Consider the following 115,343-nt stretch of genomic DNA (forward strand, 5'->3'; position numbering starts at 1 on the left):
CGCCGCAGTGATGGTCACGGTTCACCCGACGGTCGGACGGCGGGGTCTTCCCGGCGGCCTCGGTCGGCGGCCCCGGATGTGGACGCGCCGGGGCCGCCGCACCCCTGGACCCCCCTAGCCCCCCTAGCCCCCCTAGCCCCCCTAGCCCCCCCTAGACCAGCCCTCCAGCCCCGCCCTCGTCGAGCCGGTACTCCTGTGGCTCCGCCGCGTAGGAGTACAGCTCGGCGTACCGGCCCCAGTCCGTCGCCGTCTCCAACTGGGCGGCGACCTGTTCGCTGGTGAAGTGGTGGGCGAGCAGATCGCGGAAGAAGCCCGCCCGCAGCGGACGGCCCGGGGTCTGGCGCAGGCTACGGGTGATCAGCTGGACCAGCGGGGCGTGCGCCAGCACGGCCGCCGCGAAGATCCGCTTCGACTCCTGCACATCGGCGCCCGCGAACGCCGTCCCGGTGTCGGTGAGGCTCAGTTCGTCGCCCTCAAGGCCGCTGAAGCCGAGCAGGTCCAGGGCGTCGACCTGGGGCAGCAGATCGTCCACGGCGAGCCCCAGATCGTCCGCCAGGTCGGCCAGGTCGCAGCGCCCGCCCTGGTGCAGGATCATCTCCGCGAGCCCGGAGAGACTGTCGACGCCCGCCCGGGGGAGCGGGGTGGTGGCCGGGGTCCGCCGCTCCAGAGCGACCGGTTCGGCGCGGCCGGGCGTACGGGTCTCCTTCTGGCGGCCCGTCATCGTGCGGTACACCCGGTCGATGAGGTCCTCGAAGGCGGGCGCGTCCCGGTCGCGCGGACGGTCGAGCCCGACCTCGAAGACCTCCCGGACCGTGCCGTAGGGGCGGGAGCCGAGGATCACGATCCGGTCGGCCATCAGCACCGCCTCCTCGATGTTGTGGGTGACCAGCACGATCGCCCGGGTCGGGAACTGGCCCGACTCCCACAGCTCCATCAGCTCGCCGCGCAGGTTCTCCGCCGTCAGCACATCCAGCGCGGAGAACGGCTCGTCCATCATCAGGACGTCCGGTTCGACCACCAGGGCGCGCGCGAAGCCGACCCGCTGGCGCATCCCGCCGGACAGCTCCTTCGGATACGCCGACTCGAAGCCGTCCAGGCCGATCAGGTCGATGGCCGCCAGCGCCGCCTCGGCCCGTGCGGCGGCGCCGACGCCCTTGGCCTCGAGACCGACCTCCACGTTCTGCTGCACGGTGAGCCAGGGCAGCAGCGCGAAGGTCTGGAACACCATCGCGGTACCGGGGTTGGCGCCGGTAAGAGGGGCGCCCTTGTAGTGGACGGTGCCGGAGCTGGCGGGCAGCAGACCGGCCAGACAGCGCAGCAGGGTGGACTTGCCCGACCCCGACTTGCCGAGCAGGGCGACCACCTCACCGGCCCTGACCTGGAGATCGATACCGGACAGCACGGGCAGCTCACCGTCGGCCCCGGCGTAGGACTTGGTCAGTCCCCGAGTCTCCAGGAGCAGTTCGCCCTCCGTGATACGGGTCGTCATCTCGGGACCTCCAGGCGGTCAGAGGGAGTAGCGGGTCTCGGCGAGCCGGTGCAGGCGCCGCCACAGGAGCCGGTTGAGGGCGACGACGTAAAGGCTCATCACGGCGACCCCGGCGAGCAGCCGAGGATGGTCGGCGTCGGCGGTGGCCTGGGCGATATAGGCGCCGAGGCCGGTGGCGGTGAGGGTGGTGGTGCCGAAGGTGACCACCTCGGCGACGATCGAGGCGTTCCAGGCGCCGCCGGACGCGGTGATCCCGCCGGTCACGTACGACGGGAAGACGCCGGGGATGATCAGCCGCCGCCAGCGTCTCCAGCCGGTGACGCCGAGGTCGTCCATGGCCTCCCGCAGATCGGTGGGGATGGCCATGGCCCCGGCGATGGCGTTGAACAGGATGTACCACTGGGCGCCCAGCGCCATCAGGAACATGCCGCCGATGTCGAGCGTCAGCCCGGTCCTCAGGAAGCACCACACGGCGAGCGGGAACAGGAAGTTCGCCGGGAACGAGGCCAGCACCTGTACGACGGGCTGGGCGATCCGGGTCAGCCGGGGCGAGGAGCCGATCCACACCCCGACCGGCACCCACACCAGGGTGGCCAGCACCACCAGCACCACCACCCGGGCCAGCGTGGCGAGACCCAGCAGCAGCGGCTCGCCGAACACACCGAGGCCGGTGCGGTCGTGGAGATAGCGGCCGAGGTCGGTCAGGCCCCACAGGAGCGCGCCGCCCGCGACGACGGCGAACACGAGGTCGCCGGTGCGCTGCCGCGCCGGGTGGACGGTGAGCGGCCGGTCGTCGCGCCCGAGGACCCGGGCGGCCCGGCTGAGCGCGTGTCCGGCCGGACGCAGCACCCGGCCGAGCAGTCCCGGCCAGTGCGAGCGGCGCAGGAAGTCCAGCACCAGGGAGCGCTGCACCTCGCCCGCCTCGGACTGCTCGTTCTTGAACCGCTCGGCCCAGGCGGTCAGTGGGCGCCAGAACACGAAGTTCACGCCGGTCACCAGGACCACCATGGTGAGGATGGCCCAGCCGACCTTGCCGAGGTCGCCGTCGGCGATGGCGGCGCCCGCGTAGGAGCCGACGCCGGGCAGGGCGTAGTCGGTGTGGCCGAGGGTGACCGCCTCGGAGGCGACCAGGAAGAACCAGCCGCCGCCGAAGCTCATCATGCCGTTCCAGACCAGGCCGATCGCCCCGGAGGGGAGTTCCACCTTCCAGAACCGCATCCAGCGGGTGAAGCCGAACGAGCGGGACAGTTCGTCGAGTTCCCGGGGGAGTGAGGTGAGTGAGTGGTAGAAGCCGAACGTCATGTTCCATGCCTGGGAGGTGAAGATCGCGAAGATCGCGGCGCACTCCAGACCCAGCATCGAGCCGGGGAACAGGGCGACGAACCCGGTCACGGCCACCGTCAGGAAAGCGAGGACGGGCACGGACTGGAGGATGTCCAGCGCCGGGATCAGCACCCGCTCCAGCCGGCGGCTCCTGGCGGCGGCGTAGGCGTAGACGAAGGTGAAGACGGTGGACAGGGCGAGGGCCGCGAACATCCGCAGCAGTGAGCGGGCCGCGTCGTAGGGCAGTCGGCTCACGCTGGTGTCCACCTGGGCGGACCGGCTGGTGGAGAAGGACACGGTGGTGTCCTGGCCCACCCGCAGCGCCAGGTACAGCAGCACCAGCACCGCGGCGGCGACGACCCCGTCCACCCAGGTCAGCCGGGCCAGGCGGCCGGTGGACCGGGCGGACGGGGACGAGCCCGGGGCGGATCCGCGCGACCGGAACGACATGACAGGGCCCCCTCCCGCCACACTCGGGCCGGTCCATGGGGCGGGGCGGGGCGGGTGGCGAGGGTAGTCTGACCCATAGTTGCGCCGATACGCAAACATGGGGTGGCGTGCGGTCGCGAGGGCTCCGGCGGCGGGGATGTCCGCCTCTCACTCCCGACGGTCGGCTGTGACCCGCCCCAGGGCCGGACGGGACGGCGGGGGGACGCCCACCTCGCCTGCGGCCGTTCCCCTGCGGGGAGGCGCTCCCGGTCCGGCGCCTCCCTCGCTGGCGTTTCCCGTCCGGCCGCCCCCTCGGTGGCGTTCCCGACCCGGCGCCCCTCTCGGCGCCCCCCCGGCGGCGCTCCCGCCCCCCGCGATCCCTCAGCCGCCCGCCTTCGTGACCGTCCACCGCTGATGGGCGCCGGAGTTCGGCGGCCAGACCGTGACCGCCGCGCCCTCGTGCGTGGCCTCCCCGCCGACCTCGAGCAGCCGCCCCGTCGCCGCGCTGATCAGCGTGAAGGTCCCGTCCCCCGTGGTGGAGGCGAGCCATTCGGCGCCCGCGTCCCGAGGCCCGGTGTCCGGCTCCACCACCGGCACTCCGTCCCGCACCGCCAGCCGTGTCCCGGCCGCCGGGTCGGTGAACACATACCTGCGGCGCACCCCGTCGTCCCCGCGGACCGCGCTCAGCCGCCACTCCCGCGCCGCGCCGCCCAGCACCAGCCCCCGTCCGTCCCCGCCGACCGTCAGCGGACGCCCGCTCGCCACCCCGGTCAGCGTGTAGCTGTGCCCCTGGCGCAGCGCCGGGGCGTCGGCCGCCACCCCGGACACCCCCGACACGGCGAACGACGTCACCGACCGCGCCGGGACCGTGAAGGTCGCCGACCGCCCCCGCACCGGCACCGGGGCGTGCCGCCGCAGCGCACCGTCCGCGCTGGTCACCACCGGGGTGAGCGTCGCGCCCCGGGCCACCGTGCGGAACTTCGACAGATCGACGGTCACCGCGCTGGGCGTGTCGCCGTCATTGACGTGCACGACCGACGCGCCCCGGCCGTCGGCGCCCACCGCGGCGGCGCTGGACCGGTCGTCCACCGCCACCAGCCGGTCGCCCGGCCTGATGAAGTGGGTGAAGTTGCGGGCGGTGTCGAACTTGGTGTTGGTGCGCACCGGGCAGGTCTCCAGGGTGTCCTGGGCCGTGCAGTCGAACGGGACCTGGATACTGCCCCAGTTGCCGCCCCGGGGGGACTCGCCGCCCGGCTTCATGTTGTCGTAGTCCTCCACCGGCTGCCAGAACACCCAGCCGCGCGGCTCCAGTTCCCGCAGGTCGTCCACGATGTGCCGGGCCAGCCCCAGCCCCGGTCGCATGTCGGTGAAGCTCTGCCCGTCGCCCCAGTCGCCCTCGACCTCGCTCATCCACAGCGGCCGGTCCGCCGCCTTCGCCTGGTCCCGTACGGTGGTGCGCCGCCCGGTGCCGTAGGTGTGCACGTTCAGCCGGTCGACCAGGGCGCGTGCCTGCGGCGTGTAGGCGTTCCAGTTCGCGGCGAACAGGTCCGGGTTGGTCTCGTCCATCGCCGAGATCCCGGCCCCGGTGCCCGCCTCGCGCAGCGCGGGCTCCAGGGCGCGCAGCACCCGCTCCTGGAGCGCCGGACCCATGTGCGCGCCCTCCTGACGGCCCCCCACGGGCTCCCCGTCCGGACCGAGCCAGGTGCTCCAGTACGTGGTGTCCGGCTCGTTGAACGGGTCCACGGTGTCCACCCGGATGCCGTGCGCCCGCTCCAGCCGCCGGGTCGCGCCCGCCACGTACGCGGCGAAGTCGTCCACCGCGTCGGCCCGGAGTTGGTCGGCGCCCGCGTCGAACCCGCCCGACACATAGCCGCTCTCCGTCATGAACCAGGGCGGTGAGTTGCTGAACGTCTCCCAGTGGTCGATGTCGGCCTTGATCCGGTCCACCCACCACCGCTGGGTGGCGTCCGCGTCCGGGTTCCAGTCGGCCGGGTCGTCCGCGCTCCACCAGTCGGTGTCCTCGCGGGTGGTGCCCGCGGGCGCCTTCCACCAGCCCTCCACGGCCCCACCCGGGCGCAGATAGTCCCGCACGTCCGGGGCGTTGCCGCCGCCGATGTCGTACCGGGCGATGTTCAGCGCCAGCCCCTCGTCGCCGAACAGCAGCCGCGCGAGCCGCTCCCGGATCTGCGGCGGATAGTCCCCGGTGGCGTTGGCGAACCACACCAGACTGGTGCCCCAGCCCTGGAACGGCTCCTGCCGGTACGACGGATCGGGCCGTACGGTGACCGAGGCCACCGCCTCGGCCCGCGCCGGGACCCCGAGCGTCCCGGCGGCGGTGACCAGCGCGGTCACCACGGCGGCTCCCAGGAGCCGTCCCCGGCGTGCGGAGCGGATCGTCATGCTGCTGCTCCCATCGATGAGACCTTCACGGTGCCGACGACTTCACGAGCTGAGGAACGGACGGGCGGCGGAGGGACCCGTCAGGCGGCGTCCTGCCGCAGGACCGCCACTCCCCGCGCGGCGAGGATCAGCGGCCCGTCGCCGCCGTCGCCCCCGACGAGCACCTCACCGGTCAGGCCCGGCACGGCGACCGGCGCGTCGGTGCGGTTGACCAGGAACACGAACCGGCCCCCGGGCCCCCGCCGGACCACCTGCTCGACCCGGCCCCGCACCGCCTCGGGCAGCTCGCTGCCGACCCCGGTGGGCTCCAGCAGCCGGGGCAGCAGCGCGGTCAGCCCGTCCGCGCCGAGCCGGGTGGAGACGTACGCCGCCGAACCGCCGCCCGTCGCCCGCCGCGTCACCGCCGCACGGCCCGACTGCGCGCCCGTGCGATACCTGACGAGGACCTCGGTGGCCGGGTCGGAGACGGTGATCCGGTCGGTCCACACACTGCCCTCGCCCACCGTGTCCAGCGCCACCCGCTCGCCGTCCGCGAGCGGTCCGAACTCCTCGATCCGGATGCCCAGCAGCTCCCGCAGCGCCCCCGGGTAGCCGCCCAGCCAGATGTGGTCGTGCTCGTCCACGACCCCGGAGAAGTAGGTGGCGATCAGATGCCCGCCCTGCTCGGCGTACCGGGTCAGCCGCTTGCCCAGATCGGCGGGGACGACATGCAGCACCGGGGTGATCAGCACCCCGTAGGCGTCCAGGTCGGTGCGGGTGGTGACCAGGTCGGCGCGGATCCCGAGGGCGAGCAGCGCCGAGTACCAGTCCAGGGCCTCCTGGCGGTAGTCGAGCAGATGGGTGGGGTGGGAGTCCTGTTCGGCGGCCCACCAGGAGTCCCAGTCGTAGAGGATGCCGACCGGCGCGGGCTCGCGCTCGCTGTCCGCGACCGGGGCCAGCGCCGCCAGGGTGGCGCCCAGCGCGGTCACCGCCCGGAAGAGATCGCTGTCCGGCCCGGCGTGCGGGACCATCGCCGAGTGGTACTTCTCGGCGCCCGCCGCCGACTGCCGCCACTGGAAGTAGCAGACCGCGTCGGCGCCGTGCGCCACATGCAGCAGCGAGTCCCGGGCCAGCTCACCGGGGAGCTTCGCCCGGTTGACCGGCTGCCAGTTCACCGCGCTGGTCGAGTGCTCCATCAGATACCAGGGACGGCCCCCGGCGATGGCGCTGGTCAGATTGGCGGAGAACGACAGCTCGTCCAGCGCCTGCGGGCCCGGGTGCACATAGTGGTCGTTGGAGACGAAGTCGATCTCCTCCGCCCACTGCGGGTAGTTCATGCCCTTGGTGCCGCCCATCACCATGAAGTTGGTGGTGACGGGGATGCCTGGGGTGATCCGGCGCAGCACCTGGACCTCGGCCCGCAGATGGTCGCGCAGCGCGTCCGAGGAGAACCGCTTGAAGTCCAGCTGCTGCGTCGGATTGGGGTACGAGGCCGCCAGCCGCGGCGGCAGGATCTCCGCCCAGTCGCCGTAGCGCTGCGACCAGAACGCCGTGCCCCAGGCGTGGTTCAGCGCCTCCAGCGTGCCGTAGCGGGCGCGTAGCCAGCCGCGGAAGGCACCGGCCGCGTCGTCGGAGTAGTCGTAGACGTTGTGGCAGCCCAGCTCGTTGGAGATGTGCCAGGCGACCAGCGCGGGATGGCCGCCGTACCGGGTGGCCAGCCGTTCGGCCAGCCGCAGGGCGTGGTGCCGGAAGACCGGTGAGGTGGGGCGCCAGTGCTGCCGGCCGCCCGGCCACAGTGTCTCGCCGCGCTCGTTGACCGGCAGGATCTCCGGGTGCGCGGTGGTGAGCCAGGGCGGCGGGGAGGCGGTGGCCGTGGCCAGGTCCACGCCGATCCCGGCGCCGTGCAGCAGGTCCATGACCTCGTCCAGCCAGCCGAAGTCCCAGGTGTCCGGGCCCGGCTGGAGCCGCGCCCAGGAGAAGATGCCGACCGAGACGACGTTCACCCCGGCCTCGCGCATCAGCCGGACGTCCTCCTCCCAGATGTGCCGGGGCCACTGCTCGGGGTTGTAGTCGGCGCCGAAGACGAGCCGGGGCGCGGGGACACCGTCCGTCCCCTGCGATCGCCGGGACAGAAGGGTGGAGATCATGGCGGTCCTTCCGGAAAGGGGTACCGGGCGGCGCGCGGGGGCGCCGCCCGGTGTCGGGGCGCGGTACGGCTACTGCTCGACGGTGAAGCCCTGCTCCTGGCCGTACTTCACGGAGGCGTCCTGCCAGGTCTTCAGCCCCTCGGTGAGCGGCGTCGAGGACACATACGCCTTGCCGACCGTGTCGTTGAAGATCGAGTTGGCGTACGGCTGGAAGGGCAGGTACGACCACTTCTCGCCGACGTACATGGCGGACTCGGCGAAGATCCGGTTGGCCTGCTGCCCGCCGAAGTAGCCGAACTTCTTGTCGAGGAACTCCTCCGACTTGAGCTGGGCCACGGTCGCCGGGAACGCCCCCTCGTCCACCCGGGTCGCCACCCCGTCACCGGCGTTGGCGTACTCCACGAAGGCGTAGGCGAGTTCCTTGTGCTCGCCCAGCGCGGGCAGCGCCAGCGAGCTGCCGCCGTTCTCGGCGGTGGTCTTGTCGCCCGCCGACCAGGCCGGCATCGGCGCGACCCGCCAGTCCCCGGAGGCGCCCGCCACCCCGCTCTCGAAGTTCGCGGGCATCCAGGCGCCGGTCACCAGCGTCGCGATGGTGCCGTCGGCCAGGCCCTTGTACCAGTCGTCGGTCCAGCCGGTGATGGGCGCGATCAGCTTCTCGTCCAGCAGCTTCTGGTACATCGCGGTGTACTGCTCGGCCCCCGGGTCGGTGAAGTCGATCCCCACCGTGCTGCCGTTCACCTTGTACGGCCGTGAACCGGCCTGCCACAGCAGACTGGTGGTGTACCCGGCGTCCCCGGTGTCACTGGCGATGAACGCCTTCGGGTCGGCCTCGTGCAGCTCGCGCCCGGCCGCCACATACGCGTCCCAGGTGGTCGGCACGGCGATCTTGTGCCGGTCGAAGACCTTCTTGTTGTAGAACATCGCCATCGGCCCGGAGTCCATCGGCAGCCCGTACACCGCGTCGCCCTCGGTCACCCCGTTCCACGGCCCCGGGGTGTACTTCTCCTTCAGCTCCCCGGCGCCGAACGGCACCAGGTCGGTCAGCCCCTTGGTCAGCGCGTACTGGCCGACGGCGAAGTACTCGACCTGCGCCACGTCCGGGACGCCCTTCTCGGCCTCGATGGCGTTGGACAGCGCGGTGTAGTGCTTGTCACCGGACCGCTCGCCTATCAGCTCCACCTTGACCTTCGGGTACTTCTTCTGGAAGTCGGCGGCCACCGACTCCAGGGTGGGCTCCCAGGCCCACACGGTGAGCGTGCCGCCCTTCTCCAGGGCCGCCTGCACATCCGAGGCGGAGACGGGTTCCTGCGTGTCCTGGCCGTCGGAGCCGCCGCAGGCGGTGGCACCGAGGGCGAGCACGGAGAGCAGGGCGAGGCCGCGGGTGAGGCGGCTGGTGGTTCTGCGCATGGCGGAGCTTCCACTTCTTCGTGGGCGGGGTGTGCCGGATGAGAGGAGGGTCTACGGGACGACAGGGGGCCGGGCGCTACTCCTTGACGCTTCCGGCGGCAAGACCCGACTGCCAGTACCGCTGGAGCAGCAGGAACGCGGCGATCAGCGGCAGGATGGTGAGCAGCGACCCGGTGATCACCAGGTTGAAGATGACATCGCCGCCGATGGTCTCGGCCTGCGAGTTCCAGGCGCCGAGCCCGAGGGTGAGCGGATACCAGTCGGGGTCCTTGAGCATGATCAGCGGCAGGAAGTAGTTGTTCCAGGTGGCGACCGTGGTGAACAGCAGCACGGTGACGATGCCGGGGGCCAGCAGCGGCAGCGCGACCGTGAAGAAGGTGCGGGCCTCGCCCGCCCCGTCCATGCGGGCCGCCTCCAGGAGTTCGGCGGGCACCGCCTCGGCGGCGAACACCCACATCAGATACAGCCCGAACGGCGACACCAGCGACGGCACGATCACCGCCCACGGCGTGTCCGTGAGCCCCAGCTCGCTGAACATCAGGAAGGTCGGTACGGCGAGGGCGGTGGCGGGCACGGCGACCGCGCCGATCACCACGGCGAACACCGCCCGCTTGCCCGGGAAGGAGAACTTGGCGAGGGCGTAGCCGCCCAGCACGGCCAGGAAGGTCGCCCCGCCCGCGCCCAGCCCCACGTACAGCAGCGTGTTGAGCAGCCAGCGGACGAACACCCCGTCGTGGTACGTGAAGGTGTCCCGGACGTTGTCCCAGAGCGCGAAGTCGTCGGCGAACCACAGCCCGGCGGAGTCGGCCAGCCCCTCCTGGGTCTTGGTGGCGCTGATCACCAGCCAGATCAGCGGGACGAGGGTGTACAGCAGCATCAGCGAGGTGAGCAGGGTCAGCAGCACACTGCGCCGGGGCCGGGCGGGACCGCGCCGGGCGGGGGCGCGCAGCCGGGCGGTGCGGCGGCGCCCGGTGTCCGCGCCGGGGGCGGGGTCGGCGGCGGTGGCCGTCGCGGGGGTGGTGAGGGGGGTGGTCATCGCTCAGGCTCCCTTGCGCATACCGCGCAGCTGGACGAGATAGGCGATCACCATCGTGATCACGCCCATCACGAGGGCGACCGTGGCGGAGTAGTTCTGCTGCTGGCCGTTGAAGGAGAGGGAGTAGGTGTAGAAGTTCGGGGTGTAGTCGGTGGTGATGGCGTTGCGGGCGAGCTGGCGCAGGATGTTGGGCTCGTTGAAGAGCTGGAAGCTGCCGATGACGGAGAAGATCGTGGCGATCACCAGCGCGCCGCGGATCGCGGGCAGCTTGATCGCGGTGATGACCCGGAACTGCCCGGCCCCGTCGATCTCCGCCGCCTCGTAGAGCGAGTTCGGGACGACCCGGAGCGCGGAGTAGAAGATCAGCATGTTGTAGCCGGTGAACTCCCAGGTCACGATGTTGCCGATGGACGCCAGCACCAGATCGGGGGAGAGCGGGTCCGGCAGGGTCACCCCGAGCGCCCCGTTGATGTCCCCGACCAGTCCGTAGCGCGTGCCGTACATGAAGCCCCACATCAGGGTGGCGACCACGGCGGGCACCGCGTACGGCAGGAAGATCGTGATGCGGAAGAAGTCCCGCCCGTACAGCCGTCCGCTGTCCAGCGCGAGCGCCACCAGCAGGGCGATGCCGAGCATGACGGGCACCTGTACGGCGAGGAAGAGCGCGACCCGGCCGAGCGAGTCCCAGAACCGCTGGTCCTGGAGCGCCTGGGTGTAGTTGTCCAGACCGACGAAGGTGGTGCCGCCGATCAGCTGTTCCCGGAACAGGCTCAGATACAGCGAGTACGCGATCGGGGCCAGGAAGACCAGCGCGAACACGGCCACGAAGGGTCCGAGGAAGCCCCATCCCGTCCAGCGGCGGCGGTCGGGCCGCGCCGGGGGTGGTGCGGACCGCGGCTCCATGGCCGCGGTCGGTTGCAGCGTCGTCATCGTCGTTCCTCGCTCGTCCGTCCAGGAGCCCCGCGCCGACGCACCGGCGTCCCCCGGTACGTGCGATGTTCACGCAAACATCAGCGGCACGCGCGGGGCCCCGGCACTTGATCGGAAGCGGGGGGCCCAGTGACGTGCGGGCAGCGGCGCGGAGTGGTTCAGACCTGCTATGTTTACGTAAACATCCGGTGGCGGAATATCTACACCGCCGCGTCGACGGCGGTCAAGGGCCCGTCGGGGAGCCGTTGGTGAGCGGTCGGTGAACCGGTTCGCGGGACAATGACGAGAACACTGGCACAGAGGTGGGGGCGACACGTGGACACGGCTGAACGATCTTCCGCCGACGGGGCCGGACGGCGCCGCCGCGGCGGCCGGACCTCCGCGTCCATGGCCGATGTCGCCCGGCTCGCGGGCGTCTCCTCCCAGACCGTCTCCCGGGTCTCCAACGGCTACGCCGGAGTCAACGAGGAGACCCGGCGGCAGGTCCTCGCCGCGATGAAGGAACTGGGCTACCGGCCCAACAGCGCGGCCCGCGCCCTCAAGAGCGGCGAGTTCCGCACCATCGGGGTCATCACCTTCTCCCTCGCCACCACCGGCAACGTCCGCACCCTGGAGGCCATCGCCACCTCCGCCGCCGCCGAGGGCTACGCGGTCACCCTGCTGCCGGTCGCCGTCCCCACCGAGGACGAGGTGCGCGGCGCCTTCACCCGGCTCGAAGAACTCGCCGTGGACGCGGTCATCGTCATCATGGAGGTCCACCTCCTCGACGCGGCGACCGTCACCCTGCCGCCCTACGTCCAGGTCGTGGTCGTCGACTCGGACGCCGGGGACCTCTACACGGTCGTCGACACCGACCAGGCGGGCGGCAGCCGGATCGCCGTCGGCCATCTCCTCGACCTCGGGCACGAGACGGTGTGGCACCTCGGCGGCCCCGAGGACTCCTTCGCCGCCCAGCGCCGCGCGGACGCCTGGCGCGCCGCCCTGCTCGAAGCGGGCCGCACCCCGCCGCCGCTGCTGCGCGGCGACTGGTCCGCCGAGTCCGGCTACCGGGTCGGTCTGGAACTCGCCGCCCAGCCCGACTGCACGGCCGTCTTCGCCGCCAACGACCAGATGGCGCTGGGTCTGCTGCGCGCGCTGCACGAGAGCGGGCGGCGGGTCCCGCAGGACGTCAGCGTCATCGGCTTCGACGACATCCCCGAGTCGATGTCCTTCCTGCCGCCCCTGACCACCGTCCACCAGGACTTCGCCGAGATAGGCCGCCTGTGCGTGGCGGCGGTCCTGCGCAAGATGCGCCAGGGCGAACCGGAACTGGGCACGACCCTGGTCCCGACGAGCCTGGTCGTCCGCGCCAGCACGGCGCCGCCGGGCGGGGGATAGCCATCGGCTCGGGGCGGGGCGCGGCGGGTCCTTCGGCCGGTGTCGCCGGGGAGCCGGGCACCGGGTGTGCGGGGCGGGCGACTTGGTGGTGCCTGGGCCACGGGGTCGGTGGGGCGTCGCTTCGGGGCGGGGGGATGGCCGGAGGGGGACCGGCTCCGTGGGGAAGGGCTTTTTCGAGGTGAGCCGTGTCATTGGCTGGAAACGGGTGGCTGGGTGGGCATAGGTCGGGGGTTCGGGGGCGGAGCCCCCGAGGGGTGGGGCGCCGGGGACCTGTCAGTGGGCCGTTGCCGAGACCGCCTGTTCCCACGCCAGCCGTACCGCCCGGTGCGCGACGCGTGTCGCCCGCTCCGTCTCCGTCGGCAGCCTCAGCGGCGCACCGACATGGACATGGAACGCGGGCCGCCGCAGCGGCGAAGTGACCGCCCCGGCCAGCTGCTTGGCCGTCGTACCCGACGAGATCCGCCGTGCCCCCGCATGTCCCACCGGCACCACCAACGCCCCCGCCCGCGCCGCGAGCCGCGCCACCCCGGTCCGGAACGCCTCCGGAGGACCCGGCGCCGCGTCCAGCCGCTCCGGCAGCCCGCCCTCGCCGTAGATCAGCACATGCCGGCCCTCCGACAGCGCCGCCACCGCGAGGTCCAGCGCGTCCGCGGCCCGCGCCGACCGCCGGTGCACCGGGATGTGCCCCTCCCGGGTCAGCGCCCGCCCCAGCACCGGCACCCGCCACAGCCCCGCCGTCGCCATCACCGCCGGTTCCACCCCGAGCAGCCGCAGCGCGGCCAGCACCACCACCGGGTCCGCCATCGAGTCGTGGTTGGCCACGAACACCGACCCGGCGGGCAGGGCCGTGACCCCGTCACGGGTCACCGTCAGACGCCCCAGAACGGGCGCCACCACAGCGGCGGCACGGCTCAGCACGACGACCTACCTCCTCGAACCCGACCAGCGGCGGCGGCACCAGCACGGCCGCCCTCCGGGCCAGTCTCACCGCCCCGCGCCCCGCCGCCCTGAGCACGGATACTCAGGACGCCGGGACCGCGTACTCAGCGCCGCTCAGCGGCTGCGGACCAGCAGATACAGGAAGTACGGCGTACCGATGACCGCTGTCATCAGCCCCGCCCCCAACTGCGCCGGGGCGATCACCGTGCGGCCCAGCAGATCCGCCGTGCACACCAGCACCGCGCCGAGCAGCACCGCGACCGGCACCACCCGGGTGTGCGCCCGCCCCACCAGGGCACGGGCCGCGTGCGGGGCCACCAGACCGACGAACGCGATGGTCCCGGCCGCCGCCACCGCCGCCGCGCTCAGCAGCACGCTCAGCACCAGGAACGCGAGCCGTCCCCGGGACAGGTTCAGCCCCAGCAGCCGGGGCGTGTCCTCGTCCAGCGCCACCAGGTCCAGCTCCCTGCGCCGGACCACCGCGAGGGTCACCCCGGCCAGCAGCACCCCGGCGATCGGCAGCACGTCCGGCAGCGTCCGGCCGTACGTCGAACCCGACATCCAGGTCAGCGCCTTGGCCGCGTTGAACGGATCGGTGACCACGATCAGCAGGCTGATCAGGGCGGTCGTACCGGCCGCCAGACCGATGCCGACCAGCACCAGCCGGTTCTGCTGGAACCCGTCGCGCGCCGCCAGCCCGAACACCACCAGCGCCGCCGCGGCCGACCCCGCGAACGCGGCCCCCGCGATCCCCCAGGTACCGGCCGCCGGGACGGTCGTCACCAGCAGCACCGCGCCCAGCGCGGCACCCCCGGACACCCCGAGCACCGCCGGTTCGGCCAGCGGATTGCGGGTCACCGCCTGCACCAGCGTGCCCGCCAGGGCGAGCGCCGCACCCGCGCCGAGCGCCGCCAGCACCCGCGGCACCCGGGTGTCCAGCACGAACGTCACGGTCTGCCCCGCCCGGCCCTGCGCCCAGTGGACGACATCGCCCAGCAGCAGCTTGCTGTCGCCGAGCAGCACCGCCGCGACCGTCACCCCGGCCAGCGCCACCACGAGCACCGCCGTCACGGTCACGAAGACCCGGCGGCTGCGGATGCGCAGCCGGTCCTGGGTCGCGGCGCCCGCCGTGTCCCGGGTCCGGGCCGCCATGACCACCAGGAACACGGCACCGATCAGACTGGTCACCACTCCGGTCGGCACCGCGACCGAGGTGTCACCGGACAGCAGCGCCCGCAGCAGCACGTCCGCGCCCAGCACCAGCGCCGCGCCGACCAGCCCGGCCACCGGCACGGCCGCCCGGGTCCGGCCGAACCCGCGCACCCGGCGGGCGAGTCCGCGCACCAGCGCCGGGGCGCACAGCCCGACGAACCCGATGGGCCCGGCCAGGGTGACCGCGGCGGCGGACAGCAGCACACCCAGCACCACCACCGTGATCCGGGTGGCCCGCACCGGTACGCCGAGGCCGCTGGCCGCGTCGTCGCCGAGCGCCAGCGCGTCCATCCGGCGGGCCGTCAGCAGCAGCCCGGCGAGCCCGGCCAGGACGAGCGGCGCCATCTGCGCCACCCCGTCGAAGCCGTTCTGCGCGATGCTGCCCTGGTTCCACTGGAAGAGACCCTCGGTCTCCTGCGGGAACAGCAGCAGCAGCCCCTCGGTGATCGAGGTGAGCCCGAGGGCCAGTGCCGTACCGGCCAGCACCAGCCGGACCGTTCCGGCGCCGAGCCCGGACAGCGCCAGCACCACACCGGCCGCGGCCAGCCCGCCCGCGAAGGCGATCCCGGAGGACGCCAGCAGCGGCAGCGACAGCCCGGTGACGGCGGCGACGCCGAGCGCCGCGTAGGCGCCCGCGTTGACGGCGAGGGTGTCCGGCGCGGCGAGCACATTGCGGGTCACGGCCTGGAGCGCGGCACCGGCGGCGCCGAGCGCGAGCCCGACCAGGACGCCCGCGGCCATCCGGGGCAGCCGGGACTCGACGACCACCGACGCGTCGCCGGGGTCGGCCCGGCCGGTGAGCGCCTTGAGCACCTCGCCCGCCCCGGCGGAGGCGGTGCCCTGGGTGATGTCGACCACGGCCAGCACCGCCACCAGCAGCACCAGCCCGGCCGTCACCGCGGTGGCGCCCACCCGGGACGCCACGGTCGCCGCCGGGGCGACGGGAGCGGGTGCGGTCACCGCCATCGCGTCAGCTCGTCAGCGCGTCGACGACACCGTCGACGTACGCCGTCATCGACTCGTGGCCGCCGAACATCCAGATGCCGTCGGGCAGCCGGTGGGCGTCGCCCGCCTTCACGAACGGCAGCGACTTCCACACCGCGTTGTCCTTGAGTTCGTTGCCGAAGGGGTCGCTGGCCGCGTCGCCCTTGTTGCCGATGTAGGCGAACTGGACGTCGTCGTTCAGCGTGGTGAGGCCCTCGACGTCGGTGGTGCCGAGGCCGTAGTCCTTGTCGCCCTCGACGGTCCAGGCGTTCTTCAGCCCGAGCCGCTCGTTGACGGTGCCGATCAGCGAGGTGCTGGTGTAGGGGCGCAGCGAGACCTGGTTGGAGGCGACATAGCCGTCAGCGAAGGCGATCTCGGCGCCGCCGAGCCCGGCGTCGGCGAGGGCCTGCTTGCCCTCGGCGAGCGTGGCCGTGAAGTCCTTCTTGATCTGCTCGGCCCGGTCGGTGGTGCCGGTGGCCTGGGCGATCAGGTCGAGGTTCTTGTCCAGCTGGCCGAGTTGGTCGGCGCCGTCGGCGGAGCGCACCTTGAGCACCGGGGCGACCTCGCGCAGTTGCTTGACGGCGGCGTCCGGCAGATCGGTGGTGGTGACGATCAGATCGGGCTTGAGGGTGGCGATGGTGTCCATGCTGGGCTCGCCCCGGGTGCCGATCTCGGTCGGCTCGTTCTTCAGCGGAACGGCGCCGTCCCACAGGTTGTAGCCCTTGGCGTCGGCCACGCCGACCGGGTCGACGCCCAGGCTGACCAGGTGCTCGACCACGTTCCACTCGGTGCCGACGACCTTCTTCGCCGGACCGTCGAGCTTCACCTCGGTACCGGAGGCGTCGGTGAGGGTGAGCGCCGTGCCGCTCTTCTGGGAGGTGTCGGCGTCGGCGGCGGGCTCGGTGGAGCCGCAGGCGGACAGGGCCAGCGCCCCGGCGGCGACGGCGCAGACGGTGAGAAGGGTGTGGCGACTCATGAGGGAGTGCGGAGCCTTTCGCTTCGGGTGTGGTGGCGGCCGATCGCGCGGGTGCGCAGCCGGCCGGTGAGGGGATCGGGGTCGACCTCGATCCGGATGCCGTAGACCTCGCTGAGGCGCTCGGGGGTCAGCACGTCCTCGGGGCTGCCGTGGGCGACGATCCGCCCGGCGGCCAGCAGGACGATCCGGTCGGCGACGGCCGCCGCCTGGTCCAGGTCGTGCAGCACGACACCGACGGCGATGCCGTGGTCGTCGGCCAGTTCGCGTACCAGGTCCAGCAGTTCGACCTGGTAGCGCAGGTCGAGATAGGTGGTGGGCTCGTCCAGCAGCAGGACGCCGGTCTCCTGGGCGAGGCAGCCCGCCAGCCAGACCCGCTGGAGCTGGCCGCCGGAGAGGTGTTCCGCCCCGCGCCCGGCCAGTTCCGCGACCCCGGTCAGGGCGAGCGCGCGGTCCACCGCCGCCCGCCCGTCCGGGTCGGCGCCGCCCCAGCGGCCCCGGTACGGATAGCGGCCGAACTCGACCACGTCCCGCACGGTCAGCCCGCCGGGCGTGGGCCGGGACTGGGTGAGCAGGGCGACATGCCGGGAGAAGGCGCGCGGCGACAGCGCGAGCCCGTCGATGTGCCCGTCGAGCACGACCTCGGCCCGGCGCGGCCGTTGCAGCCGGGCGAGGGTCCGCAGCAGGGTCGACTTGCCGCTGCCGTTCGGCCCCACCAGCGCGGTCACCTGTCCGGGCCGCAGGGTGAGGTCCGCGTCGTGCACGACATCGACACCGTCGTACGCCACCGTCACGGCGGTGGCCGACAGCTCGTGCCCGCGCAGCCCGGGTCGCTCTTCACCAGTACTCACGGGGTGAAGGTTAGCCTACCCTAATCAGCCATCGCCGCCCCGGTGCGACCACGCTGACCAGCGCATCTGCCCAAGGCGACCCACCGGGACGTCAACTACGCTCCCGGCCCGGCGACTTGACGTCCGACACCATGCCCGGAACTCGAACGAAAACCCTGCCGTGATCTTGGCGCTCGGGCTGGCACGGGTGACAACCAGGTCCTTAGGATGAACAGCCAGTAAGGCCAGTGCAGTGGCACGGTACGGAGCTGGGGGATCGATGAGCACGGGTAAGCAGCTGTCCACGGAGATCGACGCCAACGTCCCGACGGCCGCCCGGATGTACGACTACTACATCGGCGGCAAGGACAACTACGCCGCCGACCGCGCGGCCTGCGAGGAACTGGACAAGGTCGTCCCCAGCACCCGCCGCCTCGCCGTCAACAACCGCCGCTTCCTCCAGCGGGTCGTCAAGGTGCTCGCCGAGGACCACGGCATCCGGCAGTTCCTCGACCACGGCTCCGGTCTGCCCACCCAGAACAATGTCCACCAGGTCGCCCAGCGCATCGACCCCACCGCCCATGTGGTGTACGTGGACAACGACCCGATGGTCCTGGTGCACGGGCGCGCCCTGCTGGAACAGGACGAGCGCACGGCCGTGATCCACGCCGACCTGCGCAACACCACCGACATACTCGCGCACGCGGACACCCGGCGCCTGATCGACTTCGAGCAGCCGGTCGCCGTGCTCTTCAACTCCGTCTTCCACTGCATCCCGGACAGCGACACCGAGGGCCCGCGGGCCGTGGCCGAGCGCTTCAAGGAGAAGCTCGCCCCCGGCAGCTACCTGGTGATGTGCCAGCTGGTCAGCGAGGACGCCGAGGTCCGCAGGTTCGTCACCGACTTCATGAACCAGGCCACCCAGGGACACTGGGGCCGGGTCCGCGAGCCGGTCGACGTCGCCGCCCTCTTCGACGGGCTGGAGATCCTGGAGCCCGGCCTCGTCGAGGTCTCCACCTGGCGCCCCGACTCCGAGGTCGCCCCCCGCCAGCTCACCCATGAGTGGATCGAGTACGGCGGGGTCGGCCGGGTCGCCTGACCCCCGCCGCCCCGCGCTCCACCGCCGGTCCCGCCGCCGGTCCCGCCGTCCAGGAGGGACCGGCGCGGTCATGCCCGGACCCGGTGGGGGAGCGGGCGGTCAGCGCTGCGGGTAGCGGTGCTCCACCGTGGACCGCAGCAGCTCCAGGGACTCGCGCGGAGTGAGCGCGTCGTCGGCCAGCCGGTCCAGGGTGAGCCGGTACTCCTCGGTCTCGTCCCGGTCCTCCAGGAAGTTCGCGCTCTTGATGTGCTCCAGATACACCACGTCGGGCAGATCGAGCCCGCCGAAGCGCAGGAAGGTGATCGGGATGACCGGCGCCGAGGCGTCGGTGACATCGAGCGGGACCACCTGCACGGTGATGTTGGGGCGCCGGGCCATCTCGATCAGATGCAGCAACTGCGCCCGCATCACCGACCGGTCGCCGAGCACCCGCAGCAGCACCGACTCGTCCAGCACCGCCCACAGCTGCGGCGGGTCGGCGCGGTCCAGCAGCCGGGCACGCCGGGCGCGCAGCTCGACCCGGCGGCGCACCTCGGTCTCGGGTGCCACGGGCAGCCCGCGCCGGACGACCGCCTCGGCGTAGCCGGGGGTCTGGAGCAGTCCCGGCACGTACTGGATCTCGAAGGTACGGATCGACGCGGCGGCCTCCTGGAGTCCGACCAGCCGGTCGAACCACTCCGGCATCAGCCGCTTGTCGTACCGCTGCCACCAGCCCGGCTGTCCGGCGCGGTGGAGCAGCTCGACCATCACCGAGGTCTCGTACTCGTCCACCTCGTACAGGGCGAGCAGGGCTCGCAGATCGGCCTCCGTCGGTGGCCTGCGGCCCTTGCCCGCCTCGATCCGCGACAGCTTGGCCGGGCTGAAGCCCAGGGTGCGCGCGGCCTGGTCCTGGGGGATCTGCCGGTCCTCGCGCAACCCGGTGAGCTGCACACCGACCAGCATCTTCAGCAGCGTCGGAGCGGGCTCGGCGCGGTCGAGGTACGGCTGGAGGCGGGACACGCGCGGTGCGTCGGCGGACATCCTGGCTCCCGGCGGATGACAGAAGGGAACACGACACTATCGCAGTTCGTAGATCCCGGTCCCGCATATGCCGTCAGAATCCGGTGAGTTGGCGTGATCGTCGGGGGTGCGGCCGAATCCGGGCGGGCCCGTACCGCTCGGGCCCGCCCGGACCGCGACCCGGTCCGGTGCCGCCGGAGCCGTGGGGTCTCCGGCGGCGATTTCAGGTCGTTTTCACGGTCGTGTTCCCGGTCAGATGGTCGAACTCCCCGTCCTTGGCGCCGGCCACGAACGCGGCGATCTCGGCGGGGGTGTAGACGAGCGCGGGCCCGTCGGGGTGGCGTGAGTTGCGCATCGCGATGTTTCCGTCGATCAGCGGGGCGACCTCGACACAGTTGCCCTCGGCGGCGCTGTGACGGCTCTTGGTCCAGTGAACGTCCAGGGAGCTGGCCCGGACTCCGTTCGTTACTGACGGCACGGCGATCTCCTTGCTGTCCATGTTCCCTGTCGTACCCAAAAAGTCGCGCAATTTCTCGTGCAATTGCACGCCGGTGCTGACAGTGTGGATAATAGCTGCGGCGTCAACCCCCGTGGAGGCGCCGGATCATGACAACGTGTCAGGGAGATCGCGTACCGCCACCGTGACCCGGAAGCGGGTTCCGGCAGGTCGGGCGCCGGTCCTCCCTCCTTTGACGGAGACGACCGCTGCGGAAGGGCCCCACGCCATGCGCACCGCTTCGACGCACCAGCCGAACACCGAGCGCACGGAGCACGAACCCCTGACCCCCTCAGCCACCCGCCCGGACCCGCTCCGCTCGCTGGGCGAGGTCCCCTGGCAGGTGATCAAGGACTCCAGCGGCAGCGCCACCGCCGTGCCGAGGCTCCTCAACAAGATCGCCTGGGGGAACCGGGACACCGCCGAGGCGGCCGTCGGTGAACTGCGCGACCTGATCTGCCAGTTCGGCTTCGTGGTGCACCAGGCGACCGCCGCCGTCGTCCCCTACCTCTGGGACCTCGCGCTGCTTCCGCATGTCAAGGTCCGGCCGCAGCTCATCCGGCTGCTCGCCGCCGTCGCCGTCGCCCGCCAGTGGGAGACCACGGCCGTCGCCTACCCCAAGCTCCTCAACCACCGGGAGAACCACGTGGTGTGGGAGCGCGCCGCCCGTCAGGCGGTCCGCGCCCGGCGCGATCAGGTGCGCGCCCTGCTGACCGACAAGGACCCCGAAGTCATGGCCGCCGCGAGCGAACTCGCCCAGCGGATCGGCCAGTAGGACCCCCCGGGGCCAGGGGAGCCGCCCGGTCGGGGGATACGGACGGCTTCCCGGCTTCCCCGTGTTCACTTCCATGCGGCTTGCTCGTGTTCAGCGCGGTCTGCCCGCGCGCTCACTGGGGCTTGCCCGTGTTCACCGTGGTCTCCCCGTGGTCACTGCGGTTTCCCCGCGTTCAGCGCCGGTTTTCCATGTTCAGCGCGGATTTACCCGCGCTCAGCGCCGCTTCCCCGTGGTCACTGTGGGGCGACGGGTCGTTCCAGCAGTTCGGCCGGGTCCGTGTAGCCGCTCCGCCGGTACAGCGGCGTGCTGCGTCGCGACGGCCAGACGACCAGCGTGTCGAGCCCCGCGTCGTGGGCGTGGCGCTCGACCTCCGCGAGCAGCGCGCCGCCGATGCCCCGGCCGCGCAGCTCCGGCACCACATAGAACGCGGTGACATAGCCCAGCGCCGCCGGGGCGCCGGGGTCCGGGTCGGGGACCTTCTCCACCAGCCCCAGGAACACCTGGCCGCAGACCCGTCCCTCCGCCGTCTCCGCCAGCCACGCCCGCCAGGTCCCGGCCGTCAGCCGGGCGCGCAGCCACTCCTCGCAGCGGGCCGCGAAGTCCTCCCCGACCGGGTCCGCCCCGGCCTCCTCCCGCTTCGCGTGCCACCGCAGCTCCGCCAGCGCACGCGCGTCCCCGACCCCGGCGGGCCGGACGCCGATCCCCTTCACCCCGTCATCCCCCTCGGTTTCAGTGCCGGATCAGGCCGCCGACCGGGACCGGCGCCACATGGCCGGTCGCCGGACGGGTGCGGGCCAGGGCCAGACCGATGTCCACCAGGGAGGACCGGGCCAGCCCGGCGACCTCCGGAAGCGGGGTCCACACCGACTCGGCGATACCCCCGCCCGGCTCGGCGCGCAGCCGCCCGCCGGTGACGCGGACCTGGTAGAACACCCCCACGTTCTGATGGTCGGGGCCGCCCGGGTCGGTCCGCTCGGCCGCGGGCACGATCCGTGAGTCCACCCCCAGCAGCCGTTCCACCACCGCCGTACAGCCGGTCTCCTCGGCGACCTCCCGGACCACCGTGTCGAACGGGTCCTCGCCCTGCTCGACCCTGCCGCCCGGCAGCGTCCAGGTGCCCTCGCCCCCGCCCGACACATGACGGCCGAGCAGCACCCGCCCCTCGGTCACACACACCGCGTACGCCGCCAGCCGCAGACTCAACCGGACCCCCCTGTCCACCCGGACCCGAGCCTAAGCGTGCGGCGGCGGGCCCCCGCCCGCGTTCCGCGCATCGACCGGACGGACGACCCGGCCGTCGTCCGACCCGCCCCCGTCCCGCAGCCGGTACGGCGATCCGCCGGGCGGGCCCGCACGGCGACCATGAACGAGGAGCCGGACGCCATCCCGTCCGGCCGCCCCACCACCCGTGTACGAGGATGAGGAACCGACCAGCCGTGCTGCCGCGCCCGCTGAACCAGCTGATGAGGAGCGCCCTCCCCATGTCCCCCGCCGACCGTGCCCTGCTGGCCGCCGCCGCCTCGGGCGACACCGACGCCGTCCGCGCGGCCCTCGCCTCCGGTGCCGATGCCGAGACCCGCGACGACCACCGCCGTACCCCGCTGCTGCTGGCCGCGCTCGCCGACCACGTCCCGGTGGCACGGCTGCTCGTCGCCGCCGGGGCCGACCCCGACGCCCAGGACGACCGGGACGACAGCGCCTGGCTGGTCACCGGAGTCACCGGCAGCGTCCCGATGATGCGCGCCCTGCTCCCGGCCCGCCCCGACCTCACCCTGCGCAACCGGTTCGGCGGCATCGCCCTCATCCCCGCCGCCGAACGCGGCCATGTCGCCTACGTCCGCGCCCTGCTCGCCGAGACCGACATCGCCGTCGACCATGTCAACCGGCTCGGCTGGACCGCGCTGCTGGAAGCGGTCGTCCTCGGCGACGGCGGCCCCGCCCATCAGGAGATCGTCGCGCTGCTGCTCGCCGCCGGAGCCACACCCGGTCTGCCGGACGGCGACGGCGTCACCGCGCTGCAACACGCCGAACGCCGGGGCTTCACCGGTATCGCCGCGCTGCTGCGGGACGCGCGATGACCGTCCGCCGGGCCGCCGTCGCCGTCGCCGTTCTGGCCCTGGCGACGGGCTGCTCGGCGGGGGACCCGGAGCCCGCCCCACCGCCGTCCGCGCGCCCCTCCGCGCCGACCGTCACCCCGCACGGCACCCTCCTCGTCACCGACTTCGGCGGTGACACCGTGACCTTCGTGGACCCGGACGCGGGCGCCACCGGCTCGGTGCGGGTCGGGACGGCGCCGTACGGGCTGGCCGTCGGGGCGGACGGGCGGGCCTGGGTGGCGACCGCCGAGGGCGTCGCCGTGGTCGACACCGCCACCCGCGAGCGGATCGCCGTCGTCCCGTACCGGACCGGTGGGCTCGGGCCCGCCGCGCACGGCGAGTACCGGGGCGGCGGCATGGGGATCGCGCTCGCGCCGGACGGCCGCCGGGTCCACGTCGGGGTCAACGTCCCCGGCGGGCCCGGCACCCTGGAGACCATCGACACCTGGACGCTGGAGGTGACCGCCACCGCGGACACCGGCCGCCGCCCCTTCGACGTGGACGTCTCCCGCGACGGCTCCGAGGTGTACGTCACCAGCCACGACTCCTTCGACGTCACCGTCGTCACCGACGGCGGCCGGACCACCCGGCGGATCGAGGTCGCGCCCTACGGCACCGAGGGCGGCCTCGGCTCCTGGCTCAAGCCGCACTACACCGCCGTACGGCCCTCGGACGGGCGGCTGTTGCTGCCGTTCGAGGGGGAGCGGCTGGTCGTGGTGGATCCGGTGTCCGGGCGGTCGTCGGTCGAGCCGATGACCGCGAACACCCATCAGCACGGCGTGGCGGTCACCGCCGACGGCACCCTGCTGGTCGTCGGCACCGGACCGATCGACCCCGCGTCCGACGCCGGACCCTCGCTCACCGTGCGGGCGCCGGACGGCGCGGAGCGGGTGATCCCGCTGGACGGGCCGCACGAGAGCGTCGCCGTCGGCGCGGACGGGCGGACCGCCTATGTCAGCGGCGGCTTCACCCGGGACGGGTACTGGGACGGGCTGACGGTGGTCGACCTGGAGTCGGGGCGGACCCGGAAGCTCCCAGTGGGGGAACGGCCGCTGGGGATCGCCGTGCTGTGAGCGGCGCGGTCAGCGGGCGGGCAGCGCGTCCGCCAGGGCGACCGCCTCGGGGGCGAGGGCGTGCTCGCCGTCGGCGATGTCCCACAGCGCGTTCTGGAGCAGCCGGGCCCGGGTCCAGCCCGCGGCGCGGGCGCGGTCCAGGCCCAGGGTCTCGGTGAGCAGGTCGAAGCGGCGGCCCACCACCCGGCGTGGATCGGGTGCGACGACCTCGGCCCAGCGGCTGTCGAGGGCCGGCCACAGATCGAACCCCGGGTCGCCCGCGAGGGGTTCGGGGTCGATGGCGAGCCAGGGCTCACGCTCGGCGGCGAGCACGTTCTCGTAGTGCAGGTCCCAGTGGAGCAGCCGGTCGCCGGGCTCGGCGGCGAGTTCGGCGACGGCCGCCGCCCAGTCGGTGAGGCGGCGCCGGTCCGCCGGGTCGGCCAGCGCACCGGCCGCGCGCGGGGCCTCTTCCAGCATCCCGGCGGCGACCGTGCCGAGACCGGGCAGCCCGGCGGGCGCGGGGCGGGCGGTCAGCCGGGCCAGGAGTCCGGCCAGCACGCGCAGCGCCGTGTCGTCGTCGGCCACGTCCGCGAGGGAGCGGGACGCGTCCAGCCGCTCCAGCAGCATCGTGCCGGACGCGGGGTCGTGGTCGAGGAGCCGGACGATCCCGGCGCCGTCCCAGGCGCGCAGACCGACGACGGCCGCGCGCGCCTCGGGCCGGGGCAGTTGCAGCTTGAGCACGGCGGGCGTGCCGTCGGCGCGGCGCACCGGCAGCACCAGCGACGCCTCCCCGGAGCCCGGCTCGCCGTCCCGGCGCAGCTCCCAGCGCTCCAGCATGGCGGCGGCCAGCTCCGGCAGCCCGGCCAGCCACGCCCGGCCCTCCTCACCGAACGCGGCGGCGTACGAACGGGCCAGGGCGGGCGGGACGGTGAGCGGGCGGGCGGGGCTCATACGCGCTGTCCTCGTGGGTCGGCTGCGGGGGCGGTCCCCGCCATGTGAGCATGGGTGATCGTCCGTGTCGAACGTTTTCGGAGGAGACCCGTGTCCCGACCGCCCCTGCCCCAAGCCGCCCAGGACCTGCTGGCCCGCCCCAACCCCTGTGTGATGGCCACTCTCCGCAAGGACGGCACCCCGGTGTCCACGGCCACCTGGTACCTCTGGGAGGACGGCCGGGTCCTGCTCAACCTGGACGGGACCCGGGTCCGCCTCCAGCATCTGCGCAACGACCCGCGGGTGACCCTGACCGTCCTCGACGACGACAACTGGTACACCCATGTCAGCCTGATCGGCCGGGTCACCGAGATCTACGCCGACGAAGGGCTCACCGACATCGACCGGCTGGCGACGCACTACCTGGGCAAGCCCTACCCCGACCGGCTCAGCCCCCGCTTCAGCGCCTGGGTCGAGATCGACCGCTGGCACGGCTGGGGCGAGCAGAAGGACGCCTGACCGGGTCGAGCCGGACCATGAACGCCTCGGCGCCGGAGACCCGGATCCGCTGGACGTGCGCCGGGACCAGGCCCGCGGCCAGCGCCCCGGTCAGCTCCCCGGCGCCGGGGAGCAACAGCACGGCCGTGCCGTCCGGGGCGAGGACCCGGCGCAGCTCCCGCCACCAGCGCTCCGGCGCCCCGGCGAGCCCGCCCAGGGCCGGGACCTGGCCGCCCCACGGCGGATTGCACAGCACCCGGTCCACCGTGCCGTCCGCCAGCGGCAGCCGGGCCGCGTCCGCCCGTTCCACCGTCACCGGCAGTCCCTCGGTGTTGGCGCGGGCCGCCGTCAGCGCCCGCCCGGACAGGTCGAAGCCCAGGTGGCGGGCGGCCGGTTCGCGCAGCGCGCTCTCCGCGAGCAGGGTCCCGGCACCGCAGCACGGGTCCAGGACCAGCGCGCCCGGCGCCGGGTCCGCCAGCGCGGCCATCGCCGCGGCCACCGGGGGATGCAGCGCGCCGGGCACGGTGATCCGCCGGTAGTCCCGGCGGTGCAGGGGACGCCCGCCGCCCCGCAGCATCAGCGCCGCGTGCGTCCCGTCCAGGGTGACCCGCCAGCCCCAGTGGTCCGGCGGCGCGGGGACGCCCGTACGGCGGGAGTGGTACGGCAGTCCGAGGTGCCGGGACAGTGCCTCGCCCACGGTGTCCTCGATGTCGTAGCGGTTGAAGGCGCGGTGGCCGAGGAAGGACGCCGAGACGTCGATGCCGGTGGGGGCGGGTGATCCGGTGGCCGTGCGGCGCAGGGCGAGCGGGGCGCCGGGGTCGGTGGCGGTCACCAGGCCGGTGAGGGCGGGGAGTCCGGCGCGGGCCCGGCCGATGTCGGGGCACCGGGCGGCGTGCAGGAACACATCGTCGGCGGTGCGCGGCGCCGGGACGGAACCGGTGGTGAGGAGGCGGACCTCGCGGTGGCCCAGGCCGGTGACGGCCGTACCGGGGGACCGCAGGACCTCGGCGGCGAGCGCGGACTCCAGTCCGCGGACACACCGCGCCACAAGGGGCGTGTGCATGATGAAGGGCTTCTTCCCGTCAGCACCCGGGACAGCGCTGCGCTGCCCCGCGTCGCCGGCGACGGGGGTCCTCGATTCGCCGGCGGGGGGCTAGCGCAGGGGGAAGAAGTACGTCATGCGGGGGAGTGTAGGGGGCCCGGCGGCGGGGCGCGCGGGAATTGCGGGGCGGGCGGGGTCCGTGGGGCGCCAGGGGTGGGCGGGGGCTGTGTTGTACCGGGAGGTCCATCGGACCCGGGCGCTCGGGACGGGTCAGGGGTGGGCGGGGGCCTCGTCGTACCGGGAGGTCCATCGGATCCGGGCGCTCGGGACGGGTCAGGGGCGGGCGAAGGACGTGTTGTAGCGGCGGATCCGCCGGACCCGGTGCCTCCGGCGGGCGGGGGCCGTGTCGTAGCGGCGGATCCACCGGGCCCGGTGCCTCGGGTGGGTCATGGGTGGGCGAGGGCGTCGTAGTACGCCTTCTGCGCGGGGTAGTAGTCGGCGAAGTCGGGGAGTGGGCCGTCCGTGCGGGCGGCGGTGTGCAGGTCGAGGTAGTACTCCCAGCCGGGGCCGACGGAGCCCAACGCGCCTGTGTCGGTGAAGTGCTGGACCAGTTGCAGCTCCGTCACGCCCGCGGTCTCGGTGAGCCTCAGTTCCAGCCGCCAGGTGCCCGCCGCGTCGGTCGCGGACACCGCGAGCCGGTGCGGGGGCTCGCACGCGTCGATCCGGAGCGGGGACCAGTCCGCCGACTCCTCGAACGCCATCCGGACCTCGACGGTGCGGCCGGGGCCCGGCTCGCCGCGCCAGGGGCCGAACCAGCGGGCGGTGCGCTCCGGTTCGGTGACACCCGCCCAGACGTCCGCGAGCGGGGCGCGGTAGGTGCGGGAGAGGATCAGGTCGTGTCCGGCCGGGGTGCGCTCCAGGCGTCCTGTGGGCTCGGGAGGGGTCATGCGGTGTCCTTCCGTGGTCCGGCCGTGGGGCCGGTGGCGGGGTCGGTGGTGGTCCGGCGGTCCCGGCGGACGCGGTGCACCTCGGTGTCCAGCGCGTCCAGGTGGCGGGACCAGTCGGGGCGCGAGCCGTCGAACTGGGTGAGCCAGCCGGCCAGCGCGACCAGCCCGCCGGGCACCAGGGAGTAGCGGCGGTGCCGTCCCAGCCGTTCGTCGCGGACCAGGCCGCTCTCGCGCAGCACCCGCAGATGACGGCTCACCGCGGGGCGCGTGATGGTGAACCGGGCGGCGATCTCACCGGCCGTCAGGGGCGTGTGCCGCAGCATCACCAGGATCTCCCGGCGTACGGGATCGGCGACGGCTTCGGCGGCGCCGGACAGGTCGTCCATAAGGGGAAGCGTAACCTATGGGTTACGTGTCGGTCGACCGTCCGGCGGGGGGCCGTCGGCCGTGCGGCGGCGTCGAACCGTGATCAAAGGGCAATCCCCGGTGGGTCGGAAAGGGTGGCCGACGGTCGTAGATGTAGTTAGCCTTACCTAAGTCAACGCGTGGTGGGGTGTTCCGCCGCGCACCACGGTCCGGGGGGATACGTGCGAAGAGCGGACCCTCGGGGCCGGAAACTGCTGCGGCGCGCGGTCGGCGGACAGCGCCGCGATGTCGTCCTCGGCGCGGTGCTGGGCATGGGCCATCAGGCCGGTGAGGCACTCGTGCCGGTGCTCATCGGACTCGCCGTCGAACGCGGGGTCGTGGACGGCGACGTCCCCGGACTGCTGCGCTGGCTCGCGGTGTTGGCCGTCGTCTATGTCGGACTGTCCTTCAGCTTCCGGTTCAGCGCCCGCGCCGGGGAACGGGCCTCCGTCACCGCCGCCCACCGGCTGCGCACCGAGCTGATCGGCCGGGTCCTGGCACCCGAAGGCGGCGCCGACGAGGGCCGGTTGCCCGGCGAACTCTCCAACACCGCCACCGAGGACGCCCGCCGGGTCGGCGCCGTCGCCATGGCGCTGATCGTCGCCGTCGCCGCCACCGCCGGACTCGTCGTCGCCGCCGTCGCCCTGCTGCGGGTCTCCCTCACCCTCGGACTGCTCGTGCTGCTCGGCACCCCGCTGCTGCTCTGGCTCGGACACCTGCTCAGCACCCCCCTGGAGCGGCGCAGCGAGACCGAACAGGACCGCGCCGCCCGCGCCTCCGGCGTCGCCGCCGACCTGGTGGCCGGGATACGGGTGCTCAAGGGCATCGGCGCCGCGCCCGCCGCCGTCGCCCGCTACCGCCGGGTCAGCGGCGACTCGCTGGCCGCCACCCTGCGCGCCGCCCGCGCCGAAGCCTGGCAGCACGGTGTCGTCACCCTCCTCACCGGCGCCTTCATCGCCCTGGTCGCCCTGGTCGGCGGACGGCTCGCCGCCAGCGGTGACATCGGCCTCGGTGAACTCGTCGCCTCCGTCGCCCTCGCCCTCTTCCTCATCGGCCCGCTCTCCGAGTTCTCCTGGGTCAACGCCGAACTCGCCCAGGGCCGCGCCTCCGCCACCCGGATCGCCGCCGTGCTGGACAGCGAGGGCGCGGTCACGGACCCCGGCGGCGGTGCGACACCGGCACCAGCACCGGCACCGGCACCGGCACCGGCACCGGACAGCACCGCCGGGCGGCTGCGGCTGCGGAACCTCTCCCACGACGGCGTCCACGCCCTCGACCTCGACATCGCCCCCGGCCAGCTCCTCGGCGTCGTCACCACCGACCCCGCCGACGCCACCGCCCTGCTGCGCTGTCTCGGCCGCCGCGCCGACCCCGACACCGGCACCGTCGAACTCGACGGCACCGCGCTGACCGCCCTCGACCTCACCGCCGTACGGGCCGCGATCCTGGTCGCCGAACACGACGCCGACCTGTTCGAGGGCACCGTCCTGGAGAACGTCACCGCCGCGCTGCCCGAGGGGACCACCGTGCCCCGGGCCGCGCTCGCCGCCTCCGGGACCGACGAGGTCGTCCGCGCCCTGCCCGACGGACTGCACACCCAGGTCACCTCGCGCGGCCGGTCCCTGTCCGGCGGCCAGCGCCAGCGCGTCGCCCTCGCCCGCGCCCTCGCCGCCGACCCGCCCGTCCTCGTCGTCCACGAACCCGCCACCGCCGTCGACGCCGTGACGGAGGCCCGGATCGCCGACGGCATCAAGGACGTACGGCGGGGCCGCACCACGCTGCTCGTCACCAACAGTCCCGCGCTGCTCGCCGTCACCGACCGGGTCGTCCTCCTCGACGGCGGCACGGTGACCGCCGACGGCACCCACCAAGGACTCGTCCGGGACTCCGGCACCTACCGGACGGCGGTACTGACATGACCGGCCCAGAACTCCTCCCCGTCGCCGACGGCGCCCGCACCCGTGCCGCCGTCGCCGCCCTGCTGCGCCCCCAGCGCGGCGCCGCACTCCTCGCGTTCGCCGTGATGACCGGCTCCACCGCCGTCGGACTGCTGGTGCAGCCGCTGCTCGGCCGGATCGTGGACCTGGCCGCCGACGGGGGCTCCGCCGACGCGGTCACCGCCACCGCCGCGCTGCTCGCCGCCGTCGCCGTCGCCCAGGGCCTCAGCGCCGGACACGGGCTGTCGCTGCTGTCCCGGCTCGGCGAGAGCGCCCTCGCCCGGCTGCGCGAACGGTTCGTGGAACGCGCCCTCGCGCTGCCCCTGGACCGCGTCGAGAAAGCCGGTGCCGGGGACCTCACCGCCCGGGTCACCGCCGATGTCTCCCTGATCGCCGAGGCCGTCCGCAACGCCCTGCCCGAACTGGTCCGTTCGCTGCTCACCATCGTGCTCACCCTCGGCGCCATGGCCCTGCTCGACTGGCGGTTCCTGCTGGCCGCGCTGCTCGCCGTGCCCGTCCAGGCCCTCACCGCCCGCTGGTACGTCCGCCGGGCCGTCCCCCTGTACGCCGCACAGCGGGTCGCCGCCGGGGCCCAGCAGCAGCAACTCCTCGACACCGTCGCGGGCAGCTCCACCGTCCGGGCGTTCCGGCTGGAGCACGCGCACACCGAACGGGTCGCCGCACGCTCCCGGTCCGTGGTCGACCTCACCATGCGCGGCGTCAACCTGGTCCTCGGCTTCTACAGCAGACTGCACATCGCCGAGTACCTCGGTCTCGCCGCCGTCCTGTTCACCGGGTACTGGCTGGTCCGCGACGGCAGCGCCTCCCTCGGCACCGCCACCGCCGCCGCCCTGTACTTCCACAGCCTGTTCGGCCCGGTCAACGCCGCCCTCGCGCTGCTGGACGACGCCCAGTCGGCCACCGCCGGACTGGCCCGCCTGGTCGGCGTCACCGACCTGCCCGCCGAGCCCGACGACGAGCGCACCGTACGGCCCGGCGGCACCGACGTCACCGTGCGCGGCCTCGGCCACGCCTACCGGCCCGGCCACCCGGTGCTGCACGACATCGACCTGACGATCCGGCACGGAGAACGTGTCGCCCTGGTCGGCGCCAGCGGCGCGGGCAAGACCACCCTGGCCCGGCTGGTCGCCGGTATCCAGCCGCCCACCTCCGGCACGGTCCTGGTCGGCGGCGTCCCGCCCACCGCACTCGACGGCACCGGCTCCCTCGCCCTGATCACCCAGGAGACCCATGTCTTCGCGGGCAGCCTCGCCGACGATCTGCGGCTGGCCAAGCCCGACGCCACCGACGCCGAACTGCGCGCCGCCCTCGACCGGGTGTCCGCCCTCGCCTGGGCCGACGCCCTGCCCGACGGGCTCGGCACCGTCGTCGGCGAGGGCGGCCACCAGCTCAGCGGCGCCCAGACCCAGGCCCTCGCGCTCGCCCGGCTGGTCCTCGCCGACCCGCCCCTGGTGATCCTGGACGAGGCCACCGCCGAGGCGGGCAGCGCCGGGGCCCGCGCCCTGGAGAAGGGCGTCGCCCGTGCCGTCGACGGCCGTACCGCGCTGATCGTCGCCCACCGGCTCAGCCAGGCCGCCGCCGCCGACCGGGTGGTCGTCATGGACGCCGGACGGATCGTCGAGACCGGCACCCATGACGCCCTGCGCGCGGCGGGCGGACGCTACGCCGCGCTCTGGGCCGCCTGGTCCGACACCCGCACCGCCCCGCACCCCTAGAGCCTCCCCCCACAGACCCGCAGGACCCCGCACGGCCTCTTCACCCCGCTCCACAGGAATCCGAAAGCGAAGGACCCGCCCATGTTCCGCTCCCGCAGGGCGCCCAGGCTCGCCGCCGCGCTCGCCTCCGCCACCCTCCTGCTCGCCACCGCCGCGTGCGGCGGCTCAGGCGACGACTCCGACTCCGCGGCGGCCGACCCGGGGAGCGGCGGCTCCTCCGGCGCGTTCCCGGTCACCCTCGACCACAAGTACGGCAGCACCACCATCGAGTCCGAGCCCAAGCGGATCGTCACCGTCGGCCTCACCGACCAGGACTCCGTGCTCGCCCTCGGCAAGGTCCCGGTCGGCACCACCGAGTGGCTCGGCGGCTACGACGGCGCCGTCGGCCCCTGGGCCGCCGCGAAGATCGGCAAGGCCGAGGTCCCGACCGTGCTCACCGACACCGGCACCGGCCCGCAGGCGGAGAAGATCGCCGCCCTCAAGCCCGATCTGATCCTCGCGGTGTACGGCGGGCTCACCGAGGAGCAGTACACCTCGCTGTCGAAGTTCGCCCCGGTCGTCGCCCAGCCGAAGAAGTACAACGACTACGGCGTGCCCTGGCAGGAGCAGACGCAGATCATCGGCGAGGCGATCGGCGCGGCCGACGAGGCGGCCAAGGTCGTCAAGTCCACCGAGGACGCCATCCGGACCGCCGCCGAGGAGAACCCCGACTTCAAGGGGGCGACCGCCGTCGTGGCCACCCCGTACGAGGGCATGTTCGTGTTCGGCAGCCAGGACCCGCGCTCGCATCTCCTCGGGGACCTCGGGTTCAGCCTGCCCGAGGACCTGGACTCGCTGATCGGCGACCAGTTCGGCGCCAACATCAGCAAGGAGCGCACCGATCTGCTCGACCAGGACGCCGTGGTCTGGCAGGTCACCGACGTCACCAAGGACCCCGACACCCTGCACAAGGACGCCTCCTACAAGGACCTGAACGTGGTCAAGCAGGGCCGTGAGGTGTTCGTCCCCGAGTCCAGCGACTACGGCAACGCGCTGTCCATGGGCACCGTGCTGAGCCTGCCCTATGTGATCGAGCGGCTGGTGCCGCAGCTCGCCGCCGCCGTCGACGGCAGCACGGACACCCCGGTGGAGCAGCCCGCGTCCTGACGCCGGACACACGCGAAGGGGGGCGGTCCCGACGGGCCGCCCCCCTCTCGTGTGCCGTCAGCCGTCCATGGACTCCGCGAGGCTGCGCGGGCGCATGTCCGTCCAGTGGGTCTCCACATAGGTCACGCAGGACTCCCGGGAGTCCGGTCCGTGGACCGTGCGCCAGCCGGCCGGGACCTCCGCGAAGTCGGGCCACAGGCTGTGCTGGTGCTCGTCGTTGACCAGCACCAGGAAGGTGCCCTCGGGGTCGTCGAACGGGTTGCTCATGACGTCCTCTCGTTCCTTGGTAAGTGGTGTTTCAGGAGTGCTTCAGGGGGTGGTCCGGGGGTGCTGGGCGGCTTGTGCGACGAGGCCCTCCAGTGCGCGGAACCAGGTCCCGGCCAGGTCCCGGACCGTGTCCTCGGCCAGCAGGCCGGAGGCGTAGGACCAGTGGGCGGCCAGCACCGGGCCGTCCGCCCGGTCCTCGGTCACCACATTGATCTCCAGGGCGTGGCCCGTGCGCATCGCGCCCTCGGGGCCGATGTCGGCCGTCTCCTCCTCGGGCGCGTACGACCAGTCGGCCTCCTCGGGGATGCCGAACCGGCCCAGGTAGTTGAACTCGATCCGGGGCGGCTCATGGGCGGCCAGCTCCGCGCTGGTCACCGGGTTGAGATGGCGCAGCAGTCCGTAGCCGACGCCGTCCCCGTCCCCGGGCAGTTCCGCCAGGTGCTCCCGCACCCGGCGTACCGCCTCACCGGCCGCCGGGCCCCCTGCGAACGCCTCCGCCGGGTCGAGCGATCCGGCGTCGAGCCGCACCGGGTGCACGCTGGTGAACCAGCCCACCGTGCGGGACAGGTCGACGCCGTCGCCGCCCAGTTCCTCGGCGCGGCCGTGGCCCTCCCGGTCGACCAGCACCGGGCCGTCCGGGTGGCCGTGGCGGCGCCGCCAGTCGGCGAAGGCCAGCCCGAGACCGGCGAGCAGCACCTCGTCGACGGAGGCGCCGAACGCCGCCGGGACGGACGACAGCAGCGGTCCGGTCACCGCGGCGGGCAGCCGCAGGGCGACCTCCCGGACGGTGGCGGCGGTGTCCCGGTCCGGGTCCGGCGCCCGCAGCAGCGGGAACGGCTCCGTACCGGAGTCCAGGACCGAGCGCCACACCGGGAGTTCCGCCTCCCGCGCCGGGTCCCGGGCCAGCTCGCCGAGCAGCCGCGCCCAGCGGGCGAACGAGGTCTCCACCGGCGCCGGAAGCACCGGACGCCCCGCGGACACGTCCCGCCAGGCCGCCGCGAGGTCCGGCAGCAGGATCCGCCACGACACACCGTCCACCACCAGGTGATGGGCCATCAGCAGCAGCCGCCCCGGGGCGTCGCCTGCGTCGAACCACACCGCCCGGACCATCACCCCGGCGTCCGGGTCCAGCAGCGCCCGCGCCGCGCGCGCCCGTTCCCCGACCGTCTCGGCGAGCGCCTCCGCCGTCAGCCCGGTGACATCGACCCGCTCGATCCAGCCGCCCGCGTCCACCGTCCCGGCGGGCGGCACGCTCAGCGTCCAGTCCGGACCGTCGGCGGGCCGCACCAGCGTGGCCCGCAGCAGGTCGTGCCGGTCGGCCAGCGCCTGGAGGATCGCCGTCAGCGCGGGCAGTCCCAGCGCGGCCGGGGTCCGCACCAGCGCCGACTGGTGGTACGAGGCGATCGGTCCGCCCAGCTCGCGCAGCCAGTGCATGACCGGCGTGAATGGGACCGTGCCGGTGCCGTCGTCGGCGGTGCGGGCCGCCGACGCGTCCACCGGGACCGCGACCGACGCGAGCGCGGCGGCCGTACGGTGCCGGAACACCTGGCGCGGGGTGATCCGCAGCCCCGCCGCGCGCGCCCGGCCCACCAGTTGCATCGCCACGATGCTGTCGCCGCCCAGCACGAAGAAGTCGTCGTCCGCGCCGGTCCGGTCCAGCCCCAGCACCTCGGCGAACACCGCGCACAGCGTCCGCTCCAGCTCCGTGGCGGGCTCCCGGCCCGAGGACAGTGCCGCGAAGTCGGGCGCGGGCAGCGCCGCCCGGTCCAGCTTGCCGTTGGCGAGCTGCGGGAAGCGGTCCAGCGGCACCACGGCCGCCGGGACCATGTGGTCCGGCAGCAGTCCGGCGGCGTGCGCCCGCACCCGCGCCGGGTCCGGGACCGCGCCGGGCGCCGGGACGACGTACGCCACCAGCCGCTTGCGCGGGCCGTCCTCATGGACCGTCACCAGGGCCTGCGCCAGGTCCGGGCTTGTGGTGAGGGCCGATTCGATCTCGGCGGGCTCGATCCGGAAGCCGCGGATCTTCACCTGGTCGTCGGCCCGGCCCAGGTAGTCGATCCGGCCGTCCGCCGTCCAGCGGGCCAGGTCGCCGGTGCGGTACAGCCGGGCCCCCGGCGCCCCGAACGGGTCGGCGACGAACCGTTCCGCCGTCTGCCCCGGCGCGCCCAGGTACCCCCGGGCCAGTCCGCCCCCGGCGAGGTAAAGCTCCCCGGTGACCCCGGGCGGCACCGGCTGGAGCAGCCCGTCCAGGACATGGGCCCGCGTCCCGGCCACCGGGCGGCCCACCAGCGGGCGTGCGCTGTCCCGGACCCGGGCGACCAGCGCGTCCACGGTCGACTCGGTCGGCCCGTAGAGGTTGAACGCCTCGGTGCCGCGCAGCTCCGCGAGACGCCGCCACAGGGCCACCGGTACCGCCTCGCCGCCCACGCCGACCACCGTCAGCGGGCAGTCCGCGCCGTCCAGCAGCCCGGCGTCCGCCATCTGCGCGAACAGCGACGGCGTGACCTCCAGGAAGTCGAAGCGGTGGGTGCGCACGGCCGCCGCGAGGAGTTCGGCGTCCCGGCGGACCTCCTCGGACACGATGTGCACACAGTGCCCGTCCAGCAGCCACAGCTGCGGCTGCCAGGACGCGTCGAAGAAGAACGACCAGGCGTGTCCGGCCCGCAGATGCCGCCGCCCGGCCGCCTCCACCGCCGGGGCGTAGAGGGTCTCGCGGTGGCTGTGGAAGAGCGTGGTCAGGGTCTCGTGGGTGATGACCACACCCTTCGGGCGTCCCGTGGAGCCCGACGTGTAGATGACATACGCCGGGTGACGGGGGGTCAGCGGTGTGGTCCGGTCCGCGTCTGTGAGCGGCCCCGGGTCCTGGGCGGCGATCTCCCCGGCCGTGGCGGGGGAGTCCAGGACCAGCAGGGGCGCCCCCGACGGCAGGGCAGTGGCCGTCGCGGCGGTGGTGAGGGTGAGGACCGGGCCCGCGTCGGCGAGGACCTGGGCCGTGCGCTCGCCGGGCGCGTCCGGGTCCAGCGGCAGATAGCCCGCGCCCGCCTTGTGCACCGCGAGCACCGCCACCAGGAACCGGGCGGTGCGCGGCAGCGCCAGCGCCACGAACCGCTCCGGGCCCGCCCCGTGCCCCACCAGCACCCGCGCCAGCCGGTTGGCCTCCGCCTCCAGCTCCGCGAAGGTCAGCTCCAGACCGTCCGAGGCGACGGCGGGCAGCTCCGGGTGCAGCCGGACCCGCTCCTCGAACAGCGCGGGCACGGTCGTCGGCGACCCGAGCACCGGACGGGCGCCCCAGCCTGCGGCCAGCTCCCGCCGCTCCGCACCGGACAGCACGTCGATCCGGCCGATCCGGACGTCCGGGTCGGCGGTCACCGTCCGCAGAATCCGCCGCAGCCGGTCCGCGAACGCGGCGGCGGTCGCCGGGTCGAACAGATCGGCGCTGTACTCCAGCACCCCGTCCACGCCCGAGCCGTCGGCCCGCGCCACGAAGTCGAACGACAGGTCGAACTTGGCGGTCGTCTGCGCCACCTCGTCCCGGCGCGCCGCGAGCCCCGGCAGCCCCGGCTCCTCCTCACCGGCCGCCAGATGGACCACCATCACCTGGAACAGCGGATGCCGGGCCAGCGACCGCGCCGGGTTCAGCACCTCCACCAGCCGTTCGAACGGCATGTCCTGATGGTCGAACGCGGCCAGGTCCGCCGCCCGCACCCGGGCCAGCAGCTCCCGGAACGTGGGCTCGCCCGAGGTGTCGGTGCGCAGTACCAGCGTGTTCAGGAAGAAGCCGACCAGATCGTCAAGCGCCGCGTCCGTGCGGCCCGAGATCGGGCTGCCGAGCGGGATGTCCGTGCCCGCGCCGAGCCGGGTCAGCAGGGTCGCCACCGCGCTCTGGAGCACCATGAACACCGTGACCCCGCTGTCCCGGGCCAGCCGCTCCAGGGCGGCGCCCAGTTCCGCGTCCAGCGACAGGTCCGCCGCGCCGCCACGGTAGGTCGACTCCAGCGGGCGCGGCCGGTCCACCGGCAGGGTCAGTTCCTCGGGCAGTCCGGCCAGCGCGGTCCGCCAGTGGGCGAGCTGACGGGCCGCCAGGCTCTCCGGGTCCCGTTCGTCGCCCAGCAGCTCCCGCTGCCACAGCGTGTAGTCCGCGTACTGCACCGGCAGCGGCTCCCACGCCGGGGCCCGCCCCTCGGTCCGGGCCGCGTAGGCGAGCGCCAGGTCCCGGTTCAGCGGGGCCTGCGACCACTCGTCGCCCGCGATGTGGTGCAGCAGGAGCAGCAGCGTCCAGTCCCGCTCCCCGGTCCGGAACACATCCACCCGCAGCGGCGCCTCCCGGTCCAGCGCGAAGCCGTACGCCCCCGCCGCCAGCAACCGCTCCGCCAGTAGCTCCGGCGCCACCTCGGTCACCGTGAACGGGACCGCGTCCGGCTCCAGCACCCGCTGGCGGGGCGTCCCGCCGTCGTCCGGGAACACCGTCCGCAACGTCTCGTGCCGGGTCACCACGTCCCGCACGGCGGCCTCCAGCGCCACCACGTCCAGCTCGCCCGTCAGCCGCCAGGCCGTCGGGATGTTGTACGTCGGGCTGGGGCCCTCCACCTGGTAGAGCACCCACAGCCGGCGTTGCGCCGAGGACAGCGGCAGCAGCGCGGGACGCTCCCGGACAGCCGGTGCCGGACGGGCGCCCATGCCCTCGCCGTCCCCGAGCCGGGCCGCGAGCCCGGCCACGGTCGGCGCGTCGAACACCGTCCGCAGCGACACCTCCGCGCCGAACGCCGCCCGCACCCCGGCCACCAGCCGCACCGCCAGCAGCGAATGCCCGCCGAGCGCGAAGAAGTCGTCGTCCACCCCGACCCGTGCGACGCCCAGCACCTGCGCGAACAGGGCGCACAGCACGTCCTCGCGGGCGGTGCGCGCGGCCCCGGACGTCCCGGTGAACTCCGGGACGGGCAGCGCACGCCGGTCCAGCTTGCCGTTCGCGGTCACCGGCAGCGCGTCCAGGGCGACCACCGCCGCCGGGACCATGTGCTCGGGCAGCAGCGCGGCGGCGTGTCCGCGCACCGCCACCGGATCGGCGGCGGCCGGGACGACGTAGGCGACGAGCCGTCCGTCGTGCGGGACGACCACCGCGTGCCGCACCGCCGGATGGCGGCCGAGGACGGCGGCGATCTCGCCGGGCTCGACCCGCATCCCCCGGATCTTCACCTGGTCGTCGGAGCGGCCCAGGAAGTCCAGCGAGCCGTCGGCGGCCCAGCGGACCACGTCACCGGTGCGGTACATGCGGCTCCCGGGCGGCCCGTACGGGTCGGCGGTGAACCGCTCGGCGGTCAGCGCGGGCATCCCGACATAGCCGCGCGCCAGTTGCACGCCCGCGAGATACAGCTCCCCGGCGACCCCGGGCGGCACCGGCCGCAGCGCCGCGTCCAGCACCAGCACCCGCGTGTTCCACACCGGGCGCCCGATGCCGACCCGCTCCGCGCCGGGCGCCACCTCGGTGGCGGTGACGTCGACCGACGCCTCCGTCGGCCCGTAAAGGTTGTGCAGCGCGCACGGCAGCACCTCGTGGAACCGCCGGGCCACCGGCACCGGCAGCGCCTCACCGCTGCACAGCACCCGGCGCAGCCCGGTGCACCCGGCGGCGGCCGGTTCCTCCAGGAACACCTGGAGCATCGACGGCACGAAGTGCGCGGTCGTCACACCCTGGTCCCGGATCAGCGCCGCGAGATACGCCGGGTCCCGGTGCCCGCCGGGCCGCGCCACCACCAGCGCCGCCCCGGTGATCAGCGGCCAGAAGAACTCCCACACCGACACGTCGAACCCGGCCGGAGTCTTCTGGAGCACCCGGTCGTCAGCGGTCAGCCCGTACGCGTCCTGCGTCCACAGCAGCCGGTTCACGATCCCCGCGTGCGGCACCGCCACACCCTTGGGACGTCCCGTCGACCCCGAGGTGTACAGGACGTAGGCGGTGCTCAGCGGGTCGTACGACGTGGGGAGCGGGCCCTCGGGGCCCTCCGGGAGTCCGTCGGCGAGTACGCACACTGTGTCGGTGTCCGCCAGCATCAAGGACCGCCGCTCCTCGGGCAGTGCGGGGTCCAGCGGCAGATAGGCGCCGCCCGCCCGGTGCACCGCCAGCAGCGCGATCACCAGCTCCACCGAGCGGGGCAGCGCGACCGCCACCGTCCGCTCCGCGCCCACGCCCATCCCGGCCAGCACCCGCGCGGTGCGCTCCACCCGCGCGTCCAGCTCCGCGTACGTCAGCCGCTCCTCTTCGAAGACCAGGGCGAGGGCGTCCGGGGTGCGGGCGGCCTGCGCGGCGAACAGCTCGGGCAGGGTGACCGCCGGGACGGGGTGCGCGGTGTCGTTCCAGCCGGTCAGGACGGCAGTCCGCTCGGCGGTGTCCAGGACGTCCAGGTCGCGTACGAGCCGGTCCGGGTCGGCCGCCACCTGGTCCAGCAGCCGGGACAGCCGCCCGGCGAGCCGCTCGGCGGTCGCCGGGTCGAACCGGTCGGCCGCGTACTCCAGCAGCAGCGCCAGCCGGTCCCGGCCCGTCTCGTCGACGAAGGTGACGTGCAGGTCGAACTTGGCGGAACCGGTGTCCATCTCGGACCACTCGGTCGCCAGCCCCAGCACGTCCGGGTCGCCGTCGGGCCGCCAGTGGTAGCCCAGCATCACCTGGAACAGCGGGTTGCGGCCCGCCACCCGGGGCGGATTGACCGCCTCCACCACCGTGTCGAACGGCACGTCCTGCCGCTCGAACGCGGCCAGCGCCGTCTCCCGCACCTGGCCCAGCAGCCCCCGGAACGTGGGCGCACCCGACAGATCGGTGCGCAGCACCAGCGTGTTCACGAAGAAGCCCACCAGCTCGTCCAGCGCCGAGTCGGTACGGCCCGCGATGGGGGAGCCCAGCGGAATGTCGTCACCCGCCCCGAGCCGGTGCAGCAGCGCCGCCGTGGCCGCCTGGAACAGCATGAACATGCTGGTCCCGGTCGCCGAGGACAGCGCGCGCAGCCCGGCCACCGTCGCCGGGTCCAGGTCGAGACCGACCTTGCCGCTGCGCCCGGTGGGCCGCTCGGGACGCGGCCGGTCCGCCGGGAGCGCCAGCTCCTCCGGCAGCCCCCGCAGCGCCTCCGTCCAGTACGCGAGCTGCTCCGCGCCGACCTGGGCCAGCAGCTCCCGCTGCCACAGCGTGTAATCGGCGTACTGCACCGGCAGCGGCGCCCAGTCCGGGGCCCCGCCCGCGAGCCGCGCCGCGTACGCCGTGCCCAGGTCGGCCAGGAACGGCCGGTCGGACCACTCGTCGGTGGCGATGTGATGCAGCACCAGCGCCACCACCTGGTCCTCGGCGCCGAGCCGCAGCACCTGGGCGCGCAGCGGGATCTCGGACCGCAGATCGAACGGACGGCGCTGGATCTCCTCGATCCGCCCCGCCAGCTCCTCCTGCGCGCAGTCCTCCACCGTGAACGCCGGGGCGACCTCGCCCGGCGCCGCGATCCACGCGTACGGCTCCCCGTCCGCCTCCAGGAACCGGGTGCGCAGCACCTCGTGCCGGTCCGTCACATCCGCCAGCGCGGCCCTGAGCGCCGCCGGGTCGAGCCGCCCGCGCAAGCGGACGACCAGCGGGAAGTGGTACGCCACGGCGTCACCGGTGATCCGCTCCACCAGCCACAGCCGCCGCTGCGCCGCCGACAGCGGCAGCCGCGCCGGACGCCCGGTCGCCGGGGCCAGCACCGGGCGCGCCGGACGGCCGGTCCCGGCGCGGGACGCCAGCGCCTCCGGGGTCGGCGCCTCGAACAGGTCCCGGATCGCCAGCTCGGCGCCCAGCTCGGTGCGGGCCCGGCTGATCAGCCGGGTCGCCAGCAGCGAATGACCGCCCAGGTCGAAGAAGTTGTCCTCGGCGCCGGTCCGCTCCAGCCCCAGCACCTCGGCGAACAGCCGGCACAGCACCTCCTCCACCGGGGTGCGCGGACCGCGCCCCTCGGAGAGCGCCACGGCGGGTTCGGCGTCCGGCAGGGCCCGCGCGTCCAGCTTCCCGTTGTCGTTCATCGGCAGCCGGTCCAGGACCACGAACGCCGCCGGGACCATATAGCCCGGCAGCCGCCGCCCCAGGTCCTCCCGCAGCCGCCGGATCAGCGCCCCGGCGCCCCGGGCCGCCGTCGGACTGCTCGCCCAGGGGGCGTCCCCGCGCCCCGGGCGCGGCCGGTACAGGCCGCCGGTGCGGCCGTCGAGGGCGACCGGGAGGAACACCGCGTCGAAGAAGCCGGGTTCGCCGGACCAGGTGGTCAGCACCCGGTACCCGTGCGCCGCGCCCAGCTCCCGCAGGTCGTCCGGCTCCACGCCCGCCTCCGGGGCGGGCCCGCCGTCCAGCGCGCGTGTGGCGGCGAGGTCGGCGGCGGTCCGGGCGTCCGGCACGCGGACCACCCGCAGCGGCTGCCCGTCCGCCAGCACGCCGGACAGGTCGGCGCCCCAGGGGAGTTCGGGCGCGGCGGAGACGTCGGTGGCGTCGGACGCGTCGGCGTACAGGATCACGTCGTAGCGGTAGCGGCTCAGCTCGTTGTGGTGGCGGCCCTCCTTGGTGCGCAGGTCGACCCCGACGCCGAGGGTGGTGAACCAGTCGGGGTCGACCAGGAGTTCCTTCTCCAGGGCGAGGCCCCGCTCCACCGCACGGGGCAGTGCCTCGGGGGCCGTGCCGCGCGCCTGCTGGATGCCGGTCTGGAAGATCCGGCCCTGTCGCAGGTCGCGGACGTCACCGAGGAAGAGGGAGCCGCCGGGCGCGAGCAGCGCCAGCGCGCCCCGGATCACCGAGTGGAGGTGGTCCAGGCTCGGGAAGTACTGGACGACGGAGTTGACGACGATCGTGTCGAAGTGCCCGGCGGGCAGCCCCTCGGTCACCTCGGCGGCCTGGCAGCGCAGTTCGACCTTGGCGGCCAGCTCCGGGTCGGCCTGGATCTCGGCGGTCAGCTTGGCGATCACCGGGGCGGCGAAGTCGGTCGCCCAGTACTCCGCCGCGTCCGGCGCCAGCCGGGACAGCAGCAGCCCCGAGCCGACACCGATCTCCAGTATCCGGCGCGGACGCAGCTCACGGATACGCTCGACGGTCGCCGCCCGCCACTCCCGCATACCCTCCAGCGGGATCGGCGCCCCGTCGTAGGAGCTGTCCCAGCCCGCGAAGTCCTCGGTGAACAGGGCGGTGCCGATCTCGGTGTACTCGGCGGCGTAGATGTCCCGCCACTCGCCGATCTGCTCCCGCTCCGCCGCCCGCACGCTCTCCGCGTCCCGCTCGGCGGGGACGACATAGCCCACCAGCCGCTTGGTGCCCGGCGCGGCGGTGTCGTCGCGGGCCAGCACGGCGGCCTGGGACACCTCCGGGTGCTGGGCGAGGACCGTCTCGATCTCGCCCAGCTCCACCCGGTGGCCCCGGATCTTCACCTGGTCGTCGGTGCGGCCCAGGAAGTCCAGATTGCCGTCCGGGCGGCGCCGCACCAGGTCGCCGGTGCGGTACACCCGCTCCCCGGGCCGCCCGTAGGGGTCGGCGACGAACCGCTCCGCGGTCAGCCCCGGCCGGTCCAGATAGCCGCGCGCCAGCCCGGCGCCCGCGATGTACAACTCACCCGCCACACCGTCCGGCACCGGCCGCAGCCACGGGTCCAGAATCCGGGCCCGGGTCGCCCGGATGGGACGCCCCACGGTCGGAGTGGCGCTGTCATGGGTGCCGCCGCCCAGCGTGTTGATGGTGTACTCGGTCGGCCCGTACAGGTTGTAGCCGTACGTCCCCTCGGTGTCCCGCAGGGTGTTCCACACCGTCTCGGTGACGGCCTCCCCGCCCAGCAGCACCAGCGGCGGCCGGTGCCCCTCCAACAGCCCCTCCTCGATCAGGAGATGGGCGTAGGTCGGGGTCACGTTCACCACGTCGACCCGGTGCTCCTCGCAGTACGCCACCAGCGCGGTCGCGTCCCGGCGCAGCTCCTCGTCACAGATGTGCACCTCGTGGCCCTCGACCAGCCACAGCAGCTCCTCCCACGACATGTCGAACGCGAACGACACGGTGTGCGCGATCCGCAGGCGTCGCCCGCCCGCCGCCGCGATGGCCGGGGCGAAGATCTCCTTCTGATGGTTGAGCTGCATGTTCGTCAGCCCCCGGTACGGGGTGACCACGCCCTTGGGGCGGCCCGTGGAACCCGAGGTGTAGATCACGTACGCCGGGTGGTCCAGGCTGAACGACACCTTCACCGGGTCCGCCGGGAGCGCGGCCAGTTCGGCGGTTGTGTCCGGCGCGTCGAGCAGCACTCTCGGGACGTCCCCGGTGAGTGTCCCGGACACCGCCCGGGTCGACAGGAGCAGCAGCGGACGGGCGTCGGCCAGTGTCGCCGACAGCCGCTCGGCCGGATGGTCCAGCTCCAGCGGCAGATACGCGGCCCCGGTGCGCAGCACCGCGAACAGCGCCACCACCGTGTCGATCGACCGGGGCAGCCCCAGCGCCACCACCTTCTCCGGCCCCGCCCCGCGCGCGATCAGCAGCCGCGCCAGCCGGTCGCAGTCCGCGTCGAGTTCGGCGTACGTCACCGTCCGCGCCCCGCACACCAGCGCGGTCGCCTCCGGCGTACGGGCCGCCTGCGCCGCCAGCAGGTCGGCGACCGTCTCCCGGGGCACCGGCTGGCGCTGCCCGGCGTCCTCCCGGGCCAGCGCGGCGGCCTCGGCGGGCAGCAGCGCGTCGAGCGCGCCGACCGGCGCGGACGGGTCCGCGACCAGCCGCCCCACCAGCAGCACGAACCGGTCCAGCAGCGCCCGCGCGGCCGGACCGGTCAGCAGATCGGGCCGGTGCGCGAGGGTCACCCGGACCTGCTCGCCCGGCGTCACCACCAGGTTCGCCGGATAGTGCGTGGCGTCCACATTGGCCACCGCGCTCGCCCCGTGCCGCTCCCTGAGCCCGGCCAGCCGTTCGTCGCTGTCGGCGTTGCGCAGCACGAACAGCGTGTCGAACAGCCGCCGGTGCCCGCTCTCCGCCTGGAGCACCCCGAGCCCCAGATACTCGTACGGCATCACCGCGAGCCGCTCGTCCTGCACCCGCCTCAGCAGGTCGAGGACCGCCTCGCGCGGGTCGAACGCGATCCGCGCGGGGACCGTGTTGAGGAACATGCCGATGACGCTCTCCACCTCCGGCACCTCCCCGGGGCGGCCCGCGACCGTCGTGCCGAACGCGATGTCGGTCCGCCCGGTCGCGCCCGCCAGCACCAGACCCCAGGCCGTGTTCAGGACCGTGTTCAGGGTCAGGCCGTGCCGCCGCGCGGTCTCCTTGAGCCGTGCCGCGACCTCCGGGTCGAGAACCGTGTCCAATTGGACCGGGATCACCGGCTCAAGCCCCCGGTCGGACACCCCGGGCGCCAGCAGTGTGGGCTCCTCGAACCCGGCGAGCGCCGCCCGCCACGCCCGGGTCGCCGCGCCGTCGTCCTGACGGGCCAGCCAGCTCAGATAGTCCCGGTAGGCGCCGGGCGGGGCGAGATCGGCCGGGTCGCCGCCGCTCTCGTACAGCGCGAACAGCTCGTCCAGGAACAGCCAGGCCGACCAGCCGTCCCACAGGATCAGATGACGGCCGATCACCAGCCGGTCGCCGCGCCCGGCCCCGAGCCGCACCAGCAGCATCCGGAACAGCAGCGGAGACGACAGGTCGAAGCGGCGGGCGCGCTCGGCGTCCAGCAGCTCCGCCATCCGCCGGTCCTGCTCGGCGGGCGCGAGCCCGGACAGATCGGCCACGGTCAGCGGGACCTCGGCGCCGGACACGATGAACTGCACCGGCTGGCGCAGCCCCTCGCTGGTGAATCCGGCGCGCAGACTCGGATGCCGGGCCAGCAGCGCCCGGGTCGCGGCCAGCAGCCGGCCGGTGTCGACCGGCTCGGCGAGGTCGAAGGACTCGTGGACGGTGTAGACGTCGAGTGCGCTGTCGTCGTAGGCGGCGTGGAAGAACAGGCCCTCCTGGAGCGGGGCGAGCGGCCACACGTCCTCGACGCGGCCGGGCGCCAGCCCCTCCACCCGCGCCCGTTCGGCGGCGGTCAGGGTGAACTCGGCGGCGGGCGCGACCGTCTCGACGGCGTCGGAGGCAGCCGCCGCGAGCGCGGCCGGGGTGCGGTGCTCGAACACATCGCGCGGATCGATCGCGAGCCCCGCCCGGCGGGCCCGGCTGGACACCGCGATGGAGCTGATGCTGTCGCCGCCGAGCAGGAAGAAGTCGTCGTCGGCGCCGAGGTCGGTGAGCTTCAGCACGGAGGTGAAGATCTCGGTCAGGACCCGTTCGCGCGGGGTCCGGGGGGCGCGGGCGGCGGCGCGCACGGCCTGCGGGGCGGGCAGCGCGGCCCGGTCCAGCTTGCCGCTCGGGGTGAGCGGGAACGCGTCCAGCACCACCCAGGCACCCGGCACCATCGGCGCGGGCAGCCGTCCGGCGAGCGCGTCCCGCAGCACCTCGGGCGCGATGGGCGCGGTGGGTGCGGTGGGCGCGGCGGTCCCGGCGGTCCCGGCAGTCTCGGCGGTCCCGGCAGTCTCGGCAGGCCCGGTAGTCCCGGCGGTCCCGGCGGGCGTTGCGGGCACCACGTACGCCACCAGCGTGTCGTCCCGGACCGTGACCGCCGCCTGCGCCACCGCGTCCAGCGCCGTCAGCGCGGCCTCGATCTCGCCGGGCTCGATCCGGTTGCCGCGCAGCTTGACCTGACGGTCGGTGCGGCCCAGGTACTCGACCACCCCGTCGGCCCGGCGCCGCACCAGGTCACCGGTGCGGTACATCCGCGTCCCCGGCGGACCGTACGGGTCGGCGGTGAACCGCCCGGCGGTCAGCGCGGGCCGCGCGTGATACCCCCGCGCCAACTGGACACCCGTCAGATACAGCTCGCCGGGCACCCCGTCGGGCACCGGCGTCAGACACGCGTCCAGCACCCGCAGCCCGGTGTTCCACACCGGCCGCCCGATCGGCACCGACACCCCCGGTTCCCCGTCGAACGGGTGGAAGGTGACATCGACGGCCGCCTCGGTCGGCCCGTACAGATTGTGCAGCGGTACGCCGGTCAGCTCCCGCCAGCGGTGCGCGGCGGCCGTCGGCAGCGCCTCACCGCTGCTGAACACCCGGCGCAGCGGCGCCGCCCACGCCGGGTCGGCGGTCACCTCCTCGGACCGGAGGAACGCCTCCAGCATCGACGGCACGAAGTGCATGGTGGTGACGGACTCGGCGCGGACCAGGTCCGCCAAGTACGCCGGGTCGCGATGGCCGTCGGGGCGCGCCAGCACCACGGTGGCGCCTTCGAGCAGCGGCCAGAAGAACTCCCAGACGGAGACGTCGAAACTCGACGGGGTCTTCTGGAGCACCCGGTCGTCCGCGCCCAACTCGTGGGCGCCCTGCATCCAGGCCAGCCGGTTGACGATCGCCTCATGGGTGACGACCACACCCTTGGGCAGCCCGGTCGAACCCGAGGTGTACAGGAGGTAGGCCGGGTCGCCGGGGCGGGCGGGCGGCGGGACGGACACCGGTCCTTCCTGCTCCGGCGCGTCCAGCAGCAGCACCTCCGTACCGGGCACCTCGGGCAGCCGTCCCGCGCTGTCGCCGAGCGCGAGCACGGTCCGGGCGCCCGAGTCGGTGAGCATGTGCGCCACCCGGTCCGCCGGATAGTCCAGGTCGAGCGGCAGATAGGCGGCGCCCGACTTCAGCACCCCGAGCAGCGCCACCATGAGTTCCGACGAGCGGGGCACGGCCACGCCCACGAAGGTGCCGGGTCCTGCGCCCCTCGCCCACAGCCGGGCGGCCAGCCGGGCGGCACGGGCGTCGAGTTCGGCGTACGTCAGCCGCTCACCGGCGAACACCACGGCGGTGGCGTCCGGCGTGCGGGCCACCTGCGCGGCGAACGCCCCCGCCAGCGTGGCCGCCGGGACCGCGCGCTCCTCGCCCGCCGGATGCGCGGTCAGGGCCTCGTCCGGGGTGAGCAGATCGAGGGAGGCCGCCGTGCGGGACGGGTCGGCGGCGAGCGCCCGCAGCACCCGGGCCAGCCGGTCGCCGAGCGCGCCCACGGCGGCCCCGTCGATCCGGTCCGTGTGGTGTTTGAGCCGCAGACCCAGCGTGCGGCCCGGCTTCACCACCAGGGCGAGGGGATAGTGCACGGTGTCGTGGAAGGCGTCCCCGGTGATCCGGACCGTGCCCGACGGGTCCTGGGGCTCGGTCACGGACGGATAGTTCTCGAACACCACCAGCGTGTCGAAGAGTTCGCCGCGCCCCGCGTGTCCCGCCAGCCGCTGGATCTCCGCCAGCCCCAGGTGCTGGTGGTCCAGCAGCCGGGCCTGCTCCTCCTGGAGCCGGGTGAGCAGCGCGCCGAGCGGGGCGCCCGGCGTCCACCGGAACCGGGTCGGCACGGTGTTGATGAACAGGCCCACCATCCCGGCGATCCCGTCCACCTCGCTGTCCCGCCCCGAGACGGTCGTCCCGAACACCACGTCCGTCCGGCCGGTCAGCCGGCCGAGCAGCAGCCCCCACGCGGTCTGCACGACCGTGCCCAGGGTGACGCCGTGCTCCCGGGCGCGGTCGGCGAGCCGGGCGGTCGTCTCCTCGTCCAGCTCCACCCGCACGTGCGCCGGGTGGACGGCGGTACCGGCCGCCGGGGTCTCCACCAGCCGGGTCGGCTCGTCCAGCCCGGCCAGCGCGTCCCGCCACACGGTGTGCGCCGCGTCCCGGTCCCGTCCGGCCAGCCGCCGCAGGAACTCCCGGTAGGGCGCGGGCTCGGGCAGGGCGGGGGCGTCCGTGCCGTACCCGGCCATCAGCTCCCGGTGCAGCACGGGCAGCGACCAGCCGTCCGCGACGATGTGATGGAACGTCAGCACCAGACGGCTGTGCGTGGCGTCCAGCCGGACCAGGGCACAGCGGATCAGCGGCGGAGCCCCCAGGTCGAAGCCCGCGGCCCGCTCTTCGGCCGCGACCGCGTCACCGAGCACGGGCCGTACGGCGTCGTCCTCGCCGCCGAGATCGACCTCCCGCCAGGGGAGCGCGGCGCCCTCGGTGACGATCTGGACGGGCGTGCCGTCCCGGCGGGCGCGGAACGCGGCGCGCAGCGGGGCGTGCCGGTCCAGCAGCCGCTGGGCGGCCCGGCGCAGCGCCGCCCCGTCCACCGGGCCCGTCAGCTCCAGCACCTGCTGGACGACATAGGCGTCCGAACCGGTCAGCGCGTGGAAGTAGAAGCCCTGTTGGAGCGGGGTGAGCGGGAGGAGTTCGGCGACCGGCAGCGGGCGGTCGCCCTGGATCTCGGCGAGTTCGCCGTCGGCGACGGTGAGCAGCGGTTCCCGCGACGCCGGGGCGTCCTGCGTGCCACGGTCCACGGCGGCATGGGCGAGCGCCTCCACCGTGCGGTGCCGGAACACGTCCCGGGCGGTCAGCCCGAGCCCCGACTCACGGGCCCGGATGAGGAGGTGGATGGCGGTGATGCTGTCGCCGCCCAGCGCGAGGAAGTCGTCCTCGGCGGTCACCGACTCAAGACGCAGCACCTCGGCGTACAGCGCGCACAGCAGCCGCTCACGGGCGGTGCGCGGCGGGCGGCCGGAGCTGAGCGCCGCGTAGTCGGGCGGCGGCAGCGCCCGGCCGTCGATCTTGCCGCTGGGGGTCACCGGCAGGGTGTGCAGGGCCACGAACGCCGACGGGACCATGTAGTCCGGCAGCCACTCGGCGGCGTAGGCGCGCAGCGTCCGCATCAGGGCCGCCGGGTCCCGGAACGGCGCCGGGCGGTTCGCCGTCGGGAAGGCGCCGGAGGGGCGGTAGGCGCCGGTCGGCGGTCCGTCGAGGGCGAACAGCGCGTCGAAGGAGCCGTCGTCGGCGCCGCCGGTCCAGGTCAGGGCCGCCGCGTAGCCGTGCTCGGCGGCCAGGGCGTAAAGGTCCTCGGGGTCGGCGCCGGGAACGGCCGCCTGGTGGCCGCTGCCGTCCAGGGCGCGCAGGTCGGCGAGGTCGTCGGCGAGGCGGGCGTTGGGGACGCCGGTGATCCGCAGCCGACGGGGGCGCTGCGCGAGGAGCGCGGCGAGGGGGGCGGCGCCGGACCAGTGGGTTTCGGGGGTCCCGGTCTCCTCCGGTGCCTGGTGGGCGACCGGTCGCAGCACCACGTCGTAGCGGTAGCGGCTCAGCTCGTTGTGGTGGATCGCCCGCTTGATCCGCAGGTCCGTGTCGAAGCCGTCGAGGGACGCGAAGAAGTCCGGGTCCAGGAGGAGTTCGCCCTCCCAGTGGACCGAGCGTTCCACGGCCGCGCGCAGGGCGCTCTTGTCGTCGCCCGCACCGGCCCGGCGGGTCTCGACGGCGGCGCGCAGGGTGCGCAGCAGCCGCAGGTTGCGCACATCGCCGAGGAAGATCCGTCCGCCGGACGCGAGCAGCCGGGCCGCCTTGGTGAGCACGTCCCGCAGATATCCGGCGCTCGGGAAGTACTGGGCCACGGAGTTGACGACGACCGTGTCGAAGAACCCCTCCGGCAGGCCCTCGGTGTCGTCGGCGGGACGGGCGCTGAGGTGGACCCGGTCCGCGAGCGCGGGGTCGGCGGCGACCTGGGCGCGCAGCGCGGCGACGGCCTCCTCGGACAGGTCGGTGCCCCAGTACGCCTCGCAGTCCGGGGCGAGACGGGACAGGATCAGCCCGCTGCCGACACCGATCTCCAGGACCCGGCGGGCGGGTCCCGCCTCACGGACGCGGTCGACGGTCGCGTCCCGCCACTCGCGCAGCTCCTCGACGGGCAGGGGTGTCCCGTCGTACATGCTGTTCCAGCCCGCGAAGTTCTCCCGGAAGCTGTCCGCACCGGCGGCGCTGTAGAGGAGTTCGTGGAGTTCCTTCCAGCCGTCGACACCGGTGGTGGTGTCGGGGGCCGGGTCCAGGGCGGGGACGACATAGGCGGCGAGGCGGCGGTCGCCGGGGCGGTCCTCGCGGGCGACCACGGTGACCTGGTCGACGGCCGGATGGCCGCGCAGCACCGACTCGATCTCGCCCGGCTCGATCCGGAAGCCGCGGATCTTCAGCTGGGCGTCCGCGCGGCCGAGGAACTCCATCCGCCCGTCGGGGCGGCGGCGTACCAGGTCGCCGGTGCGGTACAGCCGTTCGCCGGGCGCGCCGAACGGGTCGGCGACGAACCGCTCCGCGGTCAGGTCGGGGCGGCCGAGGTAGCCGCGGGCCAGCCCGGCGCCGCCGAGGTACAGCTCGCCGGTGACCCCGGCCGGGACCGGACGCAGCCGGGCGTCCAGGACGTAGGCGCGGGTGCCGGGGTCGGGGACGCCGATCGGCACGATCGCGCCGGCCGGGGTGTCCGGGTCGCAGAGCCCCAGCGTGGAGTTGGTGGTCGCCTCGGTCGGCCCGTAGGCGTTGAACATCATCCGGCCGCGGGCGTAGCGGCCGACCAGTTCGGGGGAGACCCGTTCCGTCCCGGCGAGCAGGGTCGCGGCGGGCGGCAGCCGTACGTCGTCGGGGAGCGCGGCGAGCAGGGCGGGCGGCAGGATCATGAACGTGACGCCGTGCCGGTGGGCGTAGTCGGCGAGCGGCGCGCCGGGCACCCGGCGTTCGGCGGGGACGACGACCAGGCGTCCGCCGGAGAGCAGTCCGAGGCACAGGTCCCAGAACGCCACGTCGAAACTGGGCGAGGCGAATTGCAGCACCCGGCTGTGCGGGCCGATCCCGAACCGCTCGCTCTGCGTGGCCAGCAGTTTCGCCACCCCGGAGTGGGCGAGGACGACTCCCTTGGGGCGGCCGGTGGAGCCCGAGGTGTAGATGACGTAGGCCGCGTTGAGGACGGTGAGCGGGGCGCCGCGGTCCTGGTCCGTGGGGTCGTGGGCCGGGCGGTCCGCCAGCTCGGCGGCGACGGCGGGGGAGTCCAGCGCCAGGACGGGCGTGCTGTGCGGGTCGGGCACCTCGGGCAGGTCGCGGGCGGTCGCCTCGGTGGTGACCAGGCACACGGGGCGGGCGTCGCCGAGCATGTAGGCGATCCGGTCCGCCGGATAGTCGTGGTCGACCGGGAGATAGGCGGCGCCCGACTTCAGGACGGCGACCTCGGCGACGATCAGGTCGGCCGAGCGGGGCAGGGCGAGCGCCACGATCTGCTCGGGTCCGGCGCCGCGTGCCAGCAGGGCGTGCGCCAGCCGGTTGGCACGGGCGTCGAGTTCGGCGTAGGTCAGTTCCTCGTCCTCGAAGACCAGGGCGGTCTCGTCCGGGCGGGCGCGCACCTGGTCGGCGAAGAACGCGGGCCAGGTGCGGGCCGGGACGGTGTGGCCGGTGTCGTTCCAGCCGGTGACGGCCTGCCGGTACTCGTCCTCGGACATCAGGGTGAGCCCGGTGACGGGGGTCCCGGGGCGGGCCACCGCGTCGGTGAGCAGGGTGCGGTAGTGGGCGAGCAGCCGGTCGGCGGAGGCCGGGTCCAGCAGGGCGGGGGCGTACTCCAGCCGGGCGGTGCCGTCGCGGACGTCGAGATGGAGATCGACCGGGCCCGGTGTCTCGCCGAGCGGGCGGTCCGCGGTGGAGAACGCGGTGTGGAAGAACCGGCCGCCGCCGCGGGTGGGCGCCGGGTGCACCTCGTCCACCAGCAGTTCCAGCGGGACCCGGTGGGTGCGGGCGTCCTCCCACACCCCGGCGACCCGCAGGGCGAGTGCGGCGAAGGTCGGTTCGTGGTCCAGCGAGACCCGCAGCGGCAGTCCGTCATAGCCGACGGTGAGGTCGGTGGCGCCGCTGTAGTGGTGCAGCAGCGCCAGGAAGGCGGTCAGGAGCTGGGCTTCGGAGGCGGCGGGCAGTCCGCCGAGCGTGCGGGTGGCCCGCTCCGTCGCGGGCTCCGGCGGATGGGGCCGGTCCACCGGGAGCGACAGCTCCGGCGGGGGCGGGGTGAGCAACCGCCGCCAGTAGGTCAGTACATCCTCGGAACCGCACACGGCCGAGTGCCTCCCCAGCAGGTCGTTCCCGGCCGTGGGCCGGGGGTCGGCGACATACTAAGGTAAGGGTTACCTAATTCCCAGAGGTGTCAGGTGGAGTCGGGCGGAGTCGGGTGGTGTCAGGTCGTGCCGGGTCGTGCCGGGTCGTGTCGGGTGGTGCGGATGATCCCGGGGATTTCGTACGGGAGTTCTCCGCCTGGTAGTTCTCCACCTACAGTTAAGGTAAGCCTCATCAAAGGAAGTTCACGTGGGGACCTCGAAGGTCCGGGCGGCGCAAGGCCCCCGCGCAGTACTCCTGCTCGCCGCCACCGGCGTGGCGCTGCTCGCGCTCTGCGCGGTGTCCATGGCGTTCGGCGCCCTCGGTGTGCCCCTCGGCCAGGTCTGGGACACCCTGCTGGGCGACGCTCCGAGCGCCCGGGTCGAGACCGTCATCTGGAACGTCCGGCTGCCGCGCACCCTGCTGGGCCTCGCCACGGGGGCCGCGCTCGGGCTCTCCGGCGCGCTGATGCAGGCGCTCACCCGTAATCCGCTGGCCGACCCCGGCATCCTCGGCGTCAGCGCGGGCGCCGCGTTCGCGGTGGTGCTGTCGGTCGGGGTCGTCGGCGTCACCTCCCTGTACGGCTACATCTGGTTCGCGTTCGCCGGGGCGATGGCCGCGAGCGTGCTGGTCTATCTGCTGGGCGGACTCGGCCGCTCGGGCACGACCCCGGTCAAACTCGCCCTCGCGGGCGTCGCGATGACCTCCCTGCTGTTCTCGCTGACCAGCGCCATCGCCCTCACCGACCCGGACGCGCTCAACCGCTACCGGTTCTGGTCGGCGGGCTCGCTGGCCAACCAGAACGAGGAGGTGCTCGTCCGTGTCCTGCCGTTCCTGTGCGTGGGCGCGCTGTTCGCCCTCGGCTGCGCCCCCGCCCTCAACCGGCTCGCGCTCGGCGACGACGTGGCGAAGTCTCTCGGGCTGAACGTCGGACTGGTCCGGGTCCAGGGTGTGATCGCGGTGACCCTGCTCACCGGAGGGGCGGTCGCGGTGATCGGCCCGGTGGTCTTCGTCGGACTGGTCGTCCCGCATATCGCCCGGGTCCTCGCCCAGTACGCCGGGGTCGGCCCCGACCACCGCTGGCTGCTGCCGCTGTCGGCGCTCCTCGCGCCCTGTCTGCTGCTGTCCGCCGACATCGTCGGGCGTCTGCTGGCCCGCCCGATCGAGATCCAGGCGGGCATCCTGGTCGCCTTCATCGGCGGCCCGTTCTTCATCGCGATGGTCCGCCGCCGGCGATTGGCGGAGCTGTGAGCGCGGCGGGCGTCCGGCGCGGGCGGACGGGGACGCCGACCCGCCGCTGCCGTGGCCGCGCGGCCGAAGTCCCCCGTACCCCCGTGGTGGCCCGCTACCGGGAGCGGACCGCGGACCGGGCCTGTGAAGCCCCCCGTACCCCCGTGGTGGCCCGCTACCGGGAGCGGACCGCGGACCGGGCCTGTGAAGCCCCCCGTACCCCCGTGGTGACCCGCTGCCGGGAGCGGACCGCGGACCGGGCCTGTGAAGCCCCCCGTACCCCCGTGGTGACCCGCTGCCGCGCGTGGACCGCGGACCCGGCCTGTGAAGCCCCCCGTACCGAAGTGGTGACGTCAGTGACCGGAGCGGTGAGTCCATGAAGACCGACCTCGTGCCCGTGCCGGGCCGCACGGACGCCGCCGACCCGGTCCGGCCCCGCCGCAGTGCCCGGCGGGTCGCCTTCCGGCTGTCCGTGCCGCCCGTCTCCGGGGTGCTGCGGCCCCGGACCGCCGTGGTGTGCCTGGCGCTCGCCGCGCTGACCTTCCTCGCGTTCTGCGTGGTCGTGTCCGTCGGGGACATCGCGCTGCCGCTCGGTGACGTCGTGACGGCGCTGTTCGGCGGCGGCGACCCCGGCACCGCGCTGATCGTCCATGAACTGCGGCTGCCGCGCGCCCTCGCCGGGCTGCTGGTGGGGATCGCCTTCGGGGTGTCCGGCGCGCTGCTCCAGACCATGACCCTCAACCCGCTGGCCAGCCCCGACCTGATGGGCATCACCCAGGGCGCCGGAACGGCCGTGGTGGCCGGGATCGTCCTCGGCTGGGACGCCGGTCTCGGCACCCAGGGCCTCGGCCTGCTGGGCGCGCTCGGCGCCGCCGCGCTGGTCTACGTCCTCGCGTGGAAGCGCGGCACCACCGGCTACCGGATCGTCCTCGTCGGCGTCGGCATCGCCTGGATCTGCACCAGTTGCACCGACTATCTGATGGCCACCGGACAGCGCTTCCAGGCGCAGGCCGCGCTCGGCTGGCTGGTCGGCAACCTCAACGGCCGCACCTGGGAGCAGATCACCCCCCTCGTCGCCGCGCTGGCCGTGCTGCTCCCGGCCGCCCTGCTGCTCGGCCACCGGCTGCGCACCCTGCAACTCGGCGACGACGTGGCCCGCGGCCTCGGCACCCGGGTGCAGACCGTCCGGGTCGCCGTGCTGCTGGTCTCCGTCGGCCTGGTCGCCTTCGGCACCGCGACCGCCGGTCCGGTCGCGTTCGTCGCGCTCGCCGCGCCGCAGGTCGCCCAGCGGCTGACCGGCACCGCCGTACCGCCGCCCGTCGCGGCCGGGCTGACCGGCGCGCTGATGGTGCTGGTGTCCGATCTGATCGCCCGCAAGCTCGTCCCGGACACGGAACTGCCGGTCGGGGTCGTCACGGGCGTGCTCGGCGCCCCCGTACTGCTGTGGCTGCTCGTCCGCGCCAACCGCGCGGGTTCAGGAGGCTGAAGACGTGTCATCGACCACCAAGGGCCCGACCGGCGGCCACGAACTGCGCGACTCCGCCCGCCCGGCGGACATCCGGCCGCCCGGTCCCGAACTGCGCGCCGAGGCGCTGCGCCTGGCCTACGACGACCGGATCGTCGTGGACGGCCTCGACCTCGTCATCCCCACCGGGAAGGTCACCGCGATCGTCGGCGCCAACGCCTGCGGCAAGTCCACCCTGTTGCGCGCCCTGGCCCGGCTGCTGACGCCCAGGTCAGGGGAGGTGCACCTCGACGGGCGGTCCGTGCGGTCGATCCCCACCCGGGAACTCGCCCAGCGGCTCGGCATCCTGCCGCAGACCCCGGTCGCGCCGGAGGGGCTGACCGTCATCGACCTGGTGGGGCGCGGCCGTTCACCGCACCAGACGTGGTGGCGGCAGTGGTCCAGCGGCGACGAGGAGGCCGTGCACGAGGCGCTGCGCGCCACCGGCCTCACCGACCTCGCCCACCGCGCCGTGGACGAACTCTCCGGCGGCCAGCGCCAGCGCGCCTGGATCGCCATGGCGGTCGCCCAGGGCACGCCCGTGATGCTGCTGGACGAGCCGACGACGTATCTCGATCTCGCCCATCAGATCGATGTCCTCGACCTGATCATCGATCTGAACCGGCAGCAGGGCCGCACGGTCGTCATGGTGCTGCACGACCTCAACCAGGCGTGCCGTTACGCGGATCACCTGGTGGCCATGAAGGAGGGCCGGATCGCCGGTCAGGGCGACCCCGCCGACGTGGTCACCGCGGCCATGGTGGAGGAGGTCTTCGGGCTGCGCTGTGTGGTCGGCGAGGACCCGGTGAGCCGGACCCCGATGGTGATCCCGATGGGCCGGCACCACGAAGGTGCGAACTCCTCCGCCCCGGAAGGCATTGCTAGGTAAGGCTAACCTTATCTAGCATGAGCCTGTTTGTGATCCGTGCCCGCACGCCGTGGGCACGGTGACCCCTCAACGGGAGGCGAAGACGCTGTGGCGCTGCTGCGGACTGGTCCGGATTCCATCTACGACGTGCTGGGCATCGGCTTCGGTCCGTCCAACCTCGCCCTCGCGATAGCGCTCCAGGAGCCCGCCGAGGCCCCCGACCACGCACTGCTGCGGGTGGGATTCCTGGAGAAGCAGCCGGGGTTCGGCTGGCACCGGGGCATGTTGATCGACGACGCCACCATGCAGGTGTCCTTCCTCAAGGACCTGGTCACGATGCGCGACCCGACCAGCGACTTCAGCTTCCTGTGCTACCTGCGGGACCGGGGCAGGCTGGTCGACTTCCTCAACCTGAAGACCCTCTTCCCGCTGCGCATCGAGTTCCATGACTACTTCGAGTGGGCCGCCGCCCGGCTCACCTCCCTCGTCCAGTACTCCGCCGAGGTGACCTCGGTACGGCCCGTCACCGAGGACGGCGAGGTCCGCTGGTTCGACGTCACCAGCCACGACCCGCGCGACCCCGGCGCCGGACCCACCGTCCGCCGCACCCGCGCCCTGTCCGTCGCCACCGGCCTCGAACCCCATCTGCCGCCCGACGCCGAGCGCTCCGCCCGCGTCTGGCACACCAGCGAACTCCTCACCCGGGTCGCCGAACTCCAGGACTCCGGCCGCCCGGTGCGCCGCGCGGTGGTGCTCGGCGCCGGACAGAGCGCCGCCGAGGCCGTCGACTACCTCCACCGCAGCTTCCCCGACGCCGAGATCTGCTCCGTCTTCGCCAAGTACGGCTACACCCCCGCCGACGACAGCCCGTTCGCCAACCGGATCTTCGACCCGGAGGCCGTCGACCTGTTCTACGAGGCGTCCCGCGAGGTCAAGCAGTCCCTGCACGACTACCACCGCTCCACCAACTACTCCGTCGTGGACATGGAGTTGATCGAGGCGCTGTCCCGCACCATGTACCAGGAGCAGGTCCAGGGCCGCCGCAGGCTGCGCATGATGAACGTCTCCCGGCTGCGCGAGGTGTCCGCGAGTGAGACCGACGTCAAGGTCACCGTGGAGTTCCTGCCCACCGGCGAACGCGAGGTGCTGGACGCCGATCTGCTCGTCTACGCCACCGGCTACCAGCCGCAGGGCATCGCCGACCGCCTCGGCGAGATCGGCAAGCTGTGCCTGCGCGACGACGAGGACGCCCTGCGGGTCGGCCGCGACCACCGGGTGGAGACCGTGCCCGGCGTCACCGCCGCCCTGTACCTCCAGGGCGGCACCGAGCACACCCACGGGCTGACCTCGACCCTGCTGTCCACCACCGCCGTACGGGCCGGGGAGATCCGCGCCTCGCTGCTCGCCCACCGCACCGCCGCCACCGCGGACGCCGCCCGCTGACGGCCGAAGGCCCCGCACACCGACGCCGGGGGAAGCGTGGAGTGCGGGGCCGGGGTCCGGTCGGGTCGGGGGCGGGGCGGCTCGTCGACCGACCGGAGTCAGGGGACCGTCCGGCGGCGGATCAGGCGACCTGGTGGCGCGCCTCGCCGTAACCGTCCAGCCGGGCCAGGGTCTCGGCGGCGGCGACCAGCGTCGCCGCCAGCGCCGCCGGACCGAGCGGATGCGCCCAGGGGCGCCGCCCGGGGGCGTTCAGCCACGCGTACCGGTCGCCCGGCAGCGGCATCGGGCCCGGTACGACCACCACCGACCCGGGGCCCAGCGTCCGGTGCGGGGGCGTCGGCCCCGGCTCCAGAGCCAGCAGCCGGGCGAAGTCCCGCACCCCCAGCGAGCGCAGCAGGAAGCCCACCCGGCACGCGGCCCGGTCCAGCACGGCCGGCCCCAGCGGCAGTCCGCGCCGCCCCAGCAGGTCGAACGTCTCGATCCCGAGCCGCTGATCGACCGTCACCACGTCGAAGCAGCGCCCGGTCGCCAGCGGATAGGGCAGCCGCGGGTCGTTGGCCCAGGTCGCCCGGCACTCCGCCGGATCGTCGGCGGCTTCCGAGAGCCACTCGACGTCCCTCCACGTCATCCTCTGCACGTCACTCACCTCGGTCGGCTGATCCCGGCCGCGGCACCGCCCGGTGGCCCGGTGCGGACGGTACGGCCAGTCCCCGTGACTGGCTGCGCGGTTTGCTGTGACCCCCGAGCCTAGCCAGCGCGCGTCGACGCGGCTTCGACCAAATGGCCTAGGTCCCTGCCGGAGGCTGATCCGCAACATCCCCTGGATCAGGGGCACTTGGCCGCTCCGGGTCCCGTTCGAACGCGGCGAGCGCGCCCGCCGTCATCGCGGTGACCGCGGACGGCAGGGCGAGCGGCAGATGCGGGGCGAACGCGGGGGAGTGATTGCCCGGCAGCGCGGCGAGCCGCTCCGCCGGACCGCCCGCCGCAGCCGTCGCCGCCCACTGCCGGGGCCCGACCACCCCGGTCATCCAGTACGCCAGCGCCACCCCCGCCCGGCCATGGATCTCCCGCCCCGCGTCCCCGTACAGCCCGAAGTCCTCGGTGGCCAGCGACGGCGGCCACGGCACGACCCGCTCCGCACCCAGCGCCGTACGGTGGGCGGCGCCGACCGCCGCCGTCAGCGCGGGGTCGGGCAGCGTGACCGGCGACCCGGACACCCGGCGGATCTCCGGCGGACGCGGACAGCCGGACGCCGCCGACTCGCCCCGCACGATCCGCTCCACCGCCACCACCGCCCGCTCCAGCGCGGCCGGGACCAGCGCCCGCACGGTCACCCCGAGGTGCGCCCGGTCCGGTACGACACCGCTGTGCGTCCCCGCCCGCAAGGTGCCCACGGTCACGGTGAGCCGCTCCCCGGGCGCGCTCTCCCGGGCCACGATCCCCTGGAGCCGCAGCACCACCGCCGCCGCGGCCGGCACCGGATCGACCGTCAGCTGCGGTGCCCCCGCGTGCCCGCCCCGCCCGTACAGCGTGACGTCAAGACCGACCCCGCCAGCGAGCACCGGCTCACCCGCGCCGTGCGCCACCATCCCCGCCAGGAGCGGCGCGCTGTGCTGCGCCAGCACGGCGTCCGGCACGCCGAACCGGGAGTACAGCCCGTCCTCCAGCAGGGCCCGCGCCCCGGTCAGGGTCTCCTCGGCGGGCTGCCCGACCACCACCAGCGTGCCCCGCCAGCGCGTCCGCCCCCGGGCCAGCAGGGACGCGGCGCCGAGCACCGCCGCGAGATGCAGATCGTGCCCGCAGGCATGCATGTACGGCCCGTCGGCGGCGTACGGCAGCCCGGTGTCCTCCCGGACCGGCAGCGCGTCCAGCTCGGCCCGCAGGAACACCCGGGGTCCCGTCCCGTTGGCCAGCACCCCGACCACACCGTGCCCGCCGACCCCGCGGGTCACCGTGAACCCCTCGGCCGTCAGCGCGTCGGCGAACCGGGCCGCGGTGCGCACCTCCTCGCCGGACGGCTCCGGATCGCGGTGCACCTCCATGGCGAACACCGTGAGCGGGCGGCGCAGCGCGTCGAGCGGGGCGAGGAGGGCGGCGAGGGCCGCCGCGTGGGCCTGGTCCGGTTCCATCCCGGTATGATCCGCCGTCCGCCGCGCCCCCCGCACGCATCCCGCTGACCGATCGCCGTCACCGCGCCCGCACCCCGCTGGCACGCCCCGCCAGCGCACGGCCGCCGGATGCGTCAGCGGACCCGGATTCCATGGGAGGGCCGCAACACCCCGGGAACCGCCCGGACGGTGTGCCGACCCCTTGGGAGTCACCATGGCCGACAAGTCGACCCTCGCCGCCCTCGCCGACGAGATCCTGGAGCTGGAGTCGGAGACCTTCGAGATCTCGGACTACTCGGACGCCAGCGAGGTCGTGCTCGCCGGTTCCACGAGCTGCTCCTCCACCTCGACGTGCTCCTCCACCACCAGCACCACCTCGTGCAGCGCCTGATCCAGGGCTGAGCACGGCCGACGGCCGGGCACCGCGCGCCGCTCCCCACGAAGGAGCGGCCCGCCGGTGCCCGGCCGTCACGCGTCGACCCCACGGGGCCGTCCCCGCCGGGGAGCGGGCGCGGCACCGTGCTCCGGTGAGGGGAGCGGGCGCGGGACCCGCCTCCGGTCAGGGAACGGGCGCGGCACCGGGCTCCGGTGAGGGGAACGGGTGCGGGACCCGGCTCGGGTCAGGGAGCGGGCGCGGCACCCGGCTCCCGTCGGGGGAGCAGGTGCGGCACCCGCCTCCGGTCAGGGAACGGATGCGGCACCCGGCTCCCCTCAGGCGAACAGGCGCGGTGCCCGCCTCCGCTCAGGGGAACGGGTGCGGGACCCGCCGGATCTCGTCCTCCCCCAGGTCCGTCGTCCGCAGTCCCGCCCGCCGGGCCGCCGTCCGCAGCCGGGGCATCAGCAGGGCCCGCTGGCGCGCCCAGCCGAAGTCGATCGGCAGCAGCCCCGGCGCGAGCACACACACCGTGCGCAGCCCGATCCGCTCCTGCTCCGGTGTCGTCTGGTCGACCACGATCACGTCCAGCCCGGCGCCCACCAGTTCGTCCCGGCAGCGTGCCACGTCGTCCGCGAGATCCCCGGTCCGGGGCCGCCCGCCGGCCTCCCAGTCGGCGTACAGTCCGGCCATCGGCCGTACGGCCACCGGCTCCCGGTACGGGCGTACGTACGGCTCCATCTCCGGCAGCCCGTAGAGCTGGGCGTGGTCCTTGAGGTGCAGGACGCGGCCGAAGTCGGCGGCCATCGCGGTCAGTTCGCCGTGCCGCTCCCGCACCTGGCCGGGCAGATGCGGAATATAGGTGAGGACCTCCGACAGGGCGCCCTCCAGGGCCGCCGCCGGGTCGAGGGAGGCGCCCGCGCCGAACGCGTAGCGGCCGGGCCCGGCGTCGCGGCGCACCGCGAGACCGGTCACCACCGGCACCGCGAGATCGATCCGGTTGTCGAAGGCGCGCACGTCGTAGCCCTGGAGCCCGGCCCGGTCCACCATCGCCCGCACGGTCGGGTCGGGCACCGACGTGAGATCGATCTCGGTGAGCCGGGTCCCGCCGTACCAGGCCAGCAGGAACGCGTCCCGTTCGATCAGCTCCAGCAGTCCGCCGAGGACCGCCTCCTCCAGACAGCCGCCGATCGCGCACCCGTTGGAGCACTCGAAGACGAAGCTGTCGGCCGCCAGGCCCGCGCTGTAGTGCACCAGCCGGGCCGGTACCAGCAGCGGGCGGGCGTCGCGCAGCGACCAGCCCCACACCCAGGGGATCGGCCGGTCCGGGTCGAACGGCTCGACCAGGGGATCGTCCCGGTAGGTCGCGGGCGCGTAGAACCCGCAGTCGGCCGGGTCGAGCGCCGCGTCCCCGAGGGCGCGGTACGAGGCCGTCAGCAGCCGCGTGCCGCGCCGCCGATGCGTTCCGGCGTACCGTTCCAGGCCCTCCAGGAAGGCCAGGTTCCGGCTGGCGGCGAAGCCGTTGGCCTGGCCGCTCCAGGTGACATCGGTCAGTCCGGCGTACCCGCGCATGAACACACTGCCCGCGACCGGCGCCGTCGTCGGCGAGGTGACGTTCAGCCAGGTCCCGGCGCCCAGCAGCCCGGTGACCGGGTTGGCGAGCGCGTCCGGGGCGAGGGGATGGGCCGCGGCGGGCCGCAGCCGGTAGCCGTCCGGGTCCGGCTTCGGACGGCTGACCGGGGAGAGGTCCACGGGCCCGTCGGGGCCGCCCCCGCCGCAGTGCGGGCACAGCGGATCGGCGTACAGCGGGTACGTCCGGACCGCCAGCGTCGCCGGATCCAGCGCCGACACCTGGGCCAGCGCCCGGTCCGCGGCCGTCGACCCGGGCGGCACGGGACCGGCGCGCACCGCCTCGTACAGCGCCCGCACCGCGTCCGTCACGAACCCGGGCAGTTCGGGCCAGCCGGGGGCGAACGTCCAGGGGGCGCCGGTCTCCAGGGCGTCCCGCTCGGTGCGGGAGCGCAGCCGCTGCCAGCGCAGCGCCAGACAGGTGCCGCAGGCCCGCGCGTCCGGGGCGCCGCCCCAGGGGCCGACCAGCACCTGCCGGGCCGTCAGATGCACCAGCGCGCCCGGCCGTACCCCGGCGTGCGGGTCGTCCTGGACGGTCCGCGCGCCGAGGGTCACCACCTCGGGTCCGGCACCGGACCGCGCGAGCGCCGCCCGCAGTCGGACCCGGGCCGCCTCCAGGGGCAGGCCCTCCCGGGTCGCCGGGCCGTCGAGCACGGTCGTCGTCATACCCGGTTGCTCCAGCGGAAGGTCCTCAGCCCGACCGCCGCGCACACCACCGTGAACGCGACCAGCACCCCGCAGCCCAGCGCGATGTCACCGAGGCTCCCCTCACCGGTCAGGGACGCGGACACGGCGTCGTTGAAGTAGCGCAGCGGCAGCACCCGCGACACCGTCTGGAGCCAGGACGGCATCAGGTCCAGCGGGAAGAACGACCCGGACAGGAACGCCATCGGCACCATCAGGAAGTTGGCGATCGCCGCCACCGCCTCCGGCGTGTCCGCGTACGAGCCGATGATCACGCCGATCGACAGGAACGCGGTGATGCCGAAGACCAGCACCGGCAGCGCCAGCGGCCAGCGGGCGTCCAGTTCGAGACCGAACCCGGGCAGCATCGCCACCGCGACGAACAGCACCGCCTGCACCGCGCCGACCGCCAGCGCCAGCACATAGCGCGACGCCAGCACCGTCGGCAGACTCGTCGGCGTCATCCGGATCAGCCGCAGCAGATCGTCCCGCCGCCACTGCATCAGCGTGAACGCGATCCCGAACACGGCCGCGTTGCCCACGCCCCACGACATCACCCCGGGCGCGATGTAGGTGATGTAGGGGCGGCCGGTCTCCTCGACGTCCTGGCCGCTGAAGATCAGCCCGAACACCACCAGGAACACCAGCGGGAAGGCGAAGGTGAAGAAGAGGGTCGCGGTGTCGCGGACCTGGGCCCGGTAACCGGCCGACGTCAGTGCGCCGTACGCGCTCATGCCTGGTGCTCCGAGTTCTGTGCGTGGCCGTCCCGGCCGGTCGTGGTGAGCTGGAGGTAGACGTCCTCCAGCGTCGCGGTACGGGTCTGCACCCCGTCCAGGCCGCCGCGCGCGTCCAGCGCCGACAGCACCTTCCCGGACACCCGGGTCTCCAGCACCAGGCTGCCGCCGCGCACCTCGGCGCGGTCCACGCCCGGGATCGCCGCCGCCTCGACTGGTGTCATCCGCTCCGGCGGCAGCAGCAGCGAGGTCGGCGCCCCGGCCGCGGCGACCAGACCGCGCGGGGAGTCCAGCGCCGCGATCCGGCCCGCGACCAGGATCGCCACCCGGTCGCACAGCGCCTCCGCCTCGTCCAGATGGTGGGTGGTGTAGACGATGGTCCGGCCCGCCGCCTTCAGACCGCGCAGCACCTCCCACAGATCACGCCGGGCCTGCGGGTCGAGCGCCGCCGTCGGCTCGTCAAGGAAGATCAGCTCCGGCTCGTGCACCAGCGCCGACGCGATGGCGAGCCGCTGGCGCTGACCGCCCGACAGGTTCTCCACCCGGGTACCGCCCTGCTCGGTCAGCCCGACCGCGGCGAGCGTGCGCTCCACCGCCGCCCGGTCCGCCCGGAACAGCGCGGCGACCGTCGCCAGATGCTCGAACGCGGTCTGCCGGACGAAGAACGCCGAACTCTGCGTCTGCGCCCCGAGCCTCGGCAGCAGCCGCACATCGCGCGGCCAGGGCGCGGTGCCCAGCACCGACACCGTCCCGGCGTCCGCCTGCCGCAGCCCCTCCATGATCTCCACCAGCGTGGTCTTCCCGGCGCCGTTGGGCCCCAGCAGACCGAAGAACTCGCCGCGGGCGATGGTCAGCGACACCGCGTCCAGCGCCAGCCGGTCGCCATAGCGTTTGGTGAGCCCTTCGGCCCGGATCGCGGTGGGCGCCGCCGGGTCGTGGCCGGAATCCGGCGGCACGGTCTCGGTCTTGGTCATCGATGACTCCTCGGAACAGGCCCGTTCAAGGGACGAGCGATACGAACACGGCCGTCACGAGGACGCCCGCGAGCAGACAGACCAGAACGGACGAACCGATCCCGTATGCCGTGTACACGATCTGCGCGCGGCGCGGATAGGCCGCCGCGGAGCGCCGGTCGCGCAGCCGCAGCCGGAGGTAGAGGCCGCTCTCCGGCGCCAGCCGGGTCACTCCCAGCGCATGGCCGAGCATGGTGTAGCCGTCCAGCGGCGGCAGGGGCACCAGGTTGACCAGTGCCTGAACACTGCCCAGCAGCAGCAGACCGGACAGCACCCGGCGGGTGGGGTCACCCGGGTCCAGCGCCGCCCACCACAGCGCGAACGGCAGCAGGAACAGCAGATTCGCGAACGCCCCCGCCGAGCCGACCGCCACCTGGGCCCGGGGACCGGCGAGAAACCGGTAGTCGTCCACCCGGCAGTACATGATCGCCACCGGCAGCCGCCAGCGCAGTCCGATCTCGCCCACCGTGCCCCCGACGTGCCGGGCGGCCACCCCGTGCGCCAGCTCATGCCCCACCGTGCTCACCCACAGCAGCGTGAACACCCCCACCAGCGCCACCGGTTGCCGCAGCAGCCAGCCGGTGTCCCGCAGCAGCGTGCCGACGTCGGTGGCGAGAACCACCTCCATGACCAGACAGAGCGCGAGCAGCGCCCCCGCGACCGGGACCCGCAGCAGCGGACGCAGCAGCCGGTGCAGCCGGTCCGTGGTGGCCGCCGCGTCCGCGACCAGCCGCACACTGCCCCGGTACAGCCCGCCGGTGACCGTACGGCCCGGCCCGGCGGGCACCGGCTCACGCGGCGGCGCCCCCGCCAGCAGCCGCCGCGCCCCCAGCAGCCCCAGCAACTGCCCCCAGTTGGCCTCCCCGAGCCGCCGCCCGAACCGGTCCGCGTACGCCTCGCCGATCTCCGCGAGACTGCGCCGCCCGTCCAGCCGGGAGATCAGGAAGTACTCCTTCGGGCCCACCTCGAACGACGAACCGTCCTCCGGGTCCCGGATCAGATGCACGGTCGCCGCACCGCTCAGCAGCGGCCCGCTGAGCAGCACCCCGGGGCGCAGCCGGGGCCGGTGCGCCAGCACACCGGACGCCGCCTCCCGGCTCGCTTCCCGGCTCGCCTCGCGGCTCGTCTCCCGGCTCGCTTCCCGGCTCGTCTCCCGGCTCGCTTCCCGGCTCGTCTCGCGGCTCGTCTCCCGGCTCGCTTCCCGGCTCGTCTCGCTGCTCGCTTCCCGGCTCGCTTCCCGGCTCGTCTCCCGGCTCATGAGACGGCCCCGGCGCCGGTCCCCGCCCGCAGCACCCGCCCCAGCACATGCGACAGATACGCCTCGTCCCGGATCGTCACATGCAGCCGGTTGTTGGTCATATGCATGTACGGCGACAGCAGCAGCGGCAGCGCCACCGCCGGGTCGGCGACCCGCTCGTCCCGGGTGCCGTCCCAGGACCGGAACACCAGCTCGCCCGCCTCCGCCAGCGCCACCGCCCGCCCCCGCAGCTCCCGGCAGTGCGCCGCCCAGCCGCGCAGGAACCCCGGCAGCCGCTCCGGCCGGTCCTCGGCGACCGCCTGCCGGATCTCGGCGAAGCGGCGGCCCAGCCGGGGCGCCAGCTCCGCGTAGCTGCGGTCGTATTCCGCCGAGCCGATGAAGCCGGTGCCGGGGAACGCCTGGTGCCAGAACGTGTAATACCGCTCCAGATAGTCGGCCAGCTCCTCCTCCCCGGGCAGGAAGCAGGCCGCCATCACCATCATCAGCTGCGCCGACGTCCCCAGCAGCACCGTGCGCAGATGCAGGTTCATCGTGCCCAGCGCCTCCACGACCAGTTCGCTGGAGTGCGCGAAGTGCCACTCGGCCAGCTCCACCCCGGCCGGGCCGCCGTACTTGCCGAACTCCGGCTCGTACGGCTCGTAGGAGCGGGAGTTGTTCGGGCGCAGCCGCATCCGGCCGTCCTCGCCCAGGAAGTCGCCCCGGTCGCCCTTGGGGAACTCGATCTCGAAGAGGGTGTTGTAGAACTCGTTGAGGAACCCGGAGTCGACCTCGTACAGCGCCGGGCGGGACCGCAGGAAGGCGTCCACGGCCTCCTCCGCGCGCCGCCGCACCTCCCCCGTCGCCGCCTCGCTCGACGGCCGCAGCCGCAGCCGGACGTGCGGGCCCTCCAGCCAGTAGTTGATGAAGAAGTGCCCGGCCAGCAGCCCGTCGTCCGTGAGACCCCGGACCAGCGGGCCGACGCACCGCACCAGCAGGGGCTGCGGATTGGCGGCGTAGAAGATGTGCAGGGCCTGCCAGGCGCCGGGGGCGGGCGGCGTCGGCCGGGGCGTCGGCCGGGTCGTCGGCTCGGACATGCGGGGCGCTCCTCGGAGGGGCTGGGGGAGGTGCTCGGCGGCAGCGGGGCGGTCAGGCATGGCCGCGCTCCTCGGACGGGCCGTGCTCCTCGGACGGGCTGGGGGACGGGGACGGGTTCGGGGGCGGGCTCAGGGGCGGGTTCAGGGATGTGAAGGTCTCGACGGACAGTTCGGCCACATGGCTGCCGCGCGCGGAGACGACGTGCAGTCCGTCCTCGGCGGGCAGCATCTCGCGCCACTCGACCCGGTCCTCCGGCGACTTCACCAGCGCCTCGAACGCGGCCAGCGACAGCGGACTGTCGAAGTCCACGTACTGCGGCTTGGCGCCCGCGCCGCCGCGCGGACCGCTCGACACGGTCGCGAACACCCTGGCGGGCAGCCCGTGCGTCCGCCGCCATCGCCGCCAGGCGAGGAACGCGTCCTCGTCCGGCGTGCCGGGCGCGGTGGCCGGGAGCGCGCCGGCGGTGGTGGACCAGGAGCGCCGGGACAGCACCAGATTCCCGTGCCGCACCCGGGGACGCCGGGTGACACCGGCCTGTGCCGGGCCGTACGGCACGCCCGCCCACACATCCAGCGGCGCCATCGACGTCGGCGACAGCAGCAGCAGGGTGCGGGGCGTCTCGGGCAGCGCCAGCGGCACCAGATAGCCCAGATACACCGGGACCACCTCCCGGCCCAGCCGGGCGGAGCGCAGCACCAGCCGGTCCGTGTCCTCGTCGTGCTCCAGACACAGGTCGTCCAGCGCGATCCGGCACTCCGGCGGCACACTGCTCGACTCGCCGGGGCACACGATCTGGTACTCGGTCAGCCGCCCGTGCAGATTCAGGTTGCTGGTCACCGGACCGCCGGTCAGCTCGGCCAGCACCGCGCCCGGCGGCGCCAGCCGGGCCGCGTCCTCGCGCAGCGCGTCGGACAGCCCGGGGCCGTCCGGCGCACCCGACGGGTCGTCCCAGACGTGCGTGAAACGGCTGAAGGGGAAGGACAGCCCGCCATAGGAGCGGTTGAGGACGAGCAGCGGCTCACCGCCCTCGCGGGTCACCTGGAGATGGTGGCTCTGCGGGGTGAACGGGGCCCGCAGACCGTCCAGTTCGGCCGCCGTCCCCGCCAGGTCGGCCGCGTCCAGCACGAGATCGCCGTCCCCGGCCCCGTCGTGCTCCGCCCAGCGGGCCCGCATCCGCGCGAGGAACGTCTCGCGCGCCCGGTCCAGCGCCTTGATCCCGGGCAGCCCCAGCCAGTTCTCCTCCGGCACATACGCGCCCCGCTCGTCGTACGGGACCCGCTTGGCGCTGAACGACAGGTACTGGTCGAAGAAGTCCTCATGGAAGTCGTGCACCAGCCCCAGCAGATCGTCGCACCGCCCGCCCTGGCCGTACCGGGCGAGGAAGAACCCCTTGAACGTCAGCCGCTGTGCCAGCGTCAGATCGAACGCGGGCAGCACCCGCTCCACCGCGCGCAGCGCACCCCCGTCCGCCCCGGTCCAGGCGCCCAGCCCGCACACCAGGTCGTCCCCGGCGGCGGTGTCCTCGTACAGCAGGGTCTGCGGCAGCGACGGCCGGGGCGCGCCGAGCCCGCGCTGCGCCTCCTCCAGCGCGCCCCGCAGCCGCTCCAGCAACCGGGCGCGTGACACCGTGCCCGCCGCCGGATACGCGTCGATCAGCTCCGCCACCGTGTCCAGACCGGCCGCCAGGGCGTCCGCCCACGGCCGCTCCAGCGCCCGCACCGCCTCCTGGAAGGCGCGCACCGGATCGGCGGCGTGCACATCGGTGTCCAGACACGGCACCCGCACCATGCCGAGCTGGAGCAGCGCCGCCACGTACGACCCGGCGAGCGCGGTGTCCGCCTCGTACTCGGCGCACAGCCAGTCCACCAGCTCCCCGTACCGCAGGTCCCGGCCGTCCGCGCCGAACAGGGCGATCAGGCGGTCCAGGATGCCGCTGCGGCGCAGGAAGAACAGCCGGTCCTTGACCGCGTCGAAGGTGACCGCCGCGTCGTCGTCGCCGGTGGTGACCCAGCGCCGCACGTACCGCACCCGCCGCTCGTCGCCGCCCCAGCCCGGCGCCAGCCGCACCGGCAGATCGGCGCGCCGCACCGGGTCGGCGAGGATCAGCTCTGCCAGGCGGGCCAGCACCACCACGTTCAGCCGGATGTGTCCGCGCCACTCGGCGCGCACGCGCATCGCGGGGTCGTCGCCGTCAGTGCCGTCCTCGGTGCCCTCAGTGAATGTGCCCAGCGCGACCCCGGTGAAGGTGCTGAAGGGGCTGGTCTTGCATGCCGTCCGGTACAGGTACGACAGCACCGAGCGCTCCACCTTCCGCAGCCGCCGGTCCGGCCGTTCGTCCGGGCCGAGCCGGGTGTAGGGCGCCAGCCGTCCGTGCAGGGTCGGGGAGGCCAGCAGCAGCCCGTGCCGCAGCCGGTCCTCGGTGAGCAGCTCCCGCAGCGCGTGCCGGCTCCGGGCGAGTTCGCCGTCCAGCAGCTCCGCGCCTTGCGCGCGCAGCTCCTCCAGCGCCCGCCGGTCCGCCAGCCACCGCCCGGTCCGCGCGGCCACCGCCGGGTCCAGCGCCCGGAGCAGCGCCAGCGCGTCCGGCGCGGTCCTGGGCAGCCGGTTGTTGAACACGTCCCGGCGCAGCGCCAGCAGGGCGCGACGGCGTCCGTCGGCCGGGAAGCGGCGGTCCGCCTCGGGGACGAGGGTGTGCAGGACGTCGCTGAGGTCCCGGCCTTCGGCGAGGAGGGCCTGTTCGGTGGCGAGTACGTCGTCCGCCCAGTCGGCGGTGGCGGGACAGCGTAGGGCTCGTACGCTCTCGATGGGGAGACCGGCGACGCGTAGGAGGAAGCGGCGGCCTGGCTGCCAGTGGGTCTCCGGGGTGGGGGTCTGGTTCCCCGGGGCGTTGGCGGACGGTGAGGGTGTGGAAGTCATCGTGGCCCCCCGTCAGACCAGCTCGGAGCGGAAGTCCGCGGGTCCTGGCCGTTCCCGGCCGAGCAGCATGATCAGCAGAGGTGCCTCGCCGCTGTCCGCCAGCCCCAGTTCCTCGATGTACGCGATGCTGTCGAAGCCGAGCGCGACCCCCGCGCCCAGCCCGAGCGCCGCCGCGGCCGTGTAGAAGCTCTGGGCGACCGCCCCGACCACCGCGTTGACCAGCCGATACCCCCGGTCGCCCACCGCGTCCAGGACCGCGGCGGTCCGCACGGTCGGCACGATCACGGCACCGGTCTGCTCCAGGTTGTAGTTGGACAGGAAGTAGTTCCGCTGGAGGAACGCGCCCGGCGCGCCCGCCACCACCGGACGCAGGGTGTGGCCGCCGGGATCGTAGGCGTAGGCGCCGGGCTCGACGCCCTCGACATGGTTGACGAAGACGTACAGCCGGGACCGCGCCGGGCTGTCCGGGGTCTCGGCGTCGCTGTCCAGCCGGGTCGCCGCGCAGGCCGCGAGCGTGGCGGCCAGCTCCGCCGCCGTCACCGGGACGCTCGCGTCGAACCGGCCGAAGCTGCTGCGGCGGGCGCGCAGGGCGGTCTCCACGGTGACGTCTGGGAAGGCGGCGGGCGGGAGGGCGAGCGGCGGGGCTTCGCCGGTTGTGGGCGCGGTGGAGGTGGTGGGGTCGGGGGCTCCGGGCGGGGCGGTGGCGGCGAGGGTTCCGGGCGGGGTGGAGGTGGTGGCGGCGAGGGTTTCGGGCGGGGCTGGGGCGGTGGAGGCGCGGGCTCCCGGCGGGGCGGGCGCGGTTGGGGCGAGGACTCCGGGCGGGGCGGAGGCGAGGACTCCGGGCGGGGCGGGCGCGGTGGGGGCGAGGGCGCCGGGCGCGGCGGAGTCGCGGGCTCCGGGCGGGGCGGAGTCGCGGGCTCCGGGCGGGGCGGGCGCGGTGGGGGCGAGGGCGCCGGGCGCGGGGCGGTCCGTGGCGTGGCCCACGGTCGCGCGGTGGATCCGGCGCAGGGTCTCGAACTCCAGCACGGTCCGGGAACGCTCCTGGTCGCGGCGGCGGACGGCCGCGTGGAGCGCCGGGGTGGGCAGGCCGCCGTCGGAAGGGACCACCGGTACCGGGTCCCCGGTGGGCTCCCACCGCAGCGGCACCACCGCGAACAGGCCCTCCTCGTCGCCGTCCAGCCCCAGCAGCGCGGCGAGCCGGTCCTCGTCGAACCACAGGGCGGGCGTCGGCCGCAGCCCCCGGGAGCGCCCCCACACCCGCCAGGTCTGGAGCAGCGCCCCCACATCCATGCTCACGGCGTGGAAGGAGAAGCTGTTGTACTTGAACGCGTTCTGCCAGTACTTGACGCCGAGTACGAGGTACTGGTCGGTCCCCTGGGGCCCCGCTCCCAGCGCCGCCGCCACCTCGCCGCTGACGTCCCCGGTCAGTAGCCGCTGGAAGGCGTGGCGCGGCGGGCTGTAGTGGTGCACCCCGGGGGTGAGCGGACCGGACGAGCCGGACACCCAGTACACGCTGACCGGGTAGAGGCCGCCGCCCGAGGCGGTGCCCCGGGACCAGTTGGCCTGGGGGTAGTGCGGCAGCGCCGCGAGATCGGTGTTGGCCTGCACGCCGAGGCGGCGGCCGGTCAGCCCGTAGGAGTCCAGCAGCATCCCGGACAGCAGCGGCAGCGAGAACGGCCCGTCGCCGTCCGCCCCGCCGAGCAGACCCGCCGTGACTGTGGCCCCGGGGCTGTCGGGCGCCTCGGGCAGCGGGAAGGACGCGGAACCCGGGTAGTACTTGGCCTTGCGCGGCCGGTCGGCCCAGTCGGGCACGAAGTCGGCCGGTTCCATCGGAATCCGGCCCCGGTGCAGGATGGCCGTCGCGTAGTCATGGGCGTGGCCCACGGAACTCTCCTCAGCTCAGAGGTCGTCGGGGAACGGGGCGGGCCCGGTCCGTCAAGGGAAGGGGTGCGGTGCCGGGTTCAGGTCGGCCGGGGTCAGGTCACGCTCGCGCAGACCCGCCTCGCGCAGCGCGGTACGCAGCCGGGGCATCCCGAGCGCCCGCTGCCGCGACCAGCCGAAGTCGATCGGCAGCAGCCCCGGCACCAGCACCCCGACCGTGTGCAGCCCGAGCCGCCGCTGCTCGGGCAGCGTCTGGTCCACGACCACCACGTCGAAACCGGCGCCGGTCACCGCGGCCACACACCGCTCCAGGTCGTCCCGCAGATCCGCCGAGACGGCCGCGCCGGACGCGTCCGGCCACTCCAGGTCGGCCACGGCGCACGGCGGCGGCCCGTCCGGCGTCCGGAGCAGGAAGTCGGCGTGTCCGCCCATCTCCGGGACCCCGTACACCAACGGATGGTCGTGCAGCGCGGTCACCCGGTCGAAGTCGGCGGCCATGGCCCGCAGCCGGGGCTGCTCCCGCTCGGTGCGCCCGGTCAGGTTCACCGCGTCGGTGGCGATCTCGCACAGCGCCGCGTCCAGCGCCGACTCCGGGTCCAGCCCGGCACCCGCGCCGAAGCACATCCGGCCAGGACCGCCGTCCAGCCGCTCGGCGACGCCCGTGACCACCGGGATCGGGAAGGTCAGCCGGGTGTCGAAGAAACGGGCCCGGTAGCCGTACATCGCGAGCCGGTCGACCATGTGCCGGGTGGCGGGGCGGGCGCTGGTCGCCGGGTCGATCTCGGGGAGCGGCTGACGGCCGTACCAGGCGAGCAGGAACGCGTCCCGCTCCACCACCTCCATCAGCCCGAAGTACACGGCCTCCTCCGGACAGCCGCCGGAGGCACAGCCGTTGCTGCTCTCCTGCACGAACCGGTTCTCCAGACCGGGCGCGTGATAGTAGGTCAGGATCTCCGGCACCAGCCGGGGTTCCCGGTCGCGCAGCGACCAGCCCCACACCCAGGGGATCTCCCGGTCCGGCGCGAACGGCACCACCCGCGGGTTCGCCCGATGGAACGCCGCCGAGTACAGCCCCACCTCCCGGGGGTCCACCGCCGTCGCCCCGAACCGCTCCAGCGTCCCGGTCACCGTCGTCCGCTTGCCGCGCGCCCGCATCCCCGCGTACCGCTCCAGCCCCTCCAGTACGCCGATCCGCGCGCTGACCCCGAACGAGTCCGCGTGTCCGCCCCAGAACGTCTCGCGCAGATAGTCCCCGGAGCGCATCGAGAAACAGCCGATGGTCGCCGAGGTCGACGTGGACGACACGTCCTGCACCAGCGACGGGCCGAGCGCCCCGCACACCGGGTTCGCGAACGCCGCCACATCGATCGCGTACGCCTCCACCGGCCGCAGCCGGAACGCCCCGGGCCGGTGCTTGGGCGCCGCTCCGAGGGCCAGCACCGCCCCCTCGGGCGTGTCGGCGACCGGTCGCGCGCAGCCCGGACAGTCCGGGTCGGGCACCAGCGGGTAGCCGCGCACCGTCAGCGACTCCAGATCCAGCACCCGCACCTCGGGGAACGGCCCCCGCACGGCACTGGTATGGACCTGTGCCACCACGGTGGCGAGCGCCTGCGCCGCGAACGGGACCGCGTACGGCCAGCTCCCCGACTCCCGGGTCGGGCCGCCCGTTTCGAGCGCGTCCCGCAACGCCACCGACCGCACGCCCTGCCAGCGGCGGCGGAGGCAGAGGGGACAGGGGGAGGGGGAGGGGGTTACGGGGCCTACGATCGCGTGTCGCGCGTAGACATGTACCGGGACCGGTACATGTACCGGACCTTCGTCGTCCGTCGGCTCCGTCCGCTCCGGCCGCCCGTCCGGGAACGCCTCCTGCGGGAACGCGCCTTCCATGGACGCGTCTTCCGTGGACGCGCCTTCCATGGTCGCGTCCTCCCTGAACGCGTCCGTGAAGCCCAGCGCCCGCACGGCCACCTCGACATGGCCCTGCCCCTGCCGCTCCAGCGCCTCCCGCAGCAGCGCGGTCAGCGGACCGACCGCGCTCGGCGCCCGTACCCCGGTGCCGCTCGCGTCAGCCGTCACGCCGGGCCTCCGCCGTCAGCAGCACCCGGACGACCTGGACCCCGGCCGCCGCCAGATCCGCCGACCCGGCCGGTACGACCACGGCGTCCCGCCCCCGCTCGCCGAGCCGCCGCAGCACCTCGGCCCAGGACGCGGCCGGACCCGGCACGCCGGTCGCGATCCCGGTCACCGTGAGCACCCGCGGATCGAGGTCCCCGAGCAGCGGATCGCCGAACGACAGGTCCCCGGACCGTGGTTCGCCGTACGGCACCCCGTCCGTCCGGCCCCACGCCGTGTCGTCGTCGCCGGGTCCCTCGCCCGTGAGTCCCTGGGCCGCCGCCTGCACCTGCCCCAGCAGCTCGCGCAGCGCCCCGGCGACCGCCGCCCGGTACGACAGTTCGGCGCCGACCGCCCAGCGGGCCCCGCTCCGGGCCAGCACCACCGACACCCCGGACCGCTCGCGCTCCCCGAAGTCCAGCAGTTCGGCCTCCACCTCCAGGTTGGCGGCGGACTGCACCAGGAAGGTGAGTTCGGGGTCGTCGGCGGGCACGGCGACCCCGGGTACCCCGCCGGTCCGCAGGGCCCGGGTCAGGGCGTCGTACGCCAGCGCCGACAGCAGTCCCTGTCCGGTGGCGTCCGCCGCGCTCGGGCCCGCCCGCAGTCCGGCGCTCGTCGCCTCGAACAGCCGGTCCCCGTTGCCCGCGCCGAACGGCCGTACGGCCGCGCCCGGCACCAGGAACCGTTCCTTCGTCAGCAGCGACACGGCCGCCACCCAGCCGGTCACCTCCGCCCGAGGACCGCCGAGCCCGCTGGCGGTGCCGAGCACGGCGGGCGCCAGCCGGACGGCCGGGCCGGACGCGGCGGCCGGGACCGGGGGCACCACATGTTCGGCGTACACCTCGGCCGCCCGGTGCAGCGCCCGCAGCCGGGCGCCCGCCACATGATGGACGTCGGCCGCCGCGACCCGCCGGGTCCGGCCGTCGCCGAGTCCCAGCTCGACCACGCTGAGCTTGAGCGGGGTCTGGGTGATGTCCTCGTCGTCGTAGCGCCGGAAGACCCCCGCGTGCGGGCGCAGCAGCACCGAACGCCGGTTCAGCTCCGCCACCAGGGCGTCGGCGTCCCGCGCGGTGTCGACGGTGGGCGGCGCGAGCGCCTCCGTGCCGGTGGCGCCCGCGAGGTCGACCTCGGGCAGGGCGTCGCCGAGCCCCCCGGCGTCCTCGGCGGACTCCGCGCAGAACGGGCAGCGCGGATGCGGCAGCAGCGGCTCGGCGGTGACGTCCAGCGACTCCATGTCCTGGACGATCAGCTGCCCGGCGGTCTCCGGGGGCAGCGCGCCGGTCGCCGTCTTGAACACCTCGTAGCCGAGCAGGTTGCCCAGCATCGCGGCCAGGGGACCCGTGGGCCGGTCGCCGTCGGCGGGCAGGTCCAGGGCGAGGGAGCGCCACAGCCCGGCGGCGTCGGCCGCCCGGTCCCCGGCGCCGAGCCGCAGCGCCGCGCAGGCCCAGCAGCCGGTGGACCGCTCCGACATGGCCGGTCCGACGACCGCCCGCCGCCCGTACGACCAGGACGGCAGCACCGTGCGGCCCGCCGGGAGACCGGCCTTCAGCATCGGCAGGATCGCCCGGGGCGCGTCGGGTCCGGTGACCACCACCATGGCGTACCCGTCGAGTCCGGCGGTCAGTTCGTGCACGTCCACCGGGCAGCCGTCGGCCGCCGCAGCGGCGGCCTCCGCGTCGACCGCCGAGCGGTCGAGACCGGGCAGCACCCCGACGAACGCGGCCCCGTTGCGGATCAGGCTCCGTACGCACCACTCGGCCACCGGGTCGGTACCGGCCACCGCCACCCGGGTCTCCCGGAACCGCTGGAACCGTCGGGCGGGGTCGTCGGCGTAGTGGTCGACATAGGCGATCTGCGCGGCGAAGCGGCGGGCCGTCGCGGCGGACGGCAGCGAGTCCGCCGCCGGGTCCGGGCCGGTCACGGGTCTGGACGGCACGTCCCGGGCGAAGCCGCGCTCGTACAGCGTGCCGACCAGCTCACCGACCATCGCGCGCTGCCGGTCGCCGAAGCCCGCGCAGATCTCGGCGACCGTGTGCGCGCCGTCGAGGTGCGGCACCAGCAGGGTGGCGAACCGGTACGCGGAACGGGCCGTCAGCCGGAAGCCGCCGTCGGCGTTGTGGAAGAGCACACCGTCGGGGGTCTCGGTGAACAGCACGTCCCGGCGGATACGCGGACGGGTCGCGGCGACGGCTTCGTACCGTGCGGAAAGCATACGGAGGACACCTCTCGTCGGAGGACGGTCGGGGCGGGGCGGGGATGTGGTGGAGCGGTGGGGGGTGGGTCAGGTCGTCGCGGTGAGCCGACGCGCGTAGATTTTGAACAGGGCGTGGATGCGGTACGGCTCGGGCGGGCCCTCTTCCACGAACCCGGCGTCCGCGAGCCGTTCGAGCACCTCGTCGGAGGGCGGCGGACCGGTGCCGTCCGGCGCGGCGGCGAGCCGGACGAACGCGGTGCGCAGCGCGGGGTCGAGCCGCCCGAGCGCCGCGTCGAACACCCCCGGTACGGACATCAGCGGCTCGTCGGCCAGGGCGAGCCGGGCCGGGGCGTCCTCGGCCAGCCAGGCGGCGCAGTCGGCGAGGCCGAGACCGGGCCGGGTCAGCAGCCGGGCGGCGGCGATCCGCAGACCGAGCGGGAAGTGGCCGCAGATCCGGGCCAGTTCACGGGCCGCGTCCGGCTCCCGGCCGACCCGCTCGGCCCCGAGCGTGGCCACCAGCAGGTCGTACGACTCCGGCTCGTCCAGGGTGTCGAGCCGCAGCACCAGCCCGCCGTGGGTGGCGACCAGCCCGGCGAGTCCGCGTCTGCTGGTCACCACGGCCGCTCCCACGGCGGGCGGCGGCAGCAGCGGGCGGATCTGCTCCGCGCTGGTCACATCGTCCAGGACGAGGAGCCGACGCCCGGGGCGGCTCGGGGAAGAGAGCCGCTCCAGGGCGTCGGCGGCGGAGAGCGGACTGCCGTCGGCCCCGGTCATGGTCAGGATGAGACAGCCGCCGGGGAAGGCGTCCTGCGTCAGATGGGCCGCCTGCCGGGCGAGGGCGCTCTTGCCGATCCCGGGCGCCCCCGAGATCACCACCGGCCCAGTGTCCGGCCCCGACGCGGTCAACGCGCGTTGCATGACGGCGAGTTGCGCGCGGCGACCGGTGAAGCGGGGGACTGGGGGGAGGGGGAGGGGGAGGGGGGTTGGGGCGGGGGGAGTGGAGGGAGCGGGGGGTGAGAACGCGGGGGCGGGGGCGGGGGATGGGGGAGTGGGGGGAGTGGCGGCAGCGGCGGGAGTGGGGGCGAGCAGGGCGGCGGGCGTGGGTGGGGGTGGTGCGGTGGGTGAGGGGGCGGGCGGGGTCAGGGGGCCGTCGGTGTGGTGTGGCATGGGGGACGGGGCGGAGACAGGGGCGGTGGTGCCGGGTGCGGTGTGGTCGGCGTGGCCGGGCGTGGCGGGCTCGATGGCGGCGGGTGTGACGGGTCCGGCGTGGCCCGGTGTTGCCGGTCCCCTATGGCCGGGTGAGGCGGGCCCGACGGGACCGGGCGCGGTGCTCCCGGCGAAACCGGGCGCGGTGGTCCCGGCGAAACCGGGCGCCGTGATCCCGGCCGGATCGGGTACGGCGGGCTCCGTGGCCGGACCGCCGGTGATCTCCGCCCCCGGCGGGAGCGGGACGGCCGTACGCACCGCCGTCGGGACGGCGGACAGGGCCCCCAGGGGCGCCGTCCCGGAGAGCGCCCCGCGCGGGACGGCCCCGGAGCGTCCCGCCGCCCCGCCCCCGGCGGCGGACGCCAGTTCCTCGCCCCGCAGGATCGACAGCTCGAGCCGCTGGAGCGCGGCCCCTGGATCGATCCCGAACTCCTCCTTGAGGCGCTCCTTGACGGCCCGGATCTCCACCAGGGCCTCGGTCTGCCGGCCCGTCCGGTACAGCGCCTCGATCAACTGCTCGGCGAAACGTTCCCGCTCGGGGTGGCGGCGGGCCGCGTCCCAGACCTCGGACAGCACCTCACGACATCGCCCGCGCGCCAGTTCGATGTCACAGAGCCGCTCCAGGGTCCTGAGCCGCTCCTCCGTCAGACGGGGCGCCTCGTCGCGGTGCAGCAGCTGGGAGGCGACATTGGCGAGCACCGGGCCGTGCCACAGGGCGAGCGCCTCGCGCAGCACGTACGCCTCCGTGTCGGCGTCCCCGGTGGTCCCGGCGGCGCGCACCAGGTCACGGAAGCGCAGCAGGTCCAGGGTGTCCCGGTCCATCCGCATCCGGTAACCGCCGGGCACGGCCTCGATGGTGTCGTTGGCGATCCCGTAGCGGGCGAAGATCCGGCGCAGCCGGAGCACACAACTCTGGAGCGCGGCACGGGCCGTGGCGGGCGGCTCGGTGTCCCAGACCGCGCGCAGCAGATAGTCGGTGGAGACCACCGCGCCGGAGTGGATGAGCAGGGCGGCGAGCAGATTCGTCGGCTTGGACGGCTGGAGGACGGCGGCGTGTTCACCGTCGCTGATGCTCAGGAGCCCTAGCAGCTGGAACCGCATCCTACGTGTCGCTCCGATGTGTCCTCTGGCGGTCCCGGGCGCGCGGCTGATCGAGCCTGCTCCGGGGCCGGAAAGAATACGGGGGAATACCGGGAATACCGGGTCGTACGCCGGGTGGGTGCCCGGTCCTGCAATGCGGGCGTTCCTTGCAAGCGCCAGCGACACCTTAGTGATGGATTGCAGCCAAGTCGATCCCCAGGTTGCGGAAAATCGTCGGGGCGCCGGAATGCCGGTCGTTCTCCATGAAGGTCACGGATGGTCGAGGAACGTATAGGTTGGGTAATTTGTCGGCCCTGTCCGATGGATAGATGGGGGAGGGGGTGGGCGTTACCGCTGGTGGGGGCCTTGCGTGCCGGGAAAGTAAGTCAACCCTTTGAGGCGGTCGAGTGGCGGCCGAAGAAAGGTGAATATGTTTCTGCTTTTCTCCGGCGGAGTTTTTCCGTCAAGTTCCATCGGCTACCGCCATTGGTCCGAGCCAATTTTCGGGCGCGGATCGCTGTCGTCGCGATGATCGGAGTTTGGGGTTCCCGGCAACCGGGAAACGGCCCTTGCCGGTGAAGTGAACCAATTGAATAAGGAGACGTGAATTCCGGCTGTCGGCCGGGCAAGCGATCTTGGTCCGGCCCCCACCGCCGAACGGCCGCCGCCGCTCGCGCGTCCGGTATGGCCGGAACTACCCTTGCGCGCATGACTGATTACGGGCGTCCCGTGCAGTTCGGGATCTTTCCCACCCCCAACGCCGAGCGGGTGGCGGACATCATGGCACTGGCCCGGTTCGCCGACGGCGCGGCCGGACTCGACTTCCTCGGCATCCAGGACCATCCCTACCAGCGCCGTTTCCTGGACACCTTCGCGCTGATGGGGGTGATCCTGGGACGGACCGAGCGCATCCGGGTCTTCCCGGACGTGGCCAACCTGCCGCTGCGTCCGCCCGCCGTGCTCGCCAAGACCGCCGCGAGCCTCGACGTGCTCTCCGGAGGACGGTTCGAACTCGGCCTCGGCGCGGGCGGGTTCCCGGACGCGGTGACCGCGATGGGCGGCCCCGGGCGCACCCCGGGCGAGGCCGCCGGGGCGCTGGAGGAGGCCGTCGACGTCATCCGGCTGATGTGGTCCGGTGCCCGCGCGGCGCGCTACGACGGCGTCCACTACCGGCTGGCCGGGGTGCACCCCGGCCCCGTGCCCGTCCATCCGATGGGCATCTGGCTGGGCGTCCTCGGGCCCCGGCTGCTGCGGGTCGTCGGACGCAAGGCCGACGGCTGGTGCCCCTCCGCCCCCCGCGCCACGCCCGACCTGCTGCCCGCCATGCAGGCGCGGATCGACGAGGGCGCGGCGGAGGCCGGCCGCGACCCCCGGGACATCCGCCGTCTCTACAACGTCTTCGGATCCATCACCGACGGCCCCCGCACCGGCCCGTTCGACGGTCCGCCCGCGATGTGGGTCGAGGAACTGACCTCGCTGGCCGTGGAACACGGCATGGACACCTTTGTCTTCGGCGCCCAGGACGACGATCCCGACCAGCATCGGCGATGGGTGGACGAGGTGGTTCCGGCGGTGCGGGAGGCGGTGGCGCGGCACCGGCGTCTGCCGGTGTAGGCATCGGCGGGCTTCGGTCGTACGTGCGGAGGTCTGCCGGTGGAGGCGCTGGCTGGCTTCGGCGGTACGGCACCGGCCCGGTGCGCGGGAGTTGCGTGCACCGGGCCGGTGGTAGGTGTGGATGTCCTGGCTGCTGCCCCGACGTCCGGTCCGTCGCCGTCCTGTCGGTCGTCCTGTTCGCCGTCCCGTCCGACGTTCTGGCCTTCGGCGTGTCCTTCGGCGTGCCCTTCGGCGTGTCCGTCGGTGTGTCCGTCGGTGTGTCCGTCGTCCTGGCCGTCGTTCTCGCCTTCGTCTGGTCCGTCGTCCTGTGTGTCCCTTGTGTCCCTGGACCGCTCCGGGGGCCGGGCTCTTGGCCACGGTTTCGGTCCTGGCTGCTGGACGTCGGGCGTCGGGCGTCGGCTTCGGCGCTGACGCGAGCGCGGGGGCGCGGGGCCGCGCGGTCCGTCAGACGAGCTGGTGGACCCGGTAGCTGCCGAGTTCGTAGCGGGCGCCCACGATGGCCAGCGCGCCGCTGGTCACCTTCTCCGCGAGGTCGGGCTCCGCGGCCAGCCGTGCGCGGACCAGCCGGACCTGGGCGTCTATCGTCGCGTCGACCCGGGCGTCGCCCTCCTTGGTGTGGTCGATGGCGGGCTTGATCTGGTCGGCCAGATACTGGATGTGCGCCGGGAGTTGCTCGCCGCTCTGGTCGGCCTCGACCGCCGCGCGGACCGCGCCGCACGACTGATGGCCGAGCACCATCACCAGCGGGATGCCGAGTTCGAGCACACCGTAGGCGACGCTGCCGAGCACGGCCTCGTCCAGTACCTCGCCGCCGCTGCGGACGGTCATCAGATCGCCGAGACCCTGGTCGAAGACCAGCTCCGGCGGAACACGGGAGTCGATACAGCCCAGCACCAGGGCGAAGGGGTGCTGACCGGACACCAGTTCCTGGCGGACGGTGTGCGATTCGTCCGGGTGCTGCTGGCGGAAGGTGCGCCAGCGCCGGTTGCCCGAGGCCAGCGCGGTGAGCGCCTGACCGGGGGTGGTGGGTCGGGGGCCGACGGGGCGGGTGGAGGCGGTCGCGGCGGCGGGAGCGGCGACCGCGAGACCGGCGCCGACCGCGGCGGCGCCGGTGAGCGCGGTACGGAGCAGGGTGCGCCGGGCCGGGCGTGCGGAAACCGCGCGGGCGGTCCGCGAGTTGGAATCGCTGGCTATGTGGGGAGTGCCATCTCTGTTCACACTGGAGAACGTATGCCCGATGACACGCGCCACAGTTCACGTTACTGAATCATGGCCAAGGGGGAGCAATACGTGACTGTCACTTGGAACTTCCTTGGGCTGACCGGGAACGACCCATGGGAGGACCAGGTGCGGAACGGCGTCCGGGACGCGCATGGCGGCGCGAACGGCCCCGGTCCGGGTAGGTGTTGGGTACGGTCGCGACATGCCCTACTACGTACACACCCAGGACCGTCCCGGGGTCGAGGAACGCCTGCTCGACCTGGCCGAGAGCCACTGGTCGTACATGGATCACTTCGCCGACCGGCTCGTGCTGCGCGGGCCGACGCTGACCGCCGACGGGGAGGAGCACACCGGCAGTGTCCACGTCGTGGATCTCGCCGGGCGCGCCGAGGCCGAGCGCTTCGGGCACGAGGAGCCGTACTGGCGGGCCGGGCTTTACGAGAACATCACCGTTTCCAGGGTGGCTGTGGTGCGGGCGCGCCCGACCAAGACCTCCGCCGCGCTCGTCACCGGCGTCTGGCCGTCCCAGCCCCGTGATCCCGGGCATCTGGTGGATGAACTCGGCGACGACCGGATCGACTTCCTCGCCCTGCTCGTCGACGACGAGGGGGCGCGGACGAGCGGGGTCGTCGCGGCGGTGAGCGCGCTGCCCGACACCGCGTGGGCCGTGCTCCGGCCCATCGCCGACCGGCTCGCCGGTGGCGGGCCCGTACCGCTCACCGCGCGGCGGTGGCAGCAAGGGGGGCGCCCGTAGGGACGGGGCGCCGACGCTGGGCGGCGGCCCGCGCGGACGCGGGTCCGCCGCCGTGGGTGACGGGCCGCCGCTGTAGGGGTCGGTGAGGAGGACCGTCGTATACGGCCGGTTCATGAGGGCGTCACATGGGGGCGGTCCCCCGAGCGCGTCATGTGCGGCCGGTTTCCCGGAGCTTCACATGTGACGGGGGTCCCTGGAGCGTGACATGTGGCTGGGCTTCCTGGAACGTCAAAGATGGCCGGGCTTCCTGGAGCGTGACATGTGGCCGGGCTCTCTGGGGCTTCACATGTGGTCGGTTCCCTGGACCGTCCTGCCGGGGCCCGTTCCCCGGAGGGTCACGCGTCCGCCGGTGTCGCCCGCGCCGCCGTCCCCGTGCGGGTGGCGCGTCGGGCCAGCGGGACCAGGGCGATGGCGACCGCGCCGACCAGGCCCGCCAGCGCGAAGGTGGTGAACCCCCAGCTCTCGTTGCCGCCGGCGGCCAGCGCCCCGATCAGCGAGGGCCCGACCACCGCGCCGGTGCGGCCGATCCCGGTCACCCAGCCGAGCCCGGCCGCCCGCTCACTCTCCCGGTAGACGGTGGCGGTCGCCGCGTAGACCATCACCTGGGCGCTGAACAGCCAGACGCCGGTGAGCGCGACGACCACGTACGTCAGCGCCAGCGACAGGTGTGCCTGGAGCAGCAGCGCGCCCACCGCCGTCAGGACGAACCAGATCGCCGAGACCCGGACCGCCCCGAACCGGTCGGCGGTGCGGCCCGCGATGAGCAGGCCGGCGATCCCGCCCGCGTTGATGACCAGCAGGAAGCTGACCGAGGAGGAGAGCCCGTAGCCGGACGCCCGCATCATCTGCGGCAGCCAGGTGCTCACCCCGTACACCAGCAGCAGCCCGCTGAAGGAGGCCAGCCACAGCAGTGGGGTCGCCCAGCGGGCGTCGGGGGCGAACAGCGCGCGCACGGCGGCCAGTCGCCCCTTCGCCCCGGCGGCGGGCGCGGCGAGGGCGGTCGGCCGCGGCAGCCCGTACCGGTCGGCGACCGCGTCCGCGCGGCTCCGCTCCCCCCGCGCCAGCAGCACCCCCGGCGACTCGGGCAGCAGCGCCAGCAGCAGCGGTACGGCGATCAGCGCGGGCAGCACACCCGCCCAGAACACCCAGCGCCAGCCCCAGGCCGGGGCCAGCGTCAGCCCGAGCCCGGTCGCCGCCATACCGCCCGCGTGGTACGAGGTCATCAGCAGCCCCGTGGTCAGGGCGGCCCGGCGCGGCGGCGCGAACTCCAGCACCATCGCGAGACAGAGCGGCATCAGCCCGCCGAGCCCGAGCCCGGACACGAACCGGCCGGTCCCGAACAGGGCGGTCCCGCCCGCCAGCGCGCACACCGCCGAACCGGCCGAGAACAGCGTCACGCTGGCCACCAGCATCAGCCGGCGGCCGAGCCAGTCGGTGAGGTTCCCGGCGGTCAGCGCGCCGATCAGCATCCCGAACGTGGTCCAACTGCCGATGGTCCCGGCGGTGCCGGGGGTCAGTCCGAGTCCGGTGTCGTCGAGCATGTGCGGCATCACGGCGCCGTAGATGTTCACATCCATGCCGTCGAAGAACACGGCCAGCCAGCACAGCGCGAGGACGGGCGCGACGGAACGGAAGGTGTGCGTGGGACGGGGAGCGGGGGTGGGGGGAAGGGCAGGAGACATCGTCGTCCTCGGGGAGGGGATGTGGGGGTCCGCGGAGCGGGGAGGGGCGGGGGAGCGGGGCGGGGACAGGGCGGGGGGACTGGGCGCAAGGGGGCGTTCTCCAGGCCGTGTTCGCCTGGTGAAAAGAGCTTCACAGTGATCGCCCGAGTCTCGGGTCACCGGCGGTGGCTGTCAACGGCGGCGGCGGAAGTGGACGGAAATCGGCTTCCGCGCGGTCCGGGCGTGTCGCGTGCCGCGATGTCGAGGCCCTGGGGCGCCCCGGACTCCTTCGGTCACCTTCCGGTGACCCGGTCACCGAAAAGTGCGTTCTTCCACGTCACGCGCCGCTCTCCTACGGTTTTCAGAGACCCGCGGGAGAGCCGCGCGGGTCGGGAGCGCAGGCATGACGAGGAGAGCGGTATGGCTATCACCCTGATCAACCCGAGTGGACTGCCGGAGACCGAGGTGTACCGGCAGGTGTCCGTCGCGACCGGCACGCGGCTGGTGCATCTGGCCGGTCAGGTCGCCTGGGACGCCGACGGGAAGACCGTCGGCGAGGGCGATCTCGCCGCCCAGGTCGAGCGGTGCTACCTCAATGTCGCCACCGCGCTGGCCGCCGTCGGCGGCACCTTCGCGGACGTGGCGAAGCTGACGGTGTACGTCGTCGACTGGACGCCGGAGAAGATGCCGCAGTTCCTGGCGGGCGTCGCGCGGGCGGCCGGACAGCTGGGCGGCACACCAGTGCCGCCCGGGACGCTGGTGGGCGTCGCCGCCCTGGACGTGCCCGAGCACCTGGTGGAGGTCGACGCCGTGGCCGTGCTCGACTGACGGCGCGGGTCGCGCGGACGGGGGGCATGGAGTCGCGCGCGGGAGGTTCCCGGAGCGCCGGGGGAAGGCTGGTGTCGTACTCGGCGGCGGTCGCGCGAGCGACACGGACGGCACGGCACGGTACGGACCCATGACACGCACCCACTCCTCGGCGACACCCCCGCGCACCGGCCCCGCGCGGTGGGCCCGGCACGTACCCTCCCGGCGGGGGTACTGACCGCCGTACCGCTGACGGGGTGCGGTGGCTCGGACGACAAGGGCGGCGGCGCGCCGCGCGACACCGGGGCGTCTCCCACGGCGGGCGTCCCGTGGGCCACGGCTGCCGCGACACCCGCCGCCCAGGCGCCCGCCCGCTCCGCCGCCGGCGGACACGACATCGCCGCCTGTGCCGACGCCGACTGCGATGTACGGGTCCCCGCACCGGTCGGCATGGGCTTTCCGGGGCCCGCCGGGCACACGGACCTCGCGGCCACGGAGGTCGGCCCCGACACGGTCGCCTCCACCCTGACCTGGCCCAGGGGCCGCTCCCACAGTGCGGTGAACGGGACCGGACAGGGCTGCCTCACCGTGCTGCGGCCCGGCGGCAGCGACACCTCCTGTGCCCGTCTCCCGGGTCCGCCGCCCGCTCCCGAACCCGGCATGACCGGACCGGACGGCACGGCGCTGCTGCACCCGCGCACGGGCTGAGGGCGTCAGAGCCCCGCGCCTCACGCCTCCAGGTCGTCCGCGAAGTGCCGGAACCCGTGCCGCCCGGTGTGCAGCGACCACACGGTGTCGGCCAGCACGGCCGGGTCCCTGCGCGGATGCCCGGTCACGATCGCGCCGGGGACGACCAGTTGGGCGACATGGACGCCGTCGGGCGCGAGCGCGTCGTGCAGCAGATGGCCGTACGCGCTCTCGGCGGCGAACGCGACCGATGTGCCCGTGCGTTCGGGGTGCGGGACGACCGCCGTACCGCCGTTGACGAGGACGATGGTCCCGTGGCCCAGCGCGCGCATCCCGGGGAGCACCGCGCGGACCGCGGTGACCGGTCCGTACAGGGAGAACTCGATCGGGCCGGTCAGGTCGTCGGGGCCGGTCTCCAGGACCGGGAGCATGAAGTCCGGCGGCGGGACCGGGCTGTACTGGAGGACCTCGACCGGACCCAGCGTCCCGGCCGCCGCCTCCAGCGCCGCGGTCAGCGCCCCCTGGTCACGGACGTCGGCGGGGAAGCCCCGCGCGGTGACGCCTTCCCGGCCCAGCGCGGCGGCGAGGGCGTCCGTACGGGCCCGGTCACGGGCGACCAGGGCCACGGCGAACCCCTCGCGGCCGAAGCGCCGGGCGACAGCCGCACCGAGTCCGGGCCCGGCCCCGACGATGGCGATGGTGGTCATGACCCCCACCTCAGCACGGCCCGAGCCCCGCCCCAGGAACGACACGGCCTGAGCCGCCTCCCGAGGACGACATGGCCTGGGCCCGCCCCTTGGACGGCACGGCTGGGCCTCACCCCGAGGAAGACGCATCCCCAGGAAGACGCCTCCCGAGGACGACACGGCCTGAGCCCCCTCCCGAGGACGACACCACATGTGCGCCGCCCCCCCCAGGCGCCCCGACATGTGCCCCGCCCCGAGGGCGACACGGCCTACGCCCCGCCCGAAGCGAGACACGCCCCCGCCCGAAGCGAGACCCGCCCCGCATCGCGACACGCCGTGCATCACGACACGCGCCGCATCGCGACACGCCAAGGAAAGCCGACCGCCCAACACCCCCGCACCGGACGCGAAACCCCCCTCCCATGCTCGCTCATGCTCAAAACTGCTTTGTTTCGAACACGTATTGACATGCAACTGGCGAGGACGGCACAGTCGTGCAGCGACACGAAGCGACAAGTGATGCAGGCCACTCACCGATGCACCCCACTCACCGAGGAGCGTGCCGTGATGTCCCACCACCCCTCTGTCTCCCGCCGGTTGCTGCTGGGCGGAGCCGTCGCAGGCGGCGCGTTCGCGACCGGAGTGGGCGGCGCGGCCCACGCGGCGGCGCCCACCGGCCACACGCCCGGCCGCAGACCCGGCCAGAAGTCGATGATCGGCGTCCCCTTCGAGGTCCACCGCACCGTCCGGGTCGCCGTGATCGGTCTCGGCAACCGGGGCTCGGGCATGGTCTTGGGCTGGGCCGCGGTGCCCGGCTGTACCGTGACCGCCGTCTGCGACATCCGCGCCGACCGCGCCACCCGCGCCGCCGACCGGCTGGTCGCCAAGGGCGAACCGCGCCCCGCCGAGTACGGCGGCTCCGCCGACGCCTACGCCCGGATGCTGCGCCGCGACGACATCGACCTCGTCTACATCGCCACCCCGTGGGAGTTCCACCACGAACAGGGCCGCACCGCCCTGCTCAGCGGCAAGCACGCGGTGGTCGAACTGCCCGTCGCCACCGAACTGCGCGAGCTGTGGGACCTGGTCGACACCTCCGAGCGCACCCGCCGCCATCTCCTGCTCGCCGAGAACTGCTCCTATGGCCGCAACGAGCTGGCGATGCTGAAGCTGGCCCACGACGGGGCCTTCGGCGAGATCACCGACGGCCATGGCGGCTACCTCCACGACCTGCGCGAACTCCTCTTCTCCGACACCTACTACACCGACTCCTGGCGTCGGCTCTGGCACACCCGCTCCACCGCCTCGCTCTACCCCATGCACGGCCTCGCGCCCATCGCCGCCGCCATGGACATCAACCGGGGCGACCGCATGACCACCCTGAGCGCCTCCGCGACCGCCCCCAGGGGGCTCGCCGACTACCGTGCCCGGTTCATGCCCCGCGACCACCCGTCGTGGAAGGAGACCTATGTCAACGGCGACCTGGTCACCTGCATGATCGACACCGCCCAGGGCCGGGTCATCCGCGCCGAGCACCAGGTCAGCTCCCCCCGCCCGTACAGCCGGATCAACTCGCTGGCCGGCAGCCGGGGCATCCTGGAGGACTACACCGGACCCGGCCCCACCGGAGCGCGGATCTACCTCGAACCCGACCACGGCGGCCACTCCTGGCGCGACTTCGCCCCCTACCGCAGGAACGCCGACCACTGGCTGTGGCTCAAGGTCGGCGACGACGCCGCCAACAACGGCGGCCACGGCGGCATGGACTACGTACTCCAGTGGCGGACCGTGCAGTTGATGCGGGCCGGACTGGTGCCCGACATCGACGTCTACGACTCGGCGGCCTGGTGCTCCGCCGTCCCCCTGAGCGCCGCCTCGCTCGCCCGCGACGGCCGCCCGGTGGAGGTCCCCGACTTCACCCGCGGCGCCTGGCGCAAACCCCGGGCGGGCCTGGACTCCGAGCCCACGGACATGCCCCCCGTCGGATAGCCCCGCACCGGGACGTACGCGTCCCGGGGAGGGTCCGAACGGCACTGCAATCCGCCGCCCTGGCTGGCGAATCGGTTCACCGCCCTGCGATGATCGAGGCTCGCGTTTCCTTGATCCTCCTGCGACGGAGTCGTGATGACCGCTGAGATCCCCAGCCCGCGCATCGACACCAGTCGACCGCACCCCGCACGGGTGTACGACTGGCTGCTGGGCGGCAAGGACAACTACCCCGTCGACGAGGCCGTGGGCGCGAAGCTGCCGCCCGAGGCGCGGGACGCCGCCCGGCAGAACCGCGAGTTCATGCACCGGGCGGTGGCCTGGCTCGCCGCCGAAGGCGTCGACCAGTTCCTCGACATCGGCACCGGCATCCCCACCGAGCCCAACCTCCACCAGATAGTGCAGGGCGTACGCCCGGACGCCCGGGTCGTGTACACGGACAACGACCCGATCGTGCTGCGCCACGCCGAGGCGCTGCTCGTGAGCCGTCCGGAAGGCGCGACCGACTACGTGCAGGCCGATGTCCGGCGGCCGGACGAGATCCTGGAGCACGCCCGTGGCGTCCTCGACTTCGACCGGCCGATCGCCCTGTCCCTGATCGCCCTGATGCACTTCATCAACGACGACCAGGACCCCTACGGCATCGTCGGCAATCTGATCGGCGCGCTGCCCTCGGGCAGTTGGCTGGTTCTGTCGCACGCGTCCTCCGACCTCTTCCCCGAACTGTCGGACCAGGTCACCGCGGAATACGCGCGCGGCGGCATCAAGCTCGGCTTCCGCGACCGCGCCCAGGTGACCCGCTTCTACGACGGGCTGGAACTGGCCGAGCCCGGCCTGGTGACGGCCACCGAGTGGTTCCAGGGCACCCCGCCGACGTCCGAGCCCAGCGGCATCTACGCCGGTGTCGCCCGGATTCCGTGACGGACCGGCCATGATGAGCGGTCCTCCGCCCTACGGACGTCTCCTGGTCCGCCCCGACACGCTGGACCCGGCCCTGCGGCTGTTCCGGCACACCGGCGGGTATGGCGAGTTCGGCACGGTCGCGGGCGTCGCCGCGCCGGGATTCCCCGCCTACGCACGGCTCCTCCACCCGGCGGAACTGGCCGGACAGCCGGTGCCCTGGACAGCCGTCGCCGCCGCCCGGGGACGGCCGCTGACCGCCGCCACCTGCTGGCACGAACTGGTCGGCAAGGACCGCGACCACCTGCACACCGACGACGGCGGCCTGCCCGGCGTCTGGGACGAACACCCCGCCGAGGGCCCGACCCCCGCCGCGCTCGCCCACGCCGTCCTGCCCGTCCTCGCCCGCCACACCACCACCCCCGACCGCTGCTGGTTCGGCCTCTGGGACGGCTACGGACGCCGGAACTTCGACGGCGTGCCCACCTTCACCACACCCGGCCGCGAGGAGATCCTGCTGTCCGGCCCGCTCACCGACGTCACCTCACCGGTCGGCGAGGACGAGTTCACCGAGCTGCCCGACCTGTGGTGGCCCGAGGACACCGCCTGGATCGTGGGCGGCGACGTCGACCTGGTCAGCACCTACGTCGGTGGCAGCCACGCCCTGATCGCCGACCTGCTCGCCACCCCCGGCGTCGAGGCCCTGCCGGTGCAGCCCGGCGCGCCCGTGGACTGAGCGCGCGGCCCGGCACGGCACCGCCTAGCCTGGCGCCGACGTGCCGACGTGCCGACGTGCCGACGTGCCGACGTGCCGACGTGCCGACCGCCCGGCCACCTGGACGCCGTAGGGACTACCCCCACGGTTGCGTACCGCCCGCCCCGCGTACCCCGGAAGTTGCGGTCCGGCCCTCAGGGATATCCCCCGTGAGAGGAACGCGCTGGTCAGCGCGCCGATCTACGCTGAAGCCATGGTCTTGGACATGATGTCCCGGGTGCGCGGGCGGCTGCGCGCCTCTTGGCACGGCGACGCCGCGCTCGCCCTCGGCATGTTCGTGGTCGTCGGCCTCGGCAGCCTGCGCTCACTGATCGGCTCGCGCGAGGAGCCCTGGAGCGCCACCGCGTTCTCCTGGCTGCTGATCGCCCTGTCCTGCGCCGCCCTGTACCAGCGCCGCCGCCACCCGGTGGCCGTCTGCGCCTTCGTCCTGGCCGCCTGCGCCGTGTACTACCTGACCAGCACCTACGACGGGCCGCTGCTGGTGGTCGCCGTGGTCGCCCTCTACACGGTCGCCGCCGAGGGGCGGCTGGCCGCGGCCGTCGTCCTCGGGCTGGTCGTCGTCGCCGCCACCGGCCTCGGCACCCTCGCCGGGAACGACGACGTCACCGGCGTCGCCCTGTTCATGCTCGCGGGCTGGCTGGTCGGGATCATCGCGCTGGGGCGGCTGCGCCACAACCGGCTGGCCTACGCCCGGCAGGCCGAGCGCCGGGCCGTCAGCGAGGAACGCCTGCGGATCGCCCGTGACCTGCACGACGTCATCGGCCACCACCTCTCCCTGATCAACGTCCAGTCCGCGGCGGCGCTGCGCCGGCTGACCCGGCATCCGGAGGCGGGCGCCGCCCAGGCCGAACAGGCACTCGCCGCCATCAAGGACTCCAGCCGGGAGGCGCTGCGCGATCTGCGCGCCACCCTCGGCGTCCTGCGCCAGGCGGGCGAGACCGCCCCCACCGCGCCCGCCCCCAGCCTCGGACGGATCGGTGAACTCGCCGAGTCCGCCCGCCGGACCGGGCTCGACGTCCGGGTGGAGACGGCGGGGGAGCGGGCCGCGCCGCCCGCCGAGGTCGGCCTCGCCGCGTACCGGATCGTGCAGGAGTCCCTCACCAACGTCACCCGGCACGCCCGCGCCGCAGCCGTCGTCATCCGCATCGACCAGCGCCCCGGCGAACTCCGCGTGGAGATCGCCGACGACGGCCACGGCGGGCCCTCACCCGGCACCGCCCAGGGCACCGGCATCAGCGGTATGCGGGAACGCGCCCGCGCCCTCGGCGGCGAACTCACCACCGGCCCGCGCCCCGGCGGCGGCTTCACCGTCCGCGCCCGGCTGCCCTGCACCCCGCCGCCCCCGGCGGAGGCATAGCCCATGACCACGGCGCGGACGCCACCGACCGGGGACGGGGACCCCGTCCGTCATCATGGGCGGCAGACCCTGTCCCCGCCGTCCCGAACGGAGCGTCCCCCCGCCATGATCAAGGTCCTGCTCGCCGACGACCAGCGCCTGGTGCGCGCCGGGTTCCGGTCGATCCTGGAGGACGAGGAGGACTTCGACGTGGTCGGCGAGGCCGCCGACGGCGCCGAGGCCGTCGCCCGCTGCCGTGAACTCGCCCCGGACGTCGTCCTCATGGACATCCGCATGCCCGGCACCGACGGTCTGGAGGCCGCCCGCCAGATCGGCGCCGACCCCCGGCTGAGCGCCGTGAAGGTCGTCATCCTCACCACCTTCGACCTCGACGACCATGTCTATGGAGCGCTGCGCGCCGGAGCCACCGGCTTCCTCGTCAAGGACACCGAACCCGAGGAACTCATCCAGGCCGTACGGGTGGCCGCCCGCGGCGACGCCCTGATCAGCCCCGGCATCACCCGCAGACTGATCGCCGAGTTCGCGGGCCGCGTCAAGGTCCCCGACCCCAGCCCCCGGCTGAACGCCCTCACCGACCGCGAGCGCGAGGTGATGCGCCTGGTCGCCCAGGGGCTGAGCAACGACGAGATCGCCGCCCACCTGGTGCTCAGCCCCGCCACCGCCAAGACACATGTCAGCCGGGTCATGACCAAGCTGGCCGTCCGCGACCGCTCCCAACTCGTCGTCCTCGCCTACGAGTCCGGCATGGTCACCCCCGGCTGGCTGGGCGGCTGACTACCCGCGCGGTACGCCGACCCGCCCGACCGCAACCCGGGCGGTACACCGGATGCCCACCCCGGGCCGACGCGCACCGCGCGGCCCGCCGCCGAGTCTGACGGCATGAACTCACCCGCGCCTTCCGGCGCCGCGCGGACCACGGCGCCGCACGACGACCCCCGACCCCCCTCGCCGCCCGACGGCCGGGGCGGGCTCCCGGCCCGGCTGGCGGGCTGGGCCCAGCGGCGGCGCTGGGCGGCCGTCCTGCTCTGGCTGCTCGTCGTGGCCGCCGTCACGGCCGGCGCGCAGACCGCGGGCAGCGCCTACCGCAACGACTTCACGCTGCCCGGCACGGACTCGCAGACCGCCACCGACCTGCTCCGCGCCCACGGCGCCACGCAGGCCGGGGACAGCGTGCAGATCGTCCTCCAGGACACCGGCGGCGTGGCCGACGACCGGACCCCCGTCGAGGCGATGCTCGCCGAGGTCCGCGACCTGCCCGGCGTCGCCGAGGTCCGCAGCCCCTACCAGGACGCCTCCGCCGTCTCCCGGGACGGCACCGTCGCCTACGCCACCGTCACCCTCACCGGCAAGGCGGAGGAGGTCCCCGCCGCACACATCACCCGGATCATCGACACCGCGCGGGACGCCGTGTCCGCCACCCTGCGCGTCGAACTCGGCGGGGACGCCGTACGGGCCGTAGAGGAGGGCGGGGGAGGCGCCGCCGAGGGCGCGGGCATCCTCGCCGCGCTCGTCGTCCTCGTCCTCCTCTTCGGCTCCCTGCTCGCGGCGGCCGTACCGCTGGTCACCGCGGTGTTCGCGGTCGGCGGAGCGGTCGGCCTGATCGCGCTGGCCTCGCATGTCTTCACCGTCGCCGACTTCACCCCGCCCATCATGATGCTGGTCGGACTCGGTGTCGGCGTCGACTACGCGCTGCTCATCTTCCACCGCTACCGGCACGAGATCATCGCCGGAGCCGATCGCGCGAGCGCCACCCGCACCGCCCTGGACGCCGCCGGACGCACGGTCGTCTTCGCGGGCTGTACGGTCATCGTCGCGCTGCTCGGCCTGGTCGTCCTCGGCCTCGGCTCGCTCCAGGGCGTCGCCCTCGCCGTCGCCCTCACCGTGCTGGTCACCATGGCCGCCTCGCTGACCCTGCTGCCCGCGCTGCTCGCCCTGTTCGGCTCCCGTATCGAACGGCACATCCACCGCCAGGACCGCCGGGCGCGCGCCAAGGGCCGTGAGGAAGGCGCCCGTTGGCGGGCCTGGGCCACCGCCGTGCAGCGCCGCCCGCTGCCCGCGCTGCTCGTCGCCGTACTCGCCCTGCTCGCCCTGTCCGCCCCCGCCCTCGGACTGCGCCTGGGCTTCGCCGACGCCGGGAACGACGCCGCCACCAGCACCAGCCGACAGGCGTACGACCTGCTCGCCGAGGGGTTCGGCCCCGGCTTCAACGGCCCGCTGGTGATCGTCGGCGAAGGCGGCGGCGACACCGGCGCCCGGCTGCGCGCCACGCTGGCCGGGACCGACGGCATCGCCGCCGTCAGCCCCCCGCTGCCCAGCGCCGACGGCGCCCTCACCACCGTCGTCGCCTACCCCCGCACCGCGCCCCAGGACCAGGGCACCACCGACCTCGTGCACCGGCTGCGCGACGACGTCCTGCCGGACCTCGCGGACCGCACCGGCGCCGACTACCTCGTCGGCGGTGCCACCGCCGCCACCCAGGACTTCTCCGACGCCGTCTCCGGCCGGATGGCCCTGTTCGTCGCGATCGTCGTCGGGCTGTCCACGCTGCTCCTGACGGTCGTCTTCCGCTCCCTGCTGATCCCGCTCAAGGCGGCCCTGCTCAACCTGCTGTCCATCGCCGCCGCGCTCGGCGCCATCACCCTGGTCTTCCAGCACGGCTGGTTCGGAGTGGAGCCGGGGCCGATCGAGGCGTTCATCCCGGTCATGATCTTCGCCATCGTGTTCGGACTGTCCATGGACTACGAGGTCTTCCTCGTCTCCCGCATCCACGAGGAGTGGGAGCGCACCGGGGACGCCGAGCACGCGGTCCGCGAGGGCCTCGCCCGGACTGGGCGGGTCATCACCGCCGCCGCGGCCATCATGATCGTGGTGTTCGCCGCGTTCGTGCTCAGCCCGAGCCGGATGCTCCAGCAGTTCGGGCTCGGCCTCGCGGTGGCGGTGCTGCTGGACGCCGTCGTCATCCGCTGTCTGATCGTCCCGGCCGTACTGCAACTGCTCGGGAAGCGCGCGTGGTGGCTGCCGGGGGCGCTGGCGCGGCTGCTGCCGAGGGTGGCACTGGAGCGGCCCGCACCCGGACCGGAGGGCGGGATGGGACCACACCGGTAGGGGGGAGCGCCGGGACCGCCGCGGGGGCCGCCCTGACGGGGGCGGTGGTCCCGGCGCCGTGGGGATGTCGTGGTGGTTCCGGTGCCGTGGGGGGTGGAGTGGTAGTTCCGGCGCCGTGGGGGGTGGAGTGGTGGTGGGGCGTGTGCCGTTGGGGCGGCTGCCCGGGGGTGCTTGCCATGCGGGGCCGTTGTGGGACGCCTGCTGTAGGGGCGGCTGCCCGGGGACGCTTGCCATGCGGGGCGGCTGTGCGACGGGTGCCGTTGGGGCGGTTGCCTGGCGGCGCTTGCCATGTGGGGGGCTGCTGTGGGGCGCCTGTTGTAGCGGCGGCTGCCCAGGGATGTCTGCCGTGCGGGGCGGCTGTGGGACGCGTGCCGTCGTGGCGGATGCCCAGGACGCCCGCCATACGGGGCCGCTCTGGGACGCCCGTCGTATGACGGCCGCTCCGGGACGCCCGCCTTGGCCCCCGGCCCGGTGACACCCGCCTTCCCCGGCCCGGTGACACCCGCCCTCCAACGCCACCCCAGGGCCGCGTTGTTACGGGCACATGGCGGCGCCACGAAGCTGTCATTGCAGCCTCACGGCGCTCAACTCCCGCTCCTTGACCGGTATTTCGTGCCTGGATAGCTTCCAGGAAGCCGCGCGGAAAGACGATCCCCCACCGCCCCGACACACCCGGGGCGTCCCGAAGGAGCACGAGTGACCCTGTCCGCAGCGTGTGCCCCCCTCGACCGCCGCACCGCTCTCGCGCTCGGCGCGGGTGCCGCGGCCGTCGCCCTCGCCGGAACCTCGCGGGCCGCCGCCGCACCGGCCGCCCCCACCACCGCCGTCCCCGGCGCCTACGGCACCACCGTGCTCGCCTGGTACGACGCCACCTCCGCCGCCCTCGCCGCGGCGGGCGCGCCGACGCAGATCACCAACAGCCGCACCTGGGCCATCGGCTGGCTCGCGGCGGCACGGGCCGCGCACACCGTGCCGGGCGGGGTCCCGGACCGGGACGCGTACCGCGCGGCGGCGCTCTCCGGAGCCGTCCACCATGCGCTGGTCACCCTGGTGCCGGGCCACGCCGGACAGTTGGACGCCACCCTCGCGCGGACCCTCGCCGCGCTCCCCGCCGGTACCGCCCGCGACCTCGGGGTGGCGGCGGGGCGGCGCGCGGCCGGGGCGGTCCTGGCCGACCGGCGGGGCGACGGCCTCGACCCCGCCTCGGTCAACGCCCCCTACCCGGTGCCCGCCCCCGCGCCCGGCGTCTGGCAGCCGACACCGCCCGACCACACGCCCGCCGCCCAGTACGGCAACCGGCTCGCCCGGCCCTTCCTGCTCCCCTCGCCCAGCCGCTTCCGGCTCGGCCCGCCGCCCGCCCTGACCTCCCGCCGCTACGCCGCCGACCTGGCCGAGGTCCGCGCGTACGGGGCGCTGCACAGCACGGTCCGCGGCGCCCGCCAGACCGAGACCGCGAACTTCTGGTACGGCTCCTCGCTCACCCTCTACACCGAGCCGCTGCGGGTCGCGCTGGCCCGCGCGGACCGGGACCCGGCGGAGCAGGCACTGAGCGTCGCCCTGTTCCACACCACCTTGGTCGACACCCAGATCGCGACCTCCGACAGCAAGTACGCGTACGAGCGGTGGCGCCCCGTGACCGCGATCCGCACCGGCACCATCGACCCGGACCCGGCGTGGACCCCGCTGCACACCACCCCCGCGCACCCCGACCACCCGAGCGGCCACAACACCTACGCGGGCGCGGCGGAGGCCGTGCTGACCGCCCGGTTCGGCGCCCGGACCGCGCCGTTCCCGCTGACCAGCCCCACCGCACCCGGTGTGACCAGGACGTACACCACTTGGCGGCAGCTCTCCGACGACAATGTCGAGGCGCGGGTCCTGTCCGGCATCCACACGCGTTCGGCGGACGAGGCGGGCATCCTGCTGGGCGAGCGGGTGGCCCGGTACGCGCTGGCCCGTACCGTGCGACTGCTCGGCGGGTGAGGTGACCCAGGTCACGTGCGGTGCTGTCACATTCGGCCGGGCCATGGAGTCAGAGCTGTGTAACCACCGGGAAGCACAGAGGGAGCACACCATGGACGCCCGACTGAATCTGCTGGCCAACAAGGCATCCGGCGACTTCCTGCGGCGGGTGAACGGGGCCGGCCGCACCATCACCGACTCGTCGCTGCCTGCCGTCACGCAGGAGCTGGTCAAACTGCGCGCGAGCCAGATCAACGGCTGCGGGTTCTGCACCGACATGCACAGCAAGGAGGCGCTCGCCGCGGGGGAGACCCAGACCCGGTTGAACCTGGTCGCCGCCTGGCGTGAGGCGACCGTCTTCACCGACGCCGAGCGGGCCGCCCTGGAACTGACCGAGCAGGGCACCAGGATCGCCGACGCCGCGGGCGGCGTCACCGACGAGGCGTGGAGCGACGCCGCCAAGCACTACGACGAGGACCAGCTCGCCGCGCTGGTGTCGCTGATCGCCATCATCAACGCCTACAACCGGCTCAACGTGATCGTCCGGCAGCCGGCCGGGAGCTACGAGCCGGGCATGTTCGACTGAGACCGGAGACCGGAGACTGGAGACTGGAGACTGGAGACCGGAAACTGGAGACCGGAGATGGAGACCGGCCCGGCGCCGGAGAATGCGGCGCCGGAAAATGCTTTGACGCGCCCCGTGGGCACCGGGTTGGCTGGGACTCGTACAGACGTCCCGTCGATCCGGGCCCCGTGGCCCTGGTAGGAGTGGTTTATGACCCGGCCCGCGCCGAGCGCGCCTCGCCGTACCGCGTAATCCTCCGGCGCCCGCACCCGTGTGCGCGGCTGTCGTCGTCGAGGCTGCTCGGCCTGCTCTCGCTGTCATGACCCATTCCTCAGCAGGGAGCACCCCGGGTGTCCAGCAATACCGCACGTCCCGGCAGTTCAGCCGGCACATCTCACCACCCCTTGAAGATCGACACGTTCGCCTGCGCGTGGTGCGGACTGACCGTGTCCGCCGTCGCCGCCGACGGGACGCGTCGCAACCACTGCCCGTCCTGTCTGCACTCCCGGCATGTCCTCGACCACGTCGAGGGCGGAGCGAGCGACTGCCACGGCCGGATGGCGCCCATCGCCATCGCCGTGCTGCGCACCGGTGACTGGATGGTCGTCCACCGCTGCGTACGGTGCGACGAACTGACGTCGAACCCCGTCTGCACGGACGACAACCAGCTGATCCTGATGCGGATGGCCGTACGGCCGCTCGCCCAGCCACCGTTCCCGCTCGAAGCGTTCGGCACCCTCTGACCGCCCCGGAAGGAGGGAGAAACACCATGCCACGACGCATCCGCAGACGGGACGACACCCGCGAGGCGCCGACCGGGCGCCGCGCACAGCGCCGTAAGGCCCAGGGCGGGCACCGGGCGAACGACTTCCGGTGCGTGTCCTGCCGACTCGACGTCTCCGCCACCGCCCCCGGTACCGCTCACCGCAACCACTGCCCGCACTGTCTGGCCAGTCTGCACGTGGACCACCGGACACCGGGCGACCGCGCCTCGCCCTGCCGGGGCCGGATGGAGGCGCTGGGCCTGTCCGTACGGCCGGACGGCGAATGGATGATCATCCATCAGTGCCAGTCCTGCGGCGAACTCAGCACCAACCGCATCGCCGGGGACGACCACGCGCTCACCCTGGTCCGGCTCGCCGTACGCCCCTTGCGGAGTACGGACGTCGCCGGGCGCGTGCTGCTCACCCTGTGAGCCGAACGGCTCTGCCTGCGGGGGCGGCCCCTGTCGAAGGGGCCGCCCCCGTTCCGGCCGTGCCCGTCAGGTCTCCGCGTCCCTCAGATCCCGCAGCTCGACGCGGACCAGAACTGCGCCGAGCGGTGGTCGAGGTGGGTGTGGTCGCCATGACCCGGGTAGCCCGGTCCGAGGATGCCCCGGAAGCCGTGGTTGCGGGCCTGCTTGGCGAGGGTGCACAGGGAGTGCGGTCCGGCCCCGAGGTCGGCCGCGTCGCCGTACAGATGACGGCTGTCGCTCGCGCCGCCGACCGCCGCGTTGCACGCCTGCGAGCGGAATCCGCTGGTCACGGTGATCGGCTGGTCGCCCAGCGCGTGCCGGAGCGCCTCCAGCTTCCACATGGTGCGCAGGGCGTTGGACTTGGCGGTCGCCGCGCTCACATTGCCCCCGGCCCAGGTGCTGTTGCAGTCGTTCAGCTCGCTGTACGTGAAGTGGACGGGGGTGCAGTCGTCGTCCTGGAGGGCGTAGAGCTTGGTGAACGTGGCGGTCCCGGCCACTCCGTCGGCGGTGAGCCCGTACGCCGATTGGAAGCGCTTGAGCGCGGCGGTGGTGGCGGGGCCGAACTCGCCGTCCACGGCCAGGACGGCACCGTAGCCCGGGTAGCCGCCCAGCCTGATCTGCAACTCGCTGACATCGGCGCCGGTCGCGCCCTGGGGCAGGGTGCGGGACCAGGTGTAGCAGCCGTCGGCGTGCGCGGTTCCGGCGGTGGCGAGGGTACCGGCCGTCAAGCCAGACAGGAGCATGACAAGCGAGACGAGCAGACGGAGGAGGGGCCGTTGCCGTTGTGTGGCCTGGCGTGATGCGGTCCGGGGTGGTGTGGTCCGGGGTGGTGTGGTCCGGCGTGGTGCGCGGCTCGTGGTGCGGCGAGACATGAAGGCTCCCGTGGGGTGAGACGGTGGCGCGCGGCGCGCCCGTGACCTGTGGGGGGTCTATGTGACGCGCGTCAACCATGGAGCGCGCGGCGGCCGGAGACAAGAGGGCCCGCGTGAACGGACTGCCGCGGTGCGGTGTCCACCCGTGGGTGGAGTAGGGCGTCCACCGCGGATCAACCCGTGATCAACTCGGGGGTCGATGTGTCCGGGCGCCGCGGACGGCACGCTCGTATGCATGACGACCATCGACTATCTGATCTCCGCGGCACTGATCCTGCTCGTCATTCCGCAGATCCGCGGCACCCGCCAGACACTGCGCACCGCGCTGCTGCCGATCGTGGCGGTCGCCGCCGCTGCCGCCTACTACCTGAAGTCCTTCCCCACGGAGGGACACGACGTCCCGCTGTACGCCACCACACTCCTCATAGGCGCCGTCCTCGGCATCGCCTGCGGTGCCACCACGCGGCTCAGCCGGTCGGCCGACGGAGTCGCCTTCGCCCAGGCGGGTGCCGTGGCCGCGGCCCTGTGGATCGTGGGCATGGCCTCCCGCGCCGGCTTCGAGTACTGGGCTGACAACGGCGGGGCCACGGACATAGCCCGCTTCAGCCGCGACAACCTGATCACCGGCGCCGCCGCCTGGACCGCCGCGCTGCTCCTGATGGCCCTGGCCCAGGTGCTGTGCAGGCTGGCGGTGGTGCGCCTGCGGACCCACCGGCTCACCCCGGCGACCCGGGTGGCGGTGCGGGCATGACCGCCGCCCCGGCCCGCGGTGGTGGCCGCGCCCCGGCGGCGCCCGGGTGCCGGCGTTCCTATCCTTCAGACCATGAGTGACCTAGCCCCGGGGCCGCCGGATTCCGTGCCGGTGCCGGTCAGCCCCCGGATGGCCGCCGCGCTCGCCGAGGCGGCGGAGCGGCGGACCCGCCGGACCCGGCGGCTGCGGCCGGTGCTGTGGCTCATCCTCGCCGCCGTCGCCGTGCAGTCGCTGGTCGCCGACCCGGCCCCCGGCTGGCAGGGCACCCATCTCGCGGTCACCCTGCTGCTCATCGGCTGTCTGCTCCCGCTGGCCGCGGTGGCGTCCGGTCGGTGGCATGTGGCCTCGCCCGGTGCCTGTGTGCTGTTCTGTCTGCTGGTCGGCGGATTCGGGATCGCCCTCGGCGCGGTCCAGCCCAGCTCGGTGGCGGTGCTGCCGCCGTCGGTCGCGGTACTGACCGCGTTCCTGGTGCTGCGCAGAGGACCGGCCCTGGCGGTCGGCGCGGTGGTCGTGGGCGCCCTGATCGCGGCAGAGGCGGCCGGGGCGGATGGCGGCGCCGAGTACGTCGTCTCCCAGGTGCTGTTCTGCGCTGTGCTCGCGCTGATGGCGGTCAGCATGCGGCAGGCCGGTGCCAGCGAGGAGCGGGCCTCCCTGCTGCTGGCCCAGTTGGAGGACGCCCGGGAGGCGGAGGCCGAGGCGGTCGCGCTGGCCGAGCGCACCCGGATCGCCCAGGAGTTGCACGACGTGCTGGCCCAGACCCTCTCGGGCCTCGCGGTGCAGGTGCAGGCGGCCCGCCGGATGGCCCGGCGGGACGAGGCGGGCCAGGACCTCCAGGACCTGCTGGACCGGGCGGGCAAGCAGGTGAAGGAGGGGCTCGGCGACGCCCGCCGGGCCGTGGGCGCGCTGCGCGGCCGGAGCGTCCCCTCGCTGGACCGGCTGCCGGAACTGGTGGAGCGCTACCGGGTGGACCTGGAGATCGACGTCACCCTGACCGTCACCGGAACCCGGCGCCCCCTGCCGCCCGAGACCGGCCTCGCCCTCTACCGCGGCGCGCAGGAGGCGCTGACGAACGCCGCCCGGTACGCCCGCGGAGCACGGACCGCGGTGACACTGAGCTACGGCGACGGCCGGACGGTCCTGACGGTGGAGGACCGCCGTACGGCCGGGGCCCCGCCCGAGCCGCCGCCCTTCGAGGGCTCGGGACTGGGCCTGAAGGGAATACGGGAGCGACTGGCCGCGGTGGGCGGCACGGCGAGCGCGGGACCGGTGGACGACGGCTGGAGCGTACGGATGGAGGTCCCGGCATGACCGAGGGACGAGCGGGCGTGGTGGGTGGTGGGGACGGTAGGTCGGGTGGGGGTGCGGACGGCATGTCCGGTGTGGGTGGGGGCGGCGGGCCGGGTGCGGTAGGGGAGGGCACGTCCGGCGTGGGTGGGGACGGCGGGTTGGCTGCGGGAGGGCGCGGCACGTCCGGCACAGGTACGGACGGCAGGTCGGGTGCGGGTGCGGACGGCACGTCCGGCGCGGGTGGGGGCGCCACGTCGGCTGCGGCTGCGGACACCCCGCCCGGCGCCGGAGGCAACAGCACGCCGGGCACCGGAGGGAACGGCACGCCCGGCGCCGGAGGCAACAGCACGCCGGGCGCCGGAGGGAACGGCACGCCGGGCGCCGGAGGGAACGGCACGCCGGGCGCCGGAGGGAACGGCACGCCTGGCGCCGGAGGCAACACCACGCCCGGCGCCGGAGGCAACAGCACGCCCGGCGCGCCGATCCGCGTCCTCGTCGCCGACGATCAGCAGGTCGTCCGGGGCGGGCTCGTGCTGCTGATCGGGATGCTGGACGGTATCGAGGTGGTGGGCGCGGCCCGGGACGGCGCGGAGGCGGTGCGGCTGACCGAGCGCCTGCGTCCGGACGTGGTCCTGATGGACCTGAACATGCCGGTGCTGGACGGCATCGCGGCGACCGCCGCCCTGCGGGACACGGCACCGGACACGGCGGTGCTCGTCCTGACCACCTACGCCGACGACGACTCGGTGTTCCCGGCGCTGCGCGCGGGCGCCCGCGGCTATCTGACGAAGGACGCGGACGACGACGAGGTGGAGACGGCGATCCGCAATGTCCACCGGGGCCGCACCTGGCTGGACCCGCAGGTGCAGGCCCGCCTGGTCGCGGAGGTCGCCGCCGGGCGGGGCCCCGCCGAGCCCGGTGCCGGCGCCGGTGCGCGGCCGGCGGAGGGCGACCGGGGGCCGGAGGTCGCCGCCCTGCCGGACGGGCTCACCCCGCGCGAGGCCGAGGTGCTCGCGCTGATCGCGCAGGGCCTGTCCAACACGGAGATCTGCGACCGGCTCACCGTCAGCCGGGCCACGGTCAAGACACATATCAACCGGATCTTCGCGAAGACCGGCGCCGCCGACCGGGCACAGGCGGTGGGATACGCGTATCGGAACGGGCTGACCGGCGAGGACTGAACGCCGGGGCCGGAAGGGGGGAAAGGTCCGTTGATCGCCTGCATCACTTTCATCGCCCGCGTCATTCTCATCGCCGTGGGCGCGCTGAGGGTCGTGGTCGTTCTGATGACCCTGCCTGTCAGGCAGTTCCTTTCCGACCCCCTTCTCCTCCTGTTACCCGTGGTCCCCTTCACCCGCGCTGCCGATACCGCCGCCGTTGCCTCAAACCCTTCGCCTTTTCTTCCGCGGCCCCTTTCCTCTCCCCGGCGCCGAATTCCCGAATGCGCGCCCACCTCAGGAAAAGCGCCCCGACACCGGATCCGCGCCGGAGGCGGCCGGGCGGCGCAGGGAGCTGCCGCCGAGGCGTGGGGTGAAGGTGGCGTGGAAGATGGTGGAGGCCGCGCCCACCGCCGCCGCCTCCGGACCGAGGACCGACGCCACGACATCCACATGCCGCAGGCGCCGGGCGGTCGGAAAGGCGTTCACCATCTCCTCGATCTGCGACAGATACAGCGGTGCCGCGGCGTCGGTGAAGAAGGGGCCGCCGAGCACCAGGAGATCGATGTCCAGCAGATCGACCAGACCGACCGCGCCCTGCCCGATGGCCCGCGCGAGATCGCGGACGGCCGCGCCCGCCGCAGGGTCCCCGGCCGCCGCCGCCTCGGTGACGACCCGGTAGGCGCCGGGGCTGCCGGGCCGTTCGCCGTCCAGTGCGCGGCCATGGCGTGCGGCGAGCCGGGACAGGCCGACCGGAGGGTTGCACTCGGGCAGGATCTCGGGACGCCCGCCCGGCGCGGTCCGGCCCAGCGCCACCGCGCACAACTGCCCGAACTCACCCGCGTTGGCGCTGATGCCCCGGTACAGATCGCCGTTGAGGTACAGACCGGAGCCCACGCCCGTGCCCAGGTAGAGATAGCCGAAGTCGCGCGAGCGGCGGTCGCGGCCGATCCAGCGTTCGCCCGCCGCCGCGGCGGCGGCGTCCTTCTCCATGATCAGCGGACACTGGAAGTGGTCCTTGAGGAGGTACAGCAGCGGAAGGTCCGTCCACACCGACATCAGCGGGGGATCGAGCACTGTTCCCGAGGCGATGTCCACCGGACCGGGCACGGCAACCCCGATCCCCAGGAACCCGTCCTCGCGCACCGCCCCGCGCGCGTCGGCGAGGACTTCCCCGCCGAGCTGCACCACCTGCTTGACCAGCACCTCCGGATCGGCCGTCGGCCGCACCGGCTGGGAGCGCACGGCGACCAGGGCGCCGTCCAGATCGATGACGACGGCGGTGAACACCTCGGGGTCGATATGGATGCCGACCGCGTGCGCCGCGTCCCCGCGCAGCCGTACCGGGGTGCGTGGCTTCCCGGAGGTGGCCCGGAGCTGGGCGTCCTCGACCAGGATTCCGCGGGCCAGCAGCGAGCGCGAGATCCGGGAAACGGACTGCTGGGTGAGGCCCGTGCGGTGGGCGATCTCCCCGCGGGTGATGGTCCCGGCCAGCCGTACCGCCTCGATGACCACGCACTCGTTGAACGAGCCCAGGTCGATGTGGTTGGCGCCGCCCGCGGTCGCCCGGCGCAGCGCGGCCTCCGGTTCCTCGCCCGAGGGCGCGTGGCTGGCGATGCTCTCCCGCAGCCACTGGAGCGGTTCGCCCGGCGGCTCCTGCGCGTACCGTCCGAGGGCGCCCGCCAGATCCAGGTACACACGGCGCGAGGACTCCGGGTGCCGGGTGCTGTCCAGGGCGACCAGCGCCCGCAGATAGCTCCGCCAAGGAGTGGCCGCCGGAATGCGGTGGTGCGTCACCTCCGGCGGCCCGGCCGGTGTCCCGGTGCCCCCTGCGGGCCCGGCGGGTGCACCAGTGTCCCCTGCGGGCCCGGCGGGTGCACCAGTGTCCCCTGGGGGCCCGGCGGGTGCACCGGCGTCCCCCGGTGCCGTCCACAGGGTGACCGCGTGCAGCGTCACATGCGGATGCCGTCGCTGGGCCCGCGCCAGGAATCCGGCCAGCGCCCCGCCCCCGCCGGACGGTGGCTGACGGTCGCGTGCGGCGGTCAGCGCGTCGCAGGCGCGGTCCAGTTCGGTGAGCACGTCCGTGCCGACACTGCTGGCGGGCGGTGGCGCCCCACCGGTGCCGGGGCGGGTCCCGGTGAGCAGTACGGTCCGTTCGGCGTCGGCGTGCAGCCCGAGCACCCAGACGTCCGGGCCGGGCAGCGGCGGTTCGGCGGGCGGTCCGTCCGCCCAGCGCCGCCGGACGGTGGCCACGGTGGCGTGGGACAGGCCCAGTTCGCGGGCGACGGCCCGGGACGCGGACCGGCTTCCGGTGCCCAGCAGGGCCCGGGTGATCACCTCGGCGTCGTCCACGGTGGCGGGCCGTCCCGGGCGTCCCCGGCCGCGCAGTCCCTCCAGTCCCCGGTCCGCCCACCGGTGGCGCCAGGTCCCCACGGTCTGCCGGGACACCCCGAGCCGCCGGGCGATGTCCGCGTCCCGCAGCCCCTCCGCCGCCAGCAGTACGATCCGCGCCCGCAGCGCCAGCGGGCCGTCCTGCCGGGCCCACTGGCGCAGCGTGCCGCGTGTCCCGGGCGGGAAGGGCCGTCCGGTCGCGGATGGTTCGCCGGGGGCGGCGGGGTGCGCGGTGCCGTCCGGGCGGGTCCGCTCAGTCATCGGCGTCCCGCCGGGCCCGGGTCAGGCGCAGGGTGCGGATCTGGAACGGCCGCAGCGTCAGGGAGAGCCGTCCGCCGCTGTGCTCGTGCTCGGCGACGGGGTCCTCCAGCAGATCCGTCTCGCGGACCCGGCCGACCGGGAAGTGCGCGGTGAGCGTGGTGGTGGCCTGTCCGCCGCGCGACTCGTAGAGCCGTACCACCACATCGCCGGAGCGGTCGTCGGCGAGTTTGACCGCCTCGACCACCACGTCCGCACCGGTCAGCGAGATCAGCGGCCGGGCGGACTCGTCCGGTAGCGCGGGGGCCGGGCGCAGCGGCAGGGCGAGCGCGTATCCCTCGGCGATGGCCGCGCCCACGTCGGCGCCGGGCCGCAGGGAGTAGCGGAAGCGGTGGGCGCCCCGGTCGGCGTGGGGATCGGGGCGGTGCGGGGCCCGCAGCAGCGACAGCCGTACGGTCGTGGTGGTGCCGCCGGTGTCGCGGGTGTGCCGGGCGACGTCGTGGCCGTAGGTGGTGTCGGTGGCCAGCGCCACGCCCCAGTTGTGTTCGCCGACATGGAGCCAGCGGTGGGCCCAGCCCTCGAAGCGGGCGGCGTCCCAGGCGGTGTTCTCGTGCGTCGGCCGCTCCACATGGCCGAACTGGATCTCCGCGCGGAGGTGCTCCGCGTGGACGTCCAGCGGCCAGGCGGCCTTGAGGAACATGTCCCGCTCACGCCAGTCGATATCGTTGTCAACCACCAGGGCGCGGCTCCCGGCGGTCAGGGTCAGATCCTGGACGACGGTGGAGCGGCCGGTGGACCGGGTGACCCGGACAGTCGCCAGCAGTGGGCCGGAGTCCCGTACTTCCACCGCGACCGCCGCCGTCAGATCGCGGTGGGTGGCGCGGTAGCGCGGGTCGAGATCCGAGGCGCCGCCGCCCAGCGGGTCGTCCGGGTGGAGCTGGAGCAGATTGCCCGCCGCGCCCGGCGCGATGGCGTCCCGCCCGGTGGTGAGGTCCACCGCCGCACGGACCAGCCCGTCGCCGTCGAGCACGATCCGCAGCAGCCCGTTGTCCAGCACCAGAGCGTCCGTCCCGGACCGTGTGACGGTCACGGCGTGCGCCGCCCCGTACGCGTCCCCCGTGGGCCCGCGGCCCAGCGCCGGGGCCTCGGCCGGTACCGCCCAGCGGCCGTCGGCGAGCCGCTGCGCCCCGGCGCCCACCGGCGCCTCCTCGACCGTGACCACCTCACGCCGGGCGAACGGCGCCGCGTTCAGCACGGTCACCCGCCCGCCGCCGTCCCTGCCGCCGCCCGCCGCCCGTGCCACGATCCGCTCCAGCCGCCGGTGGACCCGGGCATGAGTGTGCTCGGCCTCCTGGTGCGCCCAGGCGATCGAGGAACCCGGCAGCAGATCGTGGGACTGGAGGAGCAGCACCAGCCGCCACAGCTCGGCCAGTTCGTCGTACGGATACGCGGCGCCCTCGCGCACCGCCGCCGTCGCCGCCCACAGCTCCGCCTCCCGCAGCAGCGCCTCGCTGCGCCGGTTGCCGCGCTTGGTCCTGGCCTGACTGGTGTACGCACCACGGTGACGCTCCCCGTACAGCTCGCCGCGCCACACCGGGGCGTCGGGGTACTCGGCCCGCGCCTGCTGGAAGAAGACCGACGGATGCTGGATCTCGACCTTGGGCGCGCCCTCCAGGTCGGCCAGCCGCCGCGCCTTCTCCAGCATCGGGGCGCTGGGCCCGCCGCCCCCGTCGCCGTGCCCGAACGGGACCAGTGAGCGTGTGCCGCCGCCGCCCTGCTCGGAGAGTCCGGCGCCGGAGAGCCGCGCGCCGCCGGGATCGTCCGGCGGGCAGTGGGTGAAGATCCGGGTGCCGTCGATGCCCTCCCACCAGAAGGTGGGGTGCGGCAGCAGCCCGGCGCCGGTGCGGGACGGCTGCCGGGTGAGGAACCAGCGTGCCCCGGCGAGCGCGGCCAGCTGCGGATACGCGGCCGTGTGACCGAAGGTGTCGGGCAGCCACACCCCGTCGGTCTCCACCCCGAACTCGTCGCGGAAGAACCGTCGCCCGTGGACCAGTTGCCGCACCAGCGCCTCGCCGCCGGGCAGGTTCCCGTCGGCCTCCACCCACATGCCGCCGACCGGCGCCCAGGTGCCCGCCGCGACCGCCTTGCGCACCCGGTCGTAGATCTCCGGCTGCCGCTCCTTGAGCCAGGCGTAGTGCTGGGCGCTGGAGTGGGCGAAGACCAGTTCCGGGTACTCCTCGGCGAGCGTCGCCACCGTGGCGAAGGTCCGCGCGCATCTGCGGACGGTCTCCCGCAGCGGTGCGGGCGCCGCCGGTCCGGCCGGGGCGTGGCCGACGGCGACGGCGATGTGCGCCGAGTCGTGCGCCCGCCGGGCCAGCACCGGGGCGAGGATCTCGCGGGCCCGGTGCGCGGTGCCCGCCACGTCGTACGGGTCGACCGCGTCGGTGGCCCGCTCCAGCGCCCGGCGGATCAACTGTCTGCGGGGCAGCGCCTCGGGCAGTTCCCGGGCCAGCTCCGCCAGCACCTCCATGTCGTGCAGGAGATGCCAGACATCCTCCTCACGGACCACCAGATCGGCCCGGCGCAGCCGGAACAACGGCTCCCCGCCCGCGGTCGGCGGGGCGCCGGACCAGATGCCGGGACCGGGGCCCGCGGCGATCGGCGGACCGGCCGCGGCCTCGACCAGCAGCCGCACCGGCTCGTCCCCGGCGGCCGAACGGCTCAGCAGCACCGTCCGGTGGTGCGGGTGCAGCCCCTGGAGCGGCTTGCCGTGCTCGTCGTGGACGAGGCCCTCCGCGTGGCCGCCGGGGTCGGGCCGCGAGGCGGAGCCCAGGTCGATCAGCGCCTCCACCCGCCGCCCCGCCCACCGCAGCGGCACACGCCCCTCGCACCGGAACCAGGTGGTGGACCAGGGCGCCCCCCATGCCCCGCCGACCGTGAACGGCCGGAACTCCGCGCGGAGCGCCACCCGCGCGGGGACGGGTTCGCCCGGGACGGTCCAGGCCGTGAGGTCCAGGGGTTCCCGGTGGCGGTACAGCGCGGGCCGCAGTCGCTCATCGAGGAACGTGAACGTTCGCTCCTCGCCGGCCTGCTGGTGAGCATGCATGGAGGGACCTTCCTGTCCAGCTCGTGCCGGTCATGTAAAACCACGTGTGTTATGAAGTCAAGGCCCTTCTTGCATACCGGGAAAGGGAGTTGGGGAATTCCCCAGGTGAGAAGTCAGGTGAATTAATGTCCACCGCCTTCTCTTTCTGTCAGAGAATTGCCTGACATTCCAGAGGGCAAACGAACCGCCGCCGTCCTCGACCCGCGGGCCGGGCGGCGGCGGTCCGGGGAGCGGCGGGGTCAGGGGCGCTGGACGCTTCCGTCCACCGCCCGCAGCAGCGCCCAGCGGTCGTGCGCGAGCGGCTCGGGGACCGGGTGACGGCGGGCGGCCACCTCGTCGAAGTCCACCCCGTGTCCGGGCCCGGCGGGCGGCTTCAGCGCACCGCCGACGGGCACCACCGTGCCGGGGTAGACCTCGGCGACGGCCGGTGCGAACGCCGCCGCCTCCTGCACCCCGAAGGCGGGACTGCTCACATCGAGGGCGAGGGTCGCGGCCTGCGCGAGGGGCCCGACGTCCGCCGGGCCGTGCGGGGCCAGCCGCACCCCGCGCAGCTCGCACAGCGCCGCGAGCTTGCGGGCCGGGGTGAGCCCGCCGAGGGTCGGGACCCGCAGCCGCGCGAAGTCGATGTCCGGCCCGTCGAGCAGCGCGACGAACTGGGCGGGGTCGTGGAACAGCTCCCCGACGGCCAGCGGCACCGGGGAGGCGGCGTGCAGCCGGGCGAAGTGCCGGGCGTCCTCGGGGGCGAGGAGATCCTCCAGGAAGTACAGGCCCACGTCCTCGACCCGGCGCAGGAACTCCCGGGCCTGGCGCGGGTCGAGCCGCTCATGCACATCGTGCAGCAGTTCCACCTCGTCCCCCACCAGCTCCCGGACCCTCCGCAGCGCCTCCGGCACGGTCCGCAGATACGCCGCCGAGTCCCACGGCACCCGGCGTTCCCGCGCCGCCGCCGCGCGCCCGGTGTCCCCGGCAGTGCCGTAGGTGTCGGAGCCGGGTACGGAGATCTGGACCCGCACATGCCGGAAGCCGCGCTCACGGGCCGCCGCGACCTTGTCGGCGACCTCCTCCGGGTCGGCGCCGTCGACATGGGTGTAGGCGTCGGCGGCGCGGCGCACCCGGCCGCCGAACAGCGAGTACAGCGGGGCGCCGAGCCGCTTGGCCTTGAGGTCCCACAGGGCCACGTCGATACCGCCGAGCGCGTTTCCCTCCACCGAACCACCGCGCCAGTAACCGCTGTTGAGGAGCAGCCGGTGGAGATCCTCGATGTCGTCCGGGTCCCGTCCGATCAGCAGCGGTCCGGCGTACGCGTCGAGTACGGTACGCACCGCGAGGACGCGCTGCGGGTCGCTGGCGCAGCCCAGGCCGTAGAGTCCCGGCTCGTTGGTCTCCACCCGTACGACGAGGTGCGGGCAGCCGTGCGGCGCGGTGAGGAAGGTGCGCACCGCGGTGATCCGCACCTTCGCCCCGCGCTCCTCGACCCAGGGGGCGGGGGCGAGCACGGGCGGGACGACGGGGTCGGCCGCGGCGATGGGTGCGACGGGAGCGGCGGAAGCGTCTGCCATGGGAACTCCAGCGTTCGGATCGACGTATGTCGTACGTCCATCGGAACGGACGGGGGAGGCGCTGTCAACGCCCCGCGTACGTCCCGGTCCGCGTCCCCGTTTCCCCCGCGTCCCCGCGTACGTCCGGTCCGTGTCCCCGCGCCCCCGCGTACGTCCCGGTCCGCGTCCCCGCGTCCCTCTGGCGTCGGCGCCGATTCCGAACTCGCCCCGCCCAGGCCCCCGTTCCCTCCCTCCTCTCCAGATCACCCCGTTTCCGCCCCCGGACCCGCTCAGTGCTGTCCCAGCCGCTTCAGCAGCGTCCGCAGCGCGTGTGCCGCCTCCGTCACCGCCAGCGCGATCTCCTCCGTGCGCCGGTCGTCCATCCGGCTGCCGGGGCCCGAGCAGCTGATCGCGTCACCGCCCTGGTCGCCGGTGCCCAGCGCGACCGCCACGCACCGCACCCCGGGGGAGCTCTCCCCGTCGTCCTGGGCCCAGCCGCGCAGCCGGGCGTCGGCCAACTGGGCGGCGAGGGCGGCGGGGTCGGTCACCGTGTCCGGGGTGAGCGCGGGCAGCGGCCAGGACAGACGGCGGTCCACCTCGCCCGGTTCGAGCTGGGCCAGCAGCGCCTTGCCGGGGGCCGTGGCGTGGGCCGGGACACGGTGCCCGACCGGCGCGTACATCCGTAGCGCGTGCCGGGACTCGCGCTTGGCCAGCTGCACCACGTCGGGCCCGGACAGCCGGCTCAGCTGCACCGCCTCCCCGGTGTCCTCGGCGAGCGCGTCCAGGACGGGCCCGGCGAGCGAGACCACGTCGTCGCCCTCCAGATAGGCGGTCCCGGTCATCAGCGCCTTCAGGCCCAGGCCGTAGCGGGTGCCCTGGGGGTCGGTGTCGACCCAGCCGCGCGCCTGCATGGTGCGCAGTACCGCGTGCAGACTGCTCTTGGGTACCCGCATGGTGCCCGCCAGCTCCGCCAGCGAGAGCTTGGCGCCGTCCGCGCCGAGCAGCTCCAGGACCTCCAGCACCCGCGCCGCGGACTTGACCTCCTCGGGCCTTCGCTCCCCGGACGCTGCTGCCACTGACTCCACCGGAACCTCCGCTCTCCCGTGCCGGCTCTCTGACGCGCGGACTGACACCCGGCCTGATACCTGGCCTGACATCTGGCCCGACATTCGGCCCGACATCCGGCCTGACACTCGGCCTGACATTCGGTCAGGACGATTCTCGACCCGCTGCTTGACGCTATATCACGGCGTCTCTATGTTCAGGTAACCCAACGATATTCGGCTACTTGAACGAAGCATAGCGAGATAGCGAGGTACGGTCGATGCGCATACGTCACTCCCGGACCGCCCGTCTGGCCGCGGCGGGGGTCGCCGCCGGGCTGCTCCTCTCGGCCTGCGGCGGTTCATCGGGCTCGGGGGACTCCGACAGCCTGGAGATGTGGACCTTCAAGCAGACCCATGTCGCCGCGCTCCGCGCAGCCGCCGCCGACTTCGAGAAGGAGACCGGCGTCAAGGTCGAGGTCGAGGCGTACACCCCCGACGAAGCCTTCGTCACCAAGATCCAGAGTTCGGCCAAGACCGGTGACCTGCCCGATGTGATGGAGATGCACTCCGACGGCGAGGACCTGGCCCTCGGCGCGGGCGGTGTCGTCGCCGAACTCACCGACGTGGTCTCCGACGCCTGGCTCGACCGCTACCCCGAGAGCGTGCGCGAGTCCGGCTACGTCAACGACGCCAAGCTCAAGGAGTCCGAGCCCGAGGGCGCCAAGTTCCACGGCGTCGAGAAGGGCGACCGGCACAGTGTGCCGTTCACCGTCGGCACCTTCGGCATCGTCTACGCCAACAAGCGGATGCTGACGGACGCGGGCATCACCGCACCGCCCACCACCTGGGCCGGATTCATCGACGCCCTGAAGGCCACCAAGGCGAAGGACGCCCGGAACGGCGGACTCGCCCTCGGCCTCAAGGTCCCCGACACCGGACTGACCTGGATCGCCCAGCCGCTCGCCTACAGCATCCTCGGCGAGCAGGACTACCAGGCCCTCTTCGGCGAGGACACCTCCGCCACCTGGTCCTCACCCAACGGCACCAAGGTCCTCGAGGCGTACGACCAGCTCACCCCGTACTGGATGCCCGGCACCCAGTCCCTGGACATCGACGAGGCGGACCAGGCGTTCGCCCAGGGCAAGTCCGCCTTCCTGGTCGGCGGCACCTTCACCCTGTCCTTCCTGGAACAGAGCGGCATGGACCCCGACGACGTCCACGCCTTCGCCCTGCCCGGCGCCGAGGACGGCCAGGTGCCCCAGCCCGCGCTGGGCCCGCTCGCCCTGACCGGGCTGAGCATGTCCGCCACCACCGACCAGCCCGACAAGGCGGCGCAGTGGATGGAGTACCTCTCCCGCCCCGAGGTCGCCGCCAAGTTCGCCGAGGGCGCCAGCGACCTGCCCGCCACCGCACTCGGCTCCGGCGACGCCGACCTGCTCGGCGACGCCCTCGCCGCCATGCTCGCCAGCTTCGACGGCACCCCCGAGACCACCTACGACCCGAGCTACCGCGGCTACTTCCCGCCCGCCTACGAGCAGGACAAGACCGCCGCGATCCTGGTCGACATGAGCCCGCTGGACCGGCTGACCCCGCAGCAGACCGGGAAGAAGATCACCGACCTCACCGACAACTACTGGGCGACCGGCCGGTGACCACCGCACACCATCCCACGCTCCCGGAGTCCACCGGAGGCGGCGGCGAGCGCCGTACGCCTCCGGGCGGAGGGCCCCCCGCACCGGCCCCCCGCCGCCGCGCCCTGCGCTCCGAGGCCGTCTCCGGCTACCTGTTCGTCGCCCCCGCGGTCGTGCTCTTCGCCGTCATGGGCCTGTACACCGTCGGCTACGGCTTCGCGCTCTCCTTCGCGACCTGGAACGGCTTCACCCCGGAATGGACCTGGGTCGGGCTCGACAACTACGCCGACCTCCTGTGGCGCAGCCCCGTCCACGCGCCCCGCGTCCAGGCCGCCGCGCTCAACACCCTCTGGGTGATGGTCTTCGTGCCGCTGCTCACGGTCGCCGTGTCGTTCCCCCTGGCCGTCCTCCTCCACCAGGCCCGCCACCTCCAGGGTGTGCTGCGCTCGATCTACTTCGTGCCCTACGTCACCACCGGGATCGCCGTCTACTTCGCCTGGCGGTACATCCTCCAGCCCGACGGCGCCGTCAACCAGTTGCTCGGGATGATCGGACTCGGCTCCCTGGAACAGCCGCAGGGCTGGCTCGGCAACCCGGACACCGCGCTGGGCACCCTGATCGTCGTCATCGTCTGGGGCAATGTCCCGGTCGCCATGCTGCTGTACCTGACCGGACTCCAGTCCCTCGACCGCAGTGTGCTGGAGGCCGCCCAGCTCGACGGCGCCGGATGGTGGCGCACCAACCTCTCCGTCGTCTGGCCCCTGCTGATGCCGCTGACCGCGATCAACGTCCTGCTCAGCCTGCGGGACTCCCTGCACGGCTTCCAGACCTTCCTGGTCATGACCAACGGCGGACCCGGCGAACACACCAACGTCCTCGGCCTGGAGACCTACCGGCTGGCGTTCCTGGAGGACCTCGCCCCGACCCTGGGCCTGGCCAGCGCCCTGGGCTGGCTGCTGTTCGCCGCGGCGATGGTGCTCGCCCTGATCAATCTGCGCGCCCTGAGGAGCCGAGTATGACCGTCCTCGCCCCTCCGGACGCCCGCCGGCCCACCGCGCCCCCGCCCGGGAAGCCGCCCTCCGGCACCAGTCCGGCCGGCCGGACCGTGGCCCGGGTCGTGGTCTTCGCGCTGCTCGCCGGATACGCCTTGGTCAGCCTCTATCCGTTCCTGTGGATGGTGTCGGCGGCGTTCAAGACGCAGCTCGAGGTCGTACGCGGCGGCCACCTCATCCCCGAGGACCCCACCCTCGACACCCTGGTCGACACCTGGAACCGGCTCGACTTCTTCGACTACTTCCTCAACAGCGTCCTCGTCACCACCTGCACCGTCGCCCTGACCCTGGCGGTCTACGCGTGCGCCGGATACGCCTTCGCCGTGCTGCGGTTCAAGGGCCGCCTGGCGCTGTCCCGGATGTTCATGGCGCTGCTGTTCGTGCCCGGCGTCACCGTGATGCTGCCGATCGTCGTCCTGGAGAACGAGATGGGCATCCTCGGCACCCACCTGGGCCTCGTCCTGCCCTTCGTGAACGGCACCGCCCCGCTCTCCATCCTCCTGATGACCGGCGCGTTCTCCGCCATCCCCGGTGAACTGCGGGAGTCCGCCCGGGTCGACGGGGCGTCCGAGCTGCGGATCTTCACCAGCGTCTATCTGCCGCTGTCCCGGCCCGCCCTGATCACCGTGGCCCTGCTCACCGCGATCCCCACCTGGAACGAGTATCTGCTCACCCGGGTCTCCCTCAACGACCCCGCCACCTACACCCTCCCCCTCGGCCTCCAGACCCTCGCCTCGGAGAGCGTCCCGCAGTACAACAACCTGATGGCGGGCGCGCTGATCATCGTCGTCCCGGTGATCCTGCTCTTCCTCTTCCTCCAGCGTTACTTCATGAGTGGACTGGTCGGGGCGGTGAAGGGCTGATGCGGGTCCTGATCACCGGGGCCGCCGGACATCTCGGCGGCCATGTGATCGCCGAACTGGCTGCGCGCGGCCACCGGCTGACCGCCGTCGACCTGGTACCGGTCGAGGACGCCCGGGTCGACCGGGTGCATACCGGCGACCTCACGGACCGCGAGGTCGTCCGCGCGGCGCTCGACGGCGCCGACGCGGTCGTCCACCTCGGGGCCATCCCGCACCCCAAGTCCGACGACGACGGACGGCTGTTCGCCACCAACTGCCTCACCGCCCACCGGGTGCTGGACGAGGCGGGCCGGGCCGGGGTCCCCCGGGTGGTCGCCACCTCCAGCCTCGCCGCCGTCGGCCTGGCCTGGGCACCCCGGCCGCTCGCCCCGCGCTATCTCCCACTGGACGAACAGCACCCCACCCTGGTCGAGGACCCCTACGGGCTGTCCAAACTCGTCCTGGAGGAGATCGCCCACGCCACCCACCGCCGCTGGGGCACCGGCCTCGTCTGTCTGCGGATGCCGTTCACCGGGTCCGGAACCCGTCTCAAGGGACACTTCGCCGAGGTCGCGGCCGACCCCGGCGCCCACCGCGGCGGACTGTGGGGCTGGCTCGACACCCGTGACGCGGCCACCGTGATCCGGCTGGCCCTCACCACCGCGCCGCCCGGCAGCCATGTCATCAACGTGGCCGCACCCGACACCTCCGCCCCGCAGCCCACCGGCGACCTCCTCGAACGCCACTTCCCGGACGTCCCGGTCCTCGCCCCGCTGCCCGGCCGCACCTCCCTGTTCGACAGCACGGCCTGCACCCGCCTGCTGGGCTTCGCCCCGGGGCGCACACGCACGACCTGACTCCCGCGCCCACCCGCCGGGCTCCGCCCCGGGCCGCACGCCTACGACCTGTCGCCGGAGCACGAACGCCATCCGCACCCGCACGACCCCGCACTGGAGCACGAACGCCACCCCGCCCGCACGGCTTGGCACCGGAGTACCCCCCAAGACCACACCGCCCCCGCCCCAGGAGGACGCACGTGTCGCCCGACACCCCCGTACCCCGCAGACCCGCACGCCGCGCCGCCGTCGTACTGACCGCCCTGCTCACAGCGGTGACCCTGTGGGCCCCCGCGCCGCTCGCGTCCGCCGCCGCGGACCCCGTCATGTACCCGAACGGCGTCGGTGCCGACCTCGGTCCCGCCCCGCGCACCCTCGGTGTGGGCGCCGCCGCCGGAGCGGACCCGGCCGGACTGCGGACCGGCGAACTGGACGGCCGCGGCTACTGGCGGACCGACACCGCCGCCGGGACCTCGTACCTCGCCTTCGACCTGGACGACGAGTACGTGGCGTCACTGCCCGGCGACGACCTGGTGGTCAGTGTCACCTACCGGGACACCGGACCGGGCGCGCTGACCCTGCGCCAGGGCGCCGACGGCACCGCCGCCGCCCTGCCGCTGACCGGCACCGACACCTGGAAGACCGCCGCCTTCGAGCTGACCGACGCCGACCTCACCGGCGGCAAGGACGTCCTGCGGCTCGCCGGACAGGACGGGGACACCGCACGGGACATCACCGTGGCCGCCGTCCGGATCGGCTCCGTCGGCGCGTCGGTCACCCTCGGCGCCGCTCCCGAGACCGCCGGTGTCACCCCCCGCGCCGGTGACGCGTCCACCGGCCTGGTCACCGGCGAGCACGCCGGGCGCCCCTACTGGGCGACCAACCGCGCCGCGCCCGCGCCCGGCCTGAACTTCTTCTACATGAACGTGGCCGACACCTATCTCCACGACACCACCGACACGGTCTTCGTCAGCGTCGACTACCTCGACTCCGGCAACGGGAAGCTCGCCCTGCACTACGACTCGCCGGGCGACGAACTGATCGACAAGTTCAAACCGTCCGCGGTCCTCGACTACGGCGACACCGGCACCTGGCAGACCCATACCTTCGCCCTGGACGACGCGATCCTCACCAACCGCGCCAACGGGGCCGACTTCCGTATCCACACCGCCGGTTCCGCCACCGAACTGAAGGTCGCCGCCGTCCGGGTCGCCGTCGCCCCCGGCGAGCTGCGGCCCGCCCAGGGGCTCGAAGCCCTGGTCGACGAGTCCGTGCTCGCCCTGCACGCGGCCCGCGAGGGCGACCGCGACGGCCAGTACCCCGGCGGGGCAAAGGCGGATCTGACCGCCGCGACCGACGCCGCCCGCCGGGTCGCCTCGGACGCGGACGCCACCGAGGAGGAGCTGCGCACCGCGCTGCACACCCTCGCCGCCGCCCTGGACACCTTCCGCGCCTCGGCCGTCGACACCGACCTCACCCGCGACGCGACCCTCACCGCCAGCAGCAGCGCCGCCGGAAGCGCCCCCGCCGACGCCGCCGACAACGACGCCGGGACGGTGTGGACCAGCGGCTCCGGCGGCACCGGCGAGTGGCTGCGGGCCGACCTCGGCACGGCGAGAGCCGTGAGCGAGGTCCGGATCGCCTGGGCGTCCCGCTACGCCGCCCGGTTCGCCGTCCAGGTCTCCCGCGACGGCCGCTCCTTCACCACCGTCGCCGAGGGCGGAGGCGGCGACGGCAAGGAGTTCGCCACCCGCTTCGCCACCACCACCGCCCGTCACATCCGGCTCGCCCTCACCGGCTACTCCGAGGGCGGCAAGAACTTCACCATCGGCGAGTTCGAGGTGCGCGGGCTGCCCGCCGTCGAGGGCGACGCCCGACTGGTCACCACCCGCCACCCGACCGAGACCCCGGTCGTCGCCGACTTCGACGCCCGCTCCTACGGCGCCGACCCCACCGGCCGCAAGGACGCCACCGACGCCGTCCAGCGGGCCCTTCACACCTGCCAGGACGCCGGAGGCGGCACCGTCTGGCTGCCGTCGGGCACCTACCGGGTCACCGACACCCTGGAGATCCCCTCCTTCTGCACCCTGCGCGGCGACCGCCGCGACCCCGACCGGGGCAGCGGCGGCTACGGCACCGTCCTCGTCGCCGACCTCCCC

The 115,343-nt window shown here is 74.0% G+C and carries 77 protein-coding genes (1 of these 77 running past the window's edge); 36 read left to right on the forward strand and 41 right to left on the reverse strand.

Features of this window, described 5'->3' with window-relative positions:
• Positions 1 to 151: 151 nt before the first annotated feature.
• The 7 genes from AB0D49_RS31510 to AB0D49_RS31540 form a co-directional block, all read right to left on the reverse strand.
• A complete protein-coding gene (locus tag AB0D49_RS31510; protein WP_362764005.1) occupies positions 152 to 1,489 on the reverse strand; it encodes a nitrate/sulfonate/bicarbonate ABC transporter ATP-binding protein in 1,338 nt (445 codons plus the stop codon).
• An 18-nt stretch (positions 1,490 to 1,507) separates the two neighbouring features.
• A complete protein-coding gene (locus AB0D49_RS31515; RefSeq protein WP_362764009.1) occupies positions 1,508 to 3,262 on the reverse strand; it encodes an ABC transporter permease subunit in 1,755 nt (584 codons plus the stop codon).
• 360 nt (positions 3,263 to 3,622) lie between these two features.
• Complete coding sequence (locus AB0D49_RS31520) at positions 3,623 to 5,641, reverse strand: glycoside hydrolase (RefSeq protein WP_362764012.1); 2,019 nt, start codon at positions 5,639 to 5,641, stop codon at positions 3,623 to 3,625.
• An 80-nt stretch (positions 5,642 to 5,721) separates the two neighbouring features.
• Positions 5,722 to 7,767 (reverse strand): beta-galactosidase, encoded by a 2,046-nt coding sequence (locus AB0D49_RS31525; RefSeq protein WP_362764015.1) that lies wholly within the window; start codon positions 7,765 to 7,767, stop codon positions 5,722 to 5,724.
• A gap of 69 nt (positions 7,768 to 7,836) precedes the next feature.
• Positions 7,837 to 9,174 (reverse strand): extracellular solute-binding protein, encoded by a 1,338-nt coding sequence (locus AB0D49_RS31530; protein WP_362764017.1) that lies wholly within the window; start codon positions 9,172 to 9,174, stop codon positions 7,837 to 7,839.
• Positions 9,175 to 9,250: 76 nt separating this feature from the next.
• Complete coding sequence (locus tag AB0D49_RS31535; protein WP_362764019.1) at positions 9,251 to 10,210, reverse strand: carbohydrate ABC transporter permease; 960 nt, start codon at positions 10,208 to 10,210, stop codon at positions 9,251 to 9,253.
• 3 nt (positions 10,211 to 10,213) lie between these two features.
• Entirely contained in the window at positions 10,214 to 11,140 is a 927-nt protein-coding gene (locus AB0D49_RS31540; protein WP_362764022.1) for a sugar ABC transporter permease, read from the reverse strand.
• A 387-nt stretch (positions 11,141 to 11,527) separates the two neighbouring features.
• Here AB0D49_RS31540 and AB0D49_RS31545 point away from each other — a divergent pair, with 387 nt between their 5' ends.
• Positions 11,528 to 12,517, forward strand: coding sequence for a LacI family DNA-binding transcriptional regulator (locus AB0D49_RS31545; protein ID WP_362764300.1), 990 nt, complete (start codon positions 11,528 to 11,530; stop codon positions 12,515 to 12,517).
• Positions 12,518 to 12,790: 273 nt separating this feature from the next.
• Here AB0D49_RS31545 and AB0D49_RS31550 read toward each other — a convergent pair whose 3' ends face one another.
• The 4 genes from AB0D49_RS31550 to AB0D49_RS31565 form a co-directional block, all read right to left on the reverse strand.
• Complete coding sequence (locus tag AB0D49_RS31550) at positions 12,791 to 13,435, reverse strand: lysophospholipid acyltransferase family protein (protein ID WP_362764025.1); 645 nt, start codon at positions 13,433 to 13,435, stop codon at positions 12,791 to 12,793.
• A gap of 135 nt (positions 13,436 to 13,570) precedes the next feature.
• A complete protein-coding gene (locus AB0D49_RS31555) occupies positions 13,571 to 15,634 on the reverse strand; it encodes an iron ABC transporter permease (protein WP_362764027.1) in 2,064 nt (687 codons plus the stop codon).
• A gap of 4 nt (positions 15,635 to 15,638) precedes the next feature.
• On the reverse strand, positions 15,639 to 16,628 hold the full coding sequence (locus tag AB0D49_RS31560; RefSeq protein WP_362764030.1) for an iron-siderophore ABC transporter substrate-binding protein: 990 nt from the start codon (positions 16,626 to 16,628) through the stop codon (positions 15,639 to 15,641).
• A complete protein-coding gene (locus AB0D49_RS31565) occupies positions 16,625 to 17,476 on the reverse strand; it encodes an ABC transporter ATP-binding protein (protein WP_362764033.1) in 852 nt (283 codons plus the stop codon). Before AB0D49_RS31565 ends, AB0D49_RS31560 begins: the two co-directional genes overlap by 4 nt.
• Positions 17,477 to 17,735: 259 nt before the next feature.
• Between AB0D49_RS31565 and AB0D49_RS31570 the strand changes: the two genes are divergently transcribed.
• Positions 17,736 to 18,554: an SAM-dependent methyltransferase gene (locus AB0D49_RS31570; protein ID WP_362764036.1), complete on the forward strand. Its 819-nt coding sequence runs from the start codon at positions 17,736 to 17,738 to the stop codon at positions 18,552 to 18,554.
• Positions 18,555 to 18,653: 99 nt separating this feature from the next.
• Here the strand turns inward: AB0D49_RS31570 and AB0D49_RS31575 are convergent, their stop codons facing one another.
• Together AB0D49_RS31575 and AB0D49_RS31580 are read right to left on the reverse strand one after the other, a co-directional pair.
• On the reverse strand, positions 18,654 to 19,574 hold the full coding sequence (locus AB0D49_RS31575) for a helix-turn-helix transcriptional regulator (RefSeq protein WP_362764039.1): 921 nt from the start codon (positions 19,572 to 19,574) through the stop codon (positions 18,654 to 18,656).
• 202 nt (positions 19,575 to 19,776) lie between these two features.
• A complete protein-coding gene (locus AB0D49_RS31580; protein WP_362764304.1) occupies positions 19,777 to 20,031 on the reverse strand; it encodes a DUF397 domain-containing protein in 255 nt (84 codons plus the stop codon).
• A gap of 247 nt (positions 20,032 to 20,278) precedes the next feature.
• Here AB0D49_RS31580 and AB0D49_RS31585 point away from each other — a divergent pair, with 247 nt between their 5' ends.
• Positions 20,279 to 20,824: a hypothetical protein gene (locus tag AB0D49_RS31585; protein WP_362764042.1), complete on the forward strand. Its 546-nt coding sequence runs from the start codon at positions 20,279 to 20,281 to the stop codon at positions 20,822 to 20,824.
• A gap of 233 nt (positions 20,825 to 21,057) precedes the next feature.
• On the opposite strand, the gene AB0D49_RS31590 is transcribed toward AB0D49_RS31585, so the two are convergent.
• Both AB0D49_RS31590 and AB0D49_RS31595 read right to left on the reverse strand, forming a co-directional pair.
• On the reverse strand, positions 21,058 to 21,534 hold the full coding sequence (locus AB0D49_RS31590; RefSeq protein ID WP_362764045.1) for a GNAT family N-acetyltransferase: 477 nt from the start codon (positions 21,532 to 21,534) through the stop codon (positions 21,058 to 21,060).
• Positions 21,535 to 21,553: 19 nt separating this feature from the next.
• Positions 21,554 to 22,027 (reverse strand): NUDIX domain-containing protein, encoded by a 474-nt coding sequence (locus AB0D49_RS31595; RefSeq protein ID WP_362764048.1) that lies wholly within the window; start codon positions 22,025 to 22,027, stop codon positions 21,554 to 21,556.
• Positions 22,028 to 22,305: 278 nt separating this feature from the next.
• Between AB0D49_RS31595 and AB0D49_RS31600 the strand changes: the two genes are divergently transcribed.
• Positions 22,306 to 22,902: an ankyrin repeat domain-containing protein gene (locus AB0D49_RS31600; protein WP_362764051.1), complete on the forward strand. Its 597-nt coding sequence runs from the start codon at positions 22,306 to 22,308 to the stop codon at positions 22,900 to 22,902.
• Positions 22,899 to 23,993, forward strand: a complete 1,095-nt coding sequence (locus AB0D49_RS31605; protein ID WP_362764054.1) for a hypothetical protein — start codon at positions 22,899 to 22,901, stop codon at positions 23,991 to 23,993. The genes AB0D49_RS31600 and AB0D49_RS31605 overlap by 4 nt, the downstream gene beginning before the upstream one ends.
• 9 nt (positions 23,994 to 24,002) lie before the next feature.
• Here AB0D49_RS31605 and AB0D49_RS31610 read toward each other — a convergent pair whose 3' ends face one another.
• Complete coding sequence (locus AB0D49_RS31610; RefSeq protein ID WP_362764057.1) at positions 24,003 to 24,923, reverse strand: aminoglycoside phosphotransferase family protein; 921 nt, start codon at positions 24,921 to 24,923, stop codon at positions 24,003 to 24,005.
• 90 nt (positions 24,924 to 25,013) lie between these two features.
• Here AB0D49_RS31610 and AB0D49_RS31615 point away from each other — a divergent pair, with 90 nt between their 5' ends.
• Positions 25,014 to 25,421, forward strand: coding sequence for a PPOX class F420-dependent oxidoreductase (locus AB0D49_RS31615; protein WP_362764060.1), 408 nt, complete (start codon positions 25,014 to 25,016; stop codon positions 25,419 to 25,421).
• On the opposite strand, the gene AB0D49_RS31620 is transcribed toward AB0D49_RS31615, so the two are convergent.
• From AB0D49_RS31620 to AB0D49_RS31630, 3 genes are all read right to left on the reverse strand, one after another.
• Complete coding sequence (locus AB0D49_RS31620; protein WP_362764063.1) at positions 25,363 to 26,463, reverse strand: methyltransferase domain-containing protein; 1,101 nt, start codon at positions 26,461 to 26,463, stop codon at positions 25,363 to 25,365. The two genes, AB0D49_RS31615 and AB0D49_RS31620, sit on opposite strands and share 59 nt — an antisense overlap.
• A gap of 425 nt (positions 26,464 to 26,888) precedes the next feature.
• A complete protein-coding gene (locus AB0D49_RS31625) occupies positions 26,889 to 27,389 on the reverse strand; it encodes an SRPBCC family protein (RefSeq protein ID WP_362764066.1) in 501 nt (166 codons plus the stop codon).
• Positions 27,386 to 27,775 carry a metalloregulator ArsR/SmtB family transcription factor gene (locus AB0D49_RS31630; protein ID WP_362764069.1) on the reverse strand — a complete coding sequence of 130 codons (390 nt, stop codon included), beginning with the start codon at positions 27,773 to 27,775 and terminating at the stop codon, positions 27,386 to 27,388. Before AB0D49_RS31630 ends, AB0D49_RS31625 begins: the two co-directional genes overlap by 4 nt.
• A 201-nt stretch (positions 27,776 to 27,976) precedes the next feature.
• On the opposite strand from AB0D49_RS31630, the gene AB0D49_RS31635 reads away from it, so the two are divergent.
• The 3 genes from AB0D49_RS31635 (at position 27,977) to AB0D49_RS31645 (ending at position 32,613) form a co-directional block, all read left to right on the forward strand.
• On the forward strand, positions 27,977 to 29,713 hold the full coding sequence (locus tag AB0D49_RS31635; protein WP_362764071.1) for an ABC transporter ATP-binding protein: 1,737 nt from the start codon (positions 27,977 to 27,979) through the stop codon (positions 29,711 to 29,713).
• Positions 29,710 to 31,467 (forward strand): ABC transporter ATP-binding protein, encoded by a 1,758-nt coding sequence (locus AB0D49_RS31640; RefSeq protein WP_362764074.1) that lies wholly within the window; start codon positions 29,710 to 29,712, stop codon positions 31,465 to 31,467. Before AB0D49_RS31635 ends, AB0D49_RS31640 begins: the two co-directional genes overlap by 4 nt.
• Before the next feature lie 81 nt (positions 31,468 to 31,548).
• A complete protein-coding gene (locus tag AB0D49_RS31645) occupies positions 31,549 to 32,613 on the forward strand; it encodes an iron-siderophore ABC transporter substrate-binding protein (RefSeq protein WP_362764077.1) in 1,065 nt (354 codons plus the stop codon).
• A gap of 57 nt (positions 32,614 to 32,670) precedes the next feature.
• Here AB0D49_RS31645 and AB0D49_RS31650 read toward each other — a convergent pair whose 3' ends face one another.
• On the reverse strand, positions 32,671 to 32,880 hold the full coding sequence (locus tag AB0D49_RS31650; RefSeq protein ID WP_362764080.1) for an MbtH family protein: 210 nt from the start codon (positions 32,878 to 32,880) through the stop codon (positions 32,671 to 32,673).
• Positions 32,881 to 32,922: 42 nt separating this feature from the next.
• Positions 32,923 to 51,762 (reverse strand): amino acid adenylation domain-containing protein, encoded by an 18,840-nt coding sequence (locus AB0D49_RS31655; protein WP_362764083.1) that lies wholly within the window; start codon positions 51,760 to 51,762, stop codon positions 32,923 to 32,925.
• A 247-nt stretch (positions 51,763 to 52,009) separates the two neighbouring features.
• Between AB0D49_RS31655 and AB0D49_RS31660 the strand changes: the two genes are divergently transcribed.
• The 4 genes from AB0D49_RS31660 (at position 52,010) to AB0D49_RS31675 (ending at position 56,844) form a co-directional block, all read left to right on the forward strand.
• Positions 52,010 to 53,050: an iron chelate uptake ABC transporter family permease subunit gene (locus AB0D49_RS31660; protein WP_362764085.1), complete on the forward strand. Its 1,041-nt coding sequence runs from the start codon at positions 52,010 to 52,012 to the stop codon at positions 53,048 to 53,050.
• Between the two features lie 355 nt (positions 53,051 to 53,405).
• Positions 53,406 to 54,515 carry an iron ABC transporter permease gene (locus AB0D49_RS31665; RefSeq protein ID WP_362764088.1) on the forward strand — a complete coding sequence of 370 codons (1,110 nt, stop codon included), beginning with the start codon at positions 53,406 to 53,408 and terminating at the stop codon, positions 54,513 to 54,515.
• Positions 54,516 to 54,585: 70 nt separating this feature from the next.
• On the forward strand, positions 54,586 to 55,422 hold the full coding sequence (locus AB0D49_RS31670) for an ABC transporter ATP-binding protein (protein WP_362764307.1): 837 nt from the start codon (positions 54,586 to 54,588) through the stop codon (positions 55,420 to 55,422).
• Between the two features lie 87 nt (positions 55,423 to 55,509).
• The gene (locus AB0D49_RS31675; protein ID WP_362764091.1) at positions 55,510 to 56,844 is read left to right on the forward strand and encodes a lysine N(6)-hydroxylase/L-ornithine N(5)-oxygenase family protein; all 1,335 of its coding nucleotides are present in this window, start codon (positions 55,510 to 55,512) and stop codon (positions 56,842 to 56,844) included.
• A gap of 121 nt (positions 56,845 to 56,965) precedes the next feature.
• On the opposite strand, the gene AB0D49_RS31680 is transcribed toward AB0D49_RS31675, so the two are convergent.
• Both AB0D49_RS31680 and AB0D49_RS31685 read right to left on the reverse strand, forming a co-directional pair.
• On the reverse strand, positions 56,966 to 57,661 hold the full coding sequence (locus AB0D49_RS31680) for a bifunctional DNA primase/polymerase (protein ID WP_362764310.1): 696 nt from the start codon (positions 57,659 to 57,661) through the stop codon (positions 56,966 to 56,968).
• On the reverse strand, positions 57,630 to 58,973 hold the full coding sequence (locus AB0D49_RS31685; protein ID WP_362764094.1) for an amidohydrolase: 1,344 nt from the start codon (positions 58,971 to 58,973) through the stop codon (positions 57,630 to 57,632). The genes AB0D49_RS31680 and AB0D49_RS31685 overlap by 32 nt, the downstream gene beginning before the upstream one ends.
• A 193-nt stretch (positions 58,974 to 59,166) precedes the next feature.
• Here AB0D49_RS31685 and AB0D49_RS31690 point away from each other — a divergent pair, with 193 nt between their 5' ends.
• Positions 59,167 to 59,343 carry a thiazolylpeptide-type bacteriocin gene (locus AB0D49_RS31690; protein WP_053760578.1) on the forward strand — a complete coding sequence of 59 codons (177 nt, stop codon included), beginning with the start codon at positions 59,167 to 59,169 and terminating at the stop codon, positions 59,341 to 59,343.
• 351 nt (positions 59,344 to 59,694) lie between these two features.
• On the opposite strand, the gene AB0D49_RS31695 is transcribed toward AB0D49_RS31690, so the two are convergent.
• The 10 genes from AB0D49_RS31695 to AB0D49_RS31740 all read right to left on the reverse strand — a co-directional run bounded on the left by AB0D49_RS31695 (position 59,695) and on the right by AB0D49_RS31740 (position 77,124).
• Entirely contained in the window at positions 59,695 to 61,620 is a 1,926-nt protein-coding gene (locus AB0D49_RS31695; protein WP_362764097.1) for a TOMM precursor leader peptide-binding protein, read from the reverse strand.
• Entirely contained in the window at positions 61,617 to 62,372 is a 756-nt protein-coding gene (locus tag AB0D49_RS31700) for an ABC transporter permease (RefSeq protein ID WP_362764101.1), read from the reverse strand. Before AB0D49_RS31700 ends, AB0D49_RS31695 begins: the two co-directional genes overlap by 4 nt.
• Positions 62,369 to 63,346, reverse strand: a complete 978-nt coding sequence (locus AB0D49_RS31705) for an ABC transporter ATP-binding protein (protein WP_362764104.1) — start codon at positions 63,344 to 63,346, stop codon at positions 62,369 to 62,371. Before AB0D49_RS31705 ends, AB0D49_RS31700 begins: the two co-directional genes overlap by 4 nt.
• A 25-nt stretch (positions 63,347 to 63,371) precedes the next feature.
• A complete protein-coding gene (locus tag AB0D49_RS31710; protein WP_362764106.1) occupies positions 63,372 to 64,643 on the reverse strand; it encodes a peptidase M50 in 1,272 nt (423 codons plus the stop codon).
• Positions 64,640 to 65,716 (reverse strand): lantibiotic dehydratase C-terminal domain-containing protein, encoded by a 1,077-nt coding sequence (locus tag AB0D49_RS31715; RefSeq protein ID WP_362764109.1) that lies wholly within the window; start codon positions 65,714 to 65,716, stop codon positions 64,640 to 64,642. The genes AB0D49_RS31710 and AB0D49_RS31715 overlap by 4 nt, the downstream gene beginning before the upstream one ends.
• A 52-nt stretch (positions 65,717 to 65,768) precedes the next feature.
• On the reverse strand, positions 65,769 to 68,630 hold the full coding sequence (locus AB0D49_RS31720) for a lantibiotic dehydratase (protein ID WP_362764112.1): 2,862 nt from the start codon (positions 68,628 to 68,630) through the stop codon (positions 65,769 to 65,771).
• A gap of 12 nt (positions 68,631 to 68,642) precedes the next feature.
• Complete coding sequence (locus AB0D49_RS31725; protein ID WP_362764115.1) at positions 68,643 to 70,514, reverse strand: nitroreductase family protein; 1,872 nt, start codon at positions 70,512 to 70,514, stop codon at positions 68,643 to 68,645.
• Positions 70,515 to 70,565: 51 nt separating this feature from the next.
• Positions 70,566 to 72,587 (reverse strand): TOMM precursor leader peptide-binding protein, encoded by a 2,022-nt coding sequence (locus tag AB0D49_RS31730; protein WP_362764118.1) that lies wholly within the window; start codon positions 72,585 to 72,587, stop codon positions 70,566 to 70,568.
• A complete protein-coding gene (locus tag AB0D49_RS31735; protein WP_362764121.1) occupies positions 72,577 to 74,835 on the reverse strand; it encodes a TOMM precursor leader peptide-binding protein in 2,259 nt (752 codons plus the stop codon). The genes AB0D49_RS31730 and AB0D49_RS31735 overlap by 11 nt, the downstream gene beginning before the upstream one ends.
• 69 nt (positions 74,836 to 74,904) lie before the next feature.
• Positions 74,905 to 77,124 carry a BTAD domain-containing putative transcriptional regulator gene (locus AB0D49_RS31740; RefSeq protein ID WP_362764124.1) on the reverse strand — a complete coding sequence of 740 codons (2,220 nt, stop codon included), beginning with the start codon at positions 77,122 to 77,124 and terminating at the stop codon, positions 74,905 to 74,907.
• 687 nt (positions 77,125 to 77,811) lie between these two features.
• Here AB0D49_RS31740 and AB0D49_RS31745 point away from each other — a divergent pair.
• The gene (locus tag AB0D49_RS31745) at positions 77,812 to 78,717 is read left to right on the forward strand and encodes an LLM class flavin-dependent oxidoreductase (RefSeq protein ID WP_362764128.1); all 906 of its coding nucleotides are present in this window, start codon (positions 77,812 to 77,814) and stop codon (positions 78,715 to 78,717) included.
• Positions 78,718 to 79,161: 444 nt separating this feature from the next.
• Here the strand turns inward: AB0D49_RS31745 and AB0D49_RS31750 are convergent, their stop codons facing one another.
• Positions 79,162 to 79,911 (reverse strand): carbonic anhydrase, encoded by a 750-nt coding sequence (locus AB0D49_RS31750; protein WP_362764313.1) that lies wholly within the window; start codon positions 79,909 to 79,911, stop codon positions 79,162 to 79,164.
• Between the two features lie 229 nt (positions 79,912 to 80,140).
• On the opposite strand from AB0D49_RS31750, the gene AB0D49_RS31755 reads away from it, so the two are divergent.
• Complete coding sequence (locus AB0D49_RS31755) at positions 80,141 to 80,692, forward strand: YciI family protein (protein WP_362764131.1); 552 nt, start codon at positions 80,141 to 80,143, stop codon at positions 80,690 to 80,692.
• Between the two features lie 335 nt (positions 80,693 to 81,027).
• Here the strand turns inward: AB0D49_RS31755 and AB0D49_RS31760 are convergent, their stop codons facing one another.
• On the reverse strand, positions 81,028 to 82,374 hold the full coding sequence (locus AB0D49_RS31760; RefSeq protein ID WP_362764134.1) for an MFS transporter: 1,347 nt from the start codon (positions 82,372 to 82,374) through the stop codon (positions 81,028 to 81,030).
• A 399-nt stretch (positions 82,375 to 82,773) separates the two neighbouring features.
• On the opposite strand from AB0D49_RS31760, the gene AB0D49_RS31765 reads away from it, so the two are divergent.
• Complete coding sequence (locus tag AB0D49_RS31765) at positions 82,774 to 83,181, forward strand: RidA family protein (protein WP_362764137.1); 408 nt, start codon at positions 82,774 to 82,776, stop codon at positions 83,179 to 83,181.
• A 180-nt stretch (positions 83,182 to 83,361) separates the two neighbouring features.
• The gene (locus AB0D49_RS31770; protein ID WP_362764140.1) at positions 83,362 to 83,868 is read left to right on the forward strand and encodes a hypothetical protein; all 507 of its coding nucleotides are present in this window, start codon (positions 83,362 to 83,364) and stop codon (positions 83,866 to 83,868) included.
• Between the two features lie 20 nt (positions 83,869 to 83,888).
• On the opposite strand, the gene AB0D49_RS31775 is transcribed toward AB0D49_RS31770, so the two are convergent.
• Positions 83,889 to 84,554, reverse strand: coding sequence for an SDR family NAD(P)-dependent oxidoreductase (locus AB0D49_RS31775; protein WP_362764143.1), 666 nt, complete (start codon positions 84,552 to 84,554; stop codon positions 83,889 to 83,891).
• A 546-nt stretch (positions 84,555 to 85,100) separates the two neighbouring features.
• Between AB0D49_RS31775 and AB0D49_RS31780 the strand changes: the two genes are divergently transcribed.
• The 10 genes from AB0D49_RS31780 to AB0D49_RS31825 all read left to right on the forward strand — a co-directional run bounded on the left by AB0D49_RS31780 (position 85,101) and on the right by AB0D49_RS31825 (position 96,378).
• Positions 85,101 to 86,522, forward strand: coding sequence for a Gfo/Idh/MocA family oxidoreductase (locus AB0D49_RS31780; protein ID WP_362764146.1), 1,422 nt, complete (start codon positions 85,101 to 85,103; stop codon positions 86,520 to 86,522).
• Between the two features lie 135 nt (positions 86,523 to 86,657).
• Complete coding sequence (locus AB0D49_RS31785; protein WP_362764149.1) at positions 86,658 to 87,440, forward strand: SAM-dependent methyltransferase; 783 nt, start codon at positions 86,658 to 86,660, stop codon at positions 87,438 to 87,440.
• 13 nt (positions 87,441 to 87,453) lie between these two features.
• Positions 87,454 to 88,155: a hypothetical protein gene (locus tag AB0D49_RS31790; protein WP_362764152.1), complete on the forward strand. Its 702-nt coding sequence runs from the start codon at positions 87,454 to 87,456 to the stop codon at positions 88,153 to 88,155.
• Between the two features lie 232 nt (positions 88,156 to 88,387).
• Positions 88,388 to 89,551 (forward strand): sensor histidine kinase, encoded by a 1,164-nt coding sequence (locus tag AB0D49_RS31795; protein ID WP_362764155.1) that lies wholly within the window; start codon positions 88,388 to 88,390, stop codon positions 89,549 to 89,551.
• Positions 89,552 to 89,656: 105 nt separating this feature from the next.
• Positions 89,657 to 90,325 carry a response regulator transcription factor gene (locus AB0D49_RS31800; protein ID WP_362764158.1) on the forward strand — a complete coding sequence of 223 codons (669 nt, stop codon included), beginning with the start codon at positions 89,657 to 89,659 and terminating at the stop codon, positions 90,323 to 90,325.
• 105 nt (positions 90,326 to 90,430) lie between these two features.
• Positions 90,431 to 92,656 (forward strand): MMPL family transporter, encoded by a 2,226-nt coding sequence (locus tag AB0D49_RS31805; RefSeq protein ID WP_362764161.1) that lies wholly within the window; start codon positions 90,431 to 90,433, stop codon positions 92,654 to 92,656.
• Positions 92,657 to 93,352: 696 nt separating this feature from the next.
• Entirely contained in the window at positions 93,353 to 94,639 is a 1,287-nt protein-coding gene (locus AB0D49_RS31810) for a vanadium-dependent haloperoxidase (protein WP_362764164.1), read from the forward strand.
• Between the two features lie 91 nt (positions 94,640 to 94,730).
• The gene (locus tag AB0D49_RS31815; RefSeq protein WP_362764167.1) at positions 94,731 to 95,204 is read left to right on the forward strand and encodes a carboxymuconolactone decarboxylase family protein; all 474 of its coding nucleotides are present in this window, start codon (positions 94,731 to 94,733) and stop codon (positions 95,202 to 95,204) included.
• Between the two features lie 383 nt (positions 95,205 to 95,587).
• Positions 95,588 to 95,926 (forward strand): RNHCP domain-containing protein, encoded by a 339-nt coding sequence (locus AB0D49_RS31820; protein WP_362764170.1) that lies wholly within the window; start codon positions 95,588 to 95,590, stop codon positions 95,924 to 95,926.
• A 26-nt stretch (positions 95,927 to 95,952) separates the two neighbouring features.
• Complete coding sequence (locus AB0D49_RS31825; RefSeq protein ID WP_362764172.1) at positions 95,953 to 96,378, forward strand: RNHCP domain-containing protein; 426 nt, start codon at positions 95,953 to 95,955, stop codon at positions 96,376 to 96,378.
• Between the two features lie 83 nt (positions 96,379 to 96,461).
• Here the strand turns inward: AB0D49_RS31825 and AB0D49_RS31830 are convergent, their stop codons facing one another.
• On the reverse strand, positions 96,462 to 97,160 hold the full coding sequence (locus AB0D49_RS31830) for a D-Ala-D-Ala carboxypeptidase family metallohydrolase (protein ID WP_362764173.1): 699 nt from the start codon (positions 97,158 to 97,160) through the stop codon (positions 96,462 to 96,464).
• A gap of 364 nt (positions 97,161 to 97,524) precedes the next feature.
• Here AB0D49_RS31830 and AB0D49_RS31835 point away from each other — a divergent pair, with 364 nt between their 5' ends.
• The 3 genes from AB0D49_RS31835 (at position 97,525) to AB0D49_RS31845 (ending at position 100,508) form a co-directional block, all read left to right on the forward strand.
• Positions 97,525 to 98,040: a hypothetical protein gene (locus AB0D49_RS31835; protein ID WP_362764175.1), complete on the forward strand. Its 516-nt coding sequence runs from the start codon at positions 97,525 to 97,527 to the stop codon at positions 98,038 to 98,040.
• A gap of 72 nt (positions 98,041 to 98,112) precedes the next feature.
• Positions 98,113 to 99,348, forward strand: a complete 1,236-nt coding sequence (locus tag AB0D49_RS31840) for a histidine kinase (protein ID WP_362764178.1) — start codon at positions 98,113 to 98,115, stop codon at positions 99,346 to 99,348.
• Between the two features lie 461 nt (positions 99,349 to 99,809).
• Positions 99,810 to 100,508 (forward strand): response regulator transcription factor, encoded by a 699-nt coding sequence (locus tag AB0D49_RS31845; protein WP_362764316.1) that lies wholly within the window; start codon positions 99,810 to 99,812, stop codon positions 100,506 to 100,508.
• A 273-nt stretch (positions 100,509 to 100,781) separates the two neighbouring features.
• Here the strand turns inward: AB0D49_RS31845 and AB0D49_RS31850 are convergent, their stop codons facing one another.
• The 4 genes from AB0D49_RS31850 to AB0D49_RS31865 form a co-directional block, all read right to left on the reverse strand.
• Positions 100,782 to 103,136 (reverse strand): ROK family protein, encoded by a 2,355-nt coding sequence (locus AB0D49_RS31850; protein ID WP_362764181.1) that lies wholly within the window; start codon positions 103,134 to 103,136, stop codon positions 100,782 to 100,784.
• Positions 103,129 to 106,239 carry a glycoside hydrolase family 38 C-terminal domain-containing protein gene (locus AB0D49_RS31855; protein ID WP_362764183.1) on the reverse strand — a complete coding sequence of 1,037 codons (3,111 nt, stop codon included), beginning with the start codon at positions 106,237 to 106,239 and terminating at the stop codon, positions 103,129 to 103,131. The genes AB0D49_RS31850 and AB0D49_RS31855 overlap by 8 nt, the downstream gene beginning before the upstream one ends.
• 239 nt (positions 106,240 to 106,478) lie before the next feature.
• Positions 106,479 to 107,798, reverse strand: coding sequence for an enolase C-terminal domain-like protein (locus AB0D49_RS31860; RefSeq protein ID WP_362764185.1), 1,320 nt, complete (start codon positions 107,796 to 107,798; stop codon positions 106,479 to 106,481).
• Positions 107,799 to 108,067: 269 nt separating this feature from the next.
• A complete protein-coding gene (locus tag AB0D49_RS31865; RefSeq protein WP_362764188.1) occupies positions 108,068 to 108,853 on the reverse strand; it encodes an IclR family transcriptional regulator in 786 nt (261 codons plus the stop codon).
• 248 nt (positions 108,854 to 109,101) lie between these two features.
• Between AB0D49_RS31865 and AB0D49_RS31870 the strand changes: the two genes are divergently transcribed.
• From AB0D49_RS31870 to AB0D49_RS31890, 5 genes are all read left to right on the forward strand, one after another.
• Positions 109,102 to 110,475 (forward strand): extracellular solute-binding protein, encoded by a 1,374-nt coding sequence (locus tag AB0D49_RS31870; protein ID WP_362764191.1) that lies wholly within the window; start codon positions 109,102 to 109,104, stop codon positions 110,473 to 110,475.
• Entirely contained in the window at positions 110,472 to 111,473 is a 1,002-nt protein-coding gene (locus AB0D49_RS31875; RefSeq protein WP_362764195.1) for a sugar ABC transporter permease, read from the forward strand. The genes AB0D49_RS31870 and AB0D49_RS31875 overlap by 4 nt, the downstream gene beginning before the upstream one ends.
• Complete coding sequence (locus AB0D49_RS31880; protein WP_362764198.1) at positions 111,470 to 112,369, forward strand: carbohydrate ABC transporter permease; 900 nt, start codon at positions 111,470 to 111,472, stop codon at positions 112,367 to 112,369. The genes AB0D49_RS31875 and AB0D49_RS31880 overlap by 4 nt, the downstream gene beginning before the upstream one ends.
• Positions 112,369 to 113,205 (forward strand): NAD(P)-dependent oxidoreductase, encoded by an 837-nt coding sequence (locus tag AB0D49_RS31885; protein WP_362764201.1) that lies wholly within the window; start codon positions 112,369 to 112,371, stop codon positions 113,203 to 113,205. The genes AB0D49_RS31880 and AB0D49_RS31885 overlap by 1 nt, the downstream gene beginning before the upstream one ends.
• Before the next feature lie 179 nt (positions 113,206 to 113,384).
• Positions 113,385 to 115,343 carry the beginning of a glycosyl hydrolase family 28-related protein gene (locus AB0D49_RS31890; RefSeq protein WP_362764203.1) on the forward strand. 2,010 nt of this gene lie beyond the right edge of the window, so only the first 1,959 of its 3,969 coding nucleotides appear in the window; it begins with the start codon at positions 113,385 to 113,387; the stop codon falls past the right edge of the window.

It is taken from the genome of Streptomyces sp. NPDC048290 (genome assembly GCF_040652095.1).
Lineage (GTDB): Bacteria > Actinomycetota > Actinomycetes > Streptomycetales > Streptomycetaceae > Streptomyces.

Excerpts from the sequence above, each read along its gene's own strand:
- AB0D49_RS31510 (WP_362764005.1), bottom strand. The coding sequence starts at position 1,489 with ATGACGACCCGTATCACGGAGGGCGAACTGCTCCTGGAGACTCGGGGA.
- AB0D49_RS31515 (WP_362764009.1), bottom strand. The coding sequence starts at position 3,262 with ATGTCGTTCCGGTCGCGCGGATCCGCCCCGGGCTCGTCCCCGTCCGCC.
- AB0D49_RS31520 (WP_362764012.1), bottom strand. The coding sequence starts at position 5,641 with ATGACGATCCGCTCCGCACGCCGGGGACGGCTCCTGGGAGCCGCCGTG.
- AB0D49_RS31525 (WP_362764015.1), bottom strand. The coding sequence starts at position 7,767 with ATGATCTCCACCCTTCTGTCCCGGCGATCGCAGGGGACGGACGGTGTC.
- AB0D49_RS31530 (WP_362764017.1), bottom strand. The coding sequence starts at position 9,174 with ATGCGCAGAACCACCAGCCGCCTCACCCGCGGCCTCGCCCTGCTCTCC.
- AB0D49_RS31535 (WP_362764019.1), bottom strand. The coding sequence starts at position 10,210 with ATGACCACCCCCCTCACCACCCCCGCGACGGCCACCGCCGCCGACCCC.
- AB0D49_RS31540 (WP_362764022.1), bottom strand. The coding sequence starts at position 11,140 with ATGACGACGCTGCAACCGACCGCGGCCATGGAGCCGCGGTCCGCACCA.
- AB0D49_RS31545 (WP_362764300.1), top strand. The coding sequence starts at position 11,528 with ATGGCCGATGTCGCCCGGCTCGCGGGCGTCTCCTCCCAGACCGTCTCC.
- AB0D49_RS31555 (WP_362764027.1), bottom strand. The coding sequence starts at position 15,634 with ATGGCGGTGACCGCACCCGCTCCCGTCGCCCCGGCGGCGACCGTGGCG.
- AB0D49_RS31560 (WP_362764030.1), bottom strand. The coding sequence starts at position 16,628 with ATGAGTCGCCACACCCTTCTCACCGTCTGCGCCGTCGCCGCCGGGGCG.
- AB0D49_RS31570 (WP_362764036.1), top strand. The coding sequence starts at position 17,736 with ATGAGCACGGGTAAGCAGCTGTCCACGGAGATCGACGCCAACGTCCCG.
- AB0D49_RS31575 (WP_362764039.1), bottom strand. The coding sequence starts at position 19,574 with ATGTCCGCCGACGCACCGCGCGTGTCCCGCCTCCAGCCGTACCTCGAC.
- AB0D49_RS31585 (WP_362764042.1), top strand. The coding sequence starts at position 20,279 with ATGCGCACCGCTTCGACGCACCAGCCGAACACCGAGCGCACGGAGCAC.
- AB0D49_RS31600 (WP_362764051.1), top strand. The coding sequence starts at position 22,306 with ATGTCCCCCGCCGACCGTGCCCTGCTGGCCGCCGCCGCCTCGGGCGAC.
- AB0D49_RS31605 (WP_362764054.1), top strand. The coding sequence starts at position 22,899 with ATGACCGTCCGCCGGGCCGCCGTCGCCGTCGCCGTTCTGGCCCTGGCG.
- AB0D49_RS31610 (WP_362764057.1), bottom strand. The coding sequence starts at position 24,923 with ATGAGCCCCGCCCGCCCGCTCACCGTCCCGCCCGCCCTGGCCCGTTCG.
- AB0D49_RS31620 (WP_362764063.1), bottom strand. The coding sequence starts at position 26,463 with ATGCACACGCCCCTTGTGGCGCGGTGTGTCCGCGGACTGGAGTCCGCG.
- AB0D49_RS31625 (WP_362764066.1), bottom strand. The coding sequence starts at position 27,389 with ATGACCCCTCCCGAGCCCACAGGACGCCTGGAGCGCACCCCGGCCGGA.
- AB0D49_RS31630 (WP_362764069.1), bottom strand. The coding sequence starts at position 27,775 with ATGGACGACCTGTCCGGCGCCGCCGAAGCCGTCGCCGATCCCGTACGC.
- AB0D49_RS31640 (WP_362764074.1), top strand. The coding sequence starts at position 29,710 with ATGACCGGCCCAGAACTCCTCCCCGTCGCCGACGGCGCCCGCACCCGT.
- AB0D49_RS31645 (WP_362764077.1), top strand. The coding sequence starts at position 31,549 with ATGTTCCGCTCCCGCAGGGCGCCCAGGCTCGCCGCCGCGCTCGCCTCC.
- AB0D49_RS31650 (WP_362764080.1), bottom strand. The coding sequence starts at position 32,880 with ATGAGCAACCCGTTCGACGACCCCGAGGGCACCTTCCTGGTGCTGGTC.
- AB0D49_RS31665 (WP_362764088.1), top strand. The coding sequence starts at position 53,406 with ATGAAGACCGACCTCGTGCCCGTGCCGGGCCGCACGGACGCCGCCGAC.
- AB0D49_RS31680 (WP_362764310.1), bottom strand. The coding sequence starts at position 57,661 with ATGTTGCGGATCAGCCTCCGGCAGGGACCTAGGCCATTTGGTCGAAGC.
- AB0D49_RS31685 (WP_362764094.1), bottom strand. The coding sequence starts at position 58,973 with ATGGAACCGGACCAGGCCCACGCGGCGGCCCTCGCCGCCCTCCTCGCC.
- AB0D49_RS31690 (WP_053760578.1), top strand. The coding sequence starts at position 59,167 with ATGGCCGACAAGTCGACCCTCGCCGCCCTCGCCGACGAGATCCTGGAG.
- AB0D49_RS31695 (WP_362764097.1), bottom strand. The coding sequence starts at position 61,620 with ATGACGACGACCGTGCTCGACGGCCCGGCGACCCGGGAGGGCCTGCCC.
- AB0D49_RS31700 (WP_362764101.1), bottom strand. The coding sequence starts at position 62,372 with ATGAGCGCGTACGGCGCACTGACGTCGGCCGGTTACCGGGCCCAGGTC.
- AB0D49_RS31705 (WP_362764104.1), bottom strand. The coding sequence starts at position 63,346 with ATGACCAAGACCGAGACCGTGCCGCCGGATTCCGGCCACGACCCGGCG.
- AB0D49_RS31710 (WP_362764106.1), bottom strand. The coding sequence starts at position 64,643 with ATGAGCCGGGAGACGAGCCGGGAAGCGAGCCGGGAAGCGAGCAGCGAG.
- AB0D49_RS31715 (WP_362764109.1), bottom strand. The coding sequence starts at position 65,716 with ATGTCCGAGCCGACGACCCGGCCGACGCCCCGGCCGACGCCGCCCGCC.
- AB0D49_RS31720 (WP_362764112.1), bottom strand. The coding sequence starts at position 68,630 with ATGACTTCCACACCCTCACCGTCCGCCAACGCCCCGGGGAACCAGACC.
- AB0D49_RS31735 (WP_362764121.1), bottom strand. The coding sequence starts at position 74,835 with ATGCTTTCCGCACGGTACGAAGCCGTCGCCGCGACCCGTCCGCGTATC.
- AB0D49_RS31740 (WP_362764124.1), bottom strand. The coding sequence starts at position 77,124 with ATGCGGTTCCAGCTGCTAGGGCTCCTGAGCATCAGCGACGGTGAACAC.
- AB0D49_RS31745 (WP_362764128.1), top strand. The coding sequence starts at position 77,812 with ATGACTGATTACGGGCGTCCCGTGCAGTTCGGGATCTTTCCCACCCCC.
- AB0D49_RS31755 (WP_362764131.1), top strand. The coding sequence starts at position 80,141 with ATGCCCTACTACGTACACACCCAGGACCGTCCCGGGGTCGAGGAACGC.
- AB0D49_RS31760 (WP_362764134.1), bottom strand. The coding sequence starts at position 82,374 with ATGTCTCCTGCCCTTCCCCCCACCCCCGCTCCCCGTCCCACGCACACC.
- AB0D49_RS31765 (WP_362764137.1), top strand. The coding sequence starts at position 82,774 with ATGGCTATCACCCTGATCAACCCGAGTGGACTGCCGGAGACCGAGGTG.
- AB0D49_RS31775 (WP_362764143.1), bottom strand. The coding sequence starts at position 84,554 with ATGACCACCATCGCCATCGTCGGGGCCGGGCCCGGACTCGGTGCGGCT.
- AB0D49_RS31780 (WP_362764146.1), top strand. The coding sequence starts at position 85,101 with ATGTCCCACCACCCCTCTGTCTCCCGCCGGTTGCTGCTGGGCGGAGCC.
- AB0D49_RS31785 (WP_362764149.1), top strand. The coding sequence starts at position 86,658 with ATGACCGCTGAGATCCCCAGCCCGCGCATCGACACCAGTCGACCGCAC.
- AB0D49_RS31790 (WP_362764152.1), top strand. The coding sequence starts at position 87,454 with ATGAGCGGTCCTCCGCCCTACGGACGTCTCCTGGTCCGCCCCGACACG.
- AB0D49_RS31795 (WP_362764155.1), top strand. The coding sequence starts at position 88,388 with ATGGTCTTGGACATGATGTCCCGGGTGCGCGGGCGGCTGCGCGCCTCT.
- AB0D49_RS31800 (WP_362764158.1), top strand. The coding sequence starts at position 89,657 with ATGATCAAGGTCCTGCTCGCCGACGACCAGCGCCTGGTGCGCGCCGGG.
- AB0D49_RS31805 (WP_362764161.1), top strand. The coding sequence starts at position 90,431 with ATGAACTCACCCGCGCCTTCCGGCGCCGCGCGGACCACGGCGCCGCAC.
- AB0D49_RS31815 (WP_362764167.1), top strand. The coding sequence starts at position 94,731 with ATGGACGCCCGACTGAATCTGCTGGCCAACAAGGCATCCGGCGACTTC.
- AB0D49_RS31825 (WP_362764172.1), top strand. The coding sequence starts at position 95,953 with ATGCCACGACGCATCCGCAGACGGGACGACACCCGCGAGGCGCCGACC.
- AB0D49_RS31830 (WP_362764173.1), bottom strand. The coding sequence starts at position 97,160 with ATGCTCCTGTCTGGCTTGACGGCCGGTACCCTCGCCACCGCCGGAACC.
- AB0D49_RS31835 (WP_362764175.1), top strand. The coding sequence starts at position 97,525 with ATGACGACCATCGACTATCTGATCTCCGCGGCACTGATCCTGCTCGTC.
- AB0D49_RS31840 (WP_362764178.1), top strand. The coding sequence starts at position 98,113 with ATGAGTGACCTAGCCCCGGGGCCGCCGGATTCCGTGCCGGTGCCGGTC.
- AB0D49_RS31850 (WP_362764181.1), bottom strand. The coding sequence starts at position 103,136 with ATGACTGAGCGGACCCGCCCGGACGGCACCGCGCACCCCGCCGCCCCC.
- AB0D49_RS31855 (WP_362764183.1), bottom strand. The coding sequence starts at position 106,239 with ATGCATGCTCACCAGCAGGCCGGCGAGGAGCGAACGTTCACGTTCCTC.
- AB0D49_RS31860 (WP_362764185.1), bottom strand. The coding sequence starts at position 107,798 with ATGGCAGACGCTTCCGCCGCTCCCGTCGCACCCATCGCCGCGGCCGAC.
- AB0D49_RS31870 (WP_362764191.1), top strand. The coding sequence starts at position 109,102 with ATGCGCATACGTCACTCCCGGACCGCCCGTCTGGCCGCGGCGGGGGTC.
- AB0D49_RS31880 (WP_362764198.1), top strand. The coding sequence starts at position 111,470 with ATGACCGTCCTCGCCCCTCCGGACGCCCGCCGGCCCACCGCGCCCCCG.
- AB0D49_RS31885 (WP_362764201.1), top strand. The coding sequence starts at position 112,369 with ATGCGGGTCCTGATCACCGGGGCCGCCGGACATCTCGGCGGCCATGTG.